The sequence below is a fragment of the Dactylosporangium sp. NPDC050588 genome (genome assembly GCF_040654975.1).
Lineage (GTDB): Bacteria > Actinomycetota > Actinomycetes > Mycobacteriales > Micromonosporaceae > Dactylosporangium > Dactylosporangium maewongense.
The window spans coordinates 56563-138635 of the sequence record NZ_JBFAJA010000021.1; the positions used below are offsets into that span (position 1 = coordinate 56563).

An 82073-nucleotide genomic window follows, 5' to 3' on the forward strand; every position below is an offset into this window, starting at 1 on the left:
CGGCGATGCAGGTCCACGGCGGCTACGGCTACTCCAAGGAGTTCGACGTCGAACGCCTCTACCGCGACGCGCCGCTGATGATGATCGGCGAAGGCACCAACGACATCCAGCGCATCGTCATCGCCAAGGCACTCACCAGCGGGAAGGGCAGCATCGGATGAGGTCCTACCTGTACGTGCCGGGCGACGCCCCCGCGAAGCTCGACAAGGCCCTGGACCGGGGCGCCGACGCGCTCATCGTCGACCTGGAGGACGCGGTGCCCCTGGCCGGCAAGGCCCGCGCCCGCGCGATCGTCGCCGCCTGGCTGTCCGACCTGCCCGCCGCCGGTCCCGCGGTCTGGGTGCGGGTGAACCCCGGCCCCGCCGGCTTCGACGACGTCCGTGCGGTCGTCGGCCCCCGGCTGGCCGGCGTGTGCCTCGCCAAGGCGGGCAGCGCCGCCGAGGTCGCCGCGCTCGGGACGGTGCTGGCCACCACCGAGGAGGAGCGGGGGCTTCCGGTCGGCGCGGTCCCCGTCGTACCGCTGCTGGAAACGGCGACAGCGGTCCTCGACGCCGCCCGGATCGCCCGGGCACCGCGGGTCGCGCGGCTGCAGATCGGCGAGGCGGACCTGCGTGCCGAGCTCGGCGTCACCCTGGGCCCCGACGAGCGTGAGCTGCTCTTCGTCCGCTCGCAGGTCGTCCTCGCGAGCGCCGCCGCCGGGATCGCCGCGCCGGTCGCCTCCGTCAGCACCGACTACCGCGACCTGCCGGCGCTGCGGGCGTCGACGGTCGCGTTCCGGCGCCTCGGGTTCGTCGGCCGGGCGTGCATCCACCCGGCGCAGATCCCGGTCGTCAACGAGATCTTCACCCCGTCGGCGGTCGAGATCGCGGTGGCGGCCGACCTGGTCCAGCGCTTCGACGCGGCGGTCTCCTCGGGCGCGGGCGTGCTCGTCGGCGCCGACGGCCGCATGGTCGACGCCGCCGTGGTCCGCGCCGCCCGGCGCGTGCTGGACCTCGCCGGCCCACTGTAGTTCCCCCACCGCTGCCGCGGCGGGGGGCGCCTCACGGCAGTCTCGCCACCGCCTTCGGGCCCAGCGCGAGCAGCTTCGGCTTCGCGGCGTCCACGTCGCCGGCGGCGACCACCACCACGACGAACGCGCCCTTGATCGAGAACAGGAAGACGGTGCTGATGAACGCGGCCTCGCCGATGCCGGGGACCCGTTCGCTGTCCGGGAAGCTGGCCTTGACGGTCTCGAACTCGCCGTCGAACCCGGCGCGGTCCTCCGGGTAGACGCTGACCGTGGTGAGCAGCTTCGTGCCCTGCTGGTCGAAGGAGCACACCCGCTCGCCGGTCCGGTTGCCGCGGATCTCCTCGCCGGGTTCGATCGTGCCGCCCTGCACCTGCTGCACCTCGTCCGGCGTGAGCAGCCCGCACGGGTCCGGGGTCGCCGCCGTCGCGGCCGGATCGAGCAGGTGGTCGTCGGGCTCGTCGCGCGGGCGAAGCATGCAGCCCGCCAGCGTCACGGCGGTGGACGCGGCGAGCACCGTACGCACGGACTTCGATGCGAGCATGCCGACAGTGTCACGCGCCGTGTCAACGCCGGCCCGAGCGGCGTTGTGAACCTGCTGCGAAGGTGTCGGGCGGGTCCGGTGCACGCCGGCCCGTGCGGCCCGGATCGGCTCTACCGTCCGTCCCGTGGAGACGGTTGACGTACTGGTGGTCGGTGCCGGACTGGCGGGCCTGCACACGGCCCGCCTGCTCGCGGAGCGGGACCTGCGGGTCCTGGTCGTCGACCGGCGCAGGTCCCTCGCGGCCGGGGTCCGCACGACCGGGATCTTCGTCCGGCGCACCCTGGACGACTTCGACCTGCCCGGCCACCTCCTCGGCCCCGGCGTCCGCGACGTGCTGCTCTACCCGCCGTCCCGCCGCGACCCCGTGCACCTGACCAGCGACCGCGACGAGTACCGCGTCGCCGACATGCCGGCCGTCTACGACCACGCCCGGCGGGCCGCGGAGACCGCCGGCGCCCGGGTGCTGCTCGGCGTCCGGTACACCGGCATCACCGCCGGCATCGCGCACCTGGACGGCGCCGAGGCGGTCCGGGCCCGGTTCGTCGTCGGCGCCGACGGTGCCCGCTCCGCCGTCGCCCGCGACCTCGGCCTCGACGTCAACCGCCGGCTGCTCGTCGGCGCCGAGATCATCCACCCGAGCGGGTCCGCCACGAGCGTCCCCGCGTTCCACTGCGTCCTGGACCCGCGTGTCGCCCCCGGCTACCTCGGGTGGGTCATCGACGACGGCCACCACGTCCACGCGGGCGTCGCCGGTTACCCGTCCGCGATGCGCTCCGGCGTACGCCACCTCCTGTCGGCCTTCACGTCCGACGCTCCCGGCCTGTCCGCGCTCCACAGGCCCGCCGGCCCCGTGGAGCGCCGCGGCGGCCCGATCCCCGTCGGCGGGGTCCTGCGCCGCCTGGCGTGCCCGTCCGGCCTCCTCGTCGGCGACGCCGCCGGTGCCGTCTCCCCGCTGACCGCCGGCGGCCTGGACCCGTGCCTGCGCCTGTCCGAGCTCGCCGCCACGGTCACGGCCGACTATCTGCGCACCGGCGACGACCACGTGCTGAGCGCCTACGACGGCAACGCCCTGCGCTCCCGCTTCCGCGGCCGCCTCGCCCTGCGCCGGGCCCTCGCGTCCGTCACCTCCCCGGCCGCCGCCGAGGCCGCGGTCGCGCTCCTCCGCACCCGCCCCGGCCGCTCCGCCGCCGCCAGGATCCTCTTCGGCGACCGCTCCTTCCCCGACGTCCCGTCTCCGTCTCCGTCACCGTCACCCAGTCCGGTCCGGTAGCCCGCCCGTCAGCGGACCCACTCCGGTAGCGGTTCCCTGGCGTCGATCCACGGCCGCGGTACGCCGGCGCCTGTCTCGGTGCGTTCACCGACGCCCGTGTACGCGGCCACGATCCCGCCGGCGATCGCCGCGGTCGTGTCGATGTCGCCGCCCGCGACGACGCACGCGGTCACGGCCGCCGGGTAGTCGTCGAGGTGCGTCGCGGCCACCCACACCGCGAACGGCACCGTGTCCTGCGCCGTGACCCTGCTGCCGTTGCCGAGCTCGTACGCGGCCTCCTGCGCGGTCCGCCCGATCAGCCGGCCCGCCTTCGTGAGCCCCCGCTCCACGGCGCCTTCGGGTGTGTGCGGCCGCAACAGGTCCAGGAACGCCCTCGGCTCCGGCCGCACCCCACCGAGCCTCGCCGCCGCCGCGTGCGCCGCCGCGACGGCGACGACCACCGCCCCGGCGACCCCCTCGGGGTGCGCGTGGGTGATCTCGGCGGCCCGGGCCGCCTGCTCGGCCGCCCGTGCGGGCCGGTCCGCGTGGTACGCCCCGACCGGCGCCACCCGCATCGCACCCCCGTTCCCGAGCGACCCCTGCTCGCCGAACGCCCGCCGCGCGGCCTCCCGCCACGGCACGCCCTCTCGGATCTCGTGCAGGACCGTCGCCGCGCCGGCTCCGTAGCCGCGGTGCGACTCGTACCGCAGCGAGAACCGCGTCGCGAGCCTGTCCTGGTCGATGGCGGGCCCGTCCCGCAGCTCCGTGACGACGGAGCAGGCCATGTGCGTGTCGTCGGTCCACTCCCACGGCCCGTCGGGCACCCGCCCCGCGACCAGATCGCCGACCGACCGCCCGACCATGAAGAACTGCGCCCCGAGCGCGTCCCCGACCGACAACCCCGCCAGGCTGTCGTCGACCAGCCCGAGCCGCACCCGCTCCGTCAACGCAAACCTCACCACCCCCAGATCCTCCCAGCACCCCACCCCCCAGCGCCCCCACCACCGCCCGTCGAACCGGTCGATCCCGATCCCGTTTCTCATGATCCGGAAGACTTTGTGCTGCTATGACGACACAAACTCTTCCGGATCATGGGGTGGGGTCGGCGGCTGGTGTTCGCGATGGTCGGCCGGTGATCTCGGATGGTTGTGGTGGCTGTGGCTGTCGGAGTTGCGCGGGATCGTGGGGAAGTGATCGCTGTCGTTTGTTGCACTGGTTGGTGCCGGGGTTGTTGGTGTAGGAACCCTTTCCCCCATCAAGAGCCCGCGCTCATACCTGTACGCCGCGCCGGCATCCGCCTGCCCCAAACCGACACCGAACTCCCACACCGGCTAAGGGCTGGCCTCGAACTCGTACTGGTAGCCGTCGGTCCAGCCGGGACGGTCGAGCGCGTGCGCCCGCGACCGCTTCAGCTGCACCCCGTCGTCGATCGTCACCGTCCGCTCGAACCACACCCCGACGGCGGTCAGGACGACGAGCATGGTCAGCAACCCGAAACCGTCGTGGACCGGGTCGCTGCGGAATGCCCAGACCGTGCCGCCCACCCCGGCACCCGCCGCGGCGAGGCATGCCACGCTCTCCAGCACCTTCTCCCGCCGGACCGCCGGACCGCCGAACGGCTCAGGACGGCCACGGCGACCCGCTCCTCGCACGTCGGGCAGGTGACGACCACCTCGGCCCGGCCGCTGCCCGGCCGTTCCCTCCCGATCGCCACCCCGTCCAGGGGCGCACCCTTGTGGACCAGCCGCACCTGTGAGTCCGTCATCCCGCCAGCGTAGAAGTCCGGCGATGCGCGCTGCTCGACTCCGCCGTCCGGTCCTTGTCCGGAGATGCGCGGACCGGCGGGCCCCGATCCCCGCCGGTCCGCCGTGGCCGGGGTCAGCCGCGGCGGAGCCGGGCGCAGGCGTCCAGGGCCTGGTGCAGGGCGTTCTCGGCGGTGGTCAGGTCGTGCCGGTCGAGGGCGTGGCGGACCCGGGTCAGGCACGCGGCGAGCAGGCGGGCCTCGCCGCGTGGTGGCTGGGGACGGGTGGCGCCGCCGCGGACCCGGGCCAGGGCGCCCGTCGTGGCCAGCCGCGCCAGGTCGCGTTGCGTGGTCGCCAGGGAGGCGCCGGTGGCGTTGCGGACGTCGGCGATCGTCACGTACTCGGTCTGGGCCAGCAGCTCGATGATGCGCTGGTGGCGCACGGCCGGCAGCAGGGGTTCCGGGCTGGACTCCGTTGTGGGCATGGGACGGCACCGCCTCAGGAGATGGGGTAGAGCTGGCCGTCGGTGGCGACGGCCGGGGCGAAGTCGACCTCGCGGCCGTCGAGGGTGAAGCGGTAGCGGCCGAGCCGGCGGATGACCGGCTTCGCGTCGAGGTATTCGCGCATGTCCTCGAGCTCGGCCGGCGTGAGCCAGCTCGGCGGGTCGGAGACGGCCCGGAAGCCGCAGACGTCGGCGAGGTCGCGCAGCCAGCGGGTCTGCTGGGTGGTGAGCAGGTTGAGCTTGCTGCGGAAGTAGATGACGTCGGGGTCGACCTCGACGAGCGGGGACTGCCAGAGCCGGTGCACGCTGTTGACGACGGCGTTGCGGGCGGTGGCGTCCGAGGGGTCGACGGAGGCGTAGTTGTCCCACATGGGCGCGACGTCGGGGCCGCTGCGCAGGCCGTCGAGGATGCCGAGCGACGGCAGCAGGATCGCGCCGGAGCCGAGCAGGTAGACGTCGTCGCCGGCGGCCTCCCGCATGACCCGCAGCCCCTCCCGGTAGAGCCGGTCGCGGTCACGGCCCGGCAGCGGCGCGGCGCCGGCGTTGACGAAGTCGAGCTTGAGGTAGCGGTACCCCCAGTCGTGCACGACCGTCCGGATCAGCTCGGCGACGTGCGCCAGGGCGTCCTCGCGGGCGAGGTCGAGGGCGTAGTAGGGGCCGCCCCAGTTGTATCCGGCGACGACCGGCTGCCCGGACCCGTCGCGCAGCAGCAGCTCGGGCCGTGCCGTGGCGAGGCGCGAGTGCGGCAGCGCGATGAACGGGGCGAGCCACAGCCCCGGCGTGAACCCGGCATCGGCGATACGGCCGGCGACCGCCCGCATGCCGCTGGGGAACTTCGCGTTGGGCTGCCAGTCGCCGACCAGTTCCTCCCAGCCGTCGTCGATCTGCACGACGTCGAATGGCAGGCCGGCGAGGTCCGCGACGTCCTTGGTCAGCTGGGCCTCGGTGACGTTCTCGTAGTAGGCGTACCAGCTGCACCACACGTTGCCGGCTTTCCGCATGCCGGCGCCGAACCGCGACGCGAGCTGGGCGGCGTAGGCGGCGAAGACGTCCTCCTCGGGACCGTAGGCGAGGAACCAGTCGGCGCCGGAGGAGGCGTACCAGCCGGTGAGGGTGTCGTGGTCGGCGGTGAGCCGCGGCGTGTCGAGGCCGAGCGCGCCGAGCAGCAGGGTGCCGCCGTCGGGGCCCTGCAGCGCGGCGACGGCCGAGGAGTGGTGCCGCGCCGGGTCGTCGAACGTGGGGTCGTCGGCGGTGACCAGCCGGGTCGGGTTCGGCACGCGCAGCGGGGGCTCGCTCAGCCGCCGCCAGCCGCACGGGCTCCACGAGTTCTGCCCGTGCCGGTAGAACGACGCGTCGCCGAGGCCGTGCAGGATCGCCACCCGGCCGGGGGGCAGCAGGACGCCGCCGGGGGCGGAGCCGATCTCGACTGCCGGTGCGGCGGAGTGCTGGACGGCGAAGTGGTGTCCGCCGACCTCGACGAGCTGTGCCATGGTTCTCCTCATCAGGTTGTGTGGCGGCGGGGCGCGGGCCGAGCGCCCCGCCGCTTGGTTCATGGGGCTACTTGAACAGGGCGTTGACCTGGTCGTTGGCCTTCTTCAACGCGTCGGCCGGGGCGGCCTGGCCGAGCACGACGGACTGGATCGCGTCCTGCACGATCTGGCTGACCTCGTTGCCGTGGTCGGTGATCGGCAGGAAGAAGGTGCCGCCGGACGCGGTCGCCTGGTCGGTGAAGGCCTGCACGTTGCGGCCGGCGGCCTTGTGGGCGGCGAGGGCCTTCTCGGTGCCGGACTTGACGGCGGGGAAGACGACGGCCTTCTCACCGACGATGTCCTGGCAGGCGGACGAGCCGAGGAACTTCACCCATGCCCACGCCTGGTCGGGGTGCTTGGTGCCGGCGTAGATGGCGTCGGAGAGGCCGTTGATGGCGGTCTTGCGCCCGGACGGGCCGGTGGGCAGCGGGGCGAAGGCGTACTGCTGCTTGGCGCCGGTGCCGAGGTAGGTGCCGATGGTCCAGGAGCCGACGATGGTGTACGCCGCCGTCCCGGTGTCCATCACCGCGTCCCGGCCGAGGTTCGACTGCTTGTCGAACTTCGGCGCGTAGCCCTTGTCGATGAGGTGCTTGAACCAGCCGATGGTCTCGGCGAGCTTCGGGTCGTCGTACTTGTACTTGGTGCCCCACGGGTTCTTGTCGAGGTAGGTGAAGCCGTTGGCGACGGCGAGGTCGCCCCAGCCGTTCTGGCCCTGCGAGCCGTCCGCCCACTCCGGCAGGAAGCCGTAGACCTTCACGTTGTTCTTGTCGAAGGCCGGGTCGAGGCCGTTGCGGCCCTGGCTGTCGACGGTGGCCTTGGCGATCGCCTGCTCGAAGGTGCCGCCGTCGCCCGGGTTCCAGGTGAGCTTGTCCAGGCCGGCGGTGTCGGTGACGAGCTTGGTGTTGTAGACCAGGGCCATCGTGTCCCAGTCCTTCGGCAGGCCGTAGCGCTTGCCGTCCTTGACGAACAGGTCCGCGAGGCCGGCCTGGTACTGGCCGAGGTCGACCTTGTCCTTCGTGACGAACGGCTGGATGTCGAGGATCTGGTTGCTGGACACGAACTGCGGGTAGTAGGACGCGTGGTCGGTCCACACGTCGGGCGCGCTGCCGGCGGCGAGCTGGGTGGTCAGGTTCTGCCAGTACTGCGACCACGCGGTCTGCGTGAACTTGATGGTGATGTTCGGGTTGGCCTTGGTGAACTCGTCCGCGCACGCCTGGTAGGGCGGCAGCTGCTTGTCGTCCCAGAGCCAGTAGTTGAGCGTGACGTTGCCGGTGTCGCCGCCGGACTCGTCGGAGCAGGCGGCCGCGAGGGGCAGGACGATCGCCGCGGCGGACAGCGCGGCGGCCGCCATGCGGATTCTGGACATGGAAATCCCTTTCGAGGATGGGGTGGGGGGTGTCGGCTACTTGATGCCGGTGAAGTTCAGCGACTGGACGAGCCGCTTGCCGAGGAAGATCAGCAGCAGCAGGACGGGCAGGACGGACAGGGTGGAGCCGGCCATGAGCCCGGTCCAGTCGGGTGCGGTGTTCGGTGACTGCTGGAGGAACACGCCGAGGGCGACGGTGAGCACCCGGTTGTCCTCGCCGCGGCCGACGAGCAGCGGCCACAGGTAGTCCTTCCACGCCCACACGGACGTGGTGAGGCCGATGGTGATGAGCGGGCCGCGGCTCATCGGCAGGATGACCCGCCAGAAGATGCCCCAGCGGCTCGCGCCGTCGATGACGGCCGCCTCCTCGACCTCGCGCGGCACCGACAGGAAGAACTGGCGGAGGAAGAACACCGCGAACGGGGTCATCAGCAGCGACGGCGCGACCATGCCGGCGAAGGTGTCGACGGCGTCGAACTGCCGCATGAGCGCGAAGTTGGGCAGCAGCGTGAAGATCGGCGGGACCATCAGGGCCGCGACGAACAGCCCGAAGAGCAGGTCGCGGCCGGGGAACCGCAGCCGGGCGAAGGCATACCCGGCCATGGCGCAGCAGAAGGTCTGGACGGTCGCGATGAGCCCGCTGTAGATCAGTGAGTTCAGCGTGTACCGGAAAAAGTTGATCTTCGCACCGGAGCCGCCGGCGGCGCGGGCGGTCTGGTCGTCGACGAGCCCGAGGACGCGCTCGAAGTTGATGAGGGTGGGGTGCTCCGGCACGAGGCCGGTGCTGTCGCGGTAGATGTCGGCGGCGGGCGTGAGCGCGGTGCGGACCATCCAGTAGAAGGGCACGATCGTCACCACGAGGAAGGCGATCAGCGCGGTCCAGGCCAGCAGCCGGCCGGGCGTCAGGCGGCGGAACATGAGGCCTCTCTCAGGTGAGGTCGGATCGGGAGGCGCGCAGCAGCCACATCTGCACGGCGGTGAGCAGGCCGAGGATCAGCACGAGCGCCATGGCGACCGCCGACGCGTAGCCCAGGTGGAAGTACGTGAATGCCTGCTGGTAGATGTAGTAGTAGATGACCCGGGTGGCGCCGACCGGCACGATCTTGTCGGTGACGGCGACGGTGTCGAAGATCTGGAACGAGCCGATGAGCGACACGACGAGCACCAGCGCGAGGATCGGGCGCAGCAGCGGCAGCGTGATCATGCGGAACATCCGCAGCTCGCCGGCGCCGTCCAGGGAGGCGCTCTCGTAGAGGTGCGGCGGGATCTGCAGCATCCCGGCGTAGAGCAGCAGCGCCGTGTAGCCGGTGTAGGCCCAGGTGTTGATGAGCGCGATGGACGGCATCGCCAGGTCCGGCGAGGTGAGGAAGCCCCGACTGTCCAGCCCCGCGGCGGTCAGCAGGTGGTTGACGAAGCCGAGGTTGGCGTCCAGCAGCCACATCCACAGCAGCCCGACGGTCACGTTGGGCACCAGCCACGGCAGCAGCAGCGTCGCCCGCAGCACGACCGAGCGGGTCAGCCGGTGCATGAGCGCCGCGACGCCGAGGGCGAGCAGCGTCTGCGACCCGATGTTGACGACCACGTAGTACGCCGTGATCCGCAGCGACTTCCAGAACTGCGCGTCGCTCACGAGCTTGGCGTAGTTGTCGGCGCCCACGTACGACGGGGTGTTGAGCAGGCTGTAGTCGGTCAGCGAGTACCAGACGCCGCGCACCGTCGGGTACAGGTAGAACACCGCGAAGCCGACCAGCACCGGCAGCAGGAACAGCCAGGCGACCCGCCGGTCGTCGCGGTGACGGCGCGGTCCGGCGGCGCCTGACGGCTCGCCGGGCGGGTCCGGCGCGGGCGGCGCGGTCACCGCCAGGGAGTTACGCATCGTCACGGTCCGGCCTCGATTCGTCCATCGAAAGTCTTCGAGATTGATGTCTTGCGGCGAGGGGTGGGCGGCCGTTAATAATGATGAAGCTCAGGGAAACTTTGTCAACACCTCCTCGTATCAAATCGAGGTACGGGGACTTCACCCCACGTCCCGGAGGCCCATCCATGCGTACCGCCCCGCGGCGGCGAGCCCTCGCGTTCGCCGCCGCACTCTGCACGGCCGCCGCCACGGCCGTGCTCGCCGTGACCGTGCAGGCGCAGCCCGCCGTCGCGGCACCGGCCGGCCCGCCGGCCAGACCGGCTCCGCCCGCCACGCCGAGCCCGTCGCTGACCGACCACCCGCTCACCGCCGCCCCGAGCCCGCTCGACAACCCGTTGAAGGGCTTCGCCCGGTTCTACTTCCCGGGCGACAACCAGAGCACCGGCTACCCGCTGTCCCTCGCGTGGAGCTACTTCGGCCTGTCCGAGGTGATGACCAACGCGGCGAACTGCGGCAGCTACGACTGGTCGATCGTGGACAGCGCGCTCAACGAGATCGCGTCGTACGGCAACCAGGCCGCCATCCGGTTCTTCATGGAGTATCCCGGCGGCACCGGCAGCCATCCCGGAAACTCCATTCCGCACTGCTTCGACGGGCACGTCACGTACCGCAACAACACCTTCTGGGGGACGGTGTCGCCGGACTACGACAGCCCCTACCTGCTCAGTGCGCTGTCCAACTTCATCGCCGCGTTCGGCGCCCGCTACGACGGCGACCCCCGGATCGGCTTCATCAACCTCGGCATCGTCGGACTCTGGGGCGAGTGGCACACGTGGCCGTTCGACACCGACACCGCCGACGGCTACCCGAACCTGATGCCGACCGACGCGCACGGGGCGCAGATCATCCAGGCGTTCGACACCGCGTTCAACAAGACGAAGCTGGAGATCCGCTACCCGGACTCCGCCGGCGGCGCCGCGAACGCCCGCGACATCGGCTACCACGACGACTCGTTCTGCTACAGGGAAGGCTCGCCGCTGGCGGGCGTGACCCTGCCGCAGTCGCTCGGCGGCGCGAGCTACTCGCAGCTGCAGCGCGCCGTGAACATGGGCGTGGAGAACAAGTGGATCACCAGCTCGATGGGCGGCGAGGTCCGGCCGGAGATCCAGAGCTCCGCGTTCGCCTCGTGGCCCGGCGGCTCGGGCCAGGTCGACAACATGAAGGCCTGCATCGAGCTGGAGCACACCACCTGGAAGATCAACCAGACCAGCCAGAGCTACTCGCCGTCGGACCCGAACGTGGCCGCGGCCGTGCGGCTCATGGGCTACGACCTGTCCGCAACCCACGCGTACTTCCCGAACACCGTCAGCGGGAGCAGCGCGACGGTCGGCGTCACGCTCGTCAACAACGGCGTGGCCCCGTTCTACTACCCGTGGACGGTCACGCTCGGCCTGAAGAACTCCGCCGGGACCGTGGTCAAGACCTGGGACACCCCCTGGGACCTGCGGACCGTCCAGCCGCTGAAGATCCGGGCGTTCCCCGACTGGGGCGTCGGCGCCGACCCCACGTACCGCGACTTCGGCTACCCCCAGTACTTCCAGGCCGGTGTCAGCCTCACCGGGGTGGCGACCGGCTCGTACCAACTGGTGCTGCGGGTCAGGAACCCGCTGGAGGCGGTGAGCGCGAACGCGAAGAAGCTGCGCTTCGGCAACGCCACGCAGAACGCCGACGGGTGGCTGGGCCTCGGCGCGATCGGGGTCGGCGGCGGGGGCGGCGGCGACACCACGGCGCCGACCGTGCCGACCGGGCTCGCCTCGCCGGCGAAGACGGCCAGCAGCGTGTCACTGACCTGGAACGCGTCGACCGACGCCGTCGGCGTCACCGGCTACCGCGTGCTGCGCGGCGGCACCCAGGTCGGCACGTCCGCGACCACGTCCTACACCGACAGCGGCCTGTCCGCGTCTTCCGCCTACACGTACACCGTGCAGGCCTACGACGCCGCGGGCAACGTGTCGGCGGCGTCCGGCCCGCTGACCGTCACGACCTCCGCGAGCGGCGGGGGCGGCGGCATCGGCCTGGACGACTTCGACGGCAACCCCGCCTACCCGTCCGCGGCGAAGAACGACCTCGCGAAGTGGACCGGCGGCAACTGCTTCCTCAACGGCGGCGGCAACGGTGTCGTCTCCGGCGGGGCGCTGACCCTGCAGTACAACAACTGCGGCTGGTTCGGCAGCGACGTCGCCACCGACGTCTCCGCGTACACGTACCTCGTCGTGCGGGTCCGCGGCGCCTCCGGCGGCGAGCAGAGCCACTTCAACCTGAGCCTCGGCGGTGCCAGCAAGGTGTTCGGCGACTACACCCTCGACGGCGGCGGGCACCCGGTCATCACGACGTCCTACCAGGACATCAAGATCCCGATGGTCGCCAACGGGATCAGCCGCACCAGCCCGGCGCAGCTCGCCATGGGTTTCTGGTACGGCGGCAACAGCTCCATCTCGATCGACGGCCTCTCCTTCAGCAACTGACCCCCGCGCCGGCGCCGTCCACTGTGGACGGCGCCGGCCTCGCCAAGGAGCATGATGCACCGGACCCGAATCGCGGCCGCGCTCCTCGCAGTCGCGCTGCTGTCGACGCCCGGCGTCGCCCACGCGGCGGCGCCGACCACCACCGCCACCTACACCGCCGACCTCGGCACCGTGTTCACCAACCCCGAGCGCGGCTTCCACAACCGCTACGAGATCGTCGACGACCCCGCCGTCAACGACTACGCCAGCAACACCATCCCCGGCTTCAACCCCGACATGCTCGACCGCACCTTCGCCCGCGCGAAGGCGAACGGCAACACCCTCATCCACAGCTACCTGCACCTCGACAAGTACCAGACCGCCGACCTGCCGCCCGCCCTGATGACCAACCTGGGCACCGGGCTGGCCGCGATCCGCGCCCAGGGCATGAAGATCGTCCTGCGGGTCGCCTACGTCTGGGACGGCTACTCCGCGGTCACCGAGCCGCAGATGGAGCGCCACATCGACCAGCTCGCGCCGGTCCTCGCGGCGAACGCCGACGTCATCCTGCACCTGGAGGCCGGGTTCTTCGGCGCCTGGGGCGAGTGGCACTCCAGCCCCTACACCGCATCGTCGGAGGAGAGCCAGGCGCCGGTCCGCTACCGCCTCGTCAAGAAGCTGCTCAGCAGCACGCCCGCGACGATGCCGATCGCGATCCGCTACCCCATCTTCAACTACGAGTTCGCGCAGCGGACCACGCCGCCGCCCGGCTGCCCGCTGCCCGACAACTGCCTCATGACCACCCAGGACAAGGACCGGCTCGGCTTCCACGACGACTGCTTCCTCGCCGACACCGCCGACATGGGCACCTACGACCAGAACTCCTGGCTCGGCTGGTTCGACGTGTCGGTCAAGAAGCAGTGGGTGTACGACATGGCGACCAGCGCCGGCGGCAACAAGATGATCGGCGGGGAGACCTGCAACGCCAGCGGCGCCAACGACAGCGCCGGGGTCAACGCCCAGTACGAGCTGTCCCACCAGCACTGGACGGAGATCAACGAGGACTACGCGCCGGTCAACACCGACATCTGGAAGGCCGCGCACCTGGCGGCGTCGGGCAACGACCCGGCCGAGACCCTGTTCACCCGCATCGAGCGCAAGCTCGGCTACCGGCTGCGCCTGCAGGACGCCACGTACACCACGCAGGCCGTCGCCGGCAGCCCGTTCACGTTCGCCGCGCACCTGACCAACGACGGCTACGCGGGCATCATCAGGCCCCGCCCCGTCTTCCTGGTCTTCGACAACGGCACCCAGCGCTACAACGTGCCGCTGCCGGGCCTCGACCCGCGCACCTGGCGCCCCGGCGCGGTCACCGTCCCCACGCAGACCGTGACCCTGCCGTCGATGACCGCGGGCACCTACAAGCTCGCGCTGTGGCTGCCCGACCAGGCCACCGGGCTGCGCGGCAACCCCGCGTACTCCGTGCGCCTGGCCAACACCGGCACCTGGGACGCGACCAAGGGCTACAACGTGCTCGCGGGCGCGATCCAGGTCGGCTCGTGCACGGCCGACTGCGTGCCGCCCACCGCGCCCACGCTGACCTCGACCGGCACGACCGCCACCTCGGCGTCGCTGTCGTGGACCGGCGCCACCGACAACGTCGGCGTCACCGGATACACGGTGTTCCGCGACGGTACGCAGGTGGCCACGGTCTCCGGCACGTCGTACACCGACACCGGGGTGCCGGCGGGCTCCCACACGTACACCGTCACCGCCCGCGACGCCGCCGGCAACGTGTCGGTCCCGAGCAACGCCGTCACCGTCGGCGTCGGCTGCACCGACTGCGCACCGCCGTCGACGCCGGCCGGGCTCGCGGTCACCGGCACCGCCACGACCTCGATCTCCCTGGCGTGGAACCCCTCGACCGACAACGTCGGCGTCACCGGGTATCTGGTGTTCCGCGACGGTACGCAGGTCGGCACGCCCACCGGCACGGCGTACACCGACGGCGGCCTGAGCGCCGGCAGCTACACGTACACCGTGAGATCCCGCGACGCGGCGGGCAATCTCTCACCGGCGTCGGCGCCGCTGACCGCCTCCACCGCCCCGCCGACGCCGGCCGGTCTGGTCGTCGACGACTACGACGGCACGCCCGCCTACCCCTCGGCGGCCAAGAACGACCTCGGGAAGTGGACCGGCGGCAACTGCTTCATCAACGGCGGCGGCAACGGCGCCGTCGACGGCGGGGCGCTGACGTTGCAGTACAACAACTGCGGCTGGTTCGGCAGCGACGTCGGCGTCGACGTCTCCACCCGCACCTACCTCGTCGTGCGCATCAAGGGCACGTCGCCGGCGCACTTCAACCTCAGCCTCGGCGGCACCACGAAGGTGTTCGCCGACTACACCCTCGACGGCGGCGGGCACCCCGCCCTGACCGGCGCCTTCCAGGACATCAAGATCCCGCTGGTCGCCAACGGCATCAACCGCGCCAACCCCGCGCAGCTCGCGATGGGTTTCTGGTACGGCGGCAGCGGCACCGTCACGATCGACAGCATCTCCTTCGTCTGATCCTGTTCACAGCCTGACCACGGTGCTGGTCAGCCGGGCCCGCTCGGCTGACCAGACCACCCGGTGCGAGGCGAGGCTCGTCGCCATGTCGGAGCTGAGCTTCGTGGGGTCGCCCGCCGCGACGGCGGCGACGAAGGCCGCCACGAGCCCCTCGTCGCCGCCGTCGTGGCCGTCTTCGTGCTCGCCGGTGTCGACGGTGCTGGTGGTGCCGGTGCGGAAGTCGGTGACGGTGAGGTGGCGGCCGTCGCCCTCGATGCTGCCGTGGCTGCCGAAGAGCCGGGTCTGCCGGCGCTGCATGGGCGTGAACGCCGTCATCGTGAACGTGGCCGTCACGCCGCCGGAGTACTGCATGGCGACGACCTGGTGGTCGACGACGTCGTTGTCGCAGTCGTACACGCAGCGGCCGTAGGGTCCTGTTCGGAGTGCGCGTCCCAGCTCGCGCGGATCGTCGGTCACGGCGTCCACCGGCCACCTCAGCCTGCCGTCTTCCGTCTTGTACAGCCTGACCGCCGAATACGGACACGTCGGCTCCACCGCGCAGTCCACGCACCGCGCTGCGGCTTTGTGCGGTCGCTTGCCGGCGTGGAAGTGGGCCAGGCCGCCGAACGACGCCACCTGGCTTGGGGTGGAGCCGACGACGTACGCCAGCCAGTCGAGATCGTGGCAGGACTTGGTCAGCAGCATCGGACCCGACTCGTCCTCGCGCCGCCAGTTGCCGCGGACGAACGAGTGCGCCTGGTGCCACCAGCCGACCGGCTCCAGGTGCTGCACGCTGACCAGGTCGCCGATGCTGCCCATCGTCGCCTTCAGCGCTTTCGTGTACGGCGTGTAGCGCAGCACGTGGCAGACCGCGCCGATCACGCCCGCCGCCTCGACCGCCTCCGCGATCCGGCGCGCCTCCGGCTCCGTCGGCGCCATCGGCTTCTCCAGCAGCAGGTGGTACCGCTGCCGGGCCAGCGCCACGGCCGGCTCGACGTGCAACCGGTCCTGGGTGGCGACGACGACCGCGTCGGCGAGCCGTCCCGCCGCGACCATCGCCTCCCAGCTGTCGAAGACCCCGCCCGCCGGGATGCCGTGGGTCCTCGCGAACGCCGCCCGGCGCTCGGGGTCCGGCTCGGCGACCGCGACGATCTCGGCATGCTGCGCCGCCGCGAGCCGTGCGTACTGGCGGCCTCGCAGGCCCGCGCCGACCACCGCGATGGTGACGGGGTTGCGATCCCCCGAGTACTTTGTAAACTCCATAGCAATATTGGCGCGCCGCCGGCACGATACGTCAAGGGGAAAACTGTGACAGATCAGGTCATCAGCGGCACCGATCTGTCCCGGCTGCGCGAGCTCAACTCGCTGACGGTCGTCCGGGCGCTGCGCGACCAGCCCCCCGCCACCGTCACGGAGCTGGCGAAGCTGACCGGGCTGTCCCGCCCCGCCGTCGACGTCATCGCGCAGGGCCTCGTCACCGGCGGCTGGGCCACGGTCGTCGAGCCGAGCGGCAGCAGCGTCGTCGGGCGGCCCGCGCGGCGCTACCGGTTCCGCGCCACCGCCGGGCACGTCATCGGCGTCGACGTCGGCGCCCACAAGATACTGACGTTGCTGGCCGACCTCGACGGCAACGTCGTGCACACGGCCCGCTGCACCGTCGCCGCCGACGCCGACCCGCCGTCGCGGCTCGCCGCGCTCGACGCCGTGCTCGCCACCTGCCTGTCGGAGGCCGGGAAGACGGAGCAGGACATCTGGGCCGTCACCATCGGCGTCACCGGCCCCGTCGACGCCAGCGGCAAGACCACCCTCTTCACCCCGCTGCCCGGCTGGCAGACCGTCGACCTCGCCGCCCACCTCAGCGACCGCTTCACCTGCCCCATCGTCGTGGAGAACGACTGCAAGCTCGCCGCCCTCGCCGAGCGCTGGCAGGGCGCCGCCCGCGACGCCAACGACATCGTCTTCCTCCTCGCCGGCATGCGCATCGGCGCCGGCCTCATCATCGACGGCGTCCTGCGCCGCGGCTACGGCGGCGCCGCCGGCGAGATCGGCGCCCTGAAGGCCGTCCGCTGGCTGACCGCACCCTCAAACCTGGCGCAGTGCCCCGGCGTGCCGGCGACCGTCAGCCCCGACGACGCCGCCGCCTGGGTCTTCAACGCCGCCCGCGACGGCAACCGCGACGCCCGCTCCGCCGTCAACCGCTACGTCAAGGACCTCGCCATCGGCACCGCCGCCCTGGTTCTCGCCCTGGACCCCCAGGTCGTCGTCTTCGGCGGCGGCTTCTCCCGCTCCGCCGACCTCGTCCTCGACCCGCTCCGCCGCGAGCTGGCCCGCCTGTGCCTGCGCCTCCCCGACGTCCGCGCCTCAACCTTGGGCGCCGACAGCGTCGCCCTGGGCGCCCTCCGCCTCGCCCTCAACGAGGTCGACCAGCGCCTCTTCACCCTCGGCCTCAGCGCCCCCGTAGCCCCCCGCCGCTAGCAGGCTGGCTGTAATTCCCCCACCGCTGCCGCGGCGGGCCCTCCCATGATCCGGAAGAGTTTGTGTCGTCATAGCAGCACAAAGTCTTCCGGATCATGAGAAACGGCCTTGGTACCAACCAGTCCAGCAAACGACGGCCATCACTTCCCCACGATCCCGCGCAAACACCAGCAGCCACAGCCACCACAACCATCCGGGATCACCGGCCGACCATCGGGGACACCGGCCCCGCAAGGAGGTATCCGACCGATACCGGCGCGCGGTGGGCGCGGTCCTTGAGCCGCTGCTGCCGGCGTTGGCTTGCCGCAGCCCGAGCGGCGGCCGGCCGGAACGCCATCACCCTGACCGAAGGCGCCAACCACGTCCTGGGCATCACCGTGGAAATCGCGCGCCGCGACCCCACCACCCGCGGCCTGCAAATCCTTCCCCGCCGCTGGGCCGTGGAACGCACCTTCGCCTGGATCAGCTGACGCCGCCGCCGCGGCCGTCGGTGGCGGCCGCGGGCAGCGCGTCGGTCACGGGTGCCGGGTCAGAAGCGGGCGATCGAGGCGTCCCGGATGCGCGGGGCGGCGAGGCTCTCGGCGAGGGTGTGGGGCTTGTCGCCCCAGCCGTCCGACGAGCTGCTGCCGCTGCCGCCGGCGACCCAGGCCGAGTGGACGGTGTGCAGGTTGATGGTGACGCCCTCGCCGCCCTCGTCCTTCGTGATGAACCGCGGAGCCAGGATCTCCACGACGGAGGCGGCGGTGGGGGGCTGGAACAGCGGCGTCGCCTCGCGCTCGTCGACCTTGGTGCCGGACAGGGCGGTCAGGGCGCTGCGTCCGGGCAGGCCCCGCCACCAGTCCTTGTCGACGCCCTCGCCGGTGCCGTCGACGGGGTTCGGCGTGGCGATCGGCGTGCCGGGCGGCACGGGCGTCTTGTCGTCGGGCACGGGCTTGTCGCCGCCGCCCTTCGGCTCGTCCTTCTTCCCGCCGCCGGAGCCGCCAGAGCCGCCACCGCCGGAGCCGCCGGACGGTTTGGGGTCGGGCTTGGGGGTCGGCTCGGGGGACTCGGGCGTCGACGAGCCGCCGCCGGGGTCGCCGTACTCCGGCGCCCGCGGGCCACCCGAACCGGATCCGGAGCCGGACGGCTCGCGGTCGGGCCGGTCGCCCCACGGGCCCGCCGGCTCCCCGCCGCCGTATCCGCCGCCGCTGTCCGCGCCGCCCGGGCTGCCGTACCCGGTGCCGCCGTAACCCGAGCCGCCGTACCCGCCGCCGCTGTGACCCGGCCCGCCGTAGCCGGGTCCGCCGTAGCCGAAGCCGTCGCCGAGGCCGCCGAACCCGTCGCCGAACCGGTCGCCGAACCCGTCGCTGCGCCCCGAGTGGTCGCCCGGCTTGGCGGGCTTCGCCGCGGGCGGGCCCCACCAGCCGAAGCGCTGGCCGATCTTGTCGACCTGGTGCGGCGCCACCAGCACCGCGCCGACCAGCAGCACGATCTCCGAGCCGGGCACGTGGAAGAACTCGCCGATGATGCCGAGCACTATGAGCCCCTCGCCGACGTCGGACATCTTGTCCCAGGCGTCGCGGTAGTCGACCCCCGGACGCCTCGGGTCCGGCTTCGGCGGCTTGAACGGCAGCATCGACGTCGTGGCGTATCCGCCGCCGCTACGGGTGTAGTACAGCCCGGCGCCCGGGTCCCAGAGCACGGCGCCGCCGAGCAGCGCGCCGTCGGCCGCGGAGCCGGTCGGGCGGCCGTAGGCGTCGTAGGAGTACCTGCGGGCCGGCGCGCCGGACGCGTCCATCAGGCCGGCGATCAGGCCGCGGCCGCTCAGCACGTACGTGGAGCGCGCGCCGTCCCCGGTGGACACCTGGACCGGCTGGCCGGGGCCGTCGCCGTAGGTGTAGCTGCGCAGCAGGCGCTCGCCGTCCCACTCCTCCAGCAGGTGGTCGCCGCTCCACACCCGGGTCACCCCGTTCCGGCCGACCTGCCGGCCGTGGGCGTCGTAGCCGTACCGGATCACGCCGCCACCGTCGACGTCACCGACGCCGACGACCTGGCCGTCGTGGTCGTACTCGTACGTGCGGCCGGTGCCGTCCGTCGTCTCCCCGGTGCGGCGGCCGTTGTCGTCGTAGGTGTACGCGGTGCCGCCGGCCGTCAGGTACGCGCCGCGGGCGTTCACGGTCGCCGCGCCGACCACCTCGGTGCCGTCGGGCAGCGTCTCGACCCGCCGCTCCCACAGCCCGAGCGGGCCCAGCTCGTAGCGGACGGAGACCCCGGAGTCCCCGTAGGACGCGGACGTGAGCCGGCCCGCGGCGTCGTAGCCGAACCGGTCGCCGGTGCCGCTGCGGTCCTCGGCGACCGGCCGCCGGGCGTCGTCGAACAGGTAGGAGAAGGCGTCGACGACCGTCCCGCCCGGGGACCGGTAGGTGAGCGCCGTCAGCCGTCCCGTGCCCGTCGCGTAGGACAGCTCGGCGACCAGTGACGTTCCGAAGTGGACGGTGACCGGCCGGCCGTCGGCGTCGTACTCGTACGACACGATCGTGACGCCGTCCTCGGCGACGCCGGTCAGCCGGCCCCGGCGGTCGTAGGCGCGGCTCACCCGGCGGCCGCTCGGGTAGACGAGGCCGGTCAGGTTCCCCGCCGTGTCGTAGGAGTACCGGATCGTCCGGCCGGACTGCGTCTCGGTGAGCGGCCGGCCGAGCGAGTCGTACGCGACGGCGGTGCTCGCGTCGGGGGTCCAGGTGGACGTCATCCGGCCCAGCCCGTCGTAGCGCAGCGCGGTCACCGGGACGGCGACCCCGCCCGGGGCGGTGACGGCCTGCGTGACGAGCCGGCCGGCGGGGTCGCGGTCGCTGGTGACGACCGTGCCGTCGGGCTGGGTGAGCCGGACGACGTCGCCGCCGGCGTCGCGCTCGAACGCGGTGACGGCGCCGTCGGCCTCGATCACCGTGGCCAGGCCGCGCGGCCCGTACGTGGCGCGGGTCAGGTTGCCGGCCGCGTCGGTGCGGGCGGTGACGCGGCCCGCCTCGTCGTAGCTCACCTGGTCGAACAGCACCTGCCCGGGCGCGGCGGTGCGGACCCGGCCGGTCGGGCGGCCCAGCCCGTCGTGCACGTAGCGGGTGGACCCGCCGGCGCCGTCCACGTGCCCGACCAGCCGGCCGAGTCCATTGTGGACGAACAGGTCGGCGGGGTCGTCGCCGAGCCGGCGGGTGCGCAGCTGGTCGAGCTCGTCGAACGTCTGGGTCACCACGGTGGCGCCCCGCCGCAGGTGCACCGGGTTGGAGTTCTCGTCGTAGCCGACCGCCGCCGTCAGGCCCGACTCGTCGGTGACGGAGGTGATGCGGTTCGCGCCGTCGTACGTCATCGTGAGCGCGCCGCCGGCCGGGGTCCACCAGCGGACCGGCTTGCTGTGCACGCCGTACTCGACGAAGGCCGAGACCAGGCCGTTGGCGCCCAGCGGCGCCCCGGTCGCCGGGTCGTGCCACGACCGGTCGACACGGACCAGCCGGTCGAGCTCGTCGTAGGCGTAGAACGCCTCGGCGAGGACCGCCGGGTCGGCGTTCCCGGCGTCGCCGGTCAGCCGGACCCGCACGACCCGGTCCGCCGCGTCGCGCCACTGGTCGAGCGAGGTGCCGTCCGGGCCGTCGTACCCCGCGTAGCGGTGCAGCCCGTCGTAGCGGAACCGGGTGGTGTGACCGCGGCCGTCCGTCTCGGACTCCAGCTGCCCGTTCGCCGTGTACGTCCAGCGCAGCGCGGTCCCGTCCGCGGCGACCGCGGCCACCGGCAGGTTGCGCTCGTCGTACGAGTATGTGGTGACCGCGCCGGTCGGGTCCACCTCGCGGACCACGTTCTCCGCGGCGTCGCGCTCGAGCACGGTGACCTGCTCCAGGCCCTCGCCGGCGACGGTGCGCCGGATCGGGTTGTTCAGGTCGTTGTAGGCGAAGCGTTCGACCACGACCGCCGGCTCGTCCGTTGCCTCGGCGCCGTCGAACCCGCCGCGGACGAACGACACGGTGCGCTCGACCAGGTTGCCGTTGAGGTCGTACGTGTACGCCTGCCGGTACGCGTCGCCGGCCCGCGAGCGCAGCTCGGTGACGTCGCCGTGGGCGTCGCGGACCAGCCCGGTCGCGGCGCCCTTGCCGTCCACGACGGACGTCACATGGCCGGCGGCGTCGTAGGTGAACGCGGCCGTCACCGTGTCCCGGACGACCCTTCGCAGGTAGCCGCCGCGCGCAGGCGGCTCGGCCGGGTCGCCGGGCGCCGTCCGGGCGCCGGTCGGGTCGTCGTCGGCGTAGTGCAGGTACTCGGTCGTCGCCCCGCGCGCGTCGGTGTACCGGGTCAGCTGGCCGCCGTCGTTGACCTCGAAGCGCTCGGTCAGCGTGACCGTCGCCGCCTCCTCGCCCGGCAGCGACACCGTCGCCGGCGGCGTCGTGCGTTCGACGAGGTTGCCGCGCTCGTCGTACGACCAGCGCCACCGCCGCCCGTGCGGGTCCACCATCGTCACGACACCCTGGTGCGCCGGGTCGTACGCGTACCGCCGGACCTGCCGGACGGAGCCGGACGCGTCGATGCGGGCCGCCTCGGTCAGGTTCCCCCGAGCGCGGGGGTCGTCGGCGTCGGGGTCGTAGCGCCACTCGTCGCGGTGCCCGGCCGGGTAGACCCGCCGGACCAGCTCGCCGTGCCGGTCGTGCTCGCTGCCGGTGGTCAGCGCGACACCGCCGGACCAGACGGTCTGCTCCACCACGTGCCCCCGGTCGTCGTGGCGCAGCTCGACCCGGCCGCCGTTCTTGCCGACGAGGCGGGTCAGGCGGCCCTCGTACCCGTAGGTGATGGTGCCGCCGCCGTGCAGCTGCGCCACGACCCGGTCCTCGTCGTCGTAGACGTTGCGCAGGAACGTGCTGCCGTTCGGGTCGGTGACGCTCTCCAGCCGCAGCCGCCCGTCGTACGTGTACCGCACCGTGGGCCGCTCGAGCCCGTTGTTGCGCGGCGGCTGGACGACCGTCACCAGGCACCCGTCGCCGTCGTAGGCGTACTGCCAGCGGCGGCCGCCGTCGTCGATCTCGTGGATCCGGCCGTCGCGCAGGCGCAGCCGCACCTCGCGGTCGAACGGGTCCGTCACGAGGATGGCGTCGTCCTCGTACGAGAGGCGCACCGTGTTGCCGTTGCGGTCGGCGACGGCGACCAGCCGGCCGCCGTCCTCCGGGTCGGTGAACACCAGCCGGTTGCCGCGCGGCTGGAGCAGCGCGAGCCCGTCGCCGGCCCGCTCCAGCCGTGCGTACACGCCGTCGGGCGGGTCGAAGCCGGGGCCGTCGGCGCGGTCGGTGAACCGCAGCTCGCGGCCGGTGCCGTCGCGCAGGATCAGGCCGTCGTCGGCCCAGGTCAGGCGCTTGTCGTAGGCGAAGCACCAGCCCCGCCCGAAGGGGCCGTCGGGCGGCCCGGTCTGCGAGCGGTAGGTCCGGGCGATCTGGACCGACGGGCCCCGCCCGGGCAGCTGGAGGTCCACCAGCGTGGGGGCGTGTTCGCCGCTGTGGCTGAGGACGTGGGCACCGATGACGGTCGCGTTCCGTGTGGGCATGCGCACATGGAAGCAGCGCGATCACGCTCCGTCACGTGAGCGACGGTTTCACGACTGTCCGAGCAGGGTGTCCACCGTGGGCAGGGTGGCGAGGGCGGTGGTGCGGGCGGCGAGCGCCCCGGCGGCGTCGGGGGTGAGGGCGCGGGCGGCGTTGAGCTGGAACTTGCGGGTCAGGGCGGCGGGGGAGAGGGGCGCCTCGGCGCTGCCGAGCGAGGCGTCGACGCGGTGCTCGTGGACGGTGCCGCCGGCGCCGATCCGCAGGACGGCGGCGAACGCGTGGGGGAAGATCTTCGTGGCGCGGTCGTCGGCGACGCAGCGGACCTTGGCGGCCAGGGCGAGGCGGGCGGGGTCGAGCGGACCGGTGAAGTCGTCGAGGCCGACGCCGAGCCCGCCGCCGCCGAGCAGGGCCGTGGCGACCGTGTAGGGGCCGGAGAACTTCCCGTGGTAGGTGCTGCGCGGCCGGGCCTTCTCGGCGGCGGGTTCGGCGATGGTGCGCAGCGTCGGCGCCGCCACCCCGAGCTCGATCCAGTCCACAGTGGACGGGTCGAGGCCGGCGGCGCGCAGGGCGAGGGCGCAGTCGATGCCCGGGTGGGTGAAGTGGTTGGACGGATAGGGCTTGAACGCGGTGCGCAGCAGCTCCCAGCGGGTGCCGAGGTCGCCGAGGAGCGCGTCGTCGTCGCGGCGGCCGTCCGTGTACGCGGTGAAGAAGCCGAACCTGCCCTCCAGGACGGTCGGCGGGCCGGTGAGCCCGTCGGCGGCCAGGTAGGCGGCGGACACGCCGGCGTGCGCGGCCCAGCCGCAGTGCACCTTCTTGACGGTGCCGCCGGTGCGGTTCGCCTCGATGAGGCCGGCGCCCATGCTGGCGGCGACGCCCATCGCCGAGGCGACCCCGGGCGCGTCGAGGCCGAGCAGCAGCGCGGCGGCGGCCGCGGAGCCGATCGCGCCGCAGATCGAGGTGGCGTGCAGGCCGCGCTCGAAGAAGATGCTGTTGGCGATCGCCGGGTCGTAGGCCGCCATGCCGAGCCGGTCGGTCAGCTCGACGCCGGCGGCGACGGCCGCGAGCACCGCCGAGCCCGGCGCGCCGGTGGCCTGAGCGGTGGCGAGGGCGGCGGGGACGACGGACGCCGACGGGTGCAGCACCGACGGCAGATGCGTGTCGTCGAAGTCGAGGGAGTGCGCCAGGGTGCCGTTGACGAGCGCGGCGGCCGGGGCGGGCAGCCGGTCGCCGGAGCCGATGACGGTCGCCTCCGCGGCGCCGCCCCAGCGGCGCACCGACCGCAGGACCGCGGGCGCGGCGTCGGCGTCCGGGTCGCCGTGGGCGGCGAGCGCGAGCCCGAGGATGTCGAGGACCCGGGCGGGCACGTCGGCGGTCACCTCGGCCGGCAACGGCTCGTCCCGGCAGGCGACCGCGAACCCGGCGAGGCGCTCCACGAACGTCATGCCGCACCCCCTGTGTTCGCGGCTGTGCTCCCGGCCGGCGGCAGGATGGCGAGCGGGCGGACCGGGGCGCCGGTCGCGCCGACGATCGGCAGCGGGTTGAGCACCAGCAGGCACTCGCGGGCGCCGGTGTCCAGCAGCGGGTGCAGCCGCATCGTCTCCACGATGTGCACGCCGCGCTCGACGAGGAGCATCCGGTGGACCGGCAGCACCGCGTGCCCCTTGCCCGGCGGGATGTGCTCGAAGGCGATCGTCTCGGCCCCGACCACCCTGACGCCGCGCGACGCGAGCCACTCGCCGGCGGCGACGCCCGGGCCGGGGGTGCCGTCGCGCTGCCCGATGAAGGCGTCGTGCTCCTCCCACCGGCGCGACCAGCCGGTGCCGATGAGGACGGCGTCGCCGGGCCGTACATCGGCGGCACACGCGTCGAGGTCGCCGGCGGTGATCTCGTAGCCGGCGGGCAGGACCGGGACGCCGTGCACGCGGGCGACGTCCAGCACGACGGCGCGGCCGACGTACACCTCGAAGGACTCGATGCCGTGCGAGGCGAACCCGAGGTGGCTCTGCACGGAGGACGCGGGGACGCCGCCGTGCAGCAGGCCGTCCTGCGACACGTGCGCGAGGGCGTCGACGTGGGTGCCGACGTGCCCGCCGGTGACGATCAGCTCGTTCGCGGCCGAACCACCGTCGGGGCGGACCAGGTCGCCGTGGCGACGCTCGAGCGCCATCCGGAACGGCGGGTGGTTGGGCGACTGGGGCATGCCCCGGCGCATCGGCTGCGCGAGGTCCAGGACCGTGGCACCCTCGAGGAACCCGGACATCACAGCACCCCGTCCGCGTGCAGCTTCTCGATGTCCTCGCCGGTGAGGCCGAGCCGGTCGCGGTAGATCTCGTCGTTGTGCGCGCCGAGCCGCGGGCCGGTCCACCGGATGTCGCCGGGGGTGGCGGACAGGCGGTAGAGCACGTTCTGCATGCGGACCGGGCCTAGGACCGGGTCGTCGACGGCGCGCAGCGTGCCGAGCGCCGCGTACTGCGGGTCGGTGAACACGGCGGCGATGTCGTGGATCGGGGCGACCGCCGCCTCCGCCGCCTCGAACGCGGCGATCACGTCGGCCGCGTCGCGGGCCGCGATCCAGTCGCCGACGTAGCCGTCGAGGAGGTCGGCGTGCTGGGCGCGGGTGGCCCCGGCCGCGAACCACGGCTCGGCGATCACCTCGGGATGCCCGACGAGACGGAGCACGCGCTCGGCGACGGCCTGGGCGGAGGTGGAGACGGCGAGCCATTTGCCGTCGCGGCTGCGGTACGTGTTGCGCGGCGCGTTGTTGACGCTGCGGTTGCCGGTGCGCGCCTGGACGACGCCGAGCTGGTCGTACACCATCGGCTGCATCCCCAGCAGGGTCAGGATCGGCTCGATGATGGCCAGGTCGACCACCTGCCCCCGGCCCGTGGCGTGCCGGGCGAGCAGCGCCGTGGTCACCGCCTGCGCGGCCGAGATGGCGGCGATCCCGTCGGCGAGCCCGAACGGCGGCAGGGTCGGCGGCCCGTCGGGCTCGCCGGTGATGGCCGCGAAGCCGCTCATCGCCTCCGCCAGGGTGCCGAAGCCGGGCCGGTTCGCATACGGGCCGAACTGCCCGAACGCGGTCACCCGCGCGATCACCAGGCGCGGGTTGACCTCGGCGAGGACGTCGGGGCCGAGGCCCCACCGCTCCAGGGTGCCGGGCCGGAAGTTCTCGATCAGCACGTCGGCGCCGGCGAGGATGCGCTTGAGCAGCTCGGCGCCGGCGGGCTTGGACAGGTTGAGGGTCGCGCAGCGCTTGTTGCGCCCCAGCAGGGTCCACCACAGCGGCACGCCGTCCTTGGCGGGGCCGTGGCCCCGGGACGGGTCACCCTTCACGGGATGCTCGATCTTGATGACGTCGGCGCCGAAGTCCCCGAGGATGGTGGCGGCGAGGGGGCCGGCGAACAGGGTGGACACGTCCACCACGGTGATGCCTGCCAGGGCGGGCTGCGGTTCCACCACCTGAGCCTAACGGCACTTCCGTCGAAATGGAAACCCCGTTACATTGAGGGAAACGCCGGGAAGGGGCTTCACGTGTCGCGGTACGACCTGATCATCAAGAACGGCACGCTGGTGCTGCCCTACACGGGGGAGATCCGGGCCGACCTGGCCACCCGCGCGGGCCGGATCGCCGCGATCGGCGAGGACCTCACGGACGCCGACGAGGTGCTCGACGCGACCGGCAAGCTGGTCTTCCCCGGCGCCGTGGACGCGCACTACCACCTCGGCATCTACCGGCCCCTGGAGGTGGACGCGGCCGAGGAGACCCGCTCGTCGCTCGTCGGCGGCGCCACCACCGTCCTGTCCTACTTCCGGACCGGGCAGCACTACCTGAACAAGACCGGCGCCTACGAGGACATCCTTCCCGAGGTGCTGGCCGCCGTGTCCGGCCGCTCCTGGACCGACTTCGGCTTCCACCTCGCGCCGATGGACACCCGCCAGGTCGGCGAGGTGCCCGCGCTCGTGGACCGGCACGGGATCAGCTCGTTCAAGTACTACATGTTCTACAAGGGCTTCAACCTGTCCGCCGACTCCCGGGACGCGAAGGCGTTCACGATGAGCGACGAGTACGACCTCGGCCACCTCTACCAGATCATGGAGGCCGTCTCCGCCGCCGCCGTTTCCGCCGCGGCCCGCGACGCCGGCCGGCGGGTCTCGCTGTCGCTGCACTGCGAGCAGGCCGAGCTGATGCGCCTGTTCATCGAGCGGGTCCGCGCCGCCGGCGACCCGCAGACGCTGAAGGCGTACTCCGACGCCCGCCCGCCGCTCACCGAGCGGGTCGCGATCGGCGAGGCCACCACCCTCGCGGCCGCGACCGCCTGCCCGGTGAACCTGCTGCACCTGTCCAGCGGCGAGGCCCTGGCGGCGGCCACCGAGGCCCGGCTCGCCCGCCCGGACCTGGACCTGCGCACCGAGGTCACCCTGCACCACCTCTGCCTCAACTACGACGAGCTGTCCGGCCTCGGCGGCAAGGTCAACCCGCCCATCCGCAGCGCGCAGGACAGCGCGGCGCTCTGGGACGGGGTCCTGTCGGGAAAGGTCGACTGGGTCGCCTCCGACCACGCCTGCTGCCTGGAGGAGCACAAGGGCGACGAGCTGTGGCCGGCGCTGCCCGGCTTCGGCGGCACCGGCCTGCTCTACCCGGTGCTGCTCAGCGAGGGCATGCACAAGCGCGGCCTGGCCCCGCACCGGGTCGCGGAGCTGGTCTCCGGCAACCCGGCCCGCGCGTACGGCCTCTGGCCGCGCAAGGGCTCGCTGCTCGTCGGCCAGGACGCGGACCTCGCCGTCGTCGACCCCGACCTGGAGCAGGAGGTGACCGGCGAGCTGCTCCTGTCCGGCCAGGACCACTGCCCCTTCGCCGGTCGCAAGGTCCGCGGCTGGCCCGTCGCCACCGTCCTGCGCGGTCAGGTGGCGTACCGCGACGGCGCCGTCGTCGGCGACCCCCGGGGCGCGTTCGTCGCCCGCTGACGCCCCCGGCGATCCTCGGTGTGACGGATCTCCGGCGCGGGTGGCCTGCCGGCGGCGCCGCCGGGCCGCCGGGGAAGACTGCGGTGCGTGTCGTGGTGGATGTATGCGCTGCTGCCCCTCGCCGGGGTCGGCGCCGGGCTGGTGGGCAGCGTCGCCGGGCTGGCGTCGCTGATCAGCTACCCGGTGCTGCTGGCGATCGGGCTGCCGCCCGTCACGGCCAACGTCACCAACAGCGTCTCGCTCGTCTTCAGCAGCGCCGGGTCCATCGCCGGGTCGCGCCCCGAGCTCGCCGGGCGGGCCGCGCGGCTGCGCCGGCTGGCGGTCGCGGCGGTCGCCGGCGGGGTCACCGGCAGCGCGCTGCTGCTGCTCGCGCCGGCGGAGACGTTCGAGGTGGTGGTGCCGTGGCTGATCGCGGGCGCGTCCCTGGCGATCCTGCTGCCCCGCCGGCCGGCCGACGCCGAGCCGCACCGGCACCACGGGTGGTTCCTGGCGGGCGGGGTCGCCCTGGTCGGCGTGTACGGCGGCTATTTCGGCGCGGCCGCCGGCATCGTGCTGCTCGCGCTGCTGCTGGCGCTGACCCCGGCGACGTTCGCGCAGGGCAGTGCCGAGAAGAACGTCCTGCTGGGCGCGGCCAACGCGGTCGCCGCGCTCGCGTTCGCGCTCTTCGGCCCGGTGCACTGGCTCGCCGTGCTGCCGCTCGGCGCGGGCCTGTTCGTCGGCGGCCGCCTCGGCCCGGTCGTCATCCGCCGCAGCCCGCCGGCCGCGCTCCGGGGCGTCATCGCCGCCCTGGGCCTCGGCCTCGCCGTCCATCTGGGCTGGCAGGCGTACCGGTGACCGGCGCGGTGAGCTACCGGGCGCTGCTGCGGACGCCGGGCGCGGCGGCGTTCTTCGTGCCGACGGCCGGCGGCCGGGTCGGGATCGCCATGACGAGCCTCAGCATCGTGTGGCTGGTCCGGGACGCGACCGGGTCCTACGCGACCGCCGGCCTGGTCACCGGGGCGTTCGCCGTCGCGGACGCCGTGGTGGGGCCGCAGGTGGGGCGGCTGATCGACCGGTTCGGGCAGGCCAGGGTGCTCCTGCCGGGGGCCGTCGTGCACGCCGTGGCGGTCGGTGCGCTCGTGGCGGGCGCCGCCGGGCACGCGCCGGGCTGGCTGCTCGCCGCCGCCGGTGCGCTGGTCGGGGCGAGCCTGCCGCAGCTGAGCGCGGTCGCCCTGGCCCGGTGGTCGGCGCTGCTGGACGGCGGGCGGCGGGCCGCGCTGCCGTCGGCGTACGCGCTGGAGTCGCTCAGCAACAGCGTCGCGTACCTCGTCGGGCCGGCGCTGGTGAGCGCGATCGCCGCGGCGGGCCGGCCCGTCCTCGGCACGCTGACCGCCGCCGCGCTGGTGGTCGCCGGCGGGTCGCTGCTCGCGCTGCAACGGCGGACCGCGCCGCCGGTCGTGGCGCCCGACGGCCGGCACCGGTCGCACCACCGCCGGGCGCTGCGACGACCCGGGTTCCTGCTGCTCGTCGGCGTGAACACCGCGATCGGCGGCTTCTTCGGCACGATGTCGATCGCCGTGACCGCGTTCGCCGTCGAGCGCGGCGCGCCGGAGCTGGCGGCCGTGCTCTTCGCCGCGTCGAACGGCACCGGTCTCGTCGCGGTCCTCCTGTACGGCCTGCGCCCCTGGCCCGTCACCCCACGCACCCAGCTGGCCGTGGCGGGCGCCGCGCTCGGACTCGGCGCCCTGCCGCTGGCGGCCGGCGGCCTGGCGGGGGTCGCGGCGGGAGCGGTGCTGACCGCGGCCGCCGTTCCGGTCGTCATCGTCCTCGGCTCCGTCCTCGCCGACGCCGTCGTCGACCGCGGGGTGCTGACGGAGGCGTTCGCCTGGCTCGGCTCGGCGAGCGCGGCGGGCTCCGCCCTCGCGGCGACCGCGGCGGGCGTGGCGGTCGACGGCTCGGGTGCCCGCGGCGGCCTGCTGGTCGCGCTCGCCGCGGCCGTCGCGACGGCCGTGCTCGCGGTCGCCGGCCTCCGCGCGCTCCACCCGCCGGCGACCGGGGCCGACGGCCCCTGACCCGTGGCGCGAGTCGCCCGCCGGCCTTCGCGCGCTCCACCCGTCGACGACGGCGACCGACCCGTCCTGACCCGGGCCGGGGCGGCTACAGCGCGTGCCGGGCGCGCGATCGTGGTCTGGTGGTGGGGGCGCGCGGGGCCGGCACCGCGTGGGCCGGCAGCTCCCGGCGTTGCCTCGGGACGGCGGGCGCGGACGTCAGGGCGATGCGGCGGTGGCGGCCGGCGGCGGGGGCCGGGGCGGTGCGGCGCATCAGGCGGAGGGCGGGTAGTTCGACGCCGTGGTAGAGCAGCATGGCGGCGATGAGGCTGAACCACAGCACGGACACCGTCGCGACCAGGGCCTGCGCCGGGCCGGCCTGGTGCGGCAGGAGTCCGGTGCGGTTGAACGCGATGATCACCAGGAAGTGCACGAGGTAGAACGCGAAGGACAGCTCTCCCAGGTACACCATGGCGGGGCGCGACCAGAAGGTCTTGCGGCCGAACAGGTCGGCGCGGGCGGCGGCGGCCACGACGCAGGTGACGGGGACGAGGATCAGGGCGTGCTCGTTGAGGGGGTAGGGGACGAACAGGCCCGCGAGCATCGCCGGGAGCACCAGCGCCAGGGACCAGCGCAGGCCGGGGCCGCGCCACGCGCCCTTGCGGACCAGCAGCGCGACCGTGACGCCGAGCGTGAACTCCGCCATGCGGACCGGGGGCAGGACGTAGCCGACGAAGGCCGCGGTTTCGTGCGGGGCGTGGACGAGGTTCGTGGCCAGGGCGGCGACGCACTCGACCATCATGACCGCGATCGCCCACAGCCCGGCCGGCCCGAGCCGGCGCAGGCCGGCGAGCAGGAGCGGGAAGCACAGGTAGAAGAACACCTCGCAGGACAGCGACCAGCTGACGATGTTGAGCGCGGTGTACACGTCGCGGCGCGGCAGCCAGCTCTGCGTGAGGGTCAGGTGGGTGGCCAGCTGCAGCGGGCCGGCGCCGCCGACGATGAAGACCGCCGCCACGGTGGTGACGATCGCGGGCGGGTACACCTTGGTGAAGCGCCGCCACCAGAACGTCGTCGCCGGCATGCCGGGGCGGAACGACCAGGCGAGCACGAAGCCGGACAGCACGAAGAAGAACGAGACGCCGAGGCCGCCGCCGTGCGCGAGCAGGGCCCAGACCGCGGACCGGACGGGCTTCGGCGCGACGAGCTGCGGATTGTAGTACTGCTCGAGCAGGTGCTGGCCGAAGACGATGAACGCGGCAACCCAGCGCAGTCCGGTGAGCGACGGCAGGCGGCTGTTACGATCCACCCCAGTTGTTTAACGAACGATGCGCATCCACAAGGGCGGTCCGGAAGCGCCTCACATCGAACCTCATCCTGCGATGGCGCGCCGCGCCGACTCCAGGGAGACGACGTCCGCATACTTCGCGTCGAGGTCGAACAGGTTCGCGGAGTGCGGGCCGGGGGCCCGGTCGGCGCACGCCTCCCGCACCACCATGGGCCGGAAGCCCGCCTGCAGCGCGTCGACGGCGCTGGCCCGCACGCAGCCCGACGTCGAGTAGCCGCCGATGACGACGGTGTCGGCGCGGGCGGCGGTCAGCCACGCGGCGAGCGCGGTCCCGGCGAACGCGCTCGCGTAGTGCTTGCGGAGCACCAGCTCGCCGGGGAGCGGCGCCAGCTCCGGGGGCAGCGCCGCGAGCGGTGAGCCGTCGGCGAACACCCGCAGGCCCGGCACCTTGGCGGCGAAGAGCGGCGCCTCGGAGCAGGTCTCGTCGGCGAACCCGACGGCGGTGAACGCCACCGGCAGCCCGGCGGACCTGGCGGACGCCAGCAGCGACGCCATCGCGGTGAGGGCGTCGGCCGCGGTGGCGCAGTACAGCGGCGACGACGGCGACAGATAGGCGACGACCGGGTCGACGAGCAGCAGCGCCGGCCGCGCCCCCCAGCCCAGCCGGGCGGAGAACCCGGCCCCGACGTAGTCATCGTCCAGCGACATCAGATCACGCCGTCCGCGCGCAGCTTGTCGAGCTCGTCAGCGGACAGGCCGAGCAGTTCGCCGTACACGGCGGCGTTGTGCTCGCCGAGCGCCGGGCCGGCCCAGCGGATCGAGCCCGGGGTGTCCGACAGCCGGGGCGCCGGCGCCTGCATGGGCAGCGCGCCGAAGTCGGGGTGCGGGACGTCCACAATGGACTGGCGGGCCGCGAAGTGCGGGTCTTCGAGCATGTCGGCCGGTCGGTAGATCTTGCCCGCCGGTACACCGGCCGCATGCAGCAACGCGAGGGTCTCGTTCGCCGGCAGGGTGGCGGTCCAGGCCGCGATCAGGTCGTCGAGCTCCTGCTGGTTGGCGCCGCGCGCGCCGTGCGTCGCGTAGCGCGGGTCCAGCGCGAGGTCGGGGCGGCCCATCACCTCGCACAGGCGCACGAACACGGTGTCGCGGTTGCCGGCGATGAGGATGTCGACCCCGTCGGCGGTCGGGTAGGCGTTGCTGGGCGCCACGTTGGGCAGGATCGCGCCGGTGCGTTCGCGCTGGTACCCGGCGACGACCCACTCGGGCAGCAGCGACTCCATGTAGGTGAGCACGGCCTCGTAGATGGCGGAGTCGACGACCTGCCCGCGACCGGTCCGGGTCCGTGCGTGGACGGCCATGACCGCGCCGTAGGCGGCCATCGTGCCGGCGAGCGCGTCGCCGAGGGAGACCCCGACCCGGCTGGACGGGCGGTCGGGCTCGCCGGTGACGTGCCGGATGCCGCCCATCGCCTCGCCGATCGAGCCGAAGCCGGCGCGCGGCGCGTAGGGGCCGGTCTGGCCGTAGCCGGTGACGCGGACGAGGACGAGCCGCGGGTTGATCGCCGACAGCTCGGCGTAGCCGAGGCCCCAGCGCTCCAGGGTGCCGGGCCGGAAGTTCTCGACCAGCACGTCCGACGACGCGACCAGCCGCCGCACCAGGTCCTGCCCGCCGGCGGTGCGCAGGTTGCAGGTCACGGACTTCTTGTTGCGGGCCACGACCGGCCACCACAGCGACTGACCGTGCGGCTTCTCCCGGCCCCACTCGCGCATCGGGTCGCCCTTGCCGGGGTCTTCGAGCTTGATGACCTCGGCACCGAAGTCGCCGAGGAGCTGCCCGGCGAACGGGCCTGCGAGCAGCGTCCCGGTCTCCAGGACACGGATATCAGACAGCGGACCACCCATGGTTCGGCAGTGTACGGTTGGGAAACGTTGTTTCGCTAGAGGAACCGGGAGTGCGATGGTCATGGTGGAGATCGTCGAGGTCGGCCCGCGCGACGGCCTGCAGAACGAGAAGGTCCTGCTGCCCACCGAGGTGAAGGTCGACTACATCACGCGCGCCCTCGACGCCGGAATCCGCCGACTGGAGGCGGTCGCGTTCGTGCACCCCGGCCGCGTGCCGCAGATGGCCGACGCCGAGGCGGTGATGGCGGCGGTGCCGCGGCGGCCCGGCGTCACGTACATCGGCCTCGTGCTCAACCGGCGCGGGCTGGACCGGGCCCTGGCCGCCGGGGTGGACGAGGTCAACATGGTGGTGGTCGCCTCCGACGAGTTCTCCCGCCGCAACCAGGGCACCACCACGGCGGAGGCCCTCGACGTGTGGCACGAGGTCGCCGCCGCGGGGATCCCCGCCTCGCTGACCATCGCGGCCGCGTTCGGCTGCCCCTTCACCGGTGCCGTGCCGGTGGACCGCGTGCTCGGGATCGCGGCCTCGGCGCTCGAGAGCGGCCCGCGCGAGATCGCGATCGCCGACACGATCGGCGTCGGCGTGCCCACCCAGGTGCGGACCCTCGCGGCGGAGCTGGGGGCGCTCGGTGTGCCGTTGCGGGCACACTTCCACAACACCCGCAACACCGGCTACGCCAACGCCGTCGCCGCCCTGGAGGCCGGCATCACGACGCTGGACGCCAGCATCGGCGGGATCGGCGGCTGCCCGTTCGCGCCGCGGGCGACCGGCAACATCGCCACCGAGGACCTCACCTACCTGCTGCACGGCATGGGCGTCGGGACCGGGCTGGACCTGCCCGCGCTCGCCGGTGCGGGCACCTGGATCGCTTCGCGGCTCGGCATCCAGGCGCCGGCCATGCTCGGCCGGACCCTTGATTGAGAATGGAAACGGTGTTTCCATTACGCCGTGACTGGCGCTCAGCTGAACATCGCCAACGGCGTGCGGGAGTTCGCCCGCGCGACCCCGGGCACCGTCGCGGTGATCGACGGCGACCGCACGCTCACCTACGCCGCCCTCGACGACCGCGCGAGCCGCCTCGCCAACGCGCTCCTGGCCGTCGGTCTGCGACCGGGTGACCCCGTCGCGGTGCTGTCCGGCAACCGCCTCGAATACTGCGAGATCGCCGCCGGGCTGGCGAAGGCCGGCCTGCCGATGGTGCCGCTGAACCCGCGGCAGACCGCCGCCGACACCGCCTACATCGCCGGGCACTCCGGCGCGCGGGCGCTGATCCTGGACCCCGCGCTCGAGGACCGCGCGGTGGACGTCGGCTTCACGCTGCCGCTCGGCCCGTACTACGAGGCCGTGCTCGCCGGCGCCGCGGGGACCGACCCGTGGGTCCCGGTGGGCGAGCAGGACCCGTTCTGCATCGCGTACACCTCCGGGACCACCGGCGCGCCGAAGGGCGTGCTCATCAGTCACCGCTCGCGCTGCCTGACCTTTTACTGCACCGCCCTCGAATGGGGTCTCGGGCCGGGCCGGCGCACCGTCGCGGTCGCGCCGATGTATCACGGCGCCGGGTTCGCGTTCGCCTACGCGTCGGTCTTCACCGGCGGGACGGTGTCGATGCTGCGCTCGTGGGACCCGGGCGCGCTGCTGGCGATGGTGGAGCGCGACCGGCTGCAGTCGGTGTTCCTGGTGCCGACGCACGCCGTCGGGCTGCGCGAGCTCGGCCTGGCCGGGCACGACCTGCGCAGCCTCGACACGCTGTACTTCAACGCCGCCGCGCTGCCCGTCGCGCTCAAGGAGTGGGTCCTGTCCGCGTTCCCCGGCGCCGGCGTGCACGAGCTCTACGGCTCCACCGAGGCCGGCGTCATCACCAACCTGCGCCCCGCCGACGCGCGGCGCAAGGCCGGCTCCGTCGGGCACCCGTGGTTCATGACCGAGATCCGGGTCGTCGACGACGACGGCGTGCCGGTGCCCCGCGGCACTCCGGGGGAGCTGTTCAGCCGGTCGCCGTTCCTCATGAACGGCTACCTCGACAACCCGGCGGCGACCGCGGAGTGCACCACCGCGGACGGCTTCCTGACCAGCGGGGACGTCGTGGTCGTCGACGACGAGGGGTACGTCACCATCGTCGACCGCAAGAAGGACCTGATCATCACCGGTGGGGTGAACGTCTACCCGCGCGACGTCGAGGAGGCCCTGGCCGCGCACCCGTCGGTCGTGGAGGCCGCCGTCGTCGGCGAGCCCGACGACCGGTGGGGCGAGCGGGTCGTCGCGTACGTCGTGGTGCGGCCCGGGACCGAGCTGCGGCCCGACGCGCTGCGCGAGCACCTGCGGGGCCGGCTCGCCGGGCACAAGGTGCCGAAGGAGATCCGGCCGATCGCGGCGCTGCCCCGCAACGCGGCCGGCAAGGTGCTGAAACGAGAGCTGAGGAGCGCGGGTTGAGGGCACATGTCGAGCTGATCCACGAGGACGACTACATCTGGCACGCGGCCGAGCTGCCGTTCGGGGAGGGCAAGGCCGTCGAGCGCCGGCTGTCCACCGACGAGGAGGACGGCTCGTCGTCGCTGTCCCTGCAGTTCCCGGCCGACTGGGGACGGGGACCGGGCGTGCCGCACGCCGACACCGAGTTCTACGTCGTGTCGGGTTCGCTGGTGTACGGCGGGACCGAGGTCGGACCGGGCGGCTACGTCCAGGTCCCCAAGGGCGTGCCGATGGACTGGATCAAGATCCGCGAGGGCAGCCACGTGCTGCACTGGCGCGAGTACGGCGACGCCGGCTTCGACCCCGACGGCCCGCGCCGGGCCGACGGCGCGCCGTCGATCATCGACTCCAACGCGATGGAGTGGGTGGCGGCGCCGACCGTCGGCCCGCTCACGCCGCTCTACATCAAGCTGCTGCACCGCGACCCGGTGACGGGCTTCTACACCCGGCTGATCCGCGCGCCGAAGGGCTGGAGCGACCACCGCCTCGCCCACCACCCGTGCTACGAGGAGTTCTACACGCTCAGCGGCAAGATGGCCTACAACTTCGGCGACATCGACGAGGGCACCTACTGTTTCCGCCCCGCCGGCGTGAAGCACGGCCACTTCATCGCCGAGACCGAGATCGACTGGATCATCCGCTCCGACGGCGAGCTGATCAACTGGTACACCACGGACGAATGGGTCAAGTGGGGCGGCACCGCCGAGAACTACCACACCCACGAGGCCCCGGTCATCTCCACGCTCCCCGTCCGCTCCCGCTCCAGAGGCGCCTGGTCCGGCGACGGCATGTGACCCCGCCTCACCTCGGCACGGCCGCCGCCCTACTCGGGCCGGCGGCCTTGTCGTGCCCCCTGGCCGCCCTCGGGCGCGGATGCGCGGGGCGCGCCGGCCCTCGGGGCAGGGCCGGCGCGCGGTCGGTGCGGTTGGGGTCAGCGCCAGGCCTGGTGGGTGGTGACGTTGCCGGGGTTGCAGTCGTACTGGACGAGCTTGGCCAGGGCGAGGATGCTGCCGTCCTTGACCGTCAGGCACTTCCAGCTGTTGTGGTTGACGAAGTGGAAGTAGCCGGGCACGGTCAAGATGTCGATCTTGAACCACTGCTGGTTCAGGTCGCCGTGGCAGGTGTACTGCTGGACCGCCGCGTTGTTGGACTTGCTGCGGTCGCGGACGTCGAGGCACTTGCCGCTGTTGTAGTTGCGGATCAGGTAGAAGCCCTCGGTGCCGACCGGCTCCAGGTCGAACAGCTGGGCGGTGGAGCCGTTGCACGGCGACTGCTGCAGCTGCAGCTTGTTGGCTGTCCCCCAGTCGGGCACATCCATGCACTGGCCGCTGTGCGCCACGTCCCAGGAGCTCCAGACGGGAGCGGTGTCGGCGTGGGCGGCGGCGACCGGCGCGGCGGCCAGGCCGGCGCCGAGGACCAGAGCGAGCAGCATGCGGCGGGCAGACGTGAACATGATCGGTTCCTGTCGGTCGTGGCGCCGCCCGGGTTGGCGGCGCGCACCGAGAACCGTGCCGCCCGGCGCTGAAACGGCGCTGAAACCGCCGCGGTCGTTCAGGGGCAAACGACCATCTGTCCCGTCGTAGGACGGCCACGGGATGTTCACGCGGCGGCGGTCGCACCAGACACTGGTGATCGTCGATATTGGCGGCGGCGAAGCCACGCCGCCTTACCGTCTGATCGGAGCTGGAATGACCCGACCGTCCCGTTTGATCGCCGCGCTGCTGGCCGGGGTGCTCGCCGCCCTCGTCCTGGGCGCCCCGTCGCACGCGGCCCCGTCAGGGATCCCGTCCAAGGCGACCGCACAGAGCTGGCTCACCGCGCTGACCGTCGCCACCGAGGGCTCCAGCAGCGGGTACTCCCGCGACCTGTTCCCGCACTGGATCACCATCAGCGGCGCGTGCGACACCCGCGAGACCGTCCTCAAGCGCGACGGCACGTCCGTCGTCACCAACAGCTCGTGCGCGGCGACCTCGGGCCGCTGGTACTCCCCGTACGACGGCGCGACCTGGACCGCCGCGTCCGACGTCGACATCGACCACGTCGTGCCCCTCGCCGAGGCGTGGCGCTCCGGCGCGAGCTCCTGGACGACCGCGAAGCGGCAGAGCTTCGCCAACGACCTCACCCGCCCGCAGCTGATCGCCGTCACCGACAACGTGAACCAGTCCAAGGGTGACAAGGACCCGTCGACGTGGCAGCCGTCGCTGTCGTCGTACCGCTGCACGTACGCGAAGATGTGGATCGCGGTGAAGCACTACTGGGCGCTGAAGCTCCAGTCGTCGGAGAAGTCGGCGCTGCAGACGATGCTCAACACCTGCTCGTCCTGATCCGCGTGTGCCGGGGCGTTCGCGCGCCCCGGCACACGGCTCGCACGGTCCGCGGTCAGCCGGCGAGGGGGTGCCCGCCGTCGCCGTCGACCTTCACGTCCATCACGCCGTCCTCGTCGAGGTCGACCATGGTGACGTCGACCTGCCCGTCCCCGTCGCTGTCGAGCTGAAACAGGTCGGCCTTGCCGTTGCCGTCGGTGTCGATGGCGAGCACGTCCGCCACCCCGTCCTGGTTCGTGTCGACGGCGAGCAGCTCGTCGCGCTGGTCGCCCCGGGTCTCGACGGATTCGCTCATGGCAGTTCCCTCTCTGCAGGTGTGTCCGGACCACGCCCCCGAAGGACCGCCATGGTAGCCCCGGGTCGTGAACCTCGGGTGCCGCCCCGACCGGCTACTCGCGCTCGACCCGGCGCAGGCCGTGGGTCGGGGTCCACCACTCGACGACGAGCAGGGTGGCCTTCGGGTCGAGGTGGGTGTGGACGACCTCGGTGATGTCGGCGACGAAGCGGTCGCTGCCCTTCTCGCCCTCGGTGGCGGTGGCGCGGCCGGTGATCTTCGCCTCGCCGGGCCAGTCGGCCTCGGCGCCGTCGACGGGGTCGACGGTGGCGCTGTGCAGGGCGAAGCGCGGGTCGCGGCGCAGGTCGGCGCCCTTGCGCGCGCCGGGCATGGAGCCGAAGACCAGGTCGCCGTCGGCGAACTGCGCCTCGATGCCGGAGATCCTGGGGGAGCCGTCGGCGCGGAGCGTGGCGATCGTCTTGTGCTTGTGCGCGTCGAAGAGGGCCCGCACGCGGCCGGCGAACTCCGGCTCGGCCCGCTCGACGTCCTGCCAGGTGGTCATGGCAATCATGATGCCAGCAGGGCCCATGACAGACTGTGGCATGCACCTCCAGCACGGGCTTCTCGCCATAGCGGCGGTTCTCGCCATCGTCTCGGTCGCGAAAGTGGCGCCACGCGTCGGTGTGGCCGTGCCCATCGCGCTCGTCGTCGTCGGCATCGGGGTCAGCTACCTCCCGTTCGTGCCGAACGTCAACGTCGACCCGCACCTGATCCTGACCGTGGTCCTGCCGCCGATCCTGTACTCGGCGGCGGTCAACGTGCACGCCACCGACTTCCGGCGCAACGTGAAGGCGATCGGCGGGCTGTCGGTGCTGCTGGTCGTCATCTCCGCGCTCGCCGTCGGGCTCCTGCTGCACGCGCTCATCCCGGACCTCAGCCTGGCCGCCGCGATCGCGCTCGGCGCGGTCGTGAGCCCGCCGGACGCGGTCGCGGCGATCTCGATCGGCAAGCGGCTGGGCCTGCCGCCGCGGCTCGTCATCGTGCTGGAGGGCGAGGGGCTCATCAACGACGCGACCGCCCTGGTCCTGCTGCGGTCCGCGGTCGCCGCGACGGCCGGCGTCGTGTCGGCGTGGGACGTGCTCGGCGACTTCGCGTTCGCCGTCGCCGGCGGGCTCGTCATCGGGCTCGTCGCGGGCCTGCTCACCGTTTGGATCCGGGCGAAGCTCGCCGAGCCGGTGCTGACCACGGCGATCTCGTTCATCGTGCCGTTCCTCGCGTTCGTGCCCGCGGAGGAGATCCACGCGTCCGGCGTCCTCGCCGTCGTCGTCGCCGGGCTGGTGACCGGGCATCAGAGCGCGCGGCACTTCACCGCGCAGGACCGCATCAGCGAGCGCACCAACTGGCGCACCATCCAGCTGCTGCTCGACAACGGCGTGTTCCTGCTCATGGGGTACCAGATCGTCACCGTCGTCGGTGATGTGCACCACGGCGAGGACGACGTCGCCGTGACCGTCGGCATCGGCCTGGCCGTGACCGCCCTGCTGGTGCTGCTGCGGGTCATGTTCGTCGCGCCGCTGACCGCGATGCTGCGCCACGACCAGCGCCGCGCCCGCGCCCGCAAGGACCGCCTGCAGGGCATCCTGACGAGGCTGACGGAGCGGCAGCACGAGTCGCCGAAGTCGGCGCGGCGGGCCGGGTGGGTCGCGTCGCTGGTGCGCCGCCGGCAGGCCGACGACGCCTACCTGACCACGGAGGGCCTCGGCTGGCGGGGCGGCGCGGCGCTCGCCTGGGCCGGGATGCGGGGCGTCGTCACGCTCGCCGCGGCCCAGTCGCTGCCGCAGAGCGTCCCGCACCGCTCGCAGCTGATCCTCATCGCGTTCACCGTCGCGATCGTGACACTGCTCGGGCAGGGCGCGACGCTGCCGGTGTTCATCAAGCGGCTGCGCATCGCCGGCACGGACGCCGAGGCCGACCGGCGCGAGCTGGCCCGGCTGATCGGCGAGATCACCGCCGAGGGCGAGGACGTCCTGGACAACCCCGACCTGCGGCAGGCCGGCGGCGCGCCGTTCGACGACGAGGCGCTCGAGGCGGCCCGCCGGGAGAACGCCGCGATCGGCCAGGCCCTCACCCAGCCGCAGAATCCCGAGGAGAGCGACCTCGCGCACCAGCGCCGTGAGCTGCACCGGCTGCTGCTCGAGTCGGCGCAGGCCGTGCTCCTGGACGCGCGCGAGTCCGGCACGTACACCTCCCGCGCCCTCCAGCACGTCCAGCACATGCTCGACACCCAGGTCTCCAACCTGGACCCCGCCGAGGTGCACTGAAACGACGACAGGCCGCCCCGGAAGCGCGGGGCGGCCTTGTCGGGGCTGTGTCGGGGGAACGGTCAGTTGGACGCGACGCCCAGGCCGGCGCTGCCGGCCTCGGGGTTGCCGCCGCCGCCGATGTGGCCCTCGGTGAGCGAGGTGAACGCGGAGTCGAGCTGCTCGCGCAGGGAGTCCAGCGTGGAGAGCTCGGCCTGGTGCGAGGACTCGCTGCCCTCCGCGGCGAAGACGTGGTCCTGCTCGGCGGAGGAGTGGTCGTAGGAGGTGAAGTCCGACTCCTCGTAGTGCGCGCCGCTCGGGTCGGTGTAGGACACCTGGTGGCCCTGGTCGAACGAGGTCGACTCGGCGGCCGCGTGGTCCTGCTCGTACACGTTGAACCTCACAGGGCAAGGTCCTGCTCGCCGCGCTGCCCCCGGCGCGGCTCGACGAGGTCCTCGCCACGCCCAGCCGGTCGGGCATCGAGCCGTGGGTGCGGCACAGCCGCGCCACCCTCGACACCATGCTGCGCGAGGTCAACGCGCGCGGCTTCGCCGTGGCCGACAACGAGCTCGCCCCCGGCATCCGCTCCGTCGCCGTGCCGATCCGCGACGGCCGCGGCGAGGTCCGCGCGGCGATGAACGTGACGGTCAACTCCGCGGAGACCACCACCAAGACGCTGCTGGACCGGCACCTGCCGCACCTGCAGCGGGCGGCCGGCGCGATCAGCTCCGACTGGGCGCTGTGGCAGTCCCGGCCCCAGCTCGACCTGCCCGCCCGCACCTGAGCCGCGGGCCGGGGCTCAGCGGGCGACGCGGCGGAGGCACGCGACGAAGCCCTGGTCCATGCTGACGAGCTCCCAGCCACGGGTCTCCAGGTACTCCACGGCGGTCAGGACCTCGTCGAGCAGGGTGTTCTGGCCGGCGCTGGGGTTGACGGCGGCGCCGATCGCGGTCGAGAACGACATGGAGGGGCCGATGACGATGTACCGGAAGGGGTAGCCGTCCAGGACGGCGCGGCCGGTGGCGATGTCGTTGGCCCGGAAGACCCTGGACGGTCGTGGCGGTGGCGGTGGCTGCACCGCCGCATCATCACACGGCCGGCGGCGCGGCGCCCTCCGGCCGTGTGACGGTGCGGGTTCAGTAGGTCCAGACCTGGTTGGCCGCGCCGGTGCAGGTCCAGATCTGCAGGCGGGTGCCGTTGGCGGAGCTGGGACCGGCCGCGTCGAGGCACTTGCCGGAGCCGGCGTTGACCAGGGTCGACCCGGTGCGGGTCCAGCGCTGTGCCGCGGTGCCGTTGCAGTCGTACAGCTGGACCTTGGTGCCGTTGGCGGTGCCGGCGGCGGTCACGTCCATGCACTTGCCGAGGGCGCGCACGGTGCCGTCCGCCAGGCGGGCCCAGCTCTGGGCGGCGGTGCCGTTGCAGTCGTACAGCTGGACCGCGGTGCCGTTGGCGCTGCTCGCGCCGGCGACGTCGACGCACTTGCCGCCGTAGCCGTGGATCGGGCCGACGGAGCCGGGCGGCGTGGTGGTGGGCGGCGGGGTGGTGCTCCCGACCCAGGCGGTGGCGGCCGCGGCGCCGGTGGCGTCGATGGCGGTGTTGCTCTCCACGGGGCTCGGCACGCTGCTGGGGAAGACGATGAACGTGACCGGGCCGGCGGTGCCGCCGCTGGCGGGGTTCGGGTCGATGCCGAGCGCGACCGCCAGGGCGTAGGAGCCCTCGCCGATGATGTTGCTGGGGCCCTCGTCGGCGAAGACGGCGTAGGCGACCTTGCCGTTGTAGACGACCGCGGCGACGCTGCCGGCGCGGATGCCGTTGGCGGAGTACGTGAAGCGGCTGCTGGGCAGCGGCACGACGAAGTAGCGGGTCACGTCCGAGGTGAAGTACGCGCCGGTCGACGTGGTGAACGAGGTCTGCGCCTGGTACCAGGGGTCGGTCGAGGCGTTGCAGCGGGCGGTGGAGATGCCGTCGCAGTCGATGTCCATGTCGGCGGTCCAGAAGTACGCCGAGCCGTTCTTGCAGATCGCGACGGTCTCCGCGCCGCCGTCGTCGGTCGCGTAGCGGCCGTTGGAGACCTGGCTGCAGGTGGAGGTCTTGGCGAGCAGCTGGGCGGCGGTGGGTCCGGCGGCGAGCGCGGCGGACTGGGTGGTGAGGGCGTAGGCGGCGGTCGCGACCAGGGACAGCGCGACGGACGCGAGCGCCAGGATCGGTCTGCGCATGGCGGGCTCCAGACGACGTCAGGCGGGCGGGGACAACGGACAGGTAACCTGACTAACAGATTTCTGTCAATACGTTGCCCCCGCCCCCGGTCCTGTTCGTCGATCGCCTGGTAGGTCGTGGTCCAGAAGCCGTGGATGAGGTTCGTCGTCCTCAGGTCGACGGCGGGCCGGGACAGGATCCGCTCGCCGCGGTGCATGCCCTGGTCGAGCAGCATCCGGAAGTACGCGTGGTAGTCGTCGACGGTGGAGTTGAGGCCCCCGCCGCCGCCCGGGAACGCCGGCGGCCGGCTGTGGCGCCCGCCGTCGGCCGGGTCCCAGACGTGGAACTCGCCGGTCTGCGGGTCCGGGGCGTACAGGGGAGGCAGCCGGTCGAGATCGCCGGCGGGGACGTGGAAACCGGTGTCCTTCATGCCCAGCGGCTCGAAGACGCGCTCCCGCAGGAAGGCCTCGAACGGCCGGCCGGTCACCCTGGCCACGAGCACGCCGAGCAGGTCGCCGCTGATGTGGTACTGCCGGCGCTCGCCGGGCTGGTGCATCAGCGGCAGCGTGCCGAGGCCGCCTCGACGTGCGTCTCGTCGCCCCGCGCTGGCCCGGGCGGCGGAGTCGCCGTGCGTCGAAGCCTGATCCAGCGGCCGGGCGGCTCGCGCGCACGGGTGTGCCGCGGCGGCCCCGGCGGGCCGGACACCGACGACGACAAATGGCCTCTTGCCAGTCGGCCCGTCCTCGAATAATGATGTAGTCCTTCGGAAGTTCGCCTACATCTCTGCGTATTGTCGGTGTCGTGCCGCCGCCCCACCGCCCGGGCCGCGGCGATGACGCCGTGCGCCCGCGCGCCCGCAAGGCCGGCACCGACACCCCCTCCGAGCTGAGGAATCCCATGAGACGAAGCTTCACCGTCGCCCTGCTCACCGTGCTCACACTCGCGGCGGCGGCCACCCCCGCCGCCGCCCATTCCGCCACACAGCAGTGGAAGTCCCTCGCCTACACGGCCGCGCCGGCCGACAACCCGCTCAAGGGGTTCATGCCGTTCGCCGGCGACTACGAGACGTTCCCGCACAGCATGGAGTGGTTCTACCTGCCGTTGCGCGACGTCATGACCGGACCGGAGCAGTTCCGCTGGGGCGCCTTCGAGCGGCAGCTCGACGCCGTCGCCGGCCGGGGCCACCAGGCCGTGTTCCGGTTCTACCTCGACTACCCGGGCAAGCCGACCGGCATCCCGCAGTACCTGCTCGACGCGGGGCTCGTCACCCGCCCGTACCAGGACTTCGGCAACAACGGCGTCAGCGTCGCGCCCGACTACAGCGACCCGCGGCTCGTCACGGCGCTGGAGAACTTCGTCACCGCGCTCGGCCGCCGGTACGACGGCGACCCCCGCATCGGGTACATCACCCTGGGCCTCATCGGTTTCTGGGGCGAGTGGCACACCTGGCCCTACGACGGCTGGACCCAACCCGAGAACTGGATGCCGGGCACCGACGTGCTGACCCGCATCCTCGGCCGGTACGAGGCGGCCTTCGACAAGACGTTCCTGCTGGCCCGCTACCCCAGCCCGGAGAACAGGCCGCTGAACGTCGGCTACCACGACGACTCGTTCGCGTTCGAGACGCTGCCGCCCACGTCGTGGCACTTCGTGCAGCGCCTCATCGACAACGGTGTCACCGACAAGTGGCGCACCCAGCCCGTCGGCGGCGAGCTGCGTCCGGAGATCCAGTCCTGCCTGTGGGACGAGCCCGTCTCCTGCCCGCAGTACGAGAACTACGCCGAGTCCGTCGCGCAGACCCATGCGTCGTGGCTGATCAATCACGCGGCGTTCACCGGCGGCGGGTTCACCGGCGACAAGTACCAGCGGGCCCTCGCCGGCGCGCGGTCCCTCGGCTACGAGCTGACCGTCACCGGGGCGGCACTGGCCCGCGACCGTGTCACCGTCCGCGTCGAGAACCGCGGTGTCGCACCGTTCTACGCCGACTGGCGGGCCGAGCTGGCCATTGTGGACAGTCGCGGGCGCGTCGAGCGTCGCTGGCACACCGGATGGAGCATGGCCGGCATCCAGCCGGGTCAGGCCGCGACGACGCTGTCCGCGCGCATCGACACCCGCGGCCTGCGCCCCGGCCGCCACACCGTCGTCATGCGGGTGGACAACCCGCTCCGCAACGGGATCCCGCTGCGGTTCGCCAACACCGCACAGAACACCAGCACCGGCTGGCTCACGCTCGGCACCCTCTGACCGCTGAAAGGGAGCACCGCCCATGCGATCCCTGCGTATCCTGGCCGCCGCGGCGACCCTGGTCCTGTCCCTGCTGCCCGCTTCCGCCGCGACCGCGGCACCGGCCGGGCCACCACCCCGGCCCGCCGCCGGGCCCGTGGCCGACACCAGCCTCACCACCCACACGTACACCTACGCCGACGCCCCGCTCGGGCAGCCGCTGAAAGGCTTCGCCCCCTACCTGTTCCCCGGCGACAACCTGTCCACGAAGTACCCCGGCGGCCTCGTCTGGAGCTACTTCGCCCTCAACGAGGTCATGAAGGACCCGGCCAGCTGCGCCGTGTTCGACTGGAGCGTGTTCGAGAAGGCCCTCGACGAGGCCGCCGTCTGGGGCCGCCAGGTCGCGTTCCGCTTCTACGTCGAATACCCCGGCGGCAGCGGCACCCACCCGGGCAACGGCATCCCGCCGTGCCTGAACGGCAAGATGGCCCTGCGCACCAACGGCTTCTGGGGCACCGTCAGCCCCGACTACGACGACCCCGACGTCATCGCCGCGCTCACCAGCTTCATCAACGCGTTCGCCCAGCGCTACGACCGGGCCGGGCCGGGCGGCACCGCCGACCCGCGCATCGGGTTCATGTCGCTCGGCCTCGTCGGGCTGTGGGGCGAGTGGCACACCTGGCCCTACGACCGGGACGCCGCCGACGGCTACCCGGACCTGATGCCGACCGACGCGACGATCCGCACCATCATCGGCGCGTACGACGCGGCGTTCAGCAACATCCAGCTGGAGGTCCGCTACCCCCTCGCCGGCACGGAGACCGCGAACATCGGCTTCCACGACGACTCGTGGCCATACAAGGAATGGCGCGGCGGGCAGCTCAAGGGCATGACCCTGCCGATTTCGATGAACGGCTGGGACGACGCGTTCCTGCAGCTGCAGCTCAACACCGGCACCGAGAACCGGTGGACCACCCAGTCGATCGGCGGCGAGGCCCGGCCCGAGATCCAGGGCAGCCTCTACACCGACTGGCCCAACGGGTCGAACCAGGTCGACGACGTCCTCGCCGCGACCGAGCTCACCCACATCACCTGGATGATCAACCAGACCGGCGCCGGCGGGTACAGCACCAGCGACCCGAAGGTCGCCGCGGGTGTCCGCAAGATGGGCTACAACCTGCACATCCCGCAGGCCAACTTCAACGCCACCGCGGCCGGCACGTTCAAGGTCGGCGTCACGATGCAGAACACCGGCGTCGCGCCGTTCTACTACCCGTGGACGACCGTCATCGGGCTGCGCGACGCCGCCGGCACCATCGTGAAGACCTGGGACACGAGCTGGGACCTGCGGCAGGTGCAGCCGCTGACGATCCGGGCGTTCCCGGACTGGAACGCCGGCGCCGGCTACCTCGACTACGGCCGGCCGGTGAACTTCTCCACCACGCTCAGCACCGCCGGGGTACCGGCCGGGTCGTACAGCCTGGTGCTGAAGGTCCGCAACCCGCTGGAGACGGTCACGCCGGCCGTGCTGCGGGCCCGCCCCGCCGCCAGCCGCCTCACCGACTGGGTCATCGACCAGTGGCGGCCCGCGCTGCCGCTGTCCTTCGCCAACGCCAACCAGGGCACCGACGGGTGGGTGAACCTCGGCGCCGTCTCCACGTCCGGCACCTGCACCGGTGACTGTGTCGCGCCGTCGGTACCGGCGGGGCTGGCGGTCACGGGCGTGACCTCGTCGAGCGTGGGACTGTCCTGGGCAGGTGGACCGGCGGCAACTGCTTCCTCGACGGCGGCGGCTCCGGCGTCGTCACCGGCGGGGCGCTGAGCCTGCGGTACGACAACTGCGGCTGGTTCGGCTCCGACGTCGGCGTCGACCTCAGCAACCGCACCTACCTGGTGATCCGGGTCAAGGGCGCGGCCGGCGGCGAGCAGACCCACTTCAACCTGGGCCTCGGCGGCACCACGAAGGTGTTCGCCGACTACACCCTCGACGGCGGCGCCCACCCCACCCTCACCACGTCCTACCAGGACATCCGGATCCCGCTGGTGGCCAACGGGATCAGCCGGAACTCGCCGTCGCAGCTGACGATGGGCTTCTGGTACGGCGGCAGCTCCACCATCACCATCGACAGCATCAGCTTCGTCTGACGCGGTCCGCCCGGCCGGGGCCCTGCGCTCCGGCCGGGCGCCGCTGCGGTACCGTGCGCGCGTGTTCATCCACTCCGTGTACTTCACGCTGCGGCCCGACCTCACGCCGGCCGAGCACGACACGTTCCTCGCCGGCGCCCGCAGCCTCCTGACCATCGGCTCGGTCCTCGGCGGCCACCTCGGCCGGCCCGCCGGCACCGACCGCCCGGTCATCGACCGCGCCTACTCGTACGGCCTCGTGCTCACCTTCGCCGACGAGGCGGCGCACGACGCCTACCAGGCCGACCCGGTGCACGACGCGTTCCGCACCGGGTGCGGCGCGCTGTGGTCGGCGGTGCGCATCTTCGACGTCGATGCCGCCTAGCTCGTCGTCATCACCCCGTGGACCGCGGTGACGGGGACCGGGCCGGCGCAGCGCGAGTCGTTGGACCGGGTCCGGTTGTCACCCATGAGGAACAGGGCATCCGCGGGCACCTTCACCGGCCCGAACCGGCGCGGCTCGCACGACTGCGGCTCCGGCGGCACGTCCAGCGGCGCGTTCTCGACCACGTATGGCTCGTCCAGCGGCTGCCCGTCGACCGTCACCTTGCCGGCCGCGTCGCAGCAGGCGACCGTCTCGCCACCGACGGCAACGACCCGCTTCAGCAGCGGCGTCGTGGTGTTGACCCAGCCGGCGAGGTCGCCGCGGAACAGCACGACGTCGCCGCGCTTCGGCGTGTACCCCTTCGCGACCTTCCGCACGGTGATGACCTGGCCGGCCTTGACCGCCGGCTCCATGCTGACCCCACCCTGCGTGAACTGCTCGGTCTCGTCCGCGGGCGCCCCACCGCAACCGGCGAGCGCGAGGACGACCACCAACGGCCACACCCTTCTCATCCAGCCGATCCTGCCAGATCCGTGGGCGCCCGTGCGGCCCGCCGGACCTGTCCATCGGCTGCCGGGTCCCTGCCGGTCGCGGCGGTCAGGGGCCGCCCGGGGTGACGAGGCCATGCTCGTAGGCGTGGACGACTGCCTGCACGCGGTCGCGCAGGTCGAGCTTCGTCAGCACCCGGCTCACGTGCGTCTTGACGGTCGCCTCCGACAGGTGCAGCGCGGCGGCGATCTCGGCGTTGCTCAGCCCCCGCGCGACCAGCTGCAGCACCTCCAGCTCCCGCTCGGTGAGCCGGTCGGCGGCGAGGGCGGCCGCCGTGCCGGCCGGCGGGACGCGCAGGAACCGGTCGATGAGCCGCCGGGTGACGGCCGGGGCGAGCAGCGCGTCGCCGGCCGCGACGGTCCTGACCGCCTCCGCGAGCTGGCCCGGTGGCGCGTCCTTGAGCAGGAAGCCGGCCGCGCCGGCGCGCAGCGCCTCGTACACGTAGCCGTCGAGGTCGAACGTGGTGAGCACCAGCACCCGCGGCCCGTCCTGCCGCTGGCGGATGCGGCGGGTCGCCTCGATGCCGTCCATCACCGGCATGCGGATGTCCATCATGACCACGTCGGGGGCGAGGGCACCGGCGAGCCGGACCGCCTCCGCGCCGTCGGTCGCCTCACCGACGACCGTCAGGTCCGGCTGCGCGCCGAGCATCGCCGACAGTCCGGACCGGATCAGGGCGTGGTCGTCCGCGACGAGCACCGTGATCACGCGGACCCCCTCGGCAGCCGCGCCTCGACCCCTCCGCCGTCGGGGCCGGCGGTGACCGTCCCCGTGTCCGTGACGAGCACTGCGTTCACGCGGACCCCCTCGGCAGCCGCGCCTCGACCCCTTCGCCGTCGGGGCCGGTGGTGACCGTCCCCCTGTCCGTGACGAGCACTGCGTTCACGCGGACCCCCTCGGCAGGCGTGCCTCGACCGCGAACCCTTCGCCGTCGGGGCCGGCGGTGACCGTCCCCCCGTAGAGCCGGGCGCGCTCCCGCATGCCGATCAGCCCTCTTCCGCTGCCCGGTGGACCCTGACGGTGGTCCGGCGCCGGGGCGGCGTTGCGGACCGCGACGTCGATCCAGCGGGCGGTGTAGCCGATGTGGACGGTGGTGGCGGCGGGCCCGGCATGCCGCCGGACGTTGGTGAGCGCCTCCTGCACGATCCGGAACCCGGCCAGGTCGAGGCCCGGCGCGACGTCGCCGCGCTCGCCGCCGACCGCCAGCGTGACCGGCAGGCCGGCGGCGCGGACCTCGTCCACCAGGTCGGCGACCCGCTCGAGGGTCGGCTGCGGAGCCAGCGCCGAGGCGTCGTCGGCGGCGTCGTCGCGCTGGACGTCGAGGACGTGCCGCATCTCCGTCAGCGCCTCCCGGGCGGTCCTGCGGGCGGCGGCCACGTGGCGGCGCGCCAGGTCGGGGTCGATGGCCATGAGCTCCTCGGCGGCGCCCGCCTGCACCGCCACGATCGACAGCGAGTGGGCGACGACGTCGTGCAGCTCGCGGGCGATCCGCTCCCGCTCGGCGGCGACGGCCTCGGCGGCCCGGCTCCTGGCCTCGCTCCGGGCGGCCTCCGCCTCCGCGGTCCGCGCCTCCGCCTCGCGGCGGGCGGTCTCGGCATCCTCGGCCCGGGCCCTGGCTTCGCGGCGGGCGGTGTCGGCGTCTTCGGCCCGGGCCCTGGCCTCCCGGTGCGCGGTGGCGGCCTGGGCGGCGCGGAGGCGGACGAGCCAGCCGCCGGTCCACGCGCCGGCGATGAAGAACGCGAGGATGAACAGCTGCCCCGGGGTGTCGGTCTCGTAGTAGCCGAGCGGGTACAGCGACAGCATCGCCACCAGCGTGACGACGCCACCCGCGACGGCGACGACGGGCCGGCGCGCGTGCAGGGCCGCGGAGAACACCGCGACGAGCATGCTCGGAAACGGGAACGTGCTCTCCTCCACCCCCGGCACCGCGAACACCCGCACCATGAGCACCGCGACGAGCGCCACCACGACCGCCGTCGGCGCGCGGCGGCGCACGAGCAGCGGCAGCGTCACCCCGGCGGCGAACAGCGCCCGCTGCCACCACGCGCCCGGCCCGGCCGCGGTCGCCGCCTCCAGCAACGCCCAGGCGAACAGCACGGCGGTGAGGGTGACGTCGGCGCGCGTCGGCCGGCGGGGCACCCGCGCGAGTGTGGTGAGCGCGTCCACACCGACGAGCCTAGGCCCCGCCACGGTGTGCCCGCGTCATCCCGCGGTCGCACGCGCGTCAGCCTTCAGGTGTACCGGGGTCGCGACGCCGGACTGGTCGGGTCGGCACCTCGCGGCCGACGTGCCGGGACCCGCGCCGTCCGTACCGTCTGCGCCATGACCACGACAACCACAGTCGCCACCGATACGTCATCCGCCCGCGTCGCCGGCTACGCCGCCGTCCTCGGGGCGATCACCTCCGCCGTCGCCGGCGCCATCCAGGTCGTCCGCGTCGACGACGGCAACCCGAAGGTCGGCCTGTCCGAACACGTCGTCCTCACGCTCGTCGCGCTGTCGCTGATGCTGTGGCTGCCGGCGTACGTGCGCCTCGGCCGGACGTCGAGCCGGCTCGGCCTCGTCGGCGGCTACCTCGCCGTCGCCGGCGCCGCGATCCTGGCCGCCGGCATGACGTCGACGAACCTGCACGGCGAGGACTACTCCTGGTTCCCGGTCGTGGCCGCCCCCGCGAACCTGGCCTGGCTGGCGGGCTCGGTGCTGCTCGCGGTCGCCACCTGGCGCGCCGGGACCCTGCCCCGCACCCTTGCCGCCGGCCTCGCCGTGGTGTGGCTCACCTCGATCATCCTGTCCCAGGCCGGCGGCAGCCTCGTGGCCGGCGCGATCTTCGCCGTCGTCGGGATCCTCGTGGCGCGCGGCCCCCGGCCGTAGTTGCACGTGAATTGCAAGGAGGGCCCGGTACGGTCCGGCGCATGCCGTTCAAGACCCACCGACGCCCGGTGTTCCCGGTCGACAGCCCGGCCGACGTCACAGCGTTGGTCGAGCTGCTCGGCCCGGCCGCCACCGACAGGGAGCTCCGCAGCACCCTCTACGACCACTTCGACTATGTGGCGGGTACTCACCCTGAGTGGTTCCGCCCACATCAGGAGCGGGTCATCCTGGAACTGCTCAGCGGCTTCTCGGTCCCGTTCAGCGCGATGTGCGTGTTGCTCCGCGGCGCCCCGGACCACTGCGTGGAGCACCTGGCCGCCCGTCCCGCACGGTATGTGCTCGAAGTGCTCGCGGCCATCGGCACCGAAGCGGCACTCACCGTGGCGGCCGACCTCGCCCGCGGCCAGCACGGCGCGAGCGACCTGGAGTACGTCGGCTTCTGGACCCCGCCGGCGGGCCCGCTCCAGCAACGGTTCTCGTCGCACCAGCTGGCCGTGGAGCGCCGGCCGGTGGCCGACCTGGCCGAGCTGCTGGCCGCGGAGCACCCGGTCGGCCTGCCGCTGGACCGGGTCGTCCGGGACCCGGCGACCACCCCGGTCAACTGGCACTACCTGTCCCTGCGCGCCGCCGCCCTCCCCGGCGTGCCGGCGTGGCCGGCCGAGCACCTGCACCTGGTCGATACGAGCCTCAGCTGGGGCGTCACCGGCGCCGTCGGCGAGGACGGCCGCTGGCACGACGAGTCCGTGGAGGCCGGCACGCCGGACGACGAGGACGACCGCGACAACGACGGGCCGGACGGCCGCGCCATGGTCGTGCTCCGCCCCTACGACGACACCCTGACCTACTGCAACGGTCACATCATGTCGACACCGGACGTGTTCGGCACCGTCGGCGGCCCACCCATCGGCGTCTACTCGAACCCGTCGTGCCGCTCCTGCCACCGGCTCATGTTCCACGTCGCCACGGTGACCAACCACCTCCGCGGCGACGGCGACGGCTTCCGCAGCCTGTACATCTGCGAAACCTGCCACCTGACGACGTCCGCCGCCTCGAACTGGAACTGACCCCTCACCCCGTCTCCCGCAGCACCAGGTCGAGCAGCTCCGCGATGCCGGCCTCGTCGATCACGGTCGCCCTCCCCTGCTCGTGTTGCAGGAGCGCCTGGTGTACCGCGGTGAGCGCGGGCCGACGTCCGAGCGCCCACCGCGCCGCCTGCGCCTTGGAGCGGTGCTCGTGCTCCACCGCGAACTGCCAGATCCGGCACGCGGTGAGCACCATGAAGGCGGCGTGCTCGGTGTCGTCCGTGAGCGACCGCCACACCTCCAACCAGTGCCGGCCACGATCGACCACCCACTCGGCCGGCACCGGTGCGAGCACGTCCCGCGCCGCGGCCCCGGCGAGCGCCCGCCCACCGTCCCGCGCCATGGACAGCTCCGCGAGCAGGTCCGGGTACGCGCCGCCCGCCCGCTCGACCTCGACCTCCCCTTGCCCGTACCGCCCGACGTGCAGCTCCAGCGCAGGCTCCCGCCCCGGCGCCGCGGCCACCGCGGCCGTCACCACGTGCAGGTCGATCCCCGACGCGCTGCCCATGCCGGCGTCCCTGACCACCCGCTCGACGCCCTCCGCCTCCGCATCGGTAAGGCTCCTGCCGACGACCACGAGCAGGTCGATGTCGCTGCGGCCCGGCCGGAACCCACCGGCGGCAAGGGACCCGTGCAGCAGCACCGACCTCACGGATTCCCCGACCGCATCACAGACGGCCCGGGCAATCAGCCCGGCCGCGGCCTGCGCATCTCCGATCTTCACCTGACGACGGTCAGTCGAGGCAGAACTCGTTGCCTTCGATGTCCTGCATGACGAGGCAGGACTCGTTCACGCCGTCGGCGAGCAGGAGGTCGCCGCGGACGGCGCCGAGGGGGAGGAGGCGGGCGCATTCGGCTTCGAGGGCGGCCAGGCGGGCCTCGCCGACGAGGCCGGTGCCGACGCGCACGTCCAGGTGGACGCGGTTCTTGACGACCTTGCCTTCGGGGACGCGCTGGAAGAACAGGCGGGGGCCGACGCCGGTGGGGTCGGAGCACGACGCCCACGCCGGGTCCTTCTGGTCGGGGGGCAGGACGTAGCCCAGCACCTGGGACCAGAAGAGCGCGACGCGCTGCGGGTCCGCGCAGTCGAAGGTGACCTGGAACTGTTTGACCGACGTCATCGCACCACCCTATCGGTACTTGAGCTCAAGTGCGGTTGAGCTCATAGTCTCCGCGGCATGACCTACGTGATCGCGTTGCCGTGTGTGGACCTGATGGACAAGGCGTGCCTCGACGAGTGCCCGGTCGAGTGCATCTACGAGGGCGACCGGATGCTGTACGTCCAGCCGGACGAGTGCATCGACTGCGGCGCGTGCGAGCCGGTCTGCCCGGTCGAGGCCATCTTCTACGAGGACGACCTGCCCGCCGAGTGGAGCCAGTTCACCGCCGTCAACGCCGGGTTCTTCGCCGGGGTCGGCTCGCCGGGCGGGGCCTCGCGGGTGGACCGCATCCCGGGCGACCACGCGTTCGTGGCGGCCCTGCCGCCGCAGGTGCACGACGAGGCCCTGGCCTGAGTCTGGCCTGAGTCAGGCCGGCTCGTCGAGGCGGACCGGGCCCTGGCCGCGTGTGCCGAGCCGGTCGTCCGGGTTGAGCAGGTCGCACGACCGCATGGAGAGGCAGCCGCAGCCGATGCAGGCGGTGAGCTGGCGTTCGAGGTTGACGATGTACCGGCGGCGGTCCTCGAGCTCGCGCTTCCACACCCGGGACACCCGCACCCAGTCCCGGTGGCTCGGCGCCTCGTCGGCGGGCAGGGTGGTGAAGATCTGCGCGACGTCGGCGAGCGGGATGCCGAGCCGCCGGGCCGCGAGGATGAGCGAGATCCGGCGCAGCATGTGCCGCCGGTACAGCCGCTGGTTGCCACGGTTGCGCTCGGCCGTGATGAGGCCCTCGGCCTCGTAGAACCGCAGGGCGGACGCGGCCACCCCCGTCCGGGCGGTGACCTCACCGACGGTCAGCAGGTCCTTCGGTTGCGCGCTCGATGACACCAGTGGACCGTAGGACCTCAACCTAGGTTGAGATCAAGGGGAAGTTCAGGACCATGGTGAGGCCACCCCTGGGGTGGGCTCCGGGGTCAGGGTGCCGCCCATCGCCGAGGCCAGGCCGCGGGACAGTGCGAGGCCCAGGCCGACGCCTGCGGTGTTGTCGCGGTCGCCGAGGCGCTGGAAAGGCTGGAACACTCGGTCGTGGTCCTCGGCGGGGATGCCGGGGCCGTGGTCGACGACGCGGATCTCCACCCGCCCGGGCGTGGGTGCCGGCGGTGATCGTCGACGACGACCACCTCGGGCCGGCGGGCCAGGACCGCGTCGAGGTCCAGCTCGGTGAACCCGGCGCCGCGGTGCCGCACCTCCCGGCGTGGCAGCACCTCGAGGCCGTCGAGCAGGCCGGCGGTGCGCGGCCGGCCGTGGGTCGCGGCGACGCCGACGACGACGTCGGTGCCGCGGTCCTGGCGGCGGTGCGCCTCCTCCAGCATCCGGAACGTCTTCCCGACGCCGGGTGCGGCGCGGAGGTAAACCCGCAGCAGCCCACGCGTCACGGTCACCGCCTTCACGAAGCGCAGCCCCGGTTCCCCTGTCTACCAGCCTTCCGGTCGCGCCGGACCGATTCCTTCCGGGGGTGCCGGCGGTCAGTACGGTATGGACACGATGCGCACCTGGCTCTACCGGATCGCCACGAATGTCGTCCTGACGGTGCTCGAGGCCCGCGACCGCCGCCCGCTCACGCTCGGCCTCGGCCCGGACGACCTCGGTCCGTGGATCGACCCGTTCCCGACGGACCCGGCCGACCTGGTGACCAGCCGGGAGAGCGTCCGGCTCGCGTTCGTGGCCGGCCTGCAGCACCTCGCCCGCGCCAGCGTGCCGTCCTGCTGCTGCGGGAGGTGCTGTCCTTCTCCGCGACCGAGACCGCCGAGGCCCTGGACACGGGCGCTCCCGGCGACTGGCGGATGACCCCGACCGAGTCCAACGCGCCGCCCGCCGTCCTCGCCTGGTGCCGCGGCGAACTCTTCGGCCTGGCCGTCCTCACGGTCACCGAGGCGGGCATCACCGGGATCACGCTCTTCGGCGACCCCACCGTGGCGGACAGGTTCTCGTAGCTGTGCCGCCGCGACGGTCAGAGCTCCAGCCGGTAGCCGAGGCCCGGGTGGGTGAGGAGGTGGCGGGGGTTGGCGGGGTCGGGCTCGAGCTTGCGGCGGAGGTTGGCGAAGTGGACCCGCAGGTAGTTCGTCTCCGTCTCGTACCGGGGACCCCAGACCTCGCGGAGGAGACGGCGGTGCTCGACGAGGGTGCCGGGCGTGCGGGCAAGGACCTCCAGGAGGTGCCACTCGGTCGGGGTGAGGTGGACGTCGCCGGTGGGGAGGGTGGCGCGCTTGGCGGTCAGGTCGAGGACGAAGGCGTCGGTCCGCACGACCGTCGTCGCCGTCTCCGCCGGGGGTGTGCCGCGGCGGAGGGCGGCCCGGATGCGGGCGAGGAACTCGTCGATGCCGAAGGGCTTGGTGACGTAGTCGTCGGCGCCGGCGTCGAGGGCGGCCACCTTGGCGGGCTCGGAGTGGCGGGCCGACAGCACGACGATGGGCACGTCGCTCCAGGCTCGCAGGCCCTTCACCACCTCGATGCCGTCGAGGTCGGGCAGGCCGAGGTCGACGATGACGAGGTCGGGGCGGTGGTTGCCGGCCGAGATGAGGCCGGCGGTCGCGGTGCCGGCGGTGTCCACCTGGTAGCCGCGGGCGGTGAGGTTGATCCGCAGCGCGCGCAGCAGCGGCTCGTCGTCGTCGACGATGAGGATCCGGCTCACCGCAGTATTGTCGCTCACCGCGCGTGACGGAGCGTCGCCGCGTCGCGGGCCGAGCGGGCGACCGTTGCGGGACCTCCGTCACACCGTGGCGGGCGCCCAGTGGTCGAGCGGAACCGGCAAGATGGACGCGTGGAGCAGCGGGTCACGGAGCAGGCGGAGAAGCTCGGCACGATCGTGTCCATCTGGGCGCACCCCGACGACGAGACATATGGTGCCGGGGGCATCATGGCGGCCGCCATCGCCAACGGGCAGCGGGTCGTGTGCGTCAGCGCCACCGCCGGCGAGCTCGGCACCGACGACCCGGTCGCGTGGCCGCCGGAGCGGCTCGGCCGCACCCGTCGCTGGGAGGCCGCCGCCGCGATGGCCGTGCTCGGCGTCACCGACCACCGGTTCCTCGGCTATCCGGACGGCGGGCTGGCGGCCATGGACCCGGCCGAGCCGGTCGAGCGGATCGCGGCGCTGCTGGCCGACGTCGCCCCCGATACGGTGCTGACGTTCGGGCCGGACGGCGGCACGTTCCACCCAGACCATCAGACGATCTCCGCGTGGGTCGGCGCCGCCTGGGAGCGGGCGGGCCGGCCCGGGCGGCTCCTGCACGCCGCCATGACCCAGGAGCACCTGGCCACCTGGAGCGAGCGGTACGAGCAGTGGCAGGTCTTCATGACCGACGAGCGACCGGTCGGCGTCGCGGAGGAGGAGCTGGCGCTGCGCGTACACCTGACGGGAGCGGACCTCGACCGGAAGATCGCGGCGCTGCTCGCCATGCACACCCAGGTGGCGCCGGCCGTCGCACTGCTGGGCATGGAGGAGTACCGCGCGCTGAACGACGAAGAGGCGTTCGTCGAGGCCCGGTGAAGATCTCCCTGACCGGGCCGGACAGTCACCGGCTGGAGCGCCGGCCCGGCGTCGGCGTCGTCGTCATCGGGCCCGAGGGCGGCACGCCACGCCCGGACCTGGTCGTCGCGCCCGGCGACGCGGTCGACTGGTCGGTGTTCGACCCGTTCACCGTCCCGGCCGGGTACCCGTGGCCGCCCCGGATCGTCTACGACGGCGACGACACCGGCTTCTTCCGCTGGGCCGGGCGCCGGCCGATCGAGACCTTCGACTGGCGGCCGCGCGCGGCGCACACCGTCGACGCCGCCGCGGCGGACATCGGCACGCTCGGCATCACCCTGCGCGACGCGCCGCTGCGCCTGACGCTGCCGGCGGGGTGTGGGCACCTCATGATCACCGGTGACCCGCACCTGCTGGTCCCGGCCCTCGCCGCGGGTGCCGCCTGCCCCGGGCTGTCCTTCGCCCCGGACACCCGGCCAGGGCCGGCCGGGCCGCCGCTGCGGCTGCCGGACCTGCCCGCGCTCGCCGGCGCGCACTCGGTCAGGGTCACCGTGCCGCCGCTGCGGCAGCCGTTCGACTGCGCGAGCCTGCTGCAGTTCCCGGAGCTGCGCACCCTGACGCTCCGCGGGGGACTGGCCAATGTGGACGCGCTCGGTGGGCTGCGCCGGCTGACCGCGCTGCACCTGCAGCTGTGCCCCGACCTCACCGGCCTGCCCGCGGTGGACACCTGGCCGGACCTGACCCGCCTGTTCGCGTCCGATGTGGACGCCGTGGTGGGGAAGCGGCTGCGCGGGCACGGCACCGTCACCAGGCTGCGCAGGCCCGAATGGTTCGCCGCCGGGCACGGCCTGCCGTTCGCGGGCTGGCCGTCGCGCACCGGGAAGGCGGCGACGGCGGCGTACCGCGCGGCAGAGGATGCGATCGGGGCGGCCACGACGCGACAGGACGTGGAGGCGGCGGTGCGCGGGTTCGTCGGCGCGGTGAACGCGCTGCCCGGCATCGAGACGACGGAGCGCGAGGACGCCGGCGAGGCCGTCCACCGGTTGACCGCCGCCACCCCGTGCGGGGACCTCACCGAGGCGGCGGCCCGCTGGTTCGACGAGGCCCGCGACTTCTGAACGGGTCGACGACCACCGCCTCGATGTCGCGGGCGCACCGCAGCAGCGCCTCCGGCGGGCACCGGTGGGTGTCACTGCCGCAGGCTGCCGACCGCGTCGGCGAACCCGGGCCGGAAGCGGTTGCTGACGACGACCTGCACGACGGCGGTGTCCGCGCCGGTGAGGCGGGCGGTGGCGACGGCGTACGCGGCGAGGATGATCGGCCCGGACGCCACCCTGGTCCGCGCGGAGAGCCGCCGGACCGCGAGGGCGAGGGCCGGCGACACGCACACGATCTCCCGGAAGCGCGGGCCGTCCGGGGGCGTGGACGGCACCGGTGCGGGCGGGACCCGCAGGAGTTGGCGCTGCCAGTACCGCAGCGACTTCCCGCTCTGCCGCAGCGCCTCCGGCGCCCGTTGCCGGCGGGCGAGATCGAGCGGCTGCGTGCCCTCGGCGGGCGCGGTCGCGGACGATCGCGTTGATGCCGAACCCGTCGACGACCACGTGGTAGTACATGACGACCACGTGCGTGAGCGTCCCGCCGGAGCGCACCACGGCCATCCGCACCGGCCGGTGCGCCGCATGAGGTCCCACACGTCGCGCTGGCCCCCAGGTCAGCTCCTCGGCGCCCGCTCCGTCGCCCTGGAACGCGACGGCGTGGCTCGTCACTGTCTCCACGCGCAGAGCGCGTGCACCCCGGTGCGGCTCGACGGTGACGAGCTCCTGCCGGCCTTCCCGCGTACGGCGGAAGTTGCGCCCCCGCCCGGCGAACCCGTGCCGCTTGAGCACGGGGACGATGTCGCGGGCGAGCAGCTCGGAGATGACGGCCTTCGCCGTCCGGTCCACGGTGGAGCCGCTCACGACGACGGTGGTGCGGTGCTGGCGCGCACGACGAGCCTGGTGGCGAGCTCCACGCGGGCGGGCTCGACCGGCTCGCCGACCGCCAGCTGCAGCACCATGCGCGCGGCGGTCGCGCCCATCTCCGCGAACGGCTGGCGCACCGTCGTCATCGGCGGCCCGCACCAGCGGGTCACCTCGATGTCGTCGAAGCCGACGACGCTGACGTCGTCGGGGATGCGGACGCCGAGCAGGCGGGCGGCCTCGTAGACGCCGAGGGCCTGCAGGTCGTCGCCGCACAGGATCGCGGTCGGCGGGTGCTTCAGCGACAGCAGCTGCCGGCCGAGCAGGACGCCGTCGTCGAAGTCGAACCGGCCGTGCCGCACCAGGGCCGGGTCGAGCGGGGCGCCGGCGGCGTCGAGGGCGCCCCGGCTGGCCTCGAGGCGGGCCCGGGCGCACAGGTACTCCATCGGGCCGGTGATCACGCCGACCCGCCGGTGGCCGAGGTCGAGCAGGTGCCGGGTCGCGGCGATGCCGCCGCTCCAGTTCGTCGCGCCGACCGACGGGATCGGGTGCATCGGCTCGCCGGTCGGATCGAGCACCACCATCGGCACGCCGCCGGCGGCGAGCTGCTCGTACTGGCGGGCCCGGAACGCCGAGTTGACCGCGATGACGCCGGTGGGGCGGCGGGCGAGGAGCCGGTCGGCGGTGCGGCGCCCGCCGGGCGAGGGCCCCTGCAGGTCGGTGAAGCCGACGGCGAGGCCCCGGTCACGGACGACCTGCTCGACGCCGCGCAGGATCTCCATCGCCAGGTGGCTCTCCAGGCCGTAGAACGCGACCTCGACGCTCGGCGTCGCGGCCGCGCCGCCGTGCTGCTCGCCGCGCCGGTAGCCGTGCTCACGCAGCAGCGCCTCGACCCGGTCGCGGGTCTCCACGGCGATGCCGGACCGACCGTTCAGAACTTTCGAAACCGTCGGCGGCGACACCCCGGCGAGCCGGGCGATGGTCGCCACGGTGACCTCGCCGCGGCGCCGGCGGCCGCCGGGGGCTGGCGCGCTCGCGGAGTCCACGGCGCCAGTCTATGGCCGCTAGGGCCGCTGTCGTTCGACGGACATGGAAACATTTCCAGGCGGCGCGGTGCTGGACCGCACGACGAGCGGGGTGGCCAGCTCCAGGCGGGTCGAGTCCAGGGTCTCGCCGGCGGCGAGGGACAGCAGCATCCGGGTCGCCAGGCCGGCCATCTCGGTCAGCGGCTGCCGCACGGTGGTCAGCGGCGGGATCGACCAGCGGGCCTGCTCCAGGTCGTCGAACCCGACGACGCTCAGGTCATCCGGGACGCGCAGGCCGCGCCCGTGCAGGGCCTCGTAGGCGCCGCGGGCCATCTCGTCGGCGCACGCGAAGATCGCGGTCGGCGGCTCCGGGAGGTCCAGCAGGGCGAGGGTCTCCCGGTGGCCGGTCGGGCTGGTGAAGTCGCCGGTGCGCTCGTAGCCGGCGGGGACGTCGAGGCCGGCGGCGTGCATCGCCGCCCGGTAGCCGTCGACGCGGGCGCGGGCGCACAGCACGTCGCCGGGGCCGCCGATGACGGCGATCCGCCGGTGGCCGAGGCCGATCAGGTGCTCGGTGGCGGTGAGCGCGCCGGTCCAGTTGGTGGCGCCGACCGACGGGACGCTCGGGTCCGGCTGCCCCGCCGGGTCGACGACGACGACGGGGATGCCGAGGTCGGCGAGGCGCTCGCGCTGGTCGGCGGCGAGCTCCGACAGCACGAGCAGGACCCCGTCGGAGCGGCGCGCGGCGAGGTGCTCCAGCCAGCGGCGGTCGGGCGCGGTGCGGGTGCGCCCGTGCACGGCGGAGACCACGACGCCGGTGCCGGCGCGGTGCGCGACCTCCTCGACGCCGGCGAGGATCTGCATCGCCCACGGGCTGCCGAGGTCGACGAAGACGACGTCGATGAGGCCGGCGGTGCGGGCCGGCGGCGTGCGGCGGGGCAGGTAGCTGCGGGCGCGCAGCAGCGCCTCGACCCGCTCCCGGGTCGCCGGGGCGACGTCGCGCCGGCCGTTGAGCACCTTCGACACGGTGGGGACGGACACCCCGGCCTCGGCCGCGATCTCCGACATGGTGGCCCTGCTGTGCGGCGGCCTGGGGGTCGGCCTAGGGGTAGGCATAGCCCGCGAGTCTACGCCGAAAGTTTCGAGGGCAGCCAGTCCAGCTGGCGCCGCACGTGGACCGCGTCGCCGCCCTCGTGGCCGTTGTACGGGTAGGCGTGCATCACGCGGTCGGCGCACCCGTACGCGTTGTACGCGGCGAACACGGTGCTCGGCGGGCACACGGTGTCGCGCAGGCCGGCGCCGAAGTGGCCGGGCGCCTTCGCGCGCCGGGCGAAGCTGACACCGTCCACGTAGGACAGCGTGCGCCAGACCCGCTCCTCGATGCCGCGGTGCACCGCCAGGTGCTGGGCGATCTCCCCGTAGGGCGAGGCGTCGGTCAGCGCGACCGCCCGCTGGAAGTGGCACAGGAACGGCGCGGTCGCCAGCAGCGCCGCGACGTCGGGCACGAGCCCCGCGACGGCGAGGGCGAGCCCGCCGCCCTGGCTGTTGCCGGCGACCGCGACCCGCGCCGGGTCGACGCCCGGCAGCGCCCGGACGGTGTCGACGGCCCGGACGGCGTCGGTGACCAGCCGCCGGTAGTAGTAGTCGTGCGGCGCCAGGATCCCCTCGGTGACCGGCCGGTACCCGCCGGCGTGCGGGTCGGGGGTCGCGCCGCCGTTGCCGTACAGGTCGCCCTGCCCGCGGTTGTCCATCAGCAGGTGCGCGTAGCCGGCCGTGACCCAGGTGAGGCGCTCGTGCGGCAGGCCGCGGCCGCGCCCGTAGCCGGCGAACTCCACCACGGCGGGCAGCCCCGCGGGCGCCCCTGAGGACACCCCAGAGGACACCCCAGAGGGCCGGCTGAACCAGGCGCGGACCGGGTCGCCGCCGAAGCCGGCGAAGGTCACGTCCCAGGTGTCGACGAGCCGCAGCCCGGTGGCCACCCGGTCGGCGGCGAGGACCGGCGGCACGGCCCGCGCGTCGCCGAGCGTCGCGGCCCAGAACGCGTCGAAGTCCGCGGGTTCGGCCACCGCGGGGGCGAACCGCAGCAGCTCGGGCAGTGGGAGGTCGAACTGCGGCATGGGTCTCCTCGACCGAAATTTTCCAGGACGGTCCATACATTGACCAGGGACAGTGTGCGCAGGTCATGCCGCCTAGATCGAGTCCTTGACAGGGCGTAGTGATGAATCTACATTACCCGATGCCTTCCGAATGTTTGCCGAAACTTTCGACCGTGGAGGGAGGGGCATGAGACGTCGCACCTGGCGCTCCGCGCTGCGCCGCGACTGGCAGCTGTACTCCCTCGCTGTGCTGCCGCTGCTGTTCTTCGTCGTCTTCCGGTACCTGCCGATGGCCGGCAACGTCATCGCGTTCCGGCGGTTCCGCCCCGGCGGTGACCTCTTCGGCGACACCTGGGTCGGCCTGCGCTACTTCAGGATGTTCTGGCAGGACCCGACGTTCTGGCACGTCTTCACCAACACGCTGGTCCTCGGCGGCCTGACCCTGCTGTTCGTCTTCCCGCTGCCGATCGTGCTCGCGCTGCTGCTCAACGAGGTCCGCACCCGCTGGCTCAAGCGCTTCGTGCAGACCGTGTCCTACCTGCCGCACTTCCTGTCGATCGTGGTCGTGGCCGGCATCGTCTTCCAGCTGCTCGCCCTGGACGGCGTGGTCAACGCGGGCCTGCGGGCCGTCGGTGCCGACGCCGTGCCGTTCCTGCAGCGGCCCGGCTGGTTCCGCACCATCTACATCTCCTCCGAGGTGTGGCAGACCGTCGGCTGGGGCACGATCCTGTACCTCGCCGCGCTCACGACCATCGACCACGAGCTCTACGAAGCGGCCCGGATCGACGGCGCCAGCCGGTGGCGGCAGACGTGGCACGTGACGCTGCCCGGCATCCGCCCGACGATGGTGACCCTGCTGATCCTCAACGTCGGCACGTTCCTGTCGGTCGGGTTCGAGAAGGTCCTGCTGCTGTACAACCCGCTGACGTTCCCGACCGCCGACGTCATCTCCACCTACCTGTACCGGGTCGGCGTGGTCTCCGGCAGCTTCAGCTACGCCGCCGCGATCGGCCTCTTCGAGTCGGTGATCGGCCTGACCCTCGTCCTCACGGCGAACTTCGTGTCGAAGCGGACGGTCGGAGCGGGGCTGTGGTGAGGCGCGCCGTCATCGGGCTGGTCCTCACCGCCGTCGTGGTCCTGACGCTGTACCCGTTCTGCAACGTCATCGCCCGCTCGTTCAGCGAGGAGCAGGCGATCCAGGCCGGCGAGGTCAACCTGCTGCCACGCGGCTTCAACACGACCACCTACGAGGTCGTCATGGCCGACCCCGTGTTCTGGACCAACTACCGCAACACGGTCGTCTACACGGTCGTCGCGACCGCCATCTCGATGCTGCTGACCACCTGCTACGCGTACGTGCTGTCGAAACGGCACCTGAAGGGCCGGGCGCTGCTCGTCGGCATCGCCGTGTTCACCATGTTCTTCAACGGTGGCCTGATCCCCAACTACGTGCTCGTCAGCGGGCTCGGGCTGCGCAACACCATGTGGGCGGTCGTGCTGCCCAACGCCATCAGCGTCTTCAACCTCCTCGTCATGAAGTCGTTCTTCGAAGGGCTGCCGGTCGAGCTGGAGGAGGCCGCCGCCGTCGACGGCCTCGGCACCTACGGCATCCTCTGGCGGATCGTGCTGCCGCTGTCGAAGGCCGTCATCGCCACGATGGTCCTCTTCTACGCGGTGGCCTTCTGGAACTCGTGGTTCCCGGCGTTCCTGTACCTCGACGACGCCGACCTCTTCCCCGTCACCATCTACCTGCGCAACCTCATCGCCGGTTCGACCGGCGGGTCCGACATCTCCACGCCGTCGGACACGGTGCTGCAGATCGCCGCCAACATCCAGGCGGTGACGATCGTGCTCACCGCGCTGCCGATCATGCTCGTCTACCCCTTCGTCCAGCGGTATTTCGTCTCCGGGATCACCCTCGGCGCGGTCAAGGGCTGACGCGCCGCCCGCCTCCCCTTCAAGGAGCTCCCCATGTCGCACTTGAAACGGCGCACCCTGCTCGGCGCGACCGGCGCCGCCGCGCTCGTCTCGCTCGCCGGCTGCGGTGACGACGACGACCAGGCGAAAGGCCAGGACTACACCGGTCACCGCGACGGCGCCATGGACGGCTACGGCATGGGCCAGCAGTTCACCGCCGCCCAGCCGCTGACGTTCTCCATCATGATGCTCAGCAACGCGGCCTACCCGTACAAGGCCGACTGGCTGTTCTTCAAGGAGCTGGCGAAGCGCACCAACGTGACGCTGCAGGCCACGGTCGTGCCCGGCAGCGACTACAACCAGAAGCGCAGCGTCGTGGTCGCGGCCGGCGACGCACCGATGATCATCCCGAAGACGTACCACCCCGACGAGGAGGCGTACATCGCCAGCGGGGCGATCCTGCCGGTCAGCGACCACCTCGACCTCATGCCGAACTTCCGCGACCAGGTCGCCAAGTGGAACCTGCAGGCCGACCTCGACACCTACCGGCAGGAGGACGGCAAGTTCTACCTGCTGCCCGGCCTGCACGAGGACGTCTGGGCCGACTACTCCCTCGCGGTGCGCACCGACGTGCTGCAACAGCTCGGCCTGCAGATCCCGAAGACCTGGGAGGAGCTGCGCACGGTGCTGCGGGCGATGAAGGCCGCGCACCCCGACGTGTACCCGCTGTCGGACCGCTGGAGCAGCCCGCCGATTCCCGGCGGCAACAACCTGCTGTCGATCGTCGGCACCGCGTACGGCACCCTGGCCGGCTGGAGCTATCAGCACGCCAGCTGGGACGACGCGGCGAAGGCGTTCGTCTACACCGGCACGACCCCGCAGTACAAGCAGGTGGTCGAGTACCTCAACTCGCTCGTCGCCGAGAAGCTCGTCGACCCGGAGAGCTTCACCCAGTCCGACGACATCGCCAAGCAGAAGTTCGCCAACGGCCGGTCGTTCGTGATGAGCTGCAACGCCCAGACCCTCGTCAACGAGCTGCGCCCCAGCATCGCGAAGATCCCCGGCGGCACGGTCCTGAAGATCCCCACGCCGACCGGCCCGATGGGCGACACGAAGGCCGGCAGCCGCCTCGAGGGCGGCGTCATGATCTCGGCGAAGGCCCGCGACAGCAAGAACTTCGTCGCGCTCATGCAGTTCATGGACTGGCTGTACTACTCGCCGCAGGGCAAGCTCTTCGCCAAGTGGGGCGTGGAGGGCACCACGTACACCGGCAGCGTCGACGACGGCACGATGAAGCTCGCGCCTGACGTCAACTGGGGCGGGCTCAACCCCGCCGGCACGAAGAACCTCCAGGTCGAGTACGGCTTCCTCAACGGCGTCTTCGTCTACGGCGGCTCCACGAAGCTGCTCAACTCCCAGTTCCCCAAGGAGGAGCAGGCGTTCCAGGACGTGATGAACGGCCGCAAGAACCAGCCCCTCGCACCGCCGCACCCGCTCAACGCCGACGAGCGCGAGCAGGCGACGCTGTGGGAGACGACGCTCAGGGACCACGTCAACCAGCAGACGCTGAAGTTCATCCTCGGGCAGCGTCCGCTCAGCGAGTGGGACGCCTACGTGAGCGAGCTCAAGAGCAAGAACATGACCCGGTACATCGAGGTCGTCAACGCCGCCTACAACCGGTACAAGAAAGCGCACGGGTGACGGGGCAGCTCGGCGACGCGTGGCGGCACTGCGTCGGGGCCGGGCGGTTCGAGCTCGCGCTGCGCCGCGACTACCAGGACTCCCTGGCGCTGCTGCAGCGGGAGATCGGGTTCCGGCACATCCGCCAGCACGGGCTGTTCAGCGCCGGCGCGGGCGTGCACCGGCCGTACGAGTACGCCGGCGAGCGGCGGGTCTTGCACTCCTTCACCTACGTCGACCAGGTCGTCGACATGTACCTGGAGCTCGGGATCCGGCCGTTCGTCGAGCTGGGATTCATGCCGCCGGGCCTCGCGTCCGGGGACCAGACGGTGTTCTGGTGGCGGGGCAACGTGACGCCGCCGAGCGACCGGGCCGAGTGGGCGGCGCTGGTCCGCGGCACCGTCGCGCACCTCGTCGACCGGTACGGCCTCGACGAGGTGCGCGGCTGGCCGATCGAGGTGTGGAACGAGCCGGACCTGAAGGACTTCTGGCAGCACGCGGACCAGGACGCCTACCACGACCTGTACGAGGTCACCGCGCACGCCGTGAAGGACGTCGACGCCGGGCTCCAGGTGGGCGGGCCGGCCCTGTCGCCGGGTGCGGACGACGGCTGGCTGCCGCGGTTCGCCGAGTTCGTGTCCGCGCGCGGCGTGCCGATCGACTTCGTGAGCCGCCACGCGTACACCTCCGGCGCCGCCCAGCACGTGCCCTTCGGCGTGCACCAGACGCTCGCGCCGGCGGCGACGCTCCTGGAGCAGTTCGCCGCGCCGGGCCGTCAGCTCGCCGGCACGGCCCTGGAAGGGCTGCCGGTGCACATCAGCGAGTTCAACTCCTCCTACCGCCCCGACAACCCCGTCCACGACACCGCGTTCCACGCCGCATACCTGGCGCCGGTCGTCGCGGCGGCGGGCGACCTCGTGGACTCGTTCTCCTACTGGACGTTCTGCGACGTGTTCGAGGAGGCCGGGGTCCCGGCGGCGCTGTTCCACGGCGGGTTCGGGCTGCTCACCCACCGGCAGATCCGCAAGCCCACCTTCCACCTGTACGCGTTCCTCGCCCGCATGGGCGGCGAGGTCCTCGCGCGCGGCGACGACCACCTCGTCACCCGCGACGGCGCCGGCCGGGTCACCGTCCTCGCGTGGGCCGGTGCGGCCGGGCACCGTCTCAAGGTGGACGTGCCGGTCGGAGCCTCCGGCGGCACCGCGTACGTGGCCCGCTCGTCGGTGTCGGAGGAGTCGGGCAACGCCTGGGCGGCGTGGCGGGAGATGGGCAGCCCGCGATCGCCGGGCGCGCGGCAGCTCGACGCGCTGCGGGAGGCGTCCGAGCCCGCCCGGCGCCACCACAGCGCGCCGGTCGTCGGCGGGCGGGTCGACCTGGACCTGACCCTCGCCGCGCACGAGGTGACCCTGGTCGAGGTGACCGCGGTGCGCGACGAGACGCCGCCGTGGTGGGACGACTCGCGGCTGCTGGGCGGCACCCGGTGAAGGAACGATTCGCGGCGCGGGTGTACACGCTGCTCGTGGTGGAGGTCCTGCTGGTCGCCGCCACCGCGCCGGGCCTGGCACTGCTGGTCGTGCTGGACCGGAGCCTCGTCACGGCGCTCGGCCTGCTGCCGGTCGGGCCGGCGCTGTCCGCCGCGCTCTACGCGCTGCACCGGCAGCCGGCCGACCTCGCCGACCTGCACCCCGCGGCCACGTTCTGGCGCGGCTACCGGCTCAACGCCGCCGCCGCGCTGCGGATCTGGGTGCCGCTGGTGGCGGTGCTGACCGTGGTGGCCGTCAGTCTCCTGCACCGGGATGCGGCGGGTGTACCGGTGTGGTGGTCGGGCCTGCTCGTGCTGCTCGCCGCGGCGGCCACGCTCGTCGCCGTCACCGCGCTCGTCATCGCGTCGCTGTTCGTGTTCCGGCCCGCCGACGTCCTGCGGCTCGCCGCCCACTTCCTCGCCGCCCGGCCGGCCGTGACCCTCGGCACCGCGGGACTGCTGCTGGCGGCGCTCGGCGTCACCGTGCTGCTGTCGGAGGCGGTGCTGCTGCTCCTGGCCGCCGGGTTCGCCGCCGCGCTGCTGGTCGTCTGCCGGCCGGTGATCGCCGGCATCACCGAACGGTTCGTGACATGAACACGAGCATGAGCATGCGCTCGAGACTGGACGCGCTGCGGGAGCGGCTCGGCGGGATCGCGTTCGGCGGCGACTACAACCCCGAGCAGTGGGACCGCGCCGTGTGGGACGAGGACGTCGCCTTCATGCGCGAGGCCGGCGTCAACCTCGTCACCGTCGGCGTGTTCGCCTGGGCGTCGCTGGAGCCGTCGCCCGGCCGCTTCGCCTTCGAATGGCTCGACGAGGTCATGGACCTGCTGCACGCCAACGGCATCGCCGTCGACCTCGCCACCCCGACCGCGGCGCCGCCGGTGTGGCTGTCCCACGGGCACCCTGAGGTGCTGCCCGTCATGGAGGACGGCGAGGTGTTCGGGTTCGGCAACCGGATGCACTACGACCCGACCTCGCCGCGGTACCGCGAGCACGCCGCCCGGATCACGACCGCGCTCGCCGAGCGGTACTCCCACCACCCGGCCCTCGCGATGTGGCACATCGGTAACGAGTACGGCCCGGTCGCGTACACGCCGTCCGCGGCGGCCGCGTTCCGGGAGTGGCTGCGCCGGCGGTACGGCGACCTCGACGCGCTCAACGCCGCCTGGTACACGACGTTCTGGAGCCAGCGCTACACCACCTGGGAGCAGGTGAACCCGCCGGAGGTGCCGCGGTCGTGGTCCAACCCGGCCCGCCGCCTCGACTTCCACCGGTTCGCCTCCGACGCGCTGCTGGAGTGCTTCGTCATGGAGCGCGACATCGTCCGCGCGCACCGCGACGACCTGCCGGTCGTCACCAACTTCATGCGCTTCCACCGCGGCGCCGACCTGTGGCGGTGGGCGCCGCACGTCGACGCCGCGGCCCTCGACATCTACCCGGACCCAGGGCAGCCCGACGCGCACGTCGCCGCCGCGCTCAACTTCGACCTCATGCGGTCGCTGCGCGGCGAGCCGTGGCTGCTCATGGAGCAGGCCGCCGGCGCCGTCTCGCAGTGGCGGGTCAACCACGCGAAGCGCCCCGGGCTGATGCGGTTCGGCTCCTACCAGGCGGTCGCGCACGGCGCCGACAGCGTCCTGTTCTTCCAGTGGCGGGCGGGCCGCGGCGGCCACGAACGCTTCCACTCCGCGATGCTGCCGCACTCCGGCACCCGGGCCCGCACCTGGCGGGAGGTCTCGGCGCTCGGCGCCGAGCTGCCGCGGATCGCGGCCGTCGCCGGCACCGGCCCACGCGCCGAGGTGGCGGTCCTGTTCGACTGGAACGCCTGGTGGGGGCTGGAGGTCACGCACGGGCTGCCGCGCAACGACTTCGACTACCCGGCGACCGTGACCGCGCACTACCGGCCGCTGCTGGAGGCACACCACGCGGTCGACCTGGTGTCGTTCGGCTCCGAACTGGCCCGGTACCGGGTGGTGGTCGTGCCGAACGCGTACCTCGTCGACGACCGCTGCGCGGCGGCCCTCGAGGACTTCGCCGCCGCCGGCGGGACCGTGGTGTGCTCGTTCTTCTCCGGCGTCGTCGACGAGACCAACCAGGTGCGGCAGCCCGCCTATCCGGGCGCGTTCGGGCGGCTCATCGGCGCCTGGATCGACGAGTACCTCCCGGCCGGGTCGTCGTTCGGCGTGCGGTTCGCCGGCGGGCGCACCGTCCGGGCCGACTGGTGGCAGGAGCGCATCCACCCCACGACCTCGTCCGTCGTCGCCTCCTACGTGGACGGTGACCTCGCCGGGTGGCCCGCGATCATCGCCGCCGGCCGGGTCACCTACATCGGCACGCGGCTCGAACCCGGGGCGCTGCGGGACGTGATCCTCGGCGCGGTCGCCGCCGCGGGCGTCCGGGCTGTCGTCGCGGGCGCACCGTCCCATGTGGAGGCGACCCGGCGGGGCCGGTTCCTGTTCCTGCTCAACCACTCGCCGACCGAGGCGGTCACGGTGCCGGCGGACGGCACCGACCTGCTCAGCGGCCGGATTCTGGAGGGCGCGGTGACCCTGGAGCCGCTCGGCGTGGCCGTCATCGAGGTCCCATGACGGACGTCCACCCGGCCTGGCTGCCCCCGTCGGCGCTGCGGGCGATCGGCTCCCGCCGCGTGTCCGTCCGCGGCGACGGCCTGCTCGTGCGCACCGTGATCGCCGAGGTCGCGCAGGCGTGCGGGCGTTACGGCGGCGCGGTCGTGTCCGGCGGCGCCGACCTGGTGCTCGCGGTGTCCACGCCGGCCTACGGGCCGGAGGGGTTCGCGGTGTCCCGCGACGGCGGGGTCACCACCGTCGCCGCCGCCGACCCCGCCGGGCTGCTGTACGGGCTGTTCCACCTCGCGCGGCTCGGCGAGGCCGCGTTCGGCGCGCCGCACCCGCCGCGGGTGCACCGGCCCGGGTACGCCCGCCGCATGCTGGACCACTGGGACAACGTCGCCGTGCACCCCGTCATGGGCCAGGTCGAGCGCGGCTACTCGGGCGGCTCGCTCTTCTGGCACGACGGCGTCCTGCGCGAGGACCTCGGCCGGGTCACCGGTTACGCGCGGCTGCTGGCGGCGTGCGGCATCAACGCTGTGACCGTCAACAACGTCAACGTCCACGCGACGGAGGCGCGGCTGCTCACCGACCGGCTCGGCGACGTCGCCACCCTCGCCGGCGTCTTCCGCCCGTACGGCATCCGCGTCCACCTGTCGGTGAACTTCGCCGCGCCGCGCGACGACCTCGGCACCGCCGACCCCCTCGACCCGCGGGTGCGGGCCTGGTGGGCCCTGGCGACCGACGCCGTCTACGCGGCGATCCCCGACTTCGGCGGGTACGTCGTGAAGGCCGACTCCGAGGGGCAGCCGGGACCGTTCGCGTACGGACGGACCCACGCCGACGGCGCGAACGTCCTCGCCGCGGCGCTCGCCCCGCACGGCGGCGTCGTGCACTGGCGGGCGTTCGTCTACGACCACCGGCAGGACTGGCGCGACCGGCGCACCGACCGGGCCCGCGCCGCGCACGACCACTTCGTGCCGCTCGACGGCCGTTTCCTCGACAACGTGGTCCTGCAGGTGAAGCACGGCCCGATCGACTTCCAGCCGCGCGAGCCGGTGTCGCCGCTGATCGCCGCCGTGCCCGCCACCGACGTCGCCGTCGAGCTGCAGGTGACCCAGGAGTACACCGGCCAGCAGCGCCACGTGTGCTACCTCGCTCCGATGTGGAGCGAGGTGCTCCGGTGCGCCCGCGGGATGGCGGCGCTGGACGGTCTCGTCGGCGTCTCCAACGCCGGCGACGACCCGTTCTGGACCGGGCACCCGCTCGCGCAGGCGAACCTGTACGCGTTCGGCCGGCTCGCGTGGGCGCCGGACCTCGACCCCGTCGCGATCCTCGACGAGTGGATCGGCCTGACGTTCCCAGGCGCCCCCGACGAGCTGCGGGAGACGCTGCACGCGGTCATGGACGACTCGTGGCGCACCTACGAGGCCTACACCGCACCGCTCGGCGTCGGGTTCATGGTCCGCCCCGGGCACCACTACGGCCCGGACGTCGACGGCTACGAGTACACCCCATGGGGGACCTACCACTTCGCCGACCGCGACGGTGTCGGCGTGGACCGCACGTGCGCGACCGGGACCGGCTTCGCCGGGCAGTACCCGCCGGCGCTGGCCCGCGTGTACGAGTCGGTCTACGACTGCCCCGACGAGCTGCTGCTGTTCTTCCACCACGTGCCGTACGGGCACATCCTGCACGACGGCGGCACCGTCATCCAGCACATCTACGACACGCACTTCGCCGGCGCCGACGCGGTCGTGGCGATGCGGGACCGCTGGGCCCGGCTGCCTTCAGAGCACGTCGGCCCGGCGTTCGCCGCGCGGGTGTCGGCGCTGCTCGACGAGCAGGTGCGCAGCGCCGCCGAGTGGCGCGACCAGATCAACGCGTACTTCTTCCGCAAGTCCGGCGTCCGTGACGCCCACGGACGCCGGATTCCCTGACCCGAAGGGAGCACCGATGACCAGACGCCGCCTGATCGCCGTCGCGCTGGCCGTGGCGACGGCGGTCGCTGCCGGCGTCACCATCGCGTCCGCCGACGCGGCCGTCACCGGGTCCGCGGCAGCATCCGCAACAGCATCCACAGTGGAGGACGAGGGCGCCGACTGCCCGGTGCCGGCGCTGCCCGACGCCGGCGCGGCGCTGGGCGGCGCCGAGGTGTACAGGGCGCTCGGCGCGGGCGACGCGATCACGTACTGGTCGGACGTGCAGGACGGCACGCACTGCGCGAACCGGCCCGAGTGGCGGACCCCGCTGCAGCAGCACATCCAGCGGTTCCTGCTGCGCACCGGCAGCAGCGCGGGCACGTTCCGCATCTCCAGCCGGGCGGCGGGGCGGCTGTCCGACTGGTCCGACCGGCAGACCCCGGTGCTGAGCGACGGGCCCCCGCAGTCGCCGTCGCCGTCCGCGCCGGTCTCCGTGTCGCCGTCTGTGTCGCCGTCTGTGTCGCGGTCCCCGTCGCCGCCGGCCTCGCAGTCCGCGGGGCAGGGGTGCACGGCGGTGGTGACGGTGCAGAACGTCTGGGACGGCGGGTTCGTCGCCTCCGGGCGCGTGAACGCCGGGGGCGCGCCGATCCCGGGGTGGACGGTCCGGCTCGCCCTGCCGGCCGGCAGCGCGATCACCAACGTGTGGAACGGCAGGCTCACCGGTACATCGGTGGCCAACGCGACCTGGAACGGATCGCTCGGCGCGGGGGCGTCGACCGAGTTCGGCTTCCAGGGCACCGGGCCGGTGTCGGGTCTCGCCGCCACCGGCTGCGCCGCCGCCTGAGGTCCTCCGCCGCCGGGCGCTTCAGACCTGCTGGAGCGCCCGGCGGATGGCGGCGGCGACGTGCTCGGGGTCGCGCTGGTCATGCACGACGATGACGGCGGTCCCGTTGCCCCTGCTCGTGGCGCCGGCGGCTCCCGCGCCCGTCTCAGCGCCCGCTCCAGACACCGCTCCAGACACCGCTGCGGGGCCCGCTTCGGTGGTCGCGAACAGCGACACCACCTGCGCCATGGCGGCGTCGAGCTCCGCGACGGGCTCGGCGGTGTCGCGCCGCAGCCACCGCCGGAGCACGTGGTTGTGGGCGGAGACGACGGCGGCCGCCATCAGCTCGGCCCGCAGCGCCGCGCCGGGAGCGGAGCCCCACGACTCGGCGATGAACTCGCGGAAGAGCCGCTGGTACCGCGCGACGCTGGCGATCTCCCGGTCCCGCAGGGTCGCGATCCGGCTGGTGAGCGCATACCGCAGGCGGGCCCGGTCCCCCTCCTCCAGGTACCGCAGCAGGACGAGGCGCACCGCTTCGGTGACCGCCACGATCGCCGTGTCCGCCGTCGACGTCGCCAGGCGCTCCTTCACGGTCGCGAGCAGGCGGTCGTGATCGGGGAAGATCACGTCCTCCTTCGACCGGTAGTGGCGGAAGAGGGTGGTGCGGCCGACGCCCGCCCGGTCGGCGATGTCGTCGGCGGTGGTCTGCTCGTAGCCGCGCTCGTCGAACAGCGCGAGGGCGGCGTCGACGAGCCGGTCACGTACGGGAATCGCGGTCACAGTTCCCCATCCTCCCGCATCGCTCTGACCTGTTGCTTTCCGGTCCCGGTATCCAGTACCGTCCCAATGGTACGCAGTACCGCATCGATCTGGGGAGGACACATGGTCCTGACGTTCGGTTCCAGCGCCGCTACGGCCCGCGCGCTGGCCTACGACCCGGTACTGCGTTCCACCGACCTGTTCCGCAGCGTCGACCCGGACTCCGCCGCCGCGCTGGCCCAGGAGTTCGAGCGGGTCGACGCGGACCGGGGCACGGTCCTGTTCACCGAGGGCGACCCCGGCGACCGGCTCTACATCGTGCTGTCGGGCAAGGTGAAGCTGAGCCGCCGCTCCCGCGACGGCCGCGAGGGCCTCATGGCGCTGCTCGGCCCGACCGACCACTTCGGCGACTTCGAGCTGCTCGACGGCGGTCCCCGGGTCGCCGCCGCCACCGTCGTCTCCGACGCCCGCCTCGCGGTGCTGCCCAAGACAGTCCTGGACCGGTGGATCGCCCACCACCCGCACGTGGCGGAGCAGCTGCTGCGGGTCATCGCCCGGGGCATCCGCGGCCACCGCGCCGCCGTCGACGACCGCCTCTTCAGCGACGTGCCCGGCCGGGTCGCCGGCCGGCTCATCCAGCTCGCCCAGCGCTTCGGCGTCGCCGAGGACGGCGCCACCCGCGTCGTGCACGACCTCACGCAGACGGAGCTCGCCCAGTTCGTCGGCGCCTCACGGGAGTCGGTGAACAAGGTCCTCGCCGAGTATGCCGCCCGCGGCTGGGTCCGCCTGGAGCACAAGTGCGTCGTCATCCTCGACAACGCCCCGCTCGCCCGCCGCGCCCAGCGGGGCCGCCGCCGCTGACCGGCGTCTCTTAGGCTGGTCCGCGTGGACCTGGAGTTCAGCGGCGAGGTGTGGCACTGGCGCGGCCCGTCCCCGTTTCACTTCGTGACGGTGCCGGAGGACGAGTGCGCGGCCCTGCGCTCCGCGGCCGCCCTCGTCACCTACGGCTGGGGCATGATCCCGGTCACCGCCCGCATCGGCGCCACCACCTGGACGACCTCCCTCTTCCCGAAGGACGGCGGCTACGTGGTCCCGCTGAAGGACCGCGTCCGCAAGGCCGAGGACATCGACCTCGGCGACACCGTCACCCTCCGCCTCACCGTCGCGGCCTAGCGGGCCGGGGGCGTGACCGCGGCGACCATGGCCGAGCGCGGTGAGCGCTTGCCGAGCAGGCTCCGGGAATACACGGCGTAGGTGTACTCCGTCGAGCCCTTCAGGCCCTTGAGCGTCACGTCGGCGCGGTTGGTCGTCACGACCCGTGTCTCGGCCGCGCCGTTGACGGCGACCACCAGGTACGTCGTGCCGCCGATCCTGTCCGGGCGGCGCTGCCAGGTAAGCCGGACGCTGCTCGGGGTCACGTCCGTCACGGTCAACCCCCGGGGGGCGCGGCTCTTGGGGTCGACGCCGGCCGCGGCCACGGTGTTGCGGAACACCGTCGCCTCGCGCGTGTCCGAATCAAGGCCGTTGGGGCCGTTGATGAACCGCCGTCCCCACGCCGTGCGGCTGTTGCCGTCGAAGTTGTTCACCAGGTCCAGGTAGCTGAACTGCTTGTCGTTACCGCTCCAGGACCAGCCGAGGTAGCCGAGGTGCTGCGCCTGCGCGGTGGCCATGATGGCGTCCTCGTCCGGCTTGCCCCACTGGTGCTGGCTGGAGAACTCGCCGATGAGGATCGGCAGGTGGCGGTCGGTGAACGAGGTGAGGTAGCCGCTGACCTTCGGCGCGGTGTCGAACATGCCGTACATGTGGATGTCGAACGCGGTGTTGCCGGTGGGGTCGGCGGCGAGCACCCGCTCGGCGTTGTCGCGCATGATGAACGACTCGTCCTGGCCCCAGCCGGGGCCGTCGACCAGCAGCGTGTGCTTGAAGCCGGCGGCGCGCAGCCGGCGGATCGCGTCGGAGGTCTGCTGCACCCAGGGCCACGAGGTGCCGTTCGCGAACGGTTCGTCGGCGATGTTGACGAGGACGTTGTCCTCGTGGCCGGCCAGCGTGTCGCGCAGGCTGAGCCAGAACTGCACCGCTTCCGACATCGGTGCCGCCTTCTTGTCCTGGCCGAAGCCGGCGGTGTCGTGGGCGTCGAAGATACAGATCAACCGGTTCTGCTGGCACAGCTCGACGACGGTTGCCACCTCCCGTGCCGGGGCCCGCCGAAACTGGTGGCCGATGCCGAGGGTGACCCGCACCGCGTTGGCGCCCGCCGCCTTGATGGCCGCGAAGGAGCTGTTGTGGTCCGGGTACCACATGAAGTCGTGGTTGACGCCGCGCAGCACGAGGTCGCTGCCGTTCGCCTCGACGAGCCGGCCGTCGCGAACCCGGATGCCGATGTGCGGCTCGGCGGCGTGTGCCCGGCCCGGCGTCAAGAGCGCGGCCAGGAGCGTGGCGACCGTCAGCACCGTCAGCACCGGCCGGGTCGGGCCGGCAGCACGCGGTCGAGCCAGGCGCTTTGTGCGCGCAGGCAGAACGTCGTCGCGCCTGGCCGGCCCGCGCGACACCTGAGCGTCGGTTGTCACGGCACCTGCGCATACCCCGGGGCTTCCGCTCCTACCCGCACCGCCGGGTGACCCGGTCCACCCCCGCCCCTCGGACGGGCGGAGACCTAGAGCGGCCAGTGCCGCACGGCGGTGTCCAGCCAGGGGACGACCAGCAGGACCGTCGGCAGGACGAGGATCGCGGCGGCCAGGGTGTAGACGGCGGCGGCGAGGCGGCGGTCGGTGGGGGCGGCGCCCGGGGCCAGGCGGTCGAGGCGCCACCGGCGCTCGCGGTCGGTGTCGTGCGGCTCCAGCTCGAGGTCGCCGGCGGGGCCGCTGAGTGACCGGAGGGCCGCGTGCACCGGCTCGTCGCCGTGGACGCGGCGGGCGGCGTCGTCCGCCAGGGCCTCCAGGAGCAGGTGGACGGCGTCCAGGGGGGCGCGGCTGCGCAGCGGGGCCGGGACCGCGCGGTAGAAGGCGGTGAACGACTCCATCACCACGTCGTGGCGGGCGCGCAGGTGGGCCCGCTCGTGGGTGAGGACCGCGGCCACCTGCGGCTCGCTGAGCAGGCGCAGGGTGCCCTCGCTGAGCACGATCCTGGGGGAGCGGCCCGGCACGCAGTACGCGAACGGCAGCCCGCCCTCCAGGACCCGCAGCGGCACGTCGCTTTCGATCGTGGCCTGGGAGAGCAGGTCGGCGAGCAGGCGGTGGCGGGCGCGGCGCACCCGCGACCGGTACGCCACCAGGAACAGCGACACGAGCAGCCGCACGACGATGACGGCGGCGACGGCCAGGGCCGCGACGAGGGCGGCGACGGCGAGCGTGGTGCCGCGCGCCCGGACCAGCTCCTCGGGGCCGGCGAGCACCACGCCCAGCGCGCACAGGACGGCGGCGAGGGTGATCGCCTGCCACAGCGCGACGGCGGCGCCGGGGGCCCGGGCCGTCCAGCGCGCCCTGGCGAGGGGGCCGGGGACGACGAGCGACAGGGTCAGGCCGAGCGCACCCAGCAGGAGCGCGGTCACCGGGCTCTGGCGGCCTTGATCGCCGCGGCGAGCGCGTCCGGGCCGATCCGACCGACGAAGTGCGCGAGGGCCGCGTCGCGGGCGGCGCCGTCGGGTGCGCCGCTGAGGGCGTCGAGCATGAGGGCCGCGGTCATCTCCTCGCGCGTCTGGGTGGCGGCATACCGGTAGGCGCGGTCCGCCTTCTGCTGCGTGACCACGCCCTTCTTGGCCAGCCGGTCCAGCACCGTCATCACGGTCGTATACGCGAGGCCGCGCGAAGGGTCGAGCCGCTCGTGCACCTGCCGGACGGTCAGCGGCTCCCCGGCGTCCCACAGCTGCGCCATGACCTCGCGCTCGAGGTCCCCAAGTCCGGCCATGCCGCCAGTGTAACCGGGATTACGGTGCGCGTCGTACTACAAGCCGTAGTATCTACTACGAGATGTCGTAGAGGGGGACTCATGGACGTGCTCGACCTGACCCGGCTGCAGTTCGCGGTCGTCACGCTCTACCACTACCTGTTCGTGCCGCTGTCGATCAGCCTGTCCGCGGCGACCGCCGGCCTGCAGATCGCCTGGATGCGCACCGGCGACGACAAGTACCGGCAGCTCACGATGCTCGTCGGCAAGCTGCTCATCGTCACCTTCGCCGTCGGCGTCGTCACCGGCCTGGTGCAGGAGTTCCAGTTCGGGCTCGCCTGGAGCGAGTTCGCCCGCTTCTACGGCGACGTCTTCGGGCCCACCCTCGCCATCGAGGGCATGCTCGCGTTCTTCCTCGAGGCCACGTTCCTCGCGCTGTGGTACTTCGGCTGGGACCGGCTGTCGCGCCGGGTCCACCTGGCGACCATCGTCGTCGTCGCGGCCGGCACCCTGCTGTCGGCGTTCATCATCCTGGCCGCGAACTCGTTCATGCAGCACCCGGTCGCCTACGAGCTCGACCCCGCCACCGGCCGCGCCCGCCTCACCAGCTTCAGCGAGCTGCTGCTCAACAAGGTCAACCTCGCCGCGTTCCCGCACACCATGGCCGGCGCGGTCATGGTCGGCGGCGCGCTCCTGCTCGCCGTCGGCGCCTGGCGCTTGAAGGATGCCGCCGACGGCGCCGCGTTCGCCACCCTCGCCCGGGTCGGCGCCTGGATGACCGCCGCCGGCGGCGCGCTCACCGCCCTCACCGGCGACCACCTCGGCAAGGTCATCACGCAGGTGCAGCCGATGAAGATGGCCGCCGCGGAAGCGCTCTACGCCACCACGACCGGCGCGCCGTTCTCCGTCTTCGCGGTCCCCGGCTTCAGCATCGAGGTGCCCCGGCTGCTGTCGATCCTCGCGTACGGCAGCCCCGACGCGACCGTCGCCGGCATGGACGACCTCCAGGCGCAGTACAGCGCCGCGTACGGCCCCGGCAGCTACGTGCCGATGATCCCGGTGGCGTTCTGGACCTTCCGCCTCATGATCGGCGCCGGCATGCTCGCGATGGGGTTCGCGCTGCTGTACCTGTGGCGCACCCGGCGCGGCCGCCGGCCCGCGGCCTGGATGCTCCGGGTGGCGATCCTGCTGCCGCTGCTGCCCGCCGCCGCCAACAGCCTCGGCTGGATCTTCACCGAGACCGCCCGGCAGCCGTGGATCGCGTTCGGCCTGACGAAGGTCGCCGACGGCATCTCCCCGGGGCTCACCGCCGGCGAGGTCCTCGCGTCACTGCTCGCGTTCACCGCCGTCTACGGCGTCCTCGCGGTCGTCTGGTTGCGCCTCGTCCGGCACCTCGCCCGCAAGCCGCTGTCAGCGCCCGTACCGGTGGCCGCCGACCCCGAACCCGCCCTGAGCTACTGAGGAGACCCCGATGAGCCTCGTCGTCATCTGGTACGCGCTGATCGTCCTCTGCTGGGTCCTGTTCTTCGTCCTGGAGGGCTTCGACTTCGGCGTCGGGCTGCTCAGCCCGCTGCTCGGCCGCGACGAGCACGAACGCGCCGCCGCCGTGCGCACCATCGGCCCGTTCTGGGACGGCAACGAGGTGTGGCTGGTCGCCGCGATCGGCGTCACGTTCGCCGCGTTCCCGTCCTGGTACGCGGCGCTGCTGTCCGGCCTGTACCTGCCGATGGTGGCGATCCTGCTGCTGCTCGCCGGCCGCGGCGTGGCCCTGGAGTTCCGCGGCAAGCACGACTCGCCGCGCTGGCGCCGCCGGTGCGACCTGGTCCTCGCCGCCTGCTCGGCCGGCGTCGTGCTGCTGTGGGGCGCCGTGCTCACCGTCTTCGTCCGCGGGCTCGCCCTCGACGCCGGCGGCGAGGTCACCGGCGGCGGCCTGGCCCGCACCCTCACGCCGGTCCTCACCCCGGCGGCCGGCCTCGGCGCGCTGCTCGCCCTCACCGCCGCCGTCCTGCTCGGCGCCACCTTCCTGGCCCTGCGCACCACCGGCCCCGTCCGCCGGCGGGCCGGGCTGCTGGCCCGCCGGGTCGCCCTCACCGCCGCCGTCGCGGCGCTCGTCGTCGCCGCCGGTGCCGCCCTCGCGGGGGCCGCCGCCACGGTACTGGTCGCGTCTGCCGCCGCCGTGCCCCTCGCCGGGGTCGCTGTCCTGACCCGGCGGGCCGGGACCCGGTGGGAGGCCGGCTCGTTCGCCCTGGTCGCGATCGCGGTCGCCGGCGCCGTCGTGGCCACGCTGACCGCCAACGGCGACGTGGTGCTGCCGAGCACCCTGTCGGGCGCGTGGTCGCTGACGATGTCCGAGGCCGCCGCGACCGGCCCCGCGCTGCGCCTGATCAGCGCCGCCGCCGTCGTCGTGCTCCCCGGCGTCCTCGTCTACCAGGCGTGGTCCTACCGCGTCTTCCGGCAGCGCGTCGCCAGCGAGCGGGTCGCCTCGTGACCAGCGTCGCGGGGACGCCCGTCGCGGAGGGCGGGCGTCGCAGCCGGGGGCCCGTCGACCCGAGGCTGCTGCGGCACGCGCGCAGCAGCCGGGCGGGGATCGCGCTGCTCGCCGTCATCGGGGCCGCGCAGGCCGCCGCGACCGTCGGGCTCGCCGTGGTGGTCACCGGCATCGTGGTGCGCCTCGCCGCGGCGGAGCCCGTCGGTGCCGGAGCCCTCGCCGCGCTCGCCGGGGTGTACGCCGCCCGGGCCGCCCTGACGTGGGCGGAGCAGGTCGCCGGCCGCCGCGCCGCGGCCCGCGTCACCGACGAGCTGCGCCGGTCCGTGCTGGCCGCGGCGCTGCGCCGCGGGCCTGCCTGGGTCGCCGGGCACGGCAGCGGGCGGCTCGTCGCGGTCCTCGGCGGCGGCATCGACGCGCTGCGGCCGTGGTTCAGCGGGTACCTGCCGTCGCTCGTCCTCGGCGTGGCCCTGCCGCCGCTCGTCGTCGCCGCGATGCTCTTCGCCGACCCGGCCTCCGCCGTCGTCGTCCTCGTCACCCTCCCGCTGGTGCCGCTGCTCGGCGCGCTCATCGGCTGGGCCACCCAGCGGCGCGCCCAGGAACGCTGGCAGGCGAGCGCCCGGCTCGCCGGACACTTCCTCGACGCCGTCCGCGGCATCGCGACGCTGCGCCTGTACGGCCGCGCCGAACGCCAGACCGCCGCCGTCGCCCGCATGACCGACGCCCACCGCGCCGCGACCGTGCGGGTGCTTCGGGTCGCGTTCCTCTCCTCGACCGCCCTGGACCTGGTCGGCACGCTGTCCGTCGGGCTCGTCGCGGTCGAGGCCGGGCTCCGCGTCGCCGCCGGCCACCTCGACCTCGGCCCCGCGCTCCTGGTGATCCTGCTCGCCCCCGAGGCGTACCGGCCGCTGCGCGAGGTCGCCGCCCGCTTCCACGCCAGCGCCGACGCGGCCGCCGTCATCGCCGACGTCGACCGGATCCTGACGGACGCCGACGCCGCTTTGCGTTCCACCGCGACCGGCGGGGAGCCCGGTGTCGTGGTCGCCGGTGTCCGCGTCCGGCACCCCGGTGCCGCCGTCGACGCGCTGCGGCTGCCCACCCTGGCCGTCGACGGCGGAGAGCTCGTGGCGCTGCGCGGGCCGTCCGGCGCCGGGAAGACCACGACGCTGCGGGTGCTCGCCGGGCTGCAACCCGTGTCGGCCGGGTCGGTCGCCGTGGGCGGGGGACAGCCGCTGTACCTGCCGCAGGACCCGACGCTGCCGCACGCCCGCACGGTCGCCGAGGCGGTCGCCCTCGACGGCGAGACCCGCCCGGCCGACGCGGTCGTGCTCGGCGCGCTGCGGACCGTCGGCCTCGACACCGAGATTCTGGCCATGCCCGGCGGCCTCGACACCCCCCTCGGCGAACGCGGCCAGGGCCTCTCCTCCGGGCAGCGGCAGCGGCTCGCCCTGGCCCGGCTGCTGCGCCAGGCCGCCGCCGCCCCCGCCGTCGTGCTGCTGGACGAGCCGACCGCCCACCTCGACGCCGCCGCCGAACGCCGGGCCGTCGCCGAGCTGCACGCCCTCGCCGCCCGTGGCTGCGCCGTCCTCGTCGTCGCGCACCGGCCCGCCGTCCTCGCCGCCGCCGACCGGACCGTGACCGTCGCCCCACCCACGCGGCCCGTGCCCCCGTCACCCGTGCCGGCCGCCGCTGCCCCGTCACTCGTGCCGGCCGTCGCTGCGCCGTCACTCGTGCCGGCCGTCGCGCTGTCGGCCGTGCCGTCGGCCATCGCGCCGGTGCCGGACGGTGCCGTGCCGTCGGCGGCCGATCCACACCCGGCGCGCACCGACGGCGCGCCGCGCGGACGTGGATGGCTGCGGAGCCCGGTGGTCGCGGTCGGGCTGGGGGCCGGGTCGTGGGTCGCCGGGCTCACGCTCGTCGCGGCGGCGGTGTGGCTGCTCGTGCGGGCCGCGCAGCTGCCGCCGGTGCTCACCCTGTCCGGGGCCGTCGTCCTGGTGCGGGGCAGCGCCGTCGCGCGGCCGTTGCTGCGGTACCTCGAACGTCTGGTCTCGCACGAGGTCGCGTTCGCGCGGCTCGGCGCGTGGCGGGCCGAGGTGTACGCCGCCCTCGTCCCCAGGGTGCCCGGGCCGGCCCTGCACCGCCGCGGCGACCTGCTCACCAGGGTCGTCGACGACGTCGACGCGCGGGTGGACGGGGTGCTGCGGGGTCGCCTGCCCGCGTACGCCGTGGGCGTCGCCCTCGCCGCCGCCGTCCTCGCCGCCGCCATGGTGGACCCGGTCGCCGCGGCCGCCCTCGCCGCCGGGCTCGCGGTCGCGGCGCTGCTCGCACCGTGGCTCGCCGCCCGGCACGCGGCCCGGACCGACGCCGCCACCGGCAAGGCCCGCGCGGAGCTGCGCGACGCCGTCGTCGAGACCGTCGAAGGCGTCGAGGACCTCGCGACCCGCGACCCCGCCGCCGCCCTCGCCGTCCCCGGCCGCCGCAGCCGCGCCCTGTCGCGCCTGGAGGCCCGGGCCGCCTCGACCGCCGGCGCCGCGTCGGCCCTCGCCCAGGTCGGCTGCGGCCTCGCGGTGCTCGGCGTGGCCCTCGCCGCCGCGGCCGGCGGCCACTCCGGCGAGGTCGCCGCGATGCTGCTCCTCGGCGCGGTCGCCCTCGCCGAGCCCGTCCTCACCCTCCCCGACGCCGCCATCGCCCGCCGCGCCGCCGCCGGCGCGACCCGCCGCCTCGCCGCCCTCGCCGCGCTGCCCCGTCCCGCCGCACCATCCACAGGGGACGCCACGGCGGCGGGGGGCGACCTGACCCTGGCCGTGGAGCGCGTCGCCGCGCGGTCCCGTCCCGCCATGCCGTCCACAGGGGACGTCACGGCGTTGGGAGACGACCTGACCCTGGCCGTGGAGCGCGTCGCCGCGCGGTCCCGTCCCGCCATGCCGTCCACAGGGGACGTCACGGCGGTGGGAGACGACCTGACCC

75 protein-coding genes and 4 pseudogenes (1 of these 79 running past the window's edge) are annotated in these 82073 nt (G+C 73.3%); 39 read left to right on the top strand and 40 right to left on the bottom strand.

Annotated elements, in window-relative coordinates:
• Both AB0I21_RS16675 and AB0I21_RS16680 read left to right on the top strand, forming a co-directional pair.
• Positions 1–161, top strand: partial view of an acyl-CoA dehydrogenase family protein gene (locus AB0I21_RS16675; protein ID WP_360561945.1) — the final stretch only. Its footprint begins 1003 nt before the window's first position; 161 of the gene's 1164 nt are visible here — the last part of the coding sequence; its start codon lies beyond the left edge, outside the window; the stop codon is at positions 159–161.
• Positions 158–1009, top strand: coding sequence for a CoA ester lyase (locus AB0I21_RS16680; protein WP_360561947.1), 852 nt, complete (start codon positions 158–160; stop codon positions 1007–1009). The genes AB0I21_RS16675 and AB0I21_RS16680 overlap by 4 nt, the downstream gene beginning before the upstream one ends.
• Positions 1010–1040: 31 nt before the next feature.
• Here AB0I21_RS16680 and AB0I21_RS16685 read toward each other — a convergent pair whose 3' ends face one another.
• Positions 1041–1550 carry a hypothetical protein gene (locus AB0I21_RS16685; protein ID WP_360561949.1) on the bottom strand — a complete coding sequence of 170 codons (510 nt, stop codon included), beginning with the start codon at positions 1548–1550 and terminating at the stop codon, positions 1041–1043.
• A gap of 124 nt (positions 1551–1674) precedes the next feature.
• Here AB0I21_RS16685 and AB0I21_RS16690 point away from each other — a divergent pair, with 124 nt between their 5' ends.
• Positions 1675–2820: an NAD(P)/FAD-dependent oxidoreductase gene (locus tag AB0I21_RS16690; protein WP_360561951.1), complete on the top strand. Its 1146-nt coding sequence runs from the start codon at positions 1675–1677 to the stop codon at positions 2818–2820.
• Positions 2821–2828: 8 nt separating this feature from the next.
• On the opposite strand, the gene AB0I21_RS16695 is transcribed toward AB0I21_RS16690, so the two are convergent.
• From AB0I21_RS16695 to AB0I21_RS16725, 7 genes are all read right to left on the bottom strand, one after another.
• Positions 2829–3758, bottom strand: a complete 930-nt coding sequence (locus AB0I21_RS16695) for an ADP-ribosylglycohydrolase family protein (RefSeq protein WP_360561953.1) — start codon at positions 3756–3758, stop codon at positions 2829–2831.
• A gap of 372 nt (positions 3759–4130) precedes the next feature.
• Complete coding sequence (locus tag AB0I21_RS16700; RefSeq protein WP_360561954.1) at positions 4131–4373, bottom strand: hypothetical protein; 243 nt, start codon at positions 4371–4373, stop codon at positions 4131–4133.
• A 304-nt stretch (positions 4374–4677) separates the two neighbouring features.
• Positions 4678–5025 carry a DeoR family transcriptional regulator gene (locus AB0I21_RS16705; RefSeq protein ID WP_360561956.1) on the bottom strand — a complete coding sequence of 116 codons (348 nt, stop codon included), beginning with the start codon at positions 5023–5025 and terminating at the stop codon, positions 4678–4680.
• A 14-nt stretch (positions 5026–5039) separates the two neighbouring features.
• Entirely contained in the window at positions 5040–6533 is a 1494-nt protein-coding gene (locus tag AB0I21_RS16710) for a glycoside hydrolase family 36 protein (protein ID WP_360561958.1), read from the bottom strand.
• Between the two features lie 67 nt (positions 6534–6600).
• Entirely contained in the window at positions 6601–7938 is a 1338-nt protein-coding gene (locus AB0I21_RS16715; protein ID WP_360561960.1) for a sugar ABC transporter substrate-binding protein, read from the bottom strand.
• A 36-nt stretch (positions 7939–7974) separates the two neighbouring features.
• Positions 7975–8856 (bottom strand): carbohydrate ABC transporter permease, encoded by an 882-nt coding sequence (locus AB0I21_RS16720; protein ID WP_354904924.1) that lies wholly within the window; start codon positions 8854–8856, stop codon positions 7975–7977.
• 10 nt (positions 8857–8866) lie between these two features.
• On the bottom strand, positions 8867–9814 hold the full coding sequence (locus AB0I21_RS16725) for a sugar ABC transporter permease (RefSeq protein WP_360561962.1): 948 nt from the start codon (positions 9812–9814) through the stop codon (positions 8867–8869).
• A gap of 167 nt (positions 9815–9981) precedes the next feature.
• On the opposite strand from AB0I21_RS16725, the gene AB0I21_RS16730 reads away from it, so the two are divergent.
• Positions 9982–12321 (top strand): carbohydrate-binding protein, encoded by a 2340-nt coding sequence (locus tag AB0I21_RS16730; RefSeq protein ID WP_360561964.1) that lies wholly within the window; start codon positions 9982–9984, stop codon positions 12319–12321.
• A gap of 54 nt (positions 12322–12375) precedes the next feature.
• Positions 12376–14868 carry a DUF4832 domain-containing protein gene (locus AB0I21_RS16735; protein ID WP_360561966.1) on the top strand — a complete coding sequence of 831 codons (2493 nt, stop codon included), beginning with the start codon at positions 12376–12378 and terminating at the stop codon, positions 14866–14868.
• Between the two features lie 6 nt (positions 14869–14874).
• On the opposite strand, the gene AB0I21_RS16740 is transcribed toward AB0I21_RS16735, so the two are convergent.
• On the bottom strand, positions 14875–16110 hold the full coding sequence (locus tag AB0I21_RS16740; RefSeq protein ID WP_360561968.1) for a Gfo/Idh/MocA family oxidoreductase: 1236 nt from the start codon (positions 16108–16110) through the stop codon (positions 14875–14877).
• 45 nt (positions 16111–16155) lie between these two features.
• Between AB0I21_RS16740 and AB0I21_RS16745 the strand changes: the two genes are divergently transcribed.
• Together AB0I21_RS16745 and AB0I21_RS16750 are read left to right on the top strand one after the other, a co-directional pair.
• Positions 16156–17322: an ROK family transcriptional regulator gene (locus AB0I21_RS16745; RefSeq protein WP_360561969.1), complete on the top strand. Its 1167-nt coding sequence runs from the start codon at positions 16156–16158 to the stop codon at positions 17320–17322.
• Positions 17323–17696: 374 nt separating this feature from the next.
• Positions 17697–17786: pseudogene (locus tag AB0I21_RS16750) on the top strand (IS5/IS1182 family transposase); the annotation flags it as partial.
• 65 nt (positions 17787–17851) lie between these two features.
• Here AB0I21_RS16750 and AB0I21_RS16755 read toward each other — a convergent pair.
• The 4 genes from AB0I21_RS16755 to AB0I21_RS16770 are packed head-to-tail and all read right to left on the bottom strand — an operon-like array spanning position 17852 to position 26327.
• The gene (locus AB0I21_RS16755; RefSeq protein ID WP_360561971.1) at positions 17852–22873 is read right to left on the bottom strand and encodes a DUF6531 domain-containing protein; all 5022 of its coding nucleotides are present in this window, start codon (positions 22871–22873) and stop codon (positions 17852–17854) included.
• Between the two features lie 48 nt (positions 22874–22921).
• Positions 22922–24313: an MmgE/PrpD family protein gene (locus tag AB0I21_RS16760; protein ID WP_360561972.1), complete on the bottom strand. Its 1392-nt coding sequence runs from the start codon at positions 24311–24313 to the stop codon at positions 22922–22924.
• On the bottom strand, positions 24310–25131 hold the full coding sequence (locus tag AB0I21_RS16765) for a cyclase family protein (protein ID WP_360561974.1): 822 nt from the start codon (positions 25129–25131) through the stop codon (positions 24310–24312). Before AB0I21_RS16765 ends, AB0I21_RS16760 begins: the two co-directional genes overlap by 4 nt.
• Positions 25131–26327 (bottom strand): CoA transferase, encoded by a 1197-nt coding sequence (locus AB0I21_RS16770; protein ID WP_344498664.1) that lies wholly within the window; start codon positions 26325–26327, stop codon positions 25131–25133. The genes AB0I21_RS16765 and AB0I21_RS16770 overlap by 1 nt, the downstream gene beginning before the upstream one ends.
• Positions 26328–26402: 75 nt before the next feature.
• Here AB0I21_RS16770 and AB0I21_RS16775 point away from each other — a divergent pair, with 75 nt between their 5' ends.
• The 3 genes from AB0I21_RS16775 to AB0I21_RS16785 all read left to right on the top strand — a co-directional run bounded on the left by AB0I21_RS16775 (position 26403) and on the right by AB0I21_RS16785 (position 29887).
• Positions 26403–27836: a dihydroorotase family protein gene (locus AB0I21_RS16775; protein WP_344498666.1), complete on the top strand. Its 1434-nt coding sequence runs from the start codon at positions 26403–26405 to the stop codon at positions 27834–27836.
• 87 nt (positions 27837–27923) lie between these two features.
• Positions 27924–28670 carry a sulfite exporter TauE/SafE family protein gene (locus AB0I21_RS16780; RefSeq protein WP_360561976.1) on the top strand — a complete coding sequence of 249 codons (747 nt, stop codon included), beginning with the start codon at positions 27924–27926 and terminating at the stop codon, positions 28668–28670.
• Complete coding sequence (locus AB0I21_RS16785; protein ID WP_360561978.1) at positions 28667–29887, top strand: MFS transporter; 1221 nt, start codon at positions 28667–28669, stop codon at positions 29885–29887. Before AB0I21_RS16780 ends, AB0I21_RS16785 begins: the two co-directional genes overlap by 4 nt.
• An 85-nt stretch (positions 29888–29972) precedes the next feature.
• On the opposite strand, the gene AB0I21_RS16790 is transcribed toward AB0I21_RS16785, so the two are convergent.
• From AB0I21_RS16790 to AB0I21_RS16800, 3 genes are all read right to left on the bottom strand, one after another.
• Positions 29973–31172, bottom strand: coding sequence for an acyltransferase (locus tag AB0I21_RS16790; RefSeq protein WP_360561980.1), 1200 nt, complete (start codon positions 31170–31172; stop codon positions 29973–29975).
• A gap of 63 nt (positions 31173–31235) precedes the next feature.
• Positions 31236–31859 carry an isochorismatase family protein gene (locus tag AB0I21_RS16795; RefSeq protein WP_360561981.1) on the bottom strand — a complete coding sequence of 208 codons (624 nt, stop codon included), beginning with the start codon at positions 31857–31859 and terminating at the stop codon, positions 31236–31238.
• Positions 31859–33052, bottom strand: a complete 1194-nt coding sequence (locus tag AB0I21_RS16800; RefSeq protein ID WP_360561982.1) for a CoA transferase — start codon at positions 33050–33052, stop codon at positions 31859–31861. Before AB0I21_RS16800 ends, AB0I21_RS16795 begins: the two co-directional genes overlap by 1 nt.
• Positions 33053–33107: 55 nt before the next feature.
• Here AB0I21_RS16800 and AB0I21_RS16805 point away from each other — a divergent pair, with 55 nt between their 5' ends.
• The 3 genes from AB0I21_RS16805 to AB0I21_RS16815 are packed head-to-tail and all read left to right on the top strand — an operon-like array spanning position 33108 to position 36316.
• Positions 33108–33974, top strand: coding sequence for a hydroxymethylglutaryl-CoA lyase (locus AB0I21_RS16805; protein ID WP_360561984.1), 867 nt, complete (start codon positions 33108–33110; stop codon positions 33972–33974).
• A 27-nt stretch (positions 33975–34001) separates the two neighbouring features.
• Complete coding sequence (locus AB0I21_RS16810; protein ID WP_360561986.1) at positions 34002–35483, top strand: AMP-binding protein; 1482 nt, start codon at positions 34002–34004, stop codon at positions 35481–35483.
• Complete coding sequence (locus tag AB0I21_RS16815) at positions 35480–36316, top strand: DUF4437 domain-containing protein (RefSeq protein ID WP_360561988.1); 837 nt, start codon at positions 35480–35482, stop codon at positions 36314–36316. Before AB0I21_RS16810 ends, AB0I21_RS16815 begins: the two co-directional genes overlap by 4 nt.
• 137 nt (positions 36317–36453) lie before the next feature.
• Here the strand turns inward: AB0I21_RS16815 and AB0I21_RS16820 are convergent, their stop codons facing one another.
• Positions 36454–36975 (bottom strand): RICIN domain-containing protein, encoded by a 522-nt coding sequence (locus AB0I21_RS16820; RefSeq protein ID WP_360561989.1) that lies wholly within the window; start codon positions 36973–36975, stop codon positions 36454–36456.
• Between the two features lie 235 nt (positions 36976–37210).
• Here AB0I21_RS16820 and AB0I21_RS16825 point away from each other — a divergent pair, with 235 nt between their 5' ends.
• Entirely contained in the window at positions 37211–37846 is a 636-nt protein-coding gene (locus AB0I21_RS16825; protein WP_360561991.1) for an HNH endonuclease family protein, read from the top strand.
• 55 nt (positions 37847–37901) lie between these two features.
• Here AB0I21_RS16825 and AB0I21_RS16830 read toward each other — a convergent pair whose 3' ends face one another.
• Positions 37902–38141, bottom strand: a complete 240-nt coding sequence (locus AB0I21_RS16830; RefSeq protein WP_360561992.1) for a hypothetical protein — start codon at positions 38139–38141, stop codon at positions 37902–37904.
• Positions 38142–38235: 94 nt separating this feature from the next.
• Positions 38236–38682: a pyridoxamine 5'-phosphate oxidase family protein gene (locus AB0I21_RS16835; protein WP_360561994.1), complete on the bottom strand. Its 447-nt coding sequence runs from the start codon at positions 38680–38682 to the stop codon at positions 38236–38238.
• Between the two features lie 40 nt (positions 38683–38722).
• Between AB0I21_RS16835 and AB0I21_RS16840 the strand changes: the two genes are divergently transcribed.
• The gene (locus AB0I21_RS16840; RefSeq protein WP_360561996.1) at positions 38723–40441 is read left to right on the top strand and encodes a sodium:proton antiporter; all 1719 of its coding nucleotides are present in this window, start codon (positions 38723–38725) and stop codon (positions 40439–40441) included.
• 62 nt (positions 40442–40503) lie between these two features.
• On the opposite strand, the gene AB0I21_RS16845 is transcribed toward AB0I21_RS16840, so the two are convergent.
• Positions 40504–40824, bottom strand: a complete 321-nt coding sequence (locus AB0I21_RS16845) for a hypothetical protein (protein WP_360561998.1) — start codon at positions 40822–40824, stop codon at positions 40504–40506.
• Between the two features lie 23 nt (positions 40825–40847).
• Here AB0I21_RS16845 and AB0I21_RS16850 point away from each other — a divergent pair, with 23 nt between their 5' ends.
• The gene (locus tag AB0I21_RS16850; protein ID WP_360562066.1) at positions 40848–41204 is read left to right on the top strand and encodes an IclR family transcriptional regulator C-terminal domain-containing protein; all 357 of its coding nucleotides are present in this window, start codon (positions 40848–40850) and stop codon (positions 41202–41204) included.
• Between the two features lie 15 nt (positions 41205–41219).
• Here AB0I21_RS16850 and AB0I21_RS16855 read toward each other — a convergent pair whose 3' ends face one another.
• The 3 genes and pseudogenes from AB0I21_RS16855 to AB0I21_RS16865 form a co-directional block, all read right to left on the bottom strand.
• Positions 41220–41498 (bottom strand): hypothetical protein, encoded by a 279-nt coding sequence (locus AB0I21_RS16855; RefSeq protein ID WP_360562000.1) that lies wholly within the window; start codon positions 41496–41498, stop codon positions 41220–41222.
• Positions 41499–41556: 58 nt separating this feature from the next.
• The gene (locus AB0I21_RS16860; protein ID WP_360562002.1) at positions 41557–42636 is read right to left on the bottom strand and encodes a ricin-type beta-trefoil lectin domain protein; all 1080 of its coding nucleotides are present in this window, start codon (positions 42634–42636) and stop codon (positions 41557–41559) included.
• A 224-nt stretch (positions 42637–42860) separates the two neighbouring features.
• Positions 42861–43172 (bottom strand): annotated as a pseudogene (locus tag AB0I21_RS16865) (serine hydrolase domain-containing protein); the annotation flags it as partial.
• A gap of 341 nt (positions 43173–43513) precedes the next feature.
• Between AB0I21_RS16865 and AB0I21_RS16870 the strand changes: the two are divergent.
• The 4 genes from AB0I21_RS16870 to AB0I21_RS16885 all read left to right on the top strand — a co-directional run bounded on the left by AB0I21_RS16870 (position 43514) and on the right by AB0I21_RS16885 (position 47348).
• Positions 43514–44860: a DUF4832 domain-containing protein gene (locus AB0I21_RS16870; protein WP_360562004.1), complete on the top strand. Its 1347-nt coding sequence runs from the start codon at positions 43514–43516 to the stop codon at positions 44858–44860.
• 22 nt (positions 44861–44882) lie between these two features.
• Entirely contained in the window at positions 44883–46661 is a 1779-nt protein-coding gene (locus AB0I21_RS16875) for a DUF4832 domain-containing protein (protein WP_360562006.1), read from the top strand.
• A 71-nt stretch (positions 46662–46732) separates the two neighbouring features.
• Complete coding sequence (locus AB0I21_RS16880) at positions 46733–46984, top strand: hypothetical protein (protein WP_360562008.1); 252 nt, start codon at positions 46733–46735, stop codon at positions 46982–46984.
• A gap of 61 nt (positions 46985–47045) precedes the next feature.
• Positions 47046–47348, top strand: a complete 303-nt coding sequence (locus AB0I21_RS16885; RefSeq protein ID WP_360562010.1) for a Dabb family protein — start codon at positions 47046–47048, stop codon at positions 47346–47348.
• Here the strand turns inward: AB0I21_RS16885 and lepB are convergent.
• From lepB to AB0I21_RS16900, 3 genes are all read right to left on the bottom strand, one after another.
• The gene (gene lepB, locus AB0I21_RS16890) at positions 47345–47860 is read right to left on the bottom strand and encodes a signal peptidase I (protein ID WP_360562012.1); all 516 of its coding nucleotides are present in this window, start codon (positions 47858–47860) and stop codon (positions 47345–47347) included. The two genes, AB0I21_RS16885 and lepB, sit on opposite strands and share 4 nt — an antisense overlap.
• Before the next feature lie 85 nt (positions 47861–47945).
• The gene (locus AB0I21_RS16895; protein WP_344498734.1) at positions 47946–48605 is read right to left on the bottom strand and encodes a response regulator transcription factor; all 660 of its coding nucleotides are present in this window, start codon (positions 48603–48605) and stop codon (positions 47946–47948) included.
• Between the two features lie 174 nt (positions 48606–48779).
• A complete protein-coding gene (locus tag AB0I21_RS16900) occupies positions 48780–50063 on the bottom strand; it encodes a histidine kinase (protein ID WP_360562014.1) in 1284 nt (427 codons plus the stop codon).
• Between the two features lie 156 nt (positions 50064–50219).
• Here AB0I21_RS16900 and AB0I21_RS16905 point away from each other — a divergent pair, with 156 nt between their 5' ends.
• Both AB0I21_RS16905 and AB0I21_RS16910 read left to right on the top strand, forming a co-directional pair.
• Positions 50220–50768 carry a hypothetical protein gene (locus AB0I21_RS16905; RefSeq protein WP_360562016.1) on the top strand — a complete coding sequence of 183 codons (549 nt, stop codon included), beginning with the start codon at positions 50220–50222 and terminating at the stop codon, positions 50766–50768.
• Between the two features lie 41 nt (positions 50769–50809).
• A complete protein-coding gene (locus AB0I21_RS16910) occupies positions 50810–51832 on the top strand; it encodes a hypothetical protein (RefSeq protein WP_360562018.1) in 1023 nt (340 codons plus the stop codon).
• 4 nt (positions 51833–51836) lie between these two features.
• Here AB0I21_RS16910 and AB0I21_RS16915 read toward each other — a convergent pair whose 3' ends face one another.
• Together AB0I21_RS16915 and AB0I21_RS16920 are read right to left on the bottom strand one after the other, a co-directional pair.
• Complete coding sequence (locus AB0I21_RS16915; protein ID WP_360562020.1) at positions 51837–52574, bottom strand: aminoglycoside adenylyltransferase domain-containing protein; 738 nt, start codon at positions 52572–52574, stop codon at positions 51837–51839.
• Between the two features lie 10 nt (positions 52575–52584).
• A complete protein-coding gene (locus AB0I21_RS16920; protein ID WP_360562021.1) occupies positions 52585–52971 on the bottom strand; it encodes a VOC family protein in 387 nt (128 codons plus the stop codon).
• Positions 52972–53028: 57 nt separating this feature from the next.
• Between AB0I21_RS16920 and fdxA the strand changes: the two genes are divergently transcribed.
• Entirely contained in the window at positions 53029–53364 is a 336-nt protein-coding gene (gene fdxA, locus AB0I21_RS16925; protein WP_344498743.1) for a ferredoxin, read from the top strand.
• 12 nt (positions 53365–53376) lie between these two features.
• On the opposite strand, the gene soxR is transcribed toward fdxA, so the two are convergent.
• From soxR to AB0I21_RS16940, 3 genes and pseudogenes are all read right to left on the bottom strand, one after another.
• Positions 53377–53835: a redox-sensitive transcriptional activator SoxR gene (gene soxR, locus AB0I21_RS16930; protein ID WP_344498745.1), complete on the bottom strand. Its 459-nt coding sequence runs from the start codon at positions 53833–53835 to the stop codon at positions 53377–53379.
• 45 nt (positions 53836–53880) lie between these two features.
• Positions 53881–54084, bottom strand: a complete 204-nt coding sequence (locus AB0I21_RS16935) for an ATP-binding protein (RefSeq protein WP_360562024.1) — start codon at positions 54082–54084, stop codon at positions 53881–53883.
• Between the two features lie 26 nt (positions 54085–54110).
• A pseudogene (locus AB0I21_RS16940) lies at positions 54111–54383 on the bottom strand (histidine kinase); the annotation flags it as partial.
• 106 nt (positions 54384–54489) lie between these two features.
• Here AB0I21_RS16940 and AB0I21_RS16945 point away from each other — a divergent pair.
• A pseudogene (locus AB0I21_RS16945) lies at positions 54490–54779 on the top strand (sigma factor-like helix-turn-helix DNA-binding protein); the annotation flags it as partial.
• Positions 54780–54958: 179 nt separating this feature from the next.
• Here AB0I21_RS16945 and AB0I21_RS16950 read toward each other — a convergent pair.
• A complete protein-coding gene (locus tag AB0I21_RS16950; RefSeq protein WP_360562025.1) occupies positions 54959–55639 on the bottom strand; it encodes a response regulator in 681 nt (226 codons plus the stop codon).
• Positions 55640–55768: 129 nt separating this feature from the next.
• Between AB0I21_RS16950 and AB0I21_RS16955 the strand changes: the two genes are divergently transcribed.
• Together AB0I21_RS16955 and AB0I21_RS16960 are read left to right on the top strand one after the other, a co-directional pair.
• Positions 55769–56494, top strand: a complete 726-nt coding sequence (locus AB0I21_RS16955; RefSeq protein WP_360562027.1) for a PIG-L family deacetylase — start codon at positions 55769–55771, stop codon at positions 56492–56494.
• The gene (locus tag AB0I21_RS16960; RefSeq protein WP_360562029.1) at positions 56491–57591 is read left to right on the top strand and encodes a hypothetical protein; all 1101 of its coding nucleotides are present in this window, start codon (positions 56491–56493) and stop codon (positions 57589–57591) included. The genes AB0I21_RS16955 and AB0I21_RS16960 overlap by 4 nt, the downstream gene beginning before the upstream one ends.
• Before the next feature lie 71 nt (positions 57592–57662).
• Here AB0I21_RS16960 and AB0I21_RS16965 read toward each other — a convergent pair whose 3' ends face one another.
• The 4 genes from AB0I21_RS16965 to AB0I21_RS16980 all read right to left on the bottom strand — a co-directional run bounded on the left by AB0I21_RS16965 (position 57663) and on the right by AB0I21_RS16980 (position 61570).
• Complete coding sequence (locus AB0I21_RS16965) at positions 57663–57905, bottom strand: hypothetical protein (protein WP_360562031.1); 243 nt, start codon at positions 57903–57905, stop codon at positions 57663–57665.
• Between the two features lie 522 nt (positions 57906–58427).
• Complete coding sequence (locus tag AB0I21_RS16970) at positions 58428–59477, bottom strand: LacI family DNA-binding transcriptional regulator (RefSeq protein ID WP_360562033.1); 1050 nt, start codon at positions 59475–59477, stop codon at positions 58428–58430.
• Positions 59478–59495: 18 nt separating this feature from the next.
• Complete coding sequence (locus AB0I21_RS16975; protein WP_360562035.1) at positions 59496–60521, bottom strand: LacI family DNA-binding transcriptional regulator; 1026 nt, start codon at positions 60519–60521, stop codon at positions 59496–59498.
• Positions 60522–60580: 59 nt separating this feature from the next.
• Complete coding sequence (locus AB0I21_RS16980; RefSeq protein ID WP_360562037.1) at positions 60581–61570, bottom strand: acetylxylan esterase; 990 nt, start codon at positions 61568–61570, stop codon at positions 60581–60583.
• Between the two features lie 166 nt (positions 61571–61736).
• Between AB0I21_RS16980 and AB0I21_RS16985 the strand changes: the two genes are divergently transcribed.
• From AB0I21_RS16985 to AB0I21_RS17020, 8 genes are read left to right on the top strand one after another with little or no spacing between them, the layout of a single operon-like run.
• Positions 61737–62645, top strand: coding sequence for an ABC transporter permease subunit (locus AB0I21_RS16985; RefSeq protein WP_344498763.1), 909 nt, complete (start codon positions 61737–61739; stop codon positions 62643–62645).
• On the top strand, positions 62639–63487 hold the full coding sequence (locus tag AB0I21_RS16990) for a carbohydrate ABC transporter permease (protein ID WP_360562039.1): 849 nt from the start codon (positions 62639–62641) through the stop codon (positions 63485–63487). Before AB0I21_RS16985 ends, AB0I21_RS16990 begins: the two co-directional genes overlap by 7 nt.
• 33 nt (positions 63488–63520) lie before the next feature.
• Positions 63521–65167: an extracellular solute-binding protein gene (locus tag AB0I21_RS16995; protein ID WP_360562041.1), complete on the top strand. Its 1647-nt coding sequence runs from the start codon at positions 63521–63523 to the stop codon at positions 65165–65167.
• Entirely contained in the window at positions 65164–66630 is a 1467-nt protein-coding gene (locus AB0I21_RS17000) for a xylan 1,4-beta-xylosidase (RefSeq protein ID WP_360562043.1), read from the top strand. Before AB0I21_RS16995 ends, AB0I21_RS17000 begins: the two co-directional genes overlap by 4 nt.
• The gene (locus tag AB0I21_RS17005; protein WP_360562044.1) at positions 66627–67262 is read left to right on the top strand and encodes a hypothetical protein; all 636 of its coding nucleotides are present in this window, start codon (positions 66627–66629) and stop codon (positions 67260–67262) included. Before AB0I21_RS17000 ends, AB0I21_RS17005 begins: the two co-directional genes overlap by 4 nt.
• Positions 67259–69256 (top strand): beta-galactosidase, encoded by a 1998-nt coding sequence (locus AB0I21_RS17010; protein ID WP_360562045.1) that lies wholly within the window; start codon positions 67259–67261, stop codon positions 69254–69256. Before AB0I21_RS17005 ends, AB0I21_RS17010 begins: the two co-directional genes overlap by 4 nt.
• Positions 69253–71175, top strand: a complete 1923-nt coding sequence (locus AB0I21_RS17015) for an alpha-glucuronidase (protein ID WP_360562047.1) — start codon at positions 69253–69255, stop codon at positions 71173–71175. Before AB0I21_RS17010 ends, AB0I21_RS17015 begins: the two co-directional genes overlap by 4 nt.
• Before the next feature lie 16 nt (positions 71176–71191).
• On the top strand, positions 71192–72001 hold the full coding sequence (locus AB0I21_RS17020) for a cellulose binding domain-containing protein (RefSeq protein WP_360562049.1): 810 nt from the start codon (positions 71192–71194) through the stop codon (positions 71999–72001).
• Positions 72002–72022: 21 nt separating this feature from the next.
• Here AB0I21_RS17020 and AB0I21_RS17025 read toward each other — a convergent pair whose 3' ends face one another.
• Positions 72023–72760: a helix-turn-helix domain-containing protein gene (locus AB0I21_RS17025; RefSeq protein ID WP_360562051.1), complete on the bottom strand. Its 738-nt coding sequence runs from the start codon at positions 72758–72760 to the stop codon at positions 72023–72025.
• 102 nt (positions 72761–72862) lie between these two features.
• On the opposite strand from AB0I21_RS17025, the gene AB0I21_RS17030 reads away from it, so the two are divergent.
• Together AB0I21_RS17030 and AB0I21_RS17035 are read left to right on the top strand one after the other, a co-directional pair.
• Positions 72863–73600 carry a Crp/Fnr family transcriptional regulator gene (locus AB0I21_RS17030; RefSeq protein ID WP_360562052.1) on the top strand — a complete coding sequence of 246 codons (738 nt, stop codon included), beginning with the start codon at positions 72863–72865 and terminating at the stop codon, positions 73598–73600.
• A 24-nt stretch (positions 73601–73624) separates the two neighbouring features.
• Entirely contained in the window at positions 73625–73912 is a 288-nt protein-coding gene (locus AB0I21_RS17035; protein WP_360562053.1) for a DUF1905 domain-containing protein, read from the top strand.
• Here the strand turns inward: AB0I21_RS17035 and AB0I21_RS17040 are convergent.
• From AB0I21_RS17040 to AB0I21_RS17050, 3 genes are all read right to left on the bottom strand, one after another.
• Entirely contained in the window at positions 73909–75189 is a 1281-nt protein-coding gene (locus tag AB0I21_RS17040; protein ID WP_360562054.1) for a cellulase family glycosylhydrolase, read from the bottom strand. The genes AB0I21_RS17035 and AB0I21_RS17040 overlap by 4 nt on opposite strands.
• Positions 75190–75392: 203 nt before the next feature.
• Positions 75393–76286 carry a M56 family metallopeptidase gene (locus AB0I21_RS17045; RefSeq protein ID WP_360562056.1) on the bottom strand — a complete coding sequence of 298 codons (894 nt, stop codon included), beginning with the start codon at positions 76284–76286 and terminating at the stop codon, positions 75393–75395.
• Positions 76283–76642, bottom strand: coding sequence for a BlaI/MecI/CopY family transcriptional regulator (locus tag AB0I21_RS17050; RefSeq protein WP_344498789.1), 360 nt, complete (start codon positions 76640–76642; stop codon positions 76283–76285). Before AB0I21_RS17050 ends, AB0I21_RS17045 begins: the two co-directional genes overlap by 4 nt.
• 81 nt (positions 76643–76723) lie before the next feature.
• Between AB0I21_RS17050 and AB0I21_RS17055 the strand changes: the two genes are divergently transcribed.
• The 3 genes from AB0I21_RS17055 to cydD all read left to right on the top strand — a co-directional run.
• Positions 76724–78082: a cytochrome ubiquinol oxidase subunit I gene (locus tag AB0I21_RS17055; RefSeq protein WP_360562058.1), complete on the top strand. Its 1359-nt coding sequence runs from the start codon at positions 76724–76726 to the stop codon at positions 78080–78082.
• 10 nt (positions 78083–78092) lie between these two features.
• On the top strand, positions 78093–79109 hold the full coding sequence (gene cydB / locus AB0I21_RS17060) for a cytochrome d ubiquinol oxidase subunit II (RefSeq protein WP_344498793.1): 1017 nt from the start codon (positions 78093–78095) through the stop codon (positions 79107–79109).
• Positions 79106–82073 (top strand): thiol reductant ABC exporter subunit CydD (gene cydD, locus AB0I21_RS17065; RefSeq protein WP_360562059.1); only part of this gene is annotated, 2968 nt, incomplete at its 3' end. The genes cydB and cydD, both read left to right, overlap by 4 nt.

What these genes read in the sequence shown, in the direction of transcription:
- AB0I21_RS16820 (WP_360561989.1), bottom strand. Translation starts at nt 36,975, where the DNA reads ATGTTCACGTCTGCCCGCCGCATGCTGCTCGCTCTGGTCCTCGGCGCC.
- AB0I21_RS16725 (WP_360561962.1), bottom strand. Translation starts at nt 9,814, where the DNA reads ATGCGTAACTCCCTGGCGGTGACCGCGCCGCCCGCGCCGGACCCGCCC.
- AB0I21_RS16870 (WP_360562004.1), top strand. Translation starts at nt 43,514, where the DNA reads ATGAGACGAAGCTTCACCGTCGCCCTGCTCACCGTGCTCACACTCGCG.
- AB0I21_RS16715 (WP_360561960.1), bottom strand. Translation starts at nt 7,938, where the DNA reads ATGTCCAGAATCCGCATGGCGGCCGCCGCGCTGTCCGCCGCGGCGATC.
- AB0I21_RS16980 (WP_360562037.1), bottom strand. Translation starts at nt 61,570, where the DNA reads ATGCCGCAGTTCGACCTCCCACTGCCCGAGCTGCTGCGGTTCGCCCCC.
- AB0I21_RS16860 (WP_360562002.1), bottom strand. Translation starts at nt 42,636, where the DNA reads ATGCGCAGACCGATCCTGGCGCTCGCGTCCGTCGCGCTGTCCCTGGTC.
- AB0I21_RS16705 (WP_360561956.1), bottom strand. Translation starts at nt 5,025, where the DNA reads ATGCCCACAACGGAGTCCAGCCCGGAACCCCTGCTGCCGGCCGTGCGC.
- AB0I21_RS17010 (WP_360562045.1), top strand. Translation starts at nt 67,259, where the DNA reads ATGAACACGAGCATGAGCATGCGCTCGAGACTGGACGCGCTGCGGGAG.
- AB0I21_RS16800 (WP_360561982.1), bottom strand. Translation starts at nt 33,052, where the DNA reads ATGGGTGGTCCGCTGTCTGATATCCGTGTCCTGGAGACCGGGACGCTG.
- AB0I21_RS17020 (WP_360562049.1), top strand. Translation starts at nt 71,192, where the DNA reads ATGACCAGACGCCGCCTGATCGCCGTCGCGCTGGCCGTGGCGACGGCG.
- AB0I21_RS16740 (WP_360561968.1), bottom strand. Translation starts at nt 16,110, where the DNA reads ATGGAGTTTACAAAGTACTCGGGGGATCGCAACCCCGTCACCATCGCG.
- AB0I21_RS16875 (WP_360562006.1), top strand. Translation starts at nt 44,883, where the DNA reads ATGCGATCCCTGCGTATCCTGGCCGCCGCGGCGACCCTGGTCCTGTCC.
- AB0I21_RS16840 (WP_360561996.1), top strand. Translation starts at nt 38,723, where the DNA reads ATGCACCTCCAGCACGGGCTTCTCGCCATAGCGGCGGTTCTCGCCATC.
- AB0I21_RS16910 (WP_360562018.1), top strand. Translation starts at nt 50,810, where the DNA reads ATGCCGTTCAAGACCCACCGACGCCCGGTGTTCCCGGTCGACAGCCCG.
- AB0I21_RS16920 (WP_360562021.1), bottom strand. Translation starts at nt 52,971, where the DNA reads ATGACGTCGGTCAAACAGTTCCAGGTCACCTTCGACTGCGCGGACCCG.
- AB0I21_RS16975 (WP_360562035.1), bottom strand. Translation starts at nt 60,521, where the DNA reads ATGTCGGAGATCGCGGCCGAGGCCGGGGTGTCCGTCCCCACCGTGTCG.
- AB0I21_RS16995 (WP_360562041.1), top strand. Translation starts at nt 63,521, where the DNA reads ATGTCGCACTTGAAACGGCGCACCCTGCTCGGCGCGACCGGCGCCGCC.
- fdxA (WP_344498743.1), top strand. Translation starts at nt 53,029, where the DNA reads ATGACCTACGTGATCGCGTTGCCGTGTGTGGACCTGATGGACAAGGCG.
- AB0I21_RS16720 (WP_354904924.1), bottom strand. Translation starts at nt 8,856, where the DNA reads ATGTTCCGCCGCCTGACGCCCGGCCGGCTGCTGGCCTGGACCGCGCTG.
- AB0I21_RS16905 (WP_360562016.1), top strand. Translation starts at nt 50,220, where the DNA reads ATGACCACGACAACCACAGTCGCCACCGATACGTCATCCGCCCGCGTC.
- AB0I21_RS16805 (WP_360561984.1), top strand. Translation starts at nt 33,108, where the DNA reads ATGGTCATGGTGGAGATCGTCGAGGTCGGCCCGCGCGACGGCCTGCAG.
- AB0I21_RS16680 (WP_360561947.1), top strand. Translation starts at nt 158, where the DNA reads ATGAGGTCCTACCTGTACGTGCCGGGCGACGCCCCCGCGAAGCTCGAC.
- AB0I21_RS16730 (WP_360561964.1), top strand. Translation starts at nt 9,982, where the DNA reads ATGCGTACCGCCCCGCGGCGGCGAGCCCTCGCGTTCGCCGCCGCACTC.
- AB0I21_RS16735 (WP_360561966.1), top strand. Translation starts at nt 12,376, where the DNA reads ATGCACCGGACCCGAATCGCGGCCGCGCTCCTCGCAGTCGCGCTGCTG.
- cydB (WP_344498793.1), top strand. Translation starts at nt 78,093, where the DNA reads ATGAGCCTCGTCGTCATCTGGTACGCGCTGATCGTCCTCTGCTGGGTC.
- AB0I21_RS16825 (WP_360561991.1), top strand. Translation starts at nt 37,211, where the DNA reads ATGACCCGACCGTCCCGTTTGATCGCCGCGCTGCTGGCCGGGGTGCTC.
- AB0I21_RS16765 (WP_360561974.1), bottom strand. Translation starts at nt 25,131, where the DNA reads ATGTCCGGGTTCCTCGAGGGTGCCACGGTCCTGGACCTCGCGCAGCCG.
- AB0I21_RS17030 (WP_360562052.1), top strand. Translation starts at nt 72,863, where the DNA reads ATGGTCCTGACGTTCGGTTCCAGCGCCGCTACGGCCCGCGCGCTGGCC.
- AB0I21_RS16830 (WP_360561992.1), bottom strand. Translation starts at nt 38,141, where the DNA reads ATGAGCGAATCCGTCGAGACCCGGGGCGACCAGCGCGACGAGCTGCTC.
- AB0I21_RS16710 (WP_360561958.1), bottom strand. Translation starts at nt 6,533, where the DNA reads ATGGCACAGCTCGTCGAGGTCGGCGGACACCACTTCGCCGTCCAGCAC.
- AB0I21_RS16795 (WP_360561981.1), bottom strand. Translation starts at nt 31,859, where the DNA reads ATGTCGCTGGACGATGACTACGTCGGGGCCGGGTTCTCCGCCCGGCTG.
- AB0I21_RS17050 (WP_344498789.1), bottom strand. Translation starts at nt 76,642, where the DNA reads ATGGCCGGACTTGGGGACCTCGAGCGCGAGGTCATGGCGCAGCTGTGG.
- AB0I21_RS16985 (WP_344498763.1), top strand. Translation starts at nt 61,737, where the DNA reads ATGAGACGTCGCACCTGGCGCTCCGCGCTGCGCCGCGACTGGCAGCTG.
- AB0I21_RS17055 (WP_360562058.1), top strand. Translation starts at nt 76,724, where the DNA reads ATGGACGTGCTCGACCTGACCCGGCTGCAGTTCGCGGTCGTCACGCTC.
- AB0I21_RS16685 (WP_360561949.1), bottom strand. Translation starts at nt 1,550, where the DNA reads ATGCTCGCATCGAAGTCCGTGCGTACGGTGCTCGCCGCGTCCACCGCC.
- AB0I21_RS16760 (WP_360561972.1), bottom strand. Translation starts at nt 24,313, where the DNA reads ATGACGTTCGTGGAGCGCCTCGCCGGGTTCGCGGTCGCCTGCCGGGAC.
- AB0I21_RS16835 (WP_360561994.1), bottom strand. Translation starts at nt 38,682, where the DNA reads ATGACCACCTGGCAGGACGTCGAGCGGGCCGAGCCGGAGTTCGCCGGC.
- AB0I21_RS17015 (WP_360562047.1), top strand. Translation starts at nt 69,253, where the DNA reads ATGACGGACGTCCACCCGGCCTGGCTGCCCCCGTCGGCGCTGCGGGCG.
- lepB (WP_360562012.1), bottom strand. Translation starts at nt 47,860, where the DNA reads ATGAGAAGGGTGTGGCCGTTGGTGGTCGTCCTCGCGCTCGCCGGTTGC.
- AB0I21_RS16755 (WP_360561971.1), bottom strand. Translation starts at nt 22,873, where the DNA reads ATGCCCACACGGAACGCGACCGTCATCGGTGCCCACGTCCTCAGCCAC.